General features: G+C 40.2%; 71 protein-coding genes, 2 tRNA genes and 2 pseudogenes. 36 read left to right on the forward strand and 39 right to left on the reverse strand.

The window, feature by feature from the left end:
* Positions 1-44: 44 nt before the first annotated feature.
* The 4 genes and pseudogenes from ychF to M23134_RS24290 all read right to left on the reverse strand — a co-directional run.
* A pseudogene (gene ychF, locus M23134_RS24275) lies at positions 45-968 on the reverse strand (redox-regulated ATPase YchF); the annotation flags it as partial.
* A 215-nt stretch (positions 969-1,183) separates the two neighbouring features.
* Positions 1,184-1,879, reverse strand: a complete 696-nt coding sequence (locus M23134_RS24280) for a head GIN domain-containing protein (protein WP_002700541.1) — start codon at positions 1,877-1,879, stop codon at positions 1,184-1,186.
* A gap of 204 nt (positions 1,880-2,083) precedes the next feature.
* Complete coding sequence (locus tag M23134_RS24285; protein ID WP_045114253.1) at positions 2,084-4,258, reverse strand: OmpA family protein; 2,175 nt, start codon at positions 4,256-4,258, stop codon at positions 2,084-2,086.
* Positions 4,259-4,493: 235 nt separating this feature from the next.
* Complete coding sequence (locus M23134_RS24290; RefSeq protein WP_002700546.1) at positions 4,494-5,759, reverse strand: ABC transporter permease; 1,266 nt, start codon at positions 5,757-5,759, stop codon at positions 4,494-4,496.
* Positions 5,760-5,816: 57 nt separating this feature from the next.
* On the opposite strand from M23134_RS24290, the gene M23134_RS24295 reads away from it, so the two are divergent.
* Entirely contained in the window at positions 5,817-7,052 is a 1,236-nt protein-coding gene (locus tag M23134_RS24295) for an exo-beta-N-acetylmuramidase NamZ family protein (RefSeq protein WP_002700548.1), read from the forward strand.
* Between the two features lie 84 nt (positions 7,053-7,136).
* On the opposite strand, the gene M23134_RS24300 is transcribed toward M23134_RS24295, so the two are convergent.
* The 3 genes from M23134_RS24300 to rbfA all read right to left on the reverse strand — a co-directional run bounded on the left by M23134_RS24300 (position 7,137) and on the right by rbfA (position 9,390).
* The gene (locus tag M23134_RS24300) at positions 7,137-7,568 is read right to left on the reverse strand and encodes a hypothetical protein (protein ID WP_002700550.1); all 432 of its coding nucleotides are present in this window, start codon (positions 7,566-7,568) and stop codon (positions 7,137-7,139) included.
* Between the two features lie 170 nt (positions 7,569-7,738).
* Positions 7,739-8,974 (reverse strand): ABC transporter permease, encoded by a 1,236-nt coding sequence (locus M23134_RS24305; RefSeq protein ID WP_002700552.1) that lies wholly within the window; start codon positions 8,972-8,974, stop codon positions 7,739-7,741.
* A gap of 29 nt (positions 8,975-9,003) precedes the next feature.
* Positions 9,004-9,390, reverse strand: a complete 387-nt coding sequence (gene rbfA, locus M23134_RS24310) for a 30S ribosome-binding factor RbfA (RefSeq protein WP_002700553.1) — start codon at positions 9,388-9,390, stop codon at positions 9,004-9,006.
* Between the two features lie 202 nt (positions 9,391-9,592).
* Between rbfA and M23134_RS24315 the strand changes: the two genes are divergently transcribed.
* Positions 9,593-11,035: a DUF6427 family protein gene (locus tag M23134_RS24315; RefSeq protein ID WP_002700555.1), complete on the forward strand. Its 1,443-nt coding sequence runs from the start codon at positions 9,593-9,595 to the stop codon at positions 11,033-11,035.
* Between the two features lie 293 nt (positions 11,036-11,328).
* A complete protein-coding gene (locus tag M23134_RS24320; protein WP_002700556.1) occupies positions 11,329-12,003 on the forward strand; it encodes a hypothetical protein in 675 nt (224 codons plus the stop codon).
* An 80-nt stretch (positions 12,004-12,083) separates the two neighbouring features.
* Here the strand turns inward: M23134_RS24320 and M23134_RS41325 are convergent, their stop codons facing one another.
* From M23134_RS41325 to M23134_RS24340, 5 genes are all read right to left on the reverse strand, one after another.
* A complete protein-coding gene (locus M23134_RS41325; RefSeq protein WP_002700557.1) occupies positions 12,084-12,248 on the reverse strand; it encodes a hypothetical protein in 165 nt (54 codons plus the stop codon).
* Between the two features lie 29 nt (positions 12,249-12,277).
* Positions 12,278-12,613, reverse strand: coding sequence for a hypothetical protein (locus M23134_RS24325; RefSeq protein WP_002700558.1), 336 nt, complete (start codon positions 12,611-12,613; stop codon positions 12,278-12,280).
* Positions 12,614-12,956: 343 nt separating this feature from the next.
* Positions 12,957-14,510: a hypothetical protein gene (locus M23134_RS24330; RefSeq protein WP_002700559.1), complete on the reverse strand. Its 1,554-nt coding sequence runs from the start codon at positions 14,508-14,510 to the stop codon at positions 12,957-12,959.
* Positions 14,510-15,046: an RNA polymerase sigma factor gene (locus M23134_RS24335; RefSeq protein WP_002700560.1), complete on the reverse strand. Its 537-nt coding sequence runs from the start codon at positions 15,044-15,046 to the stop codon at positions 14,510-14,512. The genes M23134_RS24330 and M23134_RS24335 overlap by 1 nt, the downstream gene beginning before the upstream one ends.
* Before the next feature lie 145 nt (positions 15,047-15,191).
* Positions 15,192-16,496 (reverse strand): Ig-like domain-containing protein, encoded by a 1,305-nt coding sequence (locus tag M23134_RS24340; RefSeq protein WP_002700561.1) that lies wholly within the window; start codon positions 16,494-16,496, stop codon positions 15,192-15,194.
* A gap of 271 nt (positions 16,497-16,767) precedes the next feature.
* On the opposite strand from M23134_RS24340, the gene M23134_RS24345 reads away from it, so the two are divergent.
* Complete coding sequence (locus M23134_RS24345; protein WP_045114254.1) at positions 16,768-18,027, forward strand: pyridoxal-dependent decarboxylase; 1,260 nt, start codon at positions 16,768-16,770, stop codon at positions 18,025-18,027.
* A 66-nt stretch (positions 18,028-18,093) separates the two neighbouring features.
* On the opposite strand, the gene M23134_RS24350 is transcribed toward M23134_RS24345, so the two are convergent.
* The 3 genes from M23134_RS24350 to M23134_RS24360 all read right to left on the reverse strand — a co-directional run bounded on the left by M23134_RS24350 (position 18,094) and on the right by M23134_RS24360 (position 23,712).
* Positions 18,094-21,435: a ligand-binding sensor domain-containing protein gene (locus M23134_RS24350; RefSeq protein ID WP_002700564.1), complete on the reverse strand. Its 3,342-nt coding sequence runs from the start codon at positions 21,433-21,435 to the stop codon at positions 18,094-18,096.
* Between the two features lie 489 nt (positions 21,436-21,924).
* A complete protein-coding gene (locus M23134_RS24355; protein WP_002700566.1) occupies positions 21,925-22,371 on the reverse strand; it encodes a hypothetical protein in 447 nt (148 codons plus the stop codon).
* Positions 22,372-22,491: 120 nt separating this feature from the next.
* The gene (locus tag M23134_RS24360; RefSeq protein ID WP_002700569.1) at positions 22,492-23,712 is read right to left on the reverse strand and encodes an acyl-CoA dehydrogenase family protein; all 1,221 of its coding nucleotides are present in this window, start codon (positions 23,710-23,712) and stop codon (positions 22,492-22,494) included.
* 233 nt (positions 23,713-23,945) lie between these two features.
* On the opposite strand from M23134_RS24360, the gene M23134_RS24365 reads away from it, so the two are divergent.
* Positions 23,946-24,401 carry a nuclear transport factor 2 family protein gene (locus M23134_RS24365; RefSeq protein ID WP_002700571.1) on the forward strand — a complete coding sequence of 152 codons (456 nt, stop codon included), beginning with the start codon at positions 23,946-23,948 and terminating at the stop codon, positions 24,399-24,401.
* 102 nt (positions 24,402-24,503) lie between these two features.
* Here M23134_RS24365 and M23134_RS24370 read toward each other — a convergent pair whose 3' ends face one another.
* Positions 24,504-25,343, reverse strand: a complete 840-nt coding sequence (locus tag M23134_RS24370) for a mechanosensitive ion channel family protein (protein ID WP_002700573.1) — start codon at positions 25,341-25,343, stop codon at positions 24,504-24,506.
* A 312-nt stretch (positions 25,344-25,655) separates the two neighbouring features.
* On the opposite strand from M23134_RS24370, the gene M23134_RS24375 reads away from it, so the two are divergent.
* The 8 genes from M23134_RS24375 (at position 25,656) to clpX (ending at position 32,076) form a co-directional block, all read left to right on the forward strand.
* The gene (locus M23134_RS24375) at positions 25,656-26,516 is read left to right on the forward strand and encodes an SPFH domain-containing protein (RefSeq protein ID WP_002700575.1); all 861 of its coding nucleotides are present in this window, start codon (positions 25,656-25,658) and stop codon (positions 26,514-26,516) included.
* A 316-nt stretch (positions 26,517-26,832) separates the two neighbouring features.
* Entirely contained in the window at positions 26,833-27,024 is a 192-nt protein-coding gene (locus M23134_RS24380; RefSeq protein ID WP_002700582.1) for an Arc family DNA-binding protein, read from the forward strand.
* A 69-nt stretch (positions 27,025-27,093) separates the two neighbouring features.
* Positions 27,094-27,175: transfer RNA gene (locus M23134_RS24385), tRNA-Leu, on the forward strand.
* A gap of 176 nt (positions 27,176-27,351) precedes the next feature.
* Positions 27,352-27,433 (forward strand) — tRNA-Leu (locus M23134_RS24390).
* A 97-nt stretch (positions 27,434-27,530) separates the two neighbouring features.
* Positions 27,531-28,898 carry a trigger factor gene (gene tig / locus M23134_RS24395; RefSeq protein ID WP_002700585.1) on the forward strand — a complete coding sequence of 456 codons (1,368 nt, stop codon included), beginning with the start codon at positions 27,531-27,533 and terminating at the stop codon, positions 28,896-28,898.
* A gap of 96 nt (positions 28,899-28,994) precedes the next feature.
* Entirely contained in the window at positions 28,995-29,717 is a 723-nt protein-coding gene (locus M23134_RS24400) for a ClpP family protease (RefSeq protein ID WP_045114255.1), read from the forward strand.
* Between the two features lie 109 nt (positions 29,718-29,826).
* Entirely contained in the window at positions 29,827-30,525 is a 699-nt protein-coding gene (locus M23134_RS24405; RefSeq protein WP_002700589.1) for a ClpP family protease, read from the forward strand.
* 321 nt (positions 30,526-30,846) lie between these two features.
* Entirely contained in the window at positions 30,847-32,076 is a 1,230-nt protein-coding gene (gene clpX, locus M23134_RS24410) for an ATP-dependent Clp protease ATP-binding subunit ClpX (RefSeq protein WP_002700593.1), read from the forward strand.
* A gap of 162 nt (positions 32,077-32,238) precedes the next feature.
* On the opposite strand, the gene M23134_RS24415 is transcribed toward clpX, so the two are convergent.
* Positions 32,239-34,557, reverse strand: a complete 2,319-nt coding sequence (locus M23134_RS24415; RefSeq protein WP_002700595.1) for a tetratricopeptide repeat protein — start codon at positions 34,555-34,557, stop codon at positions 32,239-32,241.
* Between the two features lie 818 nt (positions 34,558-35,375).
* Here M23134_RS24415 and M23134_RS24420 point away from each other — a divergent pair.
* Entirely contained in the window at positions 35,376-35,804 is a 429-nt protein-coding gene (locus M23134_RS24420) for a hypothetical protein (protein ID WP_002700597.1), read from the forward strand.
* A gap of 360 nt (positions 35,805-36,164) precedes the next feature.
* Positions 36,165-41,201: a DUF4132 domain-containing protein gene (locus M23134_RS24425; RefSeq protein ID WP_002700599.1), complete on the forward strand. Its 5,037-nt coding sequence runs from the start codon at positions 36,165-36,167 to the stop codon at positions 41,199-41,201.
* Between the two features lie 290 nt (positions 41,202-41,491).
* Here the strand turns inward: M23134_RS24425 and M23134_RS24430 are convergent, their stop codons facing one another.
* Together M23134_RS24430 and M23134_RS38835 are read right to left on the reverse strand one after the other, a co-directional pair.
* A complete protein-coding gene (locus M23134_RS24430) occupies positions 41,492-41,983 on the reverse strand; it encodes a T9SS type A sorting domain-containing protein (RefSeq protein WP_002700601.1) in 492 nt (163 codons plus the stop codon).
* Entirely contained in the window at positions 41,976-44,342 is a 2,367-nt protein-coding gene (locus tag M23134_RS38835; RefSeq protein WP_002700603.1) for an ELWxxDGT repeat protein, read from the reverse strand. The genes M23134_RS24430 and M23134_RS38835 overlap by 8 nt, the downstream gene beginning before the upstream one ends.
* Positions 44,343-44,738: 396 nt before the next feature.
* Here M23134_RS38835 and M23134_RS24445 point away from each other — a divergent pair, with 396 nt between their 5' ends.
* Positions 44,739-45,527, forward strand: coding sequence for a VOC family protein (locus M23134_RS24445; protein WP_002700606.1), 789 nt, complete (start codon positions 44,739-44,741; stop codon positions 45,525-45,527).
* A gap of 120 nt (positions 45,528-45,647) precedes the next feature.
* Here the strand turns inward: M23134_RS24445 and M23134_RS24450 are convergent, their stop codons facing one another.
* Positions 45,648-49,724 carry a choice-of-anchor D domain-containing protein gene (locus M23134_RS24450; protein ID WP_002700608.1) on the reverse strand — a complete coding sequence of 1,359 codons (4,077 nt, stop codon included), beginning with the start codon at positions 49,722-49,724 and terminating at the stop codon, positions 45,648-45,650.
* Between the two features lie 442 nt (positions 49,725-50,166).
* Here M23134_RS24450 and M23134_RS24455 point away from each other — a divergent pair, with 442 nt between their 5' ends.
* Entirely contained in the window at positions 50,167-51,849 is a 1,683-nt protein-coding gene (locus tag M23134_RS24455; RefSeq protein WP_002700610.1) for an ABC1 kinase family protein, read from the forward strand.
* Between the two features lie 47 nt (positions 51,850-51,896).
* On the opposite strand, the gene M23134_RS24460 is transcribed toward M23134_RS24455, so the two are convergent.
* Complete coding sequence (locus M23134_RS24460) at positions 51,897-52,325, reverse strand: hypothetical protein (protein WP_002700612.1); 429 nt, start codon at positions 52,323-52,325, stop codon at positions 51,897-51,899.
* Between the two features lie 366 nt (positions 52,326-52,691).
* The gene (locus tag M23134_RS24465) at positions 52,692-54,002 is read right to left on the reverse strand and encodes a hypothetical protein (protein WP_002700614.1); all 1,311 of its coding nucleotides are present in this window, start codon (positions 54,000-54,002) and stop codon (positions 52,692-52,694) included.
* Positions 54,003-54,279: 277 nt separating this feature from the next.
* On the opposite strand from M23134_RS24465, the gene M23134_RS24475 reads away from it, so the two are divergent.
* From M23134_RS24475 to M23134_RS24490, 4 genes are all read left to right on the forward strand, one after another.
* A complete protein-coding gene (locus M23134_RS24475) occupies positions 54,280-55,524 on the forward strand; it encodes a hypothetical protein (RefSeq protein WP_002700618.1) in 1,245 nt (414 codons plus the stop codon).
* A 101-nt stretch (positions 55,525-55,625) separates the two neighbouring features.
* Entirely contained in the window at positions 55,626-56,375 is a 750-nt protein-coding gene (locus tag M23134_RS24480; protein ID WP_002700620.1) for a WG repeat-containing protein, read from the forward strand.
* Positions 56,291-56,860 (forward strand): hypothetical protein, encoded by a 570-nt coding sequence (locus M23134_RS24485; RefSeq protein ID WP_157558625.1) that lies wholly within the window; start codon positions 56,291-56,293, stop codon positions 56,858-56,860. Before M23134_RS24480 ends, M23134_RS24485 begins: the two co-directional genes overlap by 85 nt.
* Before the next feature lie 33 nt (positions 56,861-56,893).
* Complete coding sequence (locus tag M23134_RS24490) at positions 56,894-58,756, forward strand: mechanosensitive ion channel family protein (protein ID WP_002700624.1); 1,863 nt, start codon at positions 56,894-56,896, stop codon at positions 58,754-58,756.
* Here M23134_RS24490 and M23134_RS24495 read toward each other — a convergent pair.
* The gene (locus M23134_RS24495; RefSeq protein WP_002700626.1) at positions 58,731-60,074 is read right to left on the reverse strand and encodes a M48 family metalloprotease; all 1,344 of its coding nucleotides are present in this window, start codon (positions 60,072-60,074) and stop codon (positions 58,731-58,733) included. The two genes, M23134_RS24490 and M23134_RS24495, sit on opposite strands and share 26 nt — an antisense overlap.
* 48 nt (positions 60,075-60,122) lie before the next feature.
* Between M23134_RS24495 and M23134_RS24500 the strand changes: the two genes are divergently transcribed.
* From M23134_RS24500 to M23134_RS24515, 4 genes are all read left to right on the forward strand, one after another.
* Positions 60,123-61,373 (forward strand): serine hydrolase, encoded by a 1,251-nt coding sequence (locus M23134_RS24500; protein ID WP_075164073.1) that lies wholly within the window; start codon positions 60,123-60,125, stop codon positions 61,371-61,373.
* Positions 61,374-61,465: 92 nt separating this feature from the next.
* Positions 61,466-61,819 carry a MerR family transcriptional regulator gene (locus tag M23134_RS24505; RefSeq protein ID WP_045114257.1) on the forward strand — a complete coding sequence of 118 codons (354 nt, stop codon included), beginning with the start codon at positions 61,466-61,468 and terminating at the stop codon, positions 61,817-61,819.
* A 23-nt stretch (positions 61,820-61,842) separates the two neighbouring features.
* Positions 61,843-62,172, forward strand: a complete 330-nt coding sequence (locus M23134_RS24510) for a MerR family transcriptional regulator (protein ID WP_002700632.1) — start codon at positions 61,843-61,845, stop codon at positions 62,170-62,172.
* Position 62,173: 1 nt separating this feature from the next.
* Positions 62,174-62,836 carry a hypothetical protein gene (locus tag M23134_RS24515; protein ID WP_002700638.1) on the forward strand — a complete coding sequence of 221 codons (663 nt, stop codon included), beginning with the start codon at positions 62,174-62,176 and terminating at the stop codon, positions 62,834-62,836.
* Between the two features lie 198 nt (positions 62,837-63,034).
* On the opposite strand, the gene M23134_RS24520 is transcribed toward M23134_RS24515, so the two are convergent.
* From M23134_RS24520 to M23134_RS24545, 6 genes are all read right to left on the reverse strand, one after another.
* Complete coding sequence (locus M23134_RS24520) at positions 63,035-63,361, reverse strand: hypothetical protein (protein WP_002700639.1); 327 nt, start codon at positions 63,359-63,361, stop codon at positions 63,035-63,037.
* Between the two features lie 76 nt (positions 63,362-63,437).
* Positions 63,438-65,099, reverse strand: coding sequence for a hypothetical protein (locus tag M23134_RS24525; protein ID WP_002700641.1), 1,662 nt, complete (start codon positions 65,097-65,099; stop codon positions 63,438-63,440).
* Between the two features lie 12 nt (positions 65,100-65,111).
* Positions 65,112-65,669, reverse strand: coding sequence for an RNA polymerase sigma factor (locus M23134_RS24530; protein WP_002700643.1), 558 nt, complete (start codon positions 65,667-65,669; stop codon positions 65,112-65,114).
* A 644-nt stretch (positions 65,670-66,313) separates the two neighbouring features.
* Complete coding sequence (locus M23134_RS24535; RefSeq protein ID WP_002700645.1) at positions 66,314-67,582, reverse strand: hypothetical protein; 1,269 nt, start codon at positions 67,580-67,582, stop codon at positions 66,314-66,316.
* A gap of 284 nt (positions 67,583-67,866) precedes the next feature.
* Positions 67,867-68,829 carry a hypothetical protein gene (locus M23134_RS24540; RefSeq protein WP_157558626.1) on the reverse strand — a complete coding sequence of 321 codons (963 nt, stop codon included), beginning with the start codon at positions 68,827-68,829 and terminating at the stop codon, positions 67,867-67,869.
* A gap of 265 nt (positions 68,830-69,094) precedes the next feature.
* Positions 69,095-69,841 carry a hypothetical protein gene (locus M23134_RS24545; RefSeq protein WP_002700651.1) on the reverse strand — a complete coding sequence of 249 codons (747 nt, stop codon included), beginning with the start codon at positions 69,839-69,841 and terminating at the stop codon, positions 69,095-69,097.
* A gap of 334 nt (positions 69,842-70,175) precedes the next feature.
* Between M23134_RS24545 and M23134_RS24550 the strand changes: the two genes are divergently transcribed.
* Positions 70,176-71,099 carry a leucine-rich repeat domain-containing protein gene (locus M23134_RS24550; protein ID WP_198145086.1) on the forward strand — a complete coding sequence of 308 codons (924 nt, stop codon included), beginning with the start codon at positions 70,176-70,178 and terminating at the stop codon, positions 71,097-71,099.
* 12 nt (positions 71,100-71,111) lie between these two features.
* Here M23134_RS24550 and M23134_RS41330 read toward each other — a convergent pair whose 3' ends face one another.
* Positions 71,112-71,540, reverse strand: a complete 429-nt coding sequence (locus M23134_RS41330; protein ID WP_157558627.1) for a hypothetical protein — start codon at positions 71,538-71,540, stop codon at positions 71,112-71,114.
* A 358-nt stretch (positions 71,541-71,898) separates the two neighbouring features.
* Here M23134_RS41330 and M23134_RS24560 point away from each other — a divergent pair, with 358 nt between their 5' ends.
* Positions 71,899-72,564, forward strand: coding sequence for an SHOCT domain-containing protein (locus tag M23134_RS24560; RefSeq protein ID WP_002700656.1), 666 nt, complete (start codon positions 71,899-71,901; stop codon positions 72,562-72,564).
* Between the two features lie 39 nt (positions 72,565-72,603).
* On the opposite strand, the gene M23134_RS24565 is transcribed toward M23134_RS24560, so the two are convergent.
* Positions 72,604-73,803, reverse strand: a complete 1,200-nt coding sequence (locus tag M23134_RS24565) for a glycosyltransferase family 4 protein (RefSeq protein WP_002700658.1) — start codon at positions 73,801-73,803, stop codon at positions 72,604-72,606.
* 184 nt (positions 73,804-73,987) lie between these two features.
* The gene (locus M23134_RS24570) at positions 73,988-76,813 is read right to left on the reverse strand and encodes a M16 family metallopeptidase (protein WP_002700665.1); all 2,826 of its coding nucleotides are present in this window, start codon (positions 76,811-76,813) and stop codon (positions 73,988-73,990) included.
* 311 nt (positions 76,814-77,124) lie between these two features.
* Between M23134_RS24570 and M23134_RS24575 the strand changes: the two genes are divergently transcribed.
* Positions 77,125-77,409, forward strand: a complete 285-nt coding sequence (locus M23134_RS24575) for a hypothetical protein (RefSeq protein WP_002700667.1) — start codon at positions 77,125-77,127, stop codon at positions 77,407-77,409.
* A gap of 99 nt (positions 77,410-77,508) precedes the next feature.
* Here the strand turns inward: M23134_RS24575 and M23134_RS24580 are convergent, their stop codons facing one another.
* Positions 77,509-79,689: a xanthine dehydrogenase family protein molybdopterin-binding subunit gene (locus M23134_RS24580; protein ID WP_002700669.1), complete on the reverse strand. Its 2,181-nt coding sequence runs from the start codon at positions 79,687-79,689 to the stop codon at positions 77,509-77,511.
* A gap of 478 nt (positions 79,690-80,167) precedes the next feature.
* Positions 80,168-82,159, reverse strand: a complete 1,992-nt coding sequence (locus M23134_RS24585; protein ID WP_002700670.1) for a hypothetical protein — start codon at positions 82,157-82,159, stop codon at positions 80,168-80,170.
* Between the two features lie 477 nt (positions 82,160-82,636).
* Between M23134_RS24585 and M23134_RS24590 the strand changes: the two genes are divergently transcribed.
* Positions 82,637-83,440, forward strand: a complete 804-nt coding sequence (locus tag M23134_RS24590; RefSeq protein WP_002700671.1) for an SGNH/GDSL hydrolase family protein — start codon at positions 82,637-82,639, stop codon at positions 83,438-83,440.
* Between the two features lie 109 nt (positions 83,441-83,549).
* Entirely contained in the window at positions 83,550-84,020 is a 471-nt protein-coding gene (locus M23134_RS24595) for a MarR family winged helix-turn-helix transcriptional regulator (protein WP_002700672.1), read from the forward strand.
* 207 nt (positions 84,021-84,227) lie between these two features.
* Here M23134_RS24595 and M23134_RS24600 read toward each other — a convergent pair whose 3' ends face one another.
* Entirely contained in the window at positions 84,228-85,079 is an 852-nt protein-coding gene (locus M23134_RS24600; protein ID WP_045114262.1) for a M57 family metalloprotease, read from the reverse strand.
* 886 nt (positions 85,080-85,965) lie between these two features.
* Between M23134_RS24600 and M23134_RS24605 the strand changes: the two genes are divergently transcribed.
* Complete coding sequence (locus tag M23134_RS24605; RefSeq protein ID WP_157558628.1) at positions 85,966-87,279, forward strand: hypothetical protein; 1,314 nt, start codon at positions 85,966-85,968, stop codon at positions 87,277-87,279.
* Positions 87,280-87,532: 253 nt separating this feature from the next.
* Entirely contained in the window at positions 87,533-87,946 is a 414-nt protein-coding gene (locus M23134_RS24610) for an Hsp20/alpha crystallin family protein (RefSeq protein ID WP_002700676.1), read from the forward strand.
* Between the two features lie 254 nt (positions 87,947-88,200).
* Here M23134_RS24610 and M23134_RS24615 read toward each other — a convergent pair whose 3' ends face one another.
* From M23134_RS24615 to M23134_RS40600, 4 genes and pseudogenes are all read right to left on the reverse strand, one after another.
* Positions 88,201-89,685 (reverse strand): FG-GAP repeat domain-containing protein, encoded by a 1,485-nt coding sequence (locus M23134_RS24615; protein WP_002700677.1) that lies wholly within the window; start codon positions 89,683-89,685, stop codon positions 88,201-88,203.
* 354 nt (positions 89,686-90,039) lie between these two features.
* Positions 90,040-90,477 carry an OmpA family protein gene (locus tag M23134_RS42780; RefSeq protein ID WP_394330669.1) on the reverse strand — a complete coding sequence of 146 codons (438 nt, stop codon included), beginning with the start codon at positions 90,475-90,477 and terminating at the stop codon, positions 90,040-90,042.
* A gap of 126 nt (positions 90,478-90,603) precedes the next feature.
* Positions 90,604-91,568: pseudogene (locus M23134_RS24625) on the reverse strand (PorP/SprF family type IX secretion system membrane protein); the annotation flags it as partial.
* 80 nt (positions 91,569-91,648) lie between these two features.
* Positions 91,649-96,034: an FG-GAP-like repeat-containing protein gene (locus M23134_RS40600; protein ID WP_002700680.1), complete on the reverse strand. Its 4,386-nt coding sequence runs from the start codon at positions 96,032-96,034 to the stop codon at positions 91,649-91,651.
* Positions 96,035-96,631: 597 nt separating this feature from the next.
* On the opposite strand from M23134_RS40600, the gene M23134_RS24635 reads away from it, so the two are divergent.
* The 4 genes from M23134_RS24635 to M23134_RS24650 form a co-directional block, all read left to right on the forward strand.
* Positions 96,632-100,165, forward strand: coding sequence for a DEAD/DEAH box helicase (locus M23134_RS24635; protein ID WP_045114264.1), 3,534 nt, complete (start codon positions 96,632-96,634; stop codon positions 100,163-100,165).
* Positions 100,166-100,571: 406 nt separating this feature from the next.
* A complete protein-coding gene (locus M23134_RS24640; RefSeq protein ID WP_002700682.1) occupies positions 100,572-101,675 on the forward strand; it encodes a DUF2252 family protein in 1,104 nt (367 codons plus the stop codon).
* Positions 101,672-102,409 carry a sulfite exporter TauE/SafE family protein gene (locus tag M23134_RS24645; protein WP_002700692.1) on the forward strand — a complete coding sequence of 246 codons (738 nt, stop codon included), beginning with the start codon at positions 101,672-101,674 and terminating at the stop codon, positions 102,407-102,409. The genes M23134_RS24640 and M23134_RS24645 overlap by 4 nt, the downstream gene beginning before the upstream one ends.
* A 262-nt stretch (positions 102,410-102,671) precedes the next feature.
* Positions 102,672-103,012 (forward strand): hypothetical protein (locus M23134_RS24650; RefSeq protein WP_002700694.1); only part of this gene is annotated, 341 nt, incomplete at its 3' end.

Below are 103,012 nucleotides of genomic sequence, written 5' to 3' on the forward strand. Positions count from 1 at the left end.
ATATAGTACTGATACTCAGCTTATAAACCACGTCAAATCAGTGGTATACCCCAGCTGCTGAGGAGCTTGAACCCATTGGTAATAGTCCAGGCGCGTACTTCTTTTCACTGCAGTAAAATAAGTAATAAGGTTTAACAAAGAGTAAGAAGCTCTGATAAGGCGATTCAACCTGACTCGGTCAAATTATACTCACTCAAAAACTCCAGTTTTTCCTCTTCTGTTTCTAGTGTAGCTATTTCAGCCTCGATGGCCGCTGATATAATCACTACTTCTGCATTTTCATCTTTTACCGCTTCTTTGAGGGTGTCTACATATTGGTTACCGCCTATTACAGAGGCTTCGTCTACATTGGCAGCATAAATTACAGGCTTGATAGTGAGCAAGTGCAAATCGTAAATAGATTCAAGCTCATCTTCGCTTAAGTTCATACTACGAATATTTTGTCCACTTTCCAGCACCTCTTTTATTTTATTGGCAATTGCCATATGCTTCTTAGCTTTGGCATCTCCAGTTTTTACTACCTTCTGCAAACGCTGGATACGCTTTTCTATACTGTCAAGGTCTTTAAATTGCAGTTCAGTATCTATTACTTCTTTGTCGTTAACGGGGTTTACCTTGCCGTCTACGTGTACAATATTATCATCTTCAAAGCAGCGTATTACATGAATGATTGCGTCAACTTCTCTGATATTTGCCAAAAACTGGTTGCCTAAACCTTCTCCTTTACTGGCTCCTTTTACCAACCCTGCAATGTCCACAAACTCAATTACTGCAGGTAAAACTTGCTGGGGGTTTACTAATTTTTCTAATGCTTTTAAGCGTTGATCAGGTACTTGTACAACCCCGACGTTAGGCTCTATAGTACAAAAAGGATAATTGGCTGACTCAGCTTTAGCACTTGATAAAGCATTGAATAAAGTAGATTTACCCACATTGGGTAGTCCTACAATTCCACATTGAAGACTCATTGATCTATATTTATTTTATTGATATTATTCAAAAGTTTTTGCAAAGTTATAAAAACTAAGGATACTAAAGAATGATGTAAAAATAAGTTGTTTGTTTCTAGGCAGAGATTTTTTTGTAGGTGAGGTCTGTTTTGTACTTAGAGAACTTGCAGGCATAAAAAAACGACTGCCTTTCAAATGAAAGACAGCCGTTTGAATGGTATATGAGTGTATTACTATTTGGTTTTGCGAATAGAGCCAAACCCGCTTTTATTAAATCGGGTAATGGCAGGGCTGCCCTTGTAACGAATACTACCTACACCGCTTACTGATGCATATAGTTCTTTTTGAGCATTTATTTTGATGCTACCTGCACCACTTGATTTACTTTTTACAACATTTGCTACTAAGCCATAAGCATTGATAGAGCCTGCACCGCTTAAGTCTACATCTAAACGATTGGTTGTTCCTTTGAGTCGGATGCTTGACGCTCCTGAAAGGTTACAAATAAGGTGTTGAGTGTTAAAAGCTAATTGAAGACTTCCTGCACCACTGTTTTCCAAATAAAAGCGCTCTGCCTTGATTGTTGATTCACCACGTATACTTACCGCACCACTTAGGTCAATGGCATTGAGTTGTTGAAAGGTTAGTTCAATTTTTACATTGATATTGTTGTATTTTGAATGTTTACGTTTTTTAAGCGAAACATATAAAGTGTTGTTTTTTACTCTAGTAATTATTTCCTCATTTTCAATGTCACCTTTGAGAGTAACTCTTGCCGAATGGCTAGTACCCTGCTTGAGCACAATGCTTGCTGCACCACTTACTTTGAGTTTGGTAAAACTACTTAAGTTACGAGTAGATGTTTGTTGAGCCTGTGCAGTAATGACCAATGCAAATAAAAGGGTAAGAGAGTAAAGTGTTCTTGTCATGATTTTAAAGTTATATGGTTTGTAATCGAAGGACAGATAAGAAGAAGAAGAGTTGCAGGATAATTGAAAAATAGGTCAACTATTTGTTTAGGCTAGAGTACGTTTACATCAAGTTCTGTGTATATGGGGCAGTATAGGAGAATACAGGTTGAAAAAATTTGTCAGAAACAGCTGTTCTGACAAACTTTTGTAAAAGAAATGAGACTACTTTTTAGTGCTTGTACCAATTACTTTAAACTCTACCCTTCTGTTTTTGGCTTTATTTTTTTTAGTAGTGTTGGGCACCAATGGTCTGGCAGATCCATATCCTTTAGACACGAGTCGTTTTTTATCTACCCCTGTTTTGATGAGGTAGTTGAACACCGACTGAGCGCGTTGCCTTGATAAGCGCATATTGCGTGAATATACCCCTACGTTGTCGGTATGGGCAGATATTTCGAGTTTAATATCTTTGTTGTTTTCCATAAGTTGCACCACCTTGGCCAACTCTACATAAGAGTCTTCATCGAGTTTAGAAGAGCCCGACGCAAAGTTGATATGGTTTAGTACAATTTTGGCGTTCATTTTTAACACCTCAAGTGCTACAGTCAGTTTAATCACATCACCTGGTTTCAGTGTATCTGTCTTTACCTCAAATGACTGAAAAAAGTACCCCTTGGCGTTGGCTTCAAAAGTATATTTACTGTCGCGATTCAAAAATACGGTAAGCTTACCTTCTTTTGTCGCTTTAGTAGTGGTTCTATTGTTGTTCAAGTTGGTATACTTCACCAAAGACGAAAGGTTTTTGCCTGTTTCTTTATCGACAATCGTCAACAGCAACTTGTTGGCATTAGACTTTAGAGAAATAGTAGCTATATAGTCTTGTCCCCGTGACAACTTGCGAGTATCAACCTTGCCTTGGAAAAAATCATAACCTAATGCTGTAATTTCAACCGTATACTCTGATTGAGACTCTACTGCAGTGCTATATTTGCCCTCAACTGCCACCGTGTTTAAGGTTACAATGCGGTTTTTGCTGGTGTTAATTACTTTTACATGAGCTTCTACTGGTTCATTGGTTTCTTTATTGAGAATAGTAAGTCTAATAGAATGGGACAGGTGAGCAGGAGGGAGGGCTATATGGTTGTCTAGTTTTTTGAGCGAGTCGTCTACAGTGTTGTCACTAAGGTCTACTTCTCTAATCAAAGGCAAATAGTTTTTAGCTTTGATCTCAAGGGCATATTTGTAACCTCTTCGCAACTTTGCTGCAAATTTGCCATCTTTTTCTTTAAAAGAGCTCACTGCTTGGATGGGAGTATTCTTATTAGCACTGTCTTTTACCAAAATACTTACTTTGGCTTCTACCGGTTTTTTAGTCAAAGAATCAATTACCCTGCCTTCTACCCGGGTAAATTTTTGTAATTGAAGGTAATCAGGCAGAGGAGATACCTTAAAAATATCTGCGTTACGCCGTCCTTTAGTATTAAAGTACATCACATTACTGCTTAGCGGAATAGTAGCCAACTGATCCTTTTTACTGGTATTAATAAAATCTAATGCTTTAGGCATAGTCCATTTGCCTGTGAGGTCAAGTGTAGATACATAAAGATCAAAATTTCCTTTTCCCCCTTTGCGTATCGATGAAAATATAAGTGTGGCATTGTCAGGCATAATGCGTGGACATTTTTCGCAGCCATTATTAATTACATTGGGCAACGCCTCAGGTGTTTGCCAGGTACCATTTGTACCTTTATGACTTACGTACAACACATAACATATTCCTTTGTATTTGGTAATCTTTCCATCTTCGCCCACTTTTATGTGATAAGGGTCTTTATTTTTGAGAGGGTTTTTTCGTTTGGCTTTATAATTTTTTACTTCACCTGTAGTATCACGTCGCATAAAATACAAACTCATACCATCGGCTGCTATCGAAGGAAACCCCTCGTATTGGTCGCTGTTTACAGGGCTACCTATACTGATAGGTTCTCCCCAGGTATTTCCATTTTTTATGGAATAATAAATATCTCGATTGTCGGTGGTGTACGAAGCACAAAAATACAAAGTATCAGCATTTTTGCTCAAACTTGGACCCGCTACATAATGTGCTCCCCCTTGGTAATTGTTAATACTACTAAGGGCTTGCGGCGGCGACCATTTACCCTCGTCATTTAATGTACTTTCGTAGAGTTTCCAATGCCTTTCTTCGTTGTTGTTTGACTGGAATATTAGTGTTTTTCCGTTAGTGCTCAGGGTAGGGGCGTATTCTACATAACGTTTGGTGTTGATGGGGTCACCAATGTTGGATACCTGATAGTTTTTATCTTGAGCTTGTAGCTGCATTCCTCCCAGAAGAGCCAAAGTTGTTATCAAATACCACGTTTGTAAATACTGTTTCATAGAATGTATATTTTATTATTTTGACTAGTTTGTGTCTTAGGAATGGTTTAAAAATAAAGTCTTGTAATTTAACAAAGTGATAAGCTCCAACCCAGAAAAGAGGCAAGTTTAAAATGCTTACAGTTTAGTCGTGTCAGGGTAAATTTATTTTACTACCATTTCCTATACAATTTTGGGCTAAAATACTGGCGCTAAAACCAGTTGAGCCATAGAACAATATAAAGTATAAACGGTTTTAATCAAAGCGAATGGCTTTAATAGGGCGTACAGTACTGATAAAAGTTGCTGGAATTAATATAACCAAAATTAAGGCAAAAATGAGTAAGTTTAAGGTCAAAATCACCCCCCAGTTCCAGTCTATAGGTACTGTATCCATATAGTAATTTTCAGGATCGAGTGGGATAAGATGCAAATAATATTGTAGGGCACATATACCCAACCCTACCAGGTTTCCAATCAACATGCCTCTGAATATAAGTCTGATGCCCCTCATCAGAAATATACTTTTAATCTGTGAATTAGTAGCACCTATTGCCTTCAATACCCCAATCATATTAATACGCTCCATGATCATAATCAAAAAGATAGAAATCATATTAAAGCAAGCCACAATCAATATTAACCACAAAAAAATCTTTACATTGGTGTTGAGTAAGGTAAGCCAGTCAAAAATTTCTTCGTATTTACGTGGGGTAGTTTGCATTTGCATATCATACTCCATCTCTTCAAAAACCTCTTTTTGCACGGAGTCAAGTCGTCGGAAATCATTGATAAATACTTCGTATCCACCCACCAGTGTATCTGCCCAACGATTAAGTTTCTGAATAAGGCGTATATCACTTAACACAAACTTTTCGTCAAACTCTTCCATACCCGATTCATAAATGCCTACAATGTGTAATTTTCGAATGGCAGGAGGGTCTTGCACAAAATATACGTAAATACTATCGTTAACTTTAAGGTGGAGTTTATGGGCAATTTTTTGGCTAATGATGAGTTCTTTGGAGGCTTTGCCTTTAGGAAACTTCAAAAAACGGCCTTTGACCATGTTTTTAGTAAACTTGCTTTGCCTGTAATCGGCGCCAATACCCTTGAGTAATACCCCCATTACCTCATCAGAGGTTTTAAATATACCAGGTTTCATGCTAAATGCATGCAGGGTTTCTACATTGGGTAAGTTATTTTTGTAGTTTTTAAATAAGCGGGTATTAGTATTGATGGGTTTTTCTTTGTAAGAATTGCCACTATTAAACTGGGTAACTTGAATATGTCCTACAAAACTAAATATTTTGTCATGAATGGTATTACGAAATCCCTCCAGCACGCCAAACGCCACAATGAGAATTGCCAGACCTATGCTAATACTGGCAATGGCTATACGGGTAATAATGCCCGAAAAAGCTTTGTCTTTACCTTGCGCTAAGCGTGCTGATACAAAATTGTACAGCCAGGTATTGTAAGACAGGTTGGCAAAGAAATTCTTTTTGGCAGTTTTTTTCAAAATCCTAATGACTACATTTGAACAAAAAGCAAAATTAACCGAATATTTGACAAATCCATGTATAAAACCTATTTGAAAGCCTTACAGTTGATTAACACCTACAAAAGCAGCTTTTGTCTGTTAGTGTTTACCTTGGTTACCAGTAATTTAACTGCTCAAGTGACCGCTGACAGTACCTCTATGACCGATAGTAACAAGGTGCAGGTAGGTGCTGCCCAAATGAACAAATACATACCCCTGCTCAAAGGCAAAAAAATAGCCTTGGTAGTGAACCAAACCTCGGTAGTAGGCAATACTCATTTGGTAGATAGCCTGTTGGCGCTAAATCTGCCTATTCAAAAAGTATTTGCACCTGAGCACGGCTTCCGGGGCAAAGCAGATGCTGGCGAACACGTAAAAAACTCCAAAGACACCAAAACCAATTTACCTATCATATCTCTTTATGGTAAAAACAAAAAACCAAGCCCACAGCAGTTGGCCGATATAGATTGGGTGGTTTTTGATATTCAAGACGTAGGTGCTCGTTTTTATACTTATATCAGCACTATGCATTTGGTAATGGAAGCTTGTGCCGAAAATAACAAAAAAGTGTTGGTACTTGACCGCCCCAACCCTAATGGACATTACGTAGCAGGCCCTATGCTAAACCCTCGCCTTAAGTCATTTGTGGGCATGCACCCCATACCCATAGTACACGGGCTTACAGTAGGTGAACTGGCAAAAATGATTAACCAGGAAAAATGGCTTAAGGGAAGACGAAGTTGTAAATTGACCATTATAAAAGTGAAAAACTACACTCACCAAACCCGCTACAGTTTGCCTGTAAAACCCTCACCTAATCTACCTAACAATTTATCTATAGCACTTTACCCTTCGTTGTGCCTGTTTGAAGGCACTCAAATAAGCGTAGGTCGAGGTACCTATTCTCCTTTTCAGATGATTGGTTATCCTGAGAAAAAGTTTGGCAAAGATACATTTACCCCTAAAAGTATCCCTGGAATGTCTAAATACCCCAAACACAAAAACAAAGTGTGTTATGGCATAGACTTCCGTCATAAAGATAATACAGGGCTTATTAAAGGTTTTTCGCTTAAGTATTTGATAGACTATTATCGCAAGTTTGGCAACAAAGCCAAGTTCTTTAATGGATACTTTGATACCTTAGTGGGTAATTTCAGTTTGCAGCAAAAAATAAAAAAAGGCTGGACGGCAGAAGCCATTGAAAAATCTTGGGAAAAAGACTTGAAAAAGTATAAAACCCTTCGGAGGAAATATTTATTGTATGCAGAGTAGGAGGGGAGAAAGCTGTAAAACCCAAAAACCCTTCAGAAAACTTGATTTTTCTGAAGGGTTTTAATTAGTGATATCCTAATTAGGCTATTGTTTAGCTATAAAAACCAGCGTAGAGGCGCCTTGCTTAAAGTGCAAAGTATTTTTTTTCTCTTTATTCAATGGAGCGTACAAGTCCATAAAACCACAACTGAGCATGTAATAACGCAGGTGAAAGTTGGTATCATTAGACGAGGGTGTCATTCTAAACCTGCTTTTGTTCACTTCTGCGGTAGTTACCACCTTATAGGCTTCTTTTTTCTTAATATCTAATACAATTCGTTGCCTTTTAAAGAAAGCCTCATTTTCCAAAATATTACCATCTTTATCTTCTTGATGCGAGTATATCCAAGTTTTGCCCTTAAAGTCAAAACTCATCATTGCCTTATACTCTTTAGTACTTCTTTTCTTCCTCTGAGCCATTGCATTGCTACTAGCAAAAAATAATGTAATTAGGCATAAAATAGCGAGTTTTTTCATAGTATTTTGGGTTATATGATGAATGGTTCTAATTGACAGATGGAACGTAGCTTGCAAGTCGTTTGTTGGGGTGTTTTGCCTATAGTTCAACTTTAGTTTTTTTACCTACTCCCTTGTGTGTTTGAGATTGTCTTCTTTTTTAAGGAATAAATAAAAAGGCTTAAATTTGCCTAAGTAAGGTTTTCTCTAACATCAATTTGAGATGCTTTACGGGCAGGGTAATATGCTGCCAAAAAAGTGATTAAGACAATGGTAATACAAGTAAATATAAAATCTATAGATTTAAGTTTTACCGGATAAGCTTCTACCACAGTAGTAGAGGTGCCCATACCTATAAACCCGTACTTTTGCTGAAGTATGGCAAGGGTTGTAGCTACCAAAAGCCCAATGATTGCCCCACTAAAAGCAATGATTCCCCCCTCCATCATAAAGATTTTACGGATAATTTTAGTTGAAGCCCCCATAGATAAAAGCACCGCTACATCTTTTTTCTTGTCGATCATGAGCATCATCAGCGAAAAGAAAATATTGATAGAGGCAACCAATAAAATAAAAGATAGTGTGATGTATACAAAAAGCTTTTCTATTTGAATCGCTTTTAACAAGTTGGCTTGTTGTTCGTTACGGTCGAGCACCTTAAAGTTATTGCCCAAAACCTCTTTAATGCCCTTTTTTGTGGCATCAGTATCTGCCTTTTCTTTGAGTTGAATTTCCAGCGAAGTGCGTCGGTTATCGTATTGCAATAGGTTGGCGGCAAACTTCAAAGGTACAAATACATAGCTTGCATCATATTGTTGCTCCAGTGAGAAAACACCAATTGGAAAAATAGCTTTTTTATTGATCAGTTTTTTTTCAGCATTGATACCCAGGGTTATTTTTTTCACCTTTTTAGGGTACCAAAGCTGCAGCGCATCAAAGTCGTTGCGTAAACCAATAGCAAGTGTGTATTGTACTCCTTGTCCTATGACTGCCCTGGGGCGTCCGTTTTTATACAAAGCAAATTCACCTTTTCGAATGGCAGAGTCCATACGGGTTTGTTCCAGGTAGTTTTCACTTACCCCCTTGACCTTTACTACCATTTGCCCATTTTTATAGCGCAAAACAGCGTTGTCTTCTATTATTTCACTGACAATTTTTACCCCTGGTACTGCCTCAATTTTTTTGATCAATTGAGAACTTACTTCAAATGATTTACCTTTGATGGGTTCTACCTTAAGCTCTGGGTTAAAAGTATCGTGCAAGCCTTGAATTAACTCTTGCAAACCATTAAACACTGATAATACCAAAATAAGGGCTATAGTACCAACCGCCACTTCTATCATAGATAAGATAGAAATGACGTTGATAAATTGCTTTTTATGTTTTGAAAAAAAATATCGGCGAGCGATAAATAAAGGTAAATTCATAAGAGTCTTTACTTCATACAACCAGTTGGCTAACTTGTCTCCTCGTCACCTTCGTTGTTGCTGCTGGGGGGAATGTCAAGGTTGTCAAATAGCTCATCCATTTTTTGTACGTAATCACTGGTATCGTCCAGAAAAAAACGGAGTTCAGGTATAGCCCTTACCTGGTTTTTTATTTTGCGAGCCAATACCTGTCTGATCATCTTGTTGTTGTCCTCGGCAATATCTACCACAGCTTGTTTGTCGCTTGCTGCCAAAATGCTTAAATATACATAAGCAATCCCTAGGTCAGGGGTGACTTTTACATTAGTGATAGTCACAAAGTGAGTCTTAAAAATATCTTTGACTTCTCTTTGAAAAATATCTGCTAAGTCCTTCTGTATAAGTCGGGCAAATTTTTGTTGTCTTTTTGATTCCATTGGCACAAAGTTACAGTTAATTTGATTATTTTTTTAATACTCTTAGGAGAATTTCATTTTTACTGTAATTTTGCTTGCAATTTTTTTGCAGTGATAAAGGCTTGTTTAAACTCTTGCTATCAATACCTGAAGTTTACTCTTTTTAGCTTACAATGATTGAGTGCCAAACAAACACTGAAAACCACAATAAATCACTACTGTTTTGATTACTTTTTTCAGAATAAACGCCGCTTATAAATTTATTTTTTTATTCCTGCTTTTTGTCGGGTTACGTTTGCCTTTCATTATCAATGGCTTGCCTTTGACTATACCAGAGCTTAACTGGATGTTGATTGGCGAAAAAATGAACATGGGCTTTAGCCTGTACGACAAAATCTGGGATGATATCAGCCCTTTGTCAGCATTGATTTACTGGCTCATGGACCGTTTCTTCGGAAAATCTTACTTTGCTTATCAAATCATCGCCTCAGTGTTGGTGTTTGCTCAGGCAATGATTATCAATGACATTTTTCGCCGCCGTCAGGTTTTTGTTGAAATCACCCTATTACCCGCGTTTTTGTACCTTGTCATTACTAGTTGTTTTCTTGACTTTTACACCCTATCACCCGCTTTGCTTGCCAACACTTTTATGTTGTTAGTAATCAACTATACTTTGTGGCATGTGAACGAAAAAAGTAGAAAAAATGCTGTGTTTGAGATAGGGGCTTATACTGGAGTAGCCACCTTGTTTTTTCTTCCTTCCTTCTTCATTATTTTAGTGCCGCTTTTTTCTTTTATGTTACTTACAGGCACCAAGCTCAAGGGGTATTTTCTAATGCTGTTTGCGTTTTTGTTTACTATAGGTATTTCTTTTCTCACCTTCTATATGAGCAACGACGAATACAGTTTTTATCGAAGCTACTTCGAATCTGTAGTGTATGTAAGCAAGCAACTGTACCTATCGCCCCGTAGCCTTCTTATAATCTTTACCATTCCTTTACTTATCACCATTTGGGCAATGGCAACCATTAGCGGGCACCGTTACACCAATTACCAAAACCGTTGTCGTCGCATTATGTCTTTTTGGTTATTTGCTTCATTGATTTCTGTCTTCTTAAGCACTAAAATTTCTGCCAATAACTTAGTGTTTGCCATTCCGGCAATGACTTTCTTTTTGAGCCACATGTTTTTAAACCTGAAGCGTGCCTGGTTACGCGAACTATTATTTTTGTTATTAGTGTTGTCAGTCGCATTTAGTGGTTATGCTATTGTTTATCGTTTTTTACCCGAAGTGGCTTACAATACTCCAGTAACTCAAGTAAAACTTGATCGTTTGTTAGTGAAAAAGCACTCGATACAAGAAGACTTAAAGGGTAAAAAAATTCTGGTATTGGGCAGTAATATCAGTTATTATCAGGGAGGGCAGCTGGCCACCCCTTACCTTAATTGGGAATTGTCGCAGCACCACTTCTCTAATATGAACCAATATAATATTATGAAAGAAATTTATGAAAACTTTAAGCAAGACTTACCAGATGTAATCATAGATGAAAAAAACTACTTTCAACAAATACTGGCTCCTTTGCCCATCATAGCCAATCAATACATCAAACGGGCTGGAACCAATATGTACATCATAGATCCCCGGTTGCAAAGCAAGAAGTAGAGGTTATCTAAATGTCAGGGAAATTGATTTTTTCCGGCTTTTATTTTGAGTACTCGGTCAAAAATCATATATTTGTAATGTTAGAATAGACTGACACTGTCAGTCATTCTTTCCATAGCTGGTTGAAGGATCTTAGGGAAGAGAGTTTAAACTCTTTACCCTGAGCATCTTTTTTTTTGTGCCTACCCTAAAAATATTCCCCCTCTTTAATTCAAATATTACTTACCTAATAAAACCCTTTGTAGTTTTACTTTGGTATCTTTGCGCTTTCCAAAAAACACATCAACACTACAATGATACAAAAGCTCAAAAAAACAGGCATTGACCGTTTAGACAATTTTCTATATGAATTTGCCCCTATCGATTTGCCTTGGTGGGACAAAGACCACCTCACAACCCTTGAGGTAGAGGCAAGAACCCATGAAGATAAACAAGATTGTTCAATATGTATCGTCTTTTGTCCTGAGGCAGAAGGGGTGTTAGAGCGAACTATCGTGTTTTATGCCGCTTTTAACGATCGCGAATTGACCGAAACCACACTAATAGACAAAGATGTATTAGAGCATTTACAAGATGATATTCAACTGGAGTTTTCAGAAAATCAAAATGCTTACTTTACCGACGATTTCAACGAGACAAAATCTGTTCTAAGCCATATTTTCCACTTAGTAAAAGACCAAAAAACAGTGGAAAGGTACCCATTGGAAGAGGGAGATGGTGAGCTTAAGGCAGGAGACGTATTAGATCACTTTATAGGGATGATACACATCAACTCAGCAGAGTTTACCAAAGAAAGCATTGCTGAACACCTAAAAACAGGCATCGAATATGAAGGACAAGAATACCTGGAAGCCTTGCAAGAAGATATTAAAAATGGAATAGTCGCCAATTTTCAGGACGAATATGCAGTGGAGCTTGAAAAACCTGCCCTGGATTTGATTATTGAGGTAGTAAATGAATACAAATAAACAAGGTTGCCTATGACTTACCCAATACGATCTTTTTCTGGACTGTATAGGGTAAGCTGATAGGTATTAGAAATAGATAGTTACCTGTTTTTGTTCAAGTAAGCTTCCTGAACTACATTCATTGGGTAAGTAGTGACTACGGGTACGTTTTTTTGTCCACCTGTTTTATTCAGTGCCTCGTGTTTGCCAGAGTATACCCTAAAAATAATTTGTTTATCGATGGGTTGCAACTGATAAGTAATCATAAGCATACTGCCTTTTACCTCAAAACGAGTTACCAGTGTATGCCCAGCATATAAGCATCCAGTAAAATAGAGTTTTTTCGTCTATAATAAATTGCCATTGCCCTTGTCCAGTAGCTCATAAGGGCGGATTTGCATGCTGCTTCTTCTCCATAAATCACAGTCCAACTATAGCGGGTACTAGAGTCAGTGGGTTGTATATTGAGTGTCATCGGAAAACTCAACGTTTTGCCATCTTTGGCATTGTCTACTTTAAGTTGACCTTTCCAAGTGCCTAGCCAGCTTGATATTGGGCTGGTTTTGGTGTTTTGAGCTTCTACACTAAAAATAAATAATTGTAAACCAAGTATCAGTATTAATTGCCTCATGTAATGGATTGATTATGTCTCCAAAGTTATAAAGTTCTATATAATTTGGCGAAAAGTGTACCAAGAATAAAGCAAATAAGACATGGGGTAAAAATAATCTGGCCCTGCTTCAAAATAAAAAACCACCTGCTTCGGGCAAAACCCGATTGGCGAGGTGGTAAGCAAGCATTCTGACATCAGTTATTAAGCTGGTATTGGGTTGGTAATATTCACTTCAGAATTGTATTTGTCTTCGCATAGTTTGGAGGCAAGCCCCTTGTAGCCAAAGCATTGTCTTTGGAATTAAGAATAATATTTTTTTGTGCTGGAAGCTGTCAAGACAAAAATGCTACAAGCCCCCGTTTTATTGAAGTTTCCAGACCAGCCCCAGTCTCAAACTTGTGAAAAATGGTTTTACCCGATAAGCAGTATTGGCTTGATTGATGTCATTGAAGTAGTAGTTAAAGGTAGGTTTGATATAAAACCCGACTTTTTTGCTCAATGGCAATCGCAGGTCATACCCCAGGTTGATCATACGTTGAATACGTGAACTGCTTTCTTTGACCACTTCATTTTTGGTTTGGGTAACTGTACCAGTGGCTTGATTGATAGCCACCCCCAAGTAGAGTTGGTGTTGCCAGTGTTTGCCAAATAACAGATAATTAATTCCCATCTGTACCCCTACATCCTGATATTTGTAACGGTAACTTTCGGTTTCAGAACTATACACTGGTGTAGCAATTATTTCACTACTACTAACCACATCTACTATAATACTGTCAGGTACCGTATTTCTGAAACTGTACCCAATGTGGTTGTTGAGCTGAGTATAGCTAAGACCCCATACTACGCTCCATCGGTGCGATAAGTGACTCTCCAGCATGATGCCTCCACTAAAGCCTAAGTTATTGCCCGAAAACACCGTGTTTTTTACCAAACCTTGAATAATCACTTCATCCTCTTTGTTAGTGATCAAACGGTGAGCATTGTAAGTAGGTGCAACAAAAGCCCTCAGTAAAAGCCTTCGTTTAGCTTTCTTTTTCGTTTTGGAGTAAAACACCTTTTTTAGCTCCACAGAATATTTTTTTGTCGCCATCATTGGCAAACCTTTCGTCTTTAAAGGCGAGACATGAAAATGATTTGTACGTTTTTTCTGAGTACTTTTTGCCCCTTTTTTAGTCAGCCTGGGTGTTTTTGTTAAGTTTGCCCCTGTAGTGGTTCGTTTGTCATTTCCTTTGGTTTTTTGAGTTGTCACCAATTTGCCCTTTGGTTCGTTGTCGTGTGTAGTATTCGGTGTTGCCTTTACTACTTTTTGTTTCTCATTTCCTTTGGTTTTTTGGATTGTCACCAATTTGCCCTTTGGTTCGTTGTCGTGTGTAGTATTCGGTGTTGCCCTTACTACTTTTTGTTTCTCATTTCCTTTGGTTTTTTGGATTGTCACCAATTTGCCCTTTGGTTCGTTGTCGTGTGTAGTATTCGGTGTTGCTTTTACTACTTTTTGTTTCTCATTTCCTTTGGTTTTTTGAGTTGTTGCCACAACTTTAGCTGTAGAGGGCTTTGTTATTTTTTTATTCCTTGTAGTATGACCTGTATTTGCCTGAAAAGCCTCTTTATTTTGTAAGTAAAAACTACCAGGCATTTTACTATAAGCTGTATCTATGCTTTGTGCAATAGAATAGTGATCCTTGGTCTTTAAACTAATATGATAAGTGCTTTGAGGAATACACCAAAGGATACAGGCGATCAATATCCAGCGTTTTTTGACAAACCAAGATTTACTTTGAACAGGTGCAGGTGAGTCTTGACTTATTTCCCCAAAAATTTTGTCCCACGCATCTACTGCTGGGTCAGCTTCCAGGTTCTCAAGCCGTCCTTTCAAAAACTCTTCAAATGAATTGTCATCCAATGGTTCTTCCACTAGCGTATAATTTCTAATTTTTTAAACTTCTTTTTAAGCATCTTTTTTGCTTTGAGCAACTGTGTTTTAGAAGTACTCTCCGAAATACCCAAAAACTGAGCAATTTCTTTGTGAGCGTATCCCTCTATTACAAATAAGTTAAATACCATACGATATCCATCAGGTAAACTTTGTACTACTTCTAAAAGTTCTTCATTACTTAATTTGCTCAAAATTAAGTCATCTCCCTGAGTAGGTTCCAGTAAAAAATCCTGGTTGTGATGACCGTAGTGTTTTTTGTGTCGATGAAAGTAATTGATGGCAGTATGAATCACAATTTTTTTGATCCAAACCTCCAGCGAATCTACTTTCTGAATAGTTGTTAAAGCCTTAAATACCCTTACAAAAGCTTCTTGAAACACATCTTCAGCATCTTCTCGATTTTGTGTATAACGTTTACATATTCCCATTAATTTGCGAGAGTATATTTGAAACAACAGCTTTTGTGCACGAGGGTCTTTTACCTTACAACCTTCTAATAACTCCTGATCTGTCATGAAAAAACGTGAGTGGTTGTGGCATTTTTATTTTTCTCTCCGAAAGTGCATAACCCCACCACCTTATTTTAAGGTGGTGGGGTATTTGGTTTATTCACTTCAATAAACTTTGTAGCTTATTGTCTGAAGCTTTTTATATAAACTATCAATTTCGCCTAATCACCAGATCAGTTTGCGAGGTTTGACCATTACTTGTATTGGTTATTTTATAAGTCACTGTAAAAGTTTGTTTAGAAGTATCTACAAATACCTTTAGGTTGTTGCCTTCAAAATAAGCATTGGTATTTTGCTGTACTATGTTTTTACTTATATTGCTTGCCGCTACACTGCAAAGGTGATCGTTTGCCAATACATCTATAGTCATCCATTGTCCGCTAGGAGGTACATTACTTACCTGAGCACTATCACTTACTGCCTGCAGTTGACAAGGCTTTTGTATGCGGATACTTACCGTTGCTTGGCTTACAGTATTCCCATTTTTAGTCAAACCATATTGCAATATTACCGTACTATCGCTTGGATAAAGTTTTACTTTTAGCTGGTTGTTTTCAAATACAGGAGGGGTATTGAGTCCTCCGTTGTTGAGGATGATTTTGTTTAGCGAGTCATTACATAATGTGTCATTGCTTAACACGTTGAGGTAAACATATTTGCCATTGGCAGGTAGTGAATCGCCCGATATTGTATAATTATCATTCATTGCTTTGGGTACACAGTGGGTGGTAGTATCTTGTGGATTAACAGTGCTATCACCTACAAAAATAGTGACTACTCCATAGCCCAGGTAGTTATTTGTCGAAGCGTTGCGTACTCCATATATTAGCTGGTCTACTCCTTTGAATCCTGATTGTGGCAAATAAGTAAGCGAGATTCCTCCGACTGTTACGTTTGCACTGCCGTTTTTTGGTGATTCTACAATTTCTACTACTTTTTTGAGGTTACTTGTGTCACTGGCAGTACTATCACATAAACGGTCATTTTGCAGTACAAAAACCTCTACCGACTTGCCCAAGGTTGTCTGAGCAATATCAGGCACTGCTCCAAAGCAAGGGCGGGTAATAGAGTCAGCCGAAATGGTAATCTTTACGGCAGCAGTGTCACAAGGCTGACCCGGAGGACAAACAGTGTAGGCAAGTGTATCGGTACCAGTAGAGTCATTGGGTGTATATAATACCATTCCTTGTTTGATAAACTTGGCACTCCCCCTTTTTAGATATCCTTGCAACAAAGAAACATTGGAGCTTGTCGTGATTTTGTCATTTTTAATCAGGTCTATGACTACACTGCTTCCCGGAAAAGCCTGTGCAACATCATTGGTGGCAATGGCAGGTGTATTTCCTTGGCTGGTGGCAGGATTAATATCTTTATCTATACGGTTACAACTGGCGATAAGCCCTAGTAGAGCCACCAATACGAATGCAGGCAAAAATTGGTATTTTGTATTGATCATTTTTTGGTTTGGTTAAATTTTCATTATAAAAAAACGTTGTCAGAGCTCTTAAAAACCCCCAGACAGGTGGGTGTCCCAAAAAGTTGTCTGGAGTGTAGATGTTTTTTATAAAAAATGAAGGGTTTGTTTATAAGTGTTTGATTATGAGGTGCTTGTTTTTATTGAGACACCATTATTTTTTTTATAAAAAATACATTCCCTTGACTTTTATCATTCTTTTACCTCTGGTGAATACTTAACTTTGGCAAAGAAACACCTAAATGATAATATTATGTATTGGGAAAGATATTCACACGACAAAATAAAAGACATTGTTCATCAGGCACTTGAACAGAACACTCCTTATCGCGATTCTGCCCCAGTGTTGGGTATACCAGCTTCTTACTTAGACCGTACAGAGTTTTATGATGACGCTCCGTTTTTGAAAGATGCTCCTTTTATGAAAACAATGATTGAAAACCCTAACCATATCGGGTGTCATACTTTAGACGACGCAGGGCATATAGACATGTTTGCAGGGACACAGCAAATAGAGAAAGAGCTGATACAGTTGATAGCCGAACAAATATTTAAGGGAGAACCTAACCAACAGGATGGGTATGTAGCTACTGGGGGCACTGAGGCAAACATTCAGGCAATGTGGGTTTACCGTAATTACTTCAAAAAAAAGTACCAGGCTAAAACTGAAGAAATAGGGTTGGTATATTCAGAAGACAGTCACTACTCTATGCCCAAAGGAGCAAATTTGTTAGAATTGTCTTCTATCATTCTTCAGGTAGATGAACATACCCGTGCCATTCGCCAACAAAGCCTCATTGAAAAAATAACTGAAGCCAGAGCGCAAGGAATAAAGTATTTTATTGTTGTGATGAACCTGTCTACTACTATGTATGGCTCGGTAGATGATGTGGAACGAGTGACTGATTTTTTTGAAAAAGAAAAACTACCTTATAAAGTACACGCTGATGGAGCTTTTGGTGGGTTTATTTATCCTTTCACCAATGAAAAAGATCCCCTCTATAGCTTTCAAAATCCTCGGATTTCTTCTTTTACCATTGATGGACACAAAATGCTGCAAACACCTTATGGTACAGGGCTGTTTTTGATAAGAAAGGGCTTTATACAATATGTGAAAACCGAAGAAGCACAGTATATCCCAGGCAAAGATTATACAATATGTGGCAGTCGTTCGGGGGCCAATGCCATCTCCATCTGGATGTTGTTGCGGGCGCATGGTTCAGAAGGACTCAAGATAAAAATGCAGCGAATAAACGAGCGTACTACCAAGTTATGCAAACGCTTGGATGAGTTGGGGGTAAAGTATTTTCGAAACCCTCATATCAATATTATAGCTATCAAGTCGGGACAATTTTCTGCTCGGTTTGCCCAAAAATATCATTTGGTTGCAGACTCTTACGAGTTCGATGTAAAGTGGTGGAAAATAGTAGTAATGGATCATGTAAAACAGGGTATTTTAGATAAGTTCTTGCTCGACCTTGACGCAAATTTAAATACAGAACCCACCCACTAAACCGCTTTGTAAGGCAATAAAAAATGAGCGTCTGAACAACGCTCATTTTTTATGATTTTACCTCATTTACACTTTAAAACCCAACACTGTAATGTCGTCCCTTTGTTCAGCATCACGTTGCGAGAAAGCTAGCTCTTCTTCCCAGGCTTCTTTTTGAGCCTCCATGCTTTTGTAGGCGTTTTCTACCAAAAAGGCAATGAAATGATTTCTTCCAAATTTGGTTCTGCGAGGAGTAGGGTTATCAATCAAACCATCAGAACTTAAATAACACTTGGTGCCTTTGTTTAGAGTAATTACCTGATCGGTAAACTCTTTGTGCGCTGGCTCGTGTCTTCCGCCTCCTATAGATTCCCTGTCGCCTTTTAGTTCAAAGAAGCGACCATTCTGTACATAGTGAAAAGGACGTTTGGCACCAGCAAAAGTGATTTTAGTTTGTTCGTCTTCTACTTTTTCCAACTTACACATCAGCATCTCCATCCCTTCGCGGTTATTCGTCCGATCTTGCTTTAAAGCTATACGAGTCAGCGAATGTAGTTTCTCCAGAATTTTAGCTGGTTGATGGATTTTTTTGTCAATGACAATTTCATTCAACAAGCTGTAGCCAATCATACTCATAAAAGCTCCCTGCACCCCGTGTCCGGTACAGTCAATCACCGATATAAACGTAACATCATCTGCATGATACATCCAGTAAAAATCACCCGAAACAATGTCCTTAGGTTTAAACAACATAAAATAATCGCCCAGCACCTTCTCCATCCGGCTAGGGAAAGGCAAAATTGCTTGCTGAATCGTTTGGGCTGAATGAATACTTGCCAGAATTTGCTCATTCTGACGGTTCAGTTCTACATTTTTTTGCTCAATAAACTCTCTTTGAGCAATGTTTTCTTCTTGTTGTTGGCGCAGTTCTTCGGTTTGCACCAAGAGCTCGTCTTTTTGTTCTCTGAGTAACTTACTCTTATTTAAAATCTCCTTATTTTGTTGTCTAACTTCCTGGGTTTTTTTCTCTACCAGGTATTGCAATTTTTCTTTTTGGGCTTCAATACTTTTTATCCTCATCCTTACCACAAAGAACACCGCACCAACCAATAAAAGCAATAAGGTGATTCTAAACCACCACGTTTCCCAGAAAGGGGTTTTTACTACAAAGGAGTATTCCACTGGCCTTTTTGTCCAAATACCATCATTGTTGGCTGCTTTTATCTTAAGAGTGTATTCACCAGGAGGGAGGTTGGCATAAATAGCTTCAGGTTTAAAACTGGCTGGTGACCATTCATTGTCAAAACCCTCAAGTTTCCACTGATACTTTACCTTTTCGGGAGCCTCATAGCTCAATGCTTCAAAATCAAACGATACGTGATTTACATTATAAGGGAGTTTAAGCTCTTTGGGCAACGAAAACCAATCTTTGATGCCCGCGTGGTAGTCTTTGTGGTTTTCATCGTTCCATTGAACTGTCTTGAAAAACAAACGTACATTGGTAATGTTAATTTTAGGGGGCGTACTGTTCGATAAATCTGACTTTGGGTTATACTTAATTAGCCCATTGATGGTACCAAACCATAAGTTACCGTATCGGTCTTTAAAACTTGCCTGCCCGTTGTTTTCTATGCCTACAAAACCCTCAACTTTACCATACTTTTTAATTTTTTTGATTTTATCTTTTTCACCAATCGTGAGGCGTTCCAGCCCGTTTTGTGTACCCAGCCATACCCGGTTGTTATCATCTACCAATACCGAGTATATAATATCAGTTCCAATGCCCTCTTTTACAGTAATAGTTGTAAACTTGCTACCATTAAAATGAATCAAGCCTCCGCCAAAAGTCGCAAACCATAAATTCCCTTTTTTGTCTTCAGCCATGTGCAACACCCATTTATCAGGTAGGCCATCTTTAGTGGTATAATGAGTGAAGTTTTTGGTGGTTCTATTGTATTTCGATATTCCTGAGTTGGTACATAGCCAAATATTCTTTTGAGCGTCTTTGCCAATAAAATGAATAGATGCATCTACCAACCCCTGACGTTGGCTAAACTCTTTTGACTTTTTTGTTTTTAAATCATACTTTATCAGCTTTGCTCCATGCAAGGCAAACCAAAGTTCCTCTCCAATCTTTACTGTATTGGTGGTTCTTTTGTGAGGAGGTAGTCCAAAATCTTCGTTGGCCTGCCTTTTATTTTTGCCCGTTAAATACCACAAGCCGTCATCTGACGAAAACAGCATTTTACCTGGTTCTACTTCAGTGATTCCGCGAATATTGCCTAGTTTTGTACCTATATCAGCCATATAAGTAGACACTCCTGCCGAGTCTACCTTGGCAACTCCAGCCCCTACCATGCCAAACCAAATATTCCCCCTTGAATCTTCATAAATAGGGCGTATATTTTTAGAAATCAGCCCATCTTTTTCATTCAGGTATATAAAACGATCGCCACTATAGCGCACCAAGCCATCCCCGTCAGAGCCAATCCATAAGTTATTTTCACGGTCTTCATACATACAATATACCCGAACGATGGCTAAGCCGTTGTCAATACCAAAAAGCTGCAGACGTTGCCCATCATATTGTAAAATGCCAGCCCCCATGGTAGATATCCAAAGTTTATTTTTCTTATCCGTCATAAAGTGCAAAATAGGCGCCTTTTGAGCTTCTTCGGGTAGGGCTATAGGGTTGATTTGTCCTTTTGAATACTTAAAAAAACGAGTAGTTTGTTGGTTACTGGCAAGCCACAGGTCTCCGTTTTTTGAAGATGACATTTCGTGTATGGGGTTGTCTTGCAAAAAACCTTGGTCATTAAAGGGCAAGGCAGTAAGTTGCTTGCCATTGTAAGACCAAATATCTTCAGGAGTTGAAATTAGAAATGTATGGTCGCTGGTTTGGCAAAAAGTATAAATAGTTGCTTCATTGAGCTGAGGAATTTCTTTTTTGAAATCAATAAATTTCCCATCTTTTAAGTACAACAACTGACTCTTGTTCATGTCTTCGCGCAGAAAAAACCAAAGCTTGCCAGTTTTATCTTCATACACGCGAGCATAATTTATACTTGTCGGAATATTTTGTTTCTCGCCATAATTGGTGAATTTTTGTCCATCATATTTACTGATGCCTCGGTAAGTTATAATCCACAGGTTTTTCTTGCTATCTTCAAACAAATAGATTGCCTGATTGTCAATTAACCCATCACTGACCGTAAAAACATCGAATTTGTCGCCGTTGAATCGACATATTCCCCCTCCTTGAGTTGCTTGCCACAAGCTTCCCCGGCTATCTTGGATAATAGAAAGTACCTGAGATTGTGGGAGCCCTTCTTCAAGCGCATAGCTTGTGAAATTGTATTGCTGGGCTTGGGTGGCAGTATATATTCCAATTATACCTAAAAAAAGTGCTATCGTAAAAAGTCTATTCATATTCCACTTACTATTAATTTCTTGTGTAACCGTATAGCATGACATTTTATTAAATCAAAAAAAATAATTGATAAGTTGTGGCAGGATCAGGAATCTTAGAGTTATGCTTAAAGTGTTGTCTTCAGAGTCAAAAATCGCTTTTTAGCCCAGATCATAACCGAGCAAAAGAGAGTGCTGTTTCACCATTAAAAATAAGACAACAAACTATTTTGTAAACATACGCTTAATAAAACGCAAAAAATAAAGCTTTCCAAAGAAACAAAATACCTTGGATGCACAAATGAACAAATATTTGCATAGCTAAAGCCATGTTAGTCCCTTACAGGTCAAAATTTTTGAAGAAGTACATCAGCTAAAGGTGCTGTTTAGTGGAATAGATTGTCTGCTTAATTGTCGTTAGGCTGCAAAAATCATAAAGAATAATGAAAAAATAGTACCAAATATGATATTAATGTTAAAAAAAGGTGATACAGCCATATGTATATAAGATTATTGACACTGTCTTTTTAATAATAAAGAATCAAGTGCCCCATACCACTGATCGTCATTGGGCAACACCCGAACTACAGTAAAATTATTTTCCTGCCCTTCTTTATATACTCTCAATGAGTTGTCTATCAGTGCATCAATACCAAAAGCAGGAGGGTACTTAGAAATATTTTTGGGTATATTTTTCATTCGTTCCTTGTGAATGGCTCCATTTATAATTCCGTTCAGGTGTACGCCATATAGCCAAAACAAGCGGTAAATATACGTATATATCCATACCTCCACTTTTTGTTTTTTGAGTTGTTTATAAAGCCTCTTGAAGTGTAAACGTAAAGGTTCGAAGCCAAGTATGCGTACCAGTGCGGGCGGGGGAAACAATTCAGACACAAAGGCTTGGTCAGGGCTAATTAGAGTATCATCAAGGTCAAATGCTATGCGAAAGGTCATGGTCGCATTTGTTTTACAAACCCATACTCATAGGGAGTTGTGTGGTGTCTCGCAAAACTATAAAAAAACTGCTTTGGGTACACCAAAGCAGTTGTAAAAAAGTGTTGGCTCATCCAGTGCTTATCTAAAAGCTTGGATGCCAGTAATCTCGTGGCCTAAGATCAACAAATGAATATCGTGAGTACCCTCATAAGTTACTACCGATTCAAGGTTCATCATGTGGCGCATGATAGAATATTCCTGAGTAATACCCATTCCCCCCAAAATTTGGCGAGCTTCGCGGGCAGTATGCATGGCAATTTCAATATTGTTACGTTTGGCAAGGGAAACCTGAGCAGTGGTTGCTTTTCCTTCGTTTTTCAATACACCCAGTCGCCAGCTTACTAACTGAGCCTTGGTGATTTCGGTCAGCATTTCGGCAAGCTTTTTCTGAATCAACTGAAAGCCAGCAATGGGTTTGCCAAATTGCTTGCGTTCAAGTGCATAACGACGAGCTGTATCGTAGCAATCCATTGCTACCCCGATAGCCCCCCATGAGATGCCATAACGTGCTGAATCAAGGCAGTTTAAAGGTCCCTTAAGGCCGCTTACCCCAGGTAATACATTTTCTTTGGGTATTTTTACATCATTAAACACTAGTTCGCCAGTAACGCTGGCTCTTAGCGACCACTTGTCGTGAATAGTAGGCGTAGAGAAACCTTCCATACCGCGTTCTACAATCACCCCAAGAATACGACCTTCGTCATTTTTAGCCCACACTACGGCTATATCAGCTTTAGGTGAGTTGGTGATCCACATTTTTGCGCCATTGAGCACATAATGATCCCCTTTGTCTTCCAAACGGCTTTCCATACCGCTTGGGTTTGAGCCGTGGTTAGGTTCAGTCAAACCAAAGCATCCCAGGTACTCGCCAGAAGCAAGTTTAGGCAAATACTTTTTCTTTTGCTCTTCAGAGCCAAATGTATAAATAGGAAACATAACCAAGGAACCCTGCACCGATACTGTTGATCGCATTCCGGAATCTCCACGTTCTATTTCCTGCATCATCAAACCATAAGATATGTAGTCCAAGCCCCCGTTAGGGTTATAGTCGGTAGATACTGTAGGACCAAACAGTCCTAGTTTGCCGAACTCAGGAACCAGGTATTCTGGAAAAATATTTCTTTCTGCACAATCTTCTATAATAGGAGAGATTTCCTTCTTTACAAAATCACGTACACTATTGCGAATAAGAATATGCTCTTCTGTCAATAAATCGTCAATACCATAAAAATCAGGTGATTCGAAAAGGTCTTGTTTAGTCGATTTTTTGATTTCAGCTTCTGTCAGAGTCTGAGTCATAACTAAGTGATGTTTTTGTTAATCGCGTAAAATTAGTAAATCTTATAAAATAAGTAACACTTTCTTTATAATTGTCCACTTTGTTCATCGCTTTTGTTTGTTTATATCCAATTGTTTTTTTCACGATGTCACTCATTCATTTTTAAAAGCACTTTTTGTTATTTTATATTTAAAGTTTTAAAAACTGTAATTACTTTGCCCACAGTTCATAATTAAATTAATTATTCAATGCCATGAAAAAAGAATTTATTAATACAAAGTGCTCTTATCTGTTACTTATTTTTTGTTTGTTTACAGGAGTGACTCAGGCGCAAGTAGGTACAAAAAAAAACAACTTAAAAGAAACCGCTGAACAAGTAGTACAACGTCAACTAGAAGCATACAACGCCAGAAATATAGAGGCATTTATGGCCACCTATAGTGATAGTGTAAAGCTTTATAGATACCCACACCGTTTGATTAGTAAGGGGAAAAAAAGTATGCGTAAGGGGTATGCTCGAATGTTTGAAAAGGTAACCGAGTTGCATTGCAAAATAGTCAAAAGAATAGTGCTAGGCAACAAAGTGATAGATCAGGAGCGCGTGACTGGTTTTCCAGGTTGGAAAAAGAACGGACCATTAGAAGCAGTAGCAGTATACACTGTAAAAAATGGACTGATAGATTCAGTAACCTTTATTAGAGGGAAATAACTATGCTAGTAACATAAAGCTATTAGTTACAAGCGACAAGTATCAGTAAGTGGGTGCACATTATGTGTAGTTTTTATTACTTGTCGCCTGTAGCTATTTAAGTTACCCCTGAGTGTGTTGTTTTATATACACATCTTGTTGTGGGAAAGGAATCTCAATGTCGTGCTGATCAAGGGTTAACTTGGCCTTTTCTGTCACATCAAAAAACACTGTCCAGTAATCTTCAGGTTTGCACCAGGGTCTGATAGTCAGATTTACCGAGCTATCGGCAAGCGCAATCACTGATACACTCGGTGCAGGTTCTTTCATTACCAGCGTTTCTTTTTCAAGCATTTCCTCCAGCACTTTTTTGGCTTTTCTCAGGTCAGCACCATACGCTACACCAGCCACTACTTCAACCCTTATTTTGCCATTTTCACTATGATTAGTAATGGCTCCATTGGTTACATTTGAATTAGGTAAAATCACCGATTTGCCCTCAAGTGTAGTAATGACAGTATAGAATATAAGTATTTTTTGAACTTCCCCAAAATGCCCTTGAGTTTCTATCAAGTCGCCCACTTTGAAAGGCTTAAAAACAAGGATAAGTACCCCCCCAGCAAAGTTTGATAAACTACCTTGTAAGGCTAAACCTACCGCAAGACCTGCTGCACCAAGTATGGCCACAAACGAGGTAGTTTCGATGCCCACCATAGAAGCAACACTGACAATGAGTAGTGCATTGAGCCCTACATTGATCAAGCTTTTGAGGAAAGAACTGAGTGACTGCTCTATGTTGCTCTTGGCCATGGCATTGGTAGCAACTTTGAGTAGTTTTTTGATGATCCACCGCCCAACGATAAAAGTAATGATAGCAAGTAGCACTTTGGGACCATAAGTAATCACCTGAGTAGTGATCATATCTGCGATTTTGTCAATATTAAATATTTTAGCAAACAGCATGTAAGGTAATGTTTAGGTATAATACATAGTCGTAATGTTGTGGTTATTTTGGTCGCGTTTTTTGAGAAGAAATACGGCCAAGTATCGCCAAACCATCACAGTTTTAAGGTTGCCAACTAGCAAAAAAACTGTTGTATAGTTAAATATTTTTGGTCAAATCAAAAAGTAGCTTAGCAACTTTTTGAAAAAAAAGTCGTAGTATTGAATATAATAATGATATTAAAATGATATCAATTAATTTAATAAGTGATATTATTGTGACTCTTTATTTTATATAATAAGATTCCTGTTATTTTTTAAACTTTTAGTACAATGAAAAACAAAGAAAAAAGTTATAGCCCACTCTCTGGCTATCTTATGTTATTGTTGTTGGTAGGCTTACTTGCCGGAAGCGCTCTGGCAGCCAAAACGACTGCAACCCCTGGTTTTTTTATAGCAGGAGGAATACTGTCAGTATTACTTAGTCCTGGCTTTTTTGTGGTAAACCCCAATGGTTCTAAAGTGTTGGTATTATTTGGCGCCTATAAAGGCACAGTCAAACGAAATGGATTTTTTTGGGTAAACCCTTTACTTTCTAAACAACCCATTTCGTTACGGGCAAGAAACTTTGACAGTGAAAGAGTGAAAGTAAACGACAAAATAGGTAATCCTATCATGATCAGTGTGATTTTGGTTTGGCGGGTAAAAAACACTTATCAGGCAGCGTTTGAGGTAAACCGTTACGAAGAGTTTGTAAGAGTGCAAAGCGACGCAGCAGTGCGTAAAATGGCTGGAATGTATCCTTATGACAACTTTGATGAACACCAATCAGAAGTGACCTTGCGTTCGGGGGTAACTGAGGTAAACCAAGCTTTAGAGCAAGAGTTAGGCGATAGGTTGGGTATTGCAGGCATAGAAGTAATAGAAGCCCGGATAGGTTATTTGGCGTATGCCACCGAAATAGCCAGTGCTATGTTGCGTCGTCAACAAGCTACTGCAATTGTGGCTGCCCGCCAAAAAATTGTAGAAGGAGCAGTAGGAATGGTAGAAATGGCGCTGGAAGAGTTATCAAAGAAAAATATTATTCATTTAGACGAAGAAAAGAAAGCGGCAATGGTGAGTAACCTCATGGTAGTGCTTTGCTCAGAAAAAGATACCAGCCCAGTCATCAATACTGGAACCTTGAACCAATAATTTAGCATAAGTTGTGAGTGGCAAGTAACTATATCTAAACAAGTAGGTATAGTTGGCATACTATGAAGTTTGTAGCACCAGTATACATCGATATTTAAGACTTGCTGCCTATAATTCACAACTTACGTTATTTAACAAAGAGTTGGTGTGGCTGATTGGATAACTACCAATGCATTTTTACCTTTGTGAAAAAAAAGCACCAATAAAAAACGAAATACCTGGTTTACCTATACTTGTAGTTTCTCATTCACTGCACCAACAGGTATGGGTACCTAAAGGCTTGCTGCTATTTATATCTCTTTAAAACTATGACAAGATGGCGAAAAAAAAAGCATTTGCTTTAAGGTTGGATGAAGACATGATGGCTGCAGTAGAAAAATGGGCAGCCGATGAATTCAGAAGTACCAATGGACAACTGGAATGGATTATTCATCAAGCATTAAAAAAATCGGGAAGACTTAAAGTTCCCAAAAAAACTGAAAATGAAGACGAGAAGGGGACAGAGTAGTTTTTATTGAAAAAATATTAAGCAAATACTTGTGCCTAAAAAAAAAGTGCTTACATTTGCAACCCATTCGCGGATATGGCGGAATTGGTAGACGCACTAGACTTAGGATCTAGCGCCGCAAGGCGTGGGGGTTCGACTCCCTCTATCCGCACTTAATTTTACCCTTAACAATTTATTTTGTTAAGGGTTTTTTTGTATTTTTGTTGAAAACAAAAACCACAATTTTGGTAATAGAAACCCTGAAACAAACATTTTTGAAAAAACGAGATTTTTTTTTCTGATTTCTTGTAGATAAAAAAAACGTTTGTAACTTTGCACTCGCAAATCGCGGATATGGCGGAATTGGTAGACGCACTAGACTTAGGATCTAGCGCCGCAAGGCGTGGGGGTTCGACTCCCTCTATCCGCACTCGGTTTTTATTTATCTAAGCCCCCAACAAACAAACTTGTTGGGGGTTTTAGTATTTTTAAATTATTAGTCAATCACCCAAACCGTAAGTAGTCCATTGGATATAGTATTAGACAAAAAAGACGCTACTAACGCTTCCATCAAAATCAAGGTAAGCGAAGCTGATTACAAGCAACAGTTTAACAGTAAACTGAAAGAGTACGGCAAAAAAGTACAGCTCAAAGGGTTTCGCCCAGGGAAAGTGCCTGCTGGTGTCATCAAAAAAATGTACGGAAAAGGTATTCTTGTCGAAGAAATCAACCACTTGTTGTCTTCTTCACTGAGCAGCTATATTGTTGACAACAAACTTCCACTGGTAGGGCAACCAATACCAGAAGAGCAAGAAAGCGAAAACACCATCGATTGGGACAACCAAAAAGATTTTGAGTTTTCTTACCGTGTAGGTTTAGCTGGTGAGTATGAGTACAACCTTGAGAATGTCACAGTAACCTCATACAATGTAACAGTAGCTGACGAAGACGTACAGGAAGTAATAGAAAACATTCGTAAGCAACAAGGTAAATCTGAAAACCCAGAAGAGGTAGCCGCTGGCGATATGATCTTTGGTAAACTTGAGCAAGTATTGACCAAAAAAGCTAAAGACGAAGGGGAGACTGCTTACGAGAAAGATGTATTGATTGATACAGAAAAAGTAGTAGAAGCTGAGGTTGAAAAAATTGTAGGCCTGGAAAAAGAAGCACACTTCGATTTCACTATCCGCAAGTTTTTCAAGGACGGCGCCGAAACCATTAAAGAAATTACCGGACTTTCGCTTGAAGAAGCCAAACAACTCAAAGGAAAGTACCGTTTTACTATAGAGAACATTACCCGCCAGGCAGAAGCAGAGCTTAACCAAGATTTATTTGATAACATCTTTGGACCTGACACTGTAAACGGAGAGGAAGAGTTTGTAGCAAAAGTGAAGGAATCTATTGCCGAAAACTTTGAAAAAGACACCAACCTTTTCTTGCAAAATACCATCAGAGACAAAGTGCTTGAAAGTGTAGACATTGCGCTTCCAGACGAGTTTTTGAAAGATTGGTTGTACGAAAGCAACGAAGGTAAGTTTTCTAAGAGCCAGATTGAAGAGGAGTACGAAAAATACGCAAATGAGCGCCGTTGGTCTTTGATTGTAGGGCGCATTGCCGAAGAAAACGATTTCAAAGTAGAAGATGATGAAATTCTTGGGCAAGCCAAGAACTTTGTTCGTTCTCAGATTGGTGGGGCGATGGCTATGTCTCCACAAATAGAAGATATGATTGACTCTTTGGCAGAACGTTACCTCAACGAAGACAATGGTCGTATGGTAGAGCAGTTTGAGAGCCAGGTAATGTATGACAAAGTACTTGATTTTGTCAAAGGCAAAGTAAATATTGAGACAAAAGATGTGAGCAAAAGCGAGTTTGAAAAAATCGTGACAGCATAAAAGCACATACTTACATATAAAATATGACAAAAAGTCCTTTTTTGAACAAAGGACTTTTTTTTGTTATTTAGCTCCCAAACAAAAATAAATAACACAATGGAGAGTATATATAAAGATACTTTTTACAGTGGATTGAACCAGGATGAGTTTAGGAACTATGCTGTAAAGCATCGTGGGCTGAGCGGGTCAATGATAGATAGCTATCTGAGACAATACCAGACCCCTTACAACATGACACCTAATATTATTGAGGAACGCCCTGTAAACTTCCGGCCAATCGATGTGTTTTCGCGTTTGATTTCCGACCGGATTATTTTTCTCGGAACCGCCGTTGACGATAATGTAGCCAATGTAATAACTGCCCAACTATTGTTTTTAGAATCAGTAGATGCCAAGAAAGATATATTGCTGTACATCAATAGCCCCGGAGGTTCGGTATATGCCGGGCTGGGTATTTATGACACTATGCAGTATGTAGGACCTGATATTGCCACTATTTGTACAGGTATGGCAGCATCGTTTGGGGCTGTATTGCTTACGGGTGGTGCACCTGGTAAGAGGTCAGCGCTAGAGCACGCCAGAATTATGATTCACCAACCACACGGTGGCGCGCAGGGACAAGCTTCTGATATTGAAATTACTGCCAAGCAGTATGTTCTTTTAAAGCGTGAGTTAAATGAGATCATTGCCAAACATTGTGGTAAAACGCCTGAGCAATTAGAAGCCGATGGCGACCGCGATTTTTGGCTTAAGGCTGACGCTGCTAAAGAGTATGGCTTGATTGACGAGGTACTTGTTCGTAGCAGCAAAACCGACTAAAAAAACAAATTTGTATTAAATATTTATCTACACTTGTAGCCTGTTGCTCATGACTTGTGGCTACTTCATAAACTTTTAGTACAACCACCTTTTAACAAGAAACCCAACAATGTTAAACAAAGACGAATTTAGAAAATACGCTGTCAAAGGTCAAGGATTAAATGGTTTGGCGGTTGATCAATACTTAAACCATATCGAAGGAGTTGCCCACGCACAGGTAAACAATATGACCCGTACTGTAATTGAGGAAAGACCTACCAATTTCCGTGAAATTGACGTGTTTTCGCGCTTGATTATGGATCGTATTATTTTTCTGGGAATGGGTATCGACGATTTGGTGGCAAATGTGGTAACTGCCCAGTTGTTGTTTTTGGAGTCGGTTGACTCTAAAAAAGACATTTTGGTATATATCAATAGTCCTGGAGGCTCGGTATATGCTGGTTTGGGTATTTATGATACTATGCAATATGTAAACCCTGATGTGGTAACGATTTGTACCGGATTGGCTGCTTCTATGGGAGCTGTATTGCTTGCGGGTGGAGCCGAAAACAAACGTTCTGCGCTTGAGCACTCACGTGTAATGATTCACCAACCTTTGGGTGGTGCACAGGGGCAAGCTTCTGACATTGAGATTACTGCCAAGCAAATACTTATTCTGAAACATGAATTGTATGAAATATTGGCAAAACACTCTGGCAAAGCTATAGAAGACATCGAGAAACACGCCGATCGCGATTACTGGATGAAATCAGATGCCGCTAAAGAGTATGGCTTGATTGACGAGGTATTGGTGAAAAACCAAGGCTAAGTTTAAATTGCCGGGTAGCCCAAAGACTTCAAAGCCTTTGGGCTATTTTGTTACTTTTCTTCTTTTTTTAGGATATTTTTCAGGCTATTTGTTGTATTTTTTTGATAGTAATTTGTTAGGAGATTCTTGAGAAGTTAGAAAAAAAACTGTATTATTGGTGTCTTTTATAAAATACGCGCTAATTAGTTTGAACTTTTCTGATTTTATAAAGATTAACCTTTTACAAATCATTATATTTGTAATGGAGTGATTTGAAAGCATTAAATGATTCCTAATTGGTTATTTATCTTAATACAACTTACAACTTTCTTGTAGAATTTTATGGAACAAGTTTGTTCTTTTTGTGGGAAACGAAAACATGAAGTTTCTCTATTAGTTTCAGGTATTGACGCACACATCTGCGACAACTGCATTAGAGAAGCATATCAAATTTGGCTGGAAGAATCTGGTGTCCAGAAAGACAACACTCCACCCAAGTTTCATCTGATTAAACCACGCCAGATGAAAGAATTTATCGACCAGTTTGTAGTAGGGCAGGATCAAGCCAAAAAGGTGATGACAGTAGCTGTGTACAATCACTATAAGCGATTGATGCAAAAGCAACAATCTGATAATACAGATGATGTTGTCATTGAAAAATCAAACATTATAATGGTAGGACAAACCGGTACCGGAAAAACCTACCTTGCCAAAACACTCGCCAAGATATTACAAGTACCTTTCTGTATAGCTGATGCTACCGTACTTACCGAAGCAGGTTATGTAGGCGAAGACATAGAAAATGTACTTACCCGTCTTTTACAAGCTGCCGATTACAATGTAGAAGCTGCCGAAAGAGGCATTGTTTATATAGATGAAATTGATAAAATTGCCCGTAAGTCTGACAACCCCTCTATTACCCGTGATGTAAGCGGAGAAGGTGTACAGCAAGGGTTGTTGAAAATGCTTGAAGGTTCAGAAGTAAATGTACCCCCACAAGGTGGTCGCAAGCACCCTGAGCAAAAGCTGATTACTATCAATACTGAAAATATCTTGTTTATTTGTGGAGGTGCATTTGACGGCATCGATCGAATGATTGCCAGCCGTTTGAAAACCCGCCCGATTGGGTTTGCTGGTGAAGATGACCAAGATGACATAGACCGTGATAACTTGTTGCAATATGTAGCATCGCAGGACTTAAAAACTTTTGGGTTGATTCCTGAGTTAATAGGTCGTTTGCCAGTAGTTACTTATTTGCCACCATTGACCCACGAAACCATTCGCAAGATATTGACCGAGCCTAAAAATGCTTTGGTAAAACAATATCAAAAATTGTTTGCGATGGAAAACATAGACCTTACCTTTAGTGATGGTGCGCTAAACTACATTGTAGACAAAGCAATGGAGAGTAAGCTAGGTGCCAGAGGTTTGCGTTCTATTTGTGAAGCCATTATGACTGATGCTATGTTTGAGGTAACCTCAGATTCAGAGCACAGCGAGTTGATCATAGATGAAACGTATGCCCGCGAAAAATTCGAAAAATCTAAGTTGAGTCGTTTGAAAGCTGCTTAAGCTATCAAGCTCAATTTTTATCATATAAAACCACTATTCTGCTAGAGCAGGGTAGTGGTTTTTTTTGCAATAGGAAATAAAGGGGGGTTGTATGTGTATAAAGTAGGGTACCTCTGCGTTTACATCATCATAGTTTTAGAAATGCCACAATGGAGCTTACTTCTATACTATCTTTAATCCAATAAGTAAAATATCATCTCGTTGTTCTGTTCCTACCATGTGTTCTTGTAAAGCCTTTTCCAGTGCTTTTTTTTGTTGGTACATGGGAACCGACTTATTTTCATGGAGTATCTTACAAAGCCTTTTTCGGCTAAATTTTTTTCTTTTTACATTATTTTGATCTGTAAACCCATCAGATCCAATATATAGTAAAGTGTTTTTTGTACATATAACCTCATGTGTTTTTATTTGACGATTATCTTCGTATAAAACACCAATAGAAACAGCACATCCTTTAATAGTTTTGAGCTCATTGTCAGAAGGTTCTATATACCACAATGGTCTTTTTGCACCAGCAAAAGTCACTTTAGTTTGATTATTTACTGCAGGTTCTAAACACATAACTGCGGCATCCATTCCATTTCTATCGCCTGTTTGTTCTTGCCTAAGGGCTTTTTGCACTTCTACTCGTAGTTGATTGAGTATACCTGATGGAGTAGTAATTTTTTTGGCTTGTACAATTTCATTCAGCAAGGTTACACCAACCAAACTCATAAAAGCACCTGGAACACCGTGACCAGTACAGTCAAATGCTCCTAATATGATTTTTTCACCCGTTTTTTCAAGCCAATAAAAATCTCCAGAAACAATATCTTTTGGCTGATATATCACAAAGTGTTCTTGCAATGTTTGTTGCATACGCTCCTTGAATGGTAACATAGCTTCTTGGATAAGTTTTGCCGCTTGTATGCTTTGGTTTATGTGCAGGTTTTTTTTGTTGAGCAATTTATTTTGGTCTTCTATAGCATCTCGTTGAGTCAATATTTCCTCTTGCTGCATGTGTAGTTCTTCATTGAAGTATTTTAATTTTTTATTTACATCATTTAGTTTTCTGTTATTTTTTCGTTTTTCCCAATAAAAAAATGACATAATAGCCACCAGTACAAACGCCAATGTTAATCCAAGATAGGTGTCTCGTTGTATAAGTTTATGTCGTTTTTTTTCTTCTTCAAAGACCAATCGCTCATTTTCTTGTGCACGGTTCAGCGAATCTTCTTTTTTTCCAAATGTATAGGATGCTTCAATCTGAGCCATTTTTTTAGCATTATTTTTATTAAACAAGCTGTCTGATATATACTTAAGCAGCACCTGTTTGTTGTAAGCCTTCTCGAATTGTTTCGTATCGTGGTAGGTCAGCGCCAAGTATTTGGCTGCATTTTGCATAACAATGGGATTTTTTGATTTTTTTGCCAGCTTCAAACCTTGTTTTAAAAGTACAGCAGCTTTAGTGTATTTTTTGAGGTAGTAATAGATACTGCCAAGCATAACATAGGTTTGGGGCAGGTAAGAGCGCATAGATTTTTTCTGTACTATTTGATTGGCTTGTTGAATTTCATACAGGGCTTTTTTGTATTTGCCAAGTTTTAGATAAGCCTTTCCTATGCTGAGGTAACTTTCTACCAACCCAACAGCTTCGTCAATCTTCAGAAGTATTTTTTTTGATTTTTCGTAACAATCTATTCCTTTTTGGTAATGTTTCTGTCCCACATAGGCATTGCCAAGGTGAATGTATACAGATGCTTTGTTGGAAGAATCTCCTGTTTGCCTGGCAATGACCAAAGCCTTTTTTAGGAATGGAATAGCTTGTGAAAAGCGTTTCATAGTGATATGTAAAGTAGCGATACGGTGGTAGCAAAAACCAATGAGTTTTGTGTTTTTCATTTCCTCGCTTACTTTCAAGGATTTGTGAAAGTATTCTAGAGCTTTTGGATAGTTTCCTTGTTTCTCATAGACTGTACCTAGTATACCACGATAAATGATTGCAACGCCTTCTTTATCGTCTATTTGTTGTCGGATTTTTAGTGACTTTTTTCCAAATTTAATCATACCCGCATAATCGTCTCTGTGCCAACTTAGCGCAGATAGTAAGTTATATGCATTTCCTTGTCCTTTGAGGTAGGCTATTTTTTTAGATAATTGAAGCATCTTTCGGGCTATAAAAAAGGCTTTATCATATTTTGTTTGAATCATTTTTATTACTCCAAGGTGGTAATAAGCGTCACAAGTACCAATTGGGTAATTTATTTTTCCAGATAGGGTAAGCATTTTCTTAGAGTATTGTATAGCTTTTGTATGGTCTTGCCTACGATAGTGCCAAGCGATTTGATTGTAAACCTCAACTCGTTCTTTTTCTGATATATAGGTAGATAATATTTGTTTTAATGAATCAATAAATGCCTGATTTTGTGCTATAGTTTTTTTGCTTATGAGTATGCCAAGTAATAAAAATACTATAGTAGTATATGTTATTTTTATATACATTGTGTTGTGAATGAAGTTGCTAAAAGAGAGTGTTTAAATATCCAAGCACAATTTCAAGAGACTTGTATAGTAATTTTATCAATACTTTATTCAAATAGCAATAAAAAGAGGTGGACAAAGAATGGACAACTTATATGATGTAAGCTAGGGCAATATTGTTTGGGCTTTCAAAACTTAAATCAGAAGGTTAGAGGCAAACTTGTAACTTGCTTTTACACGAAAGCTTAGACCTCTCGTGTAAAAACCATAAGATAGGTTTTAACTATTAATCGTTTACTTTCCTTGTTTTTTTGCTGCGTAAGAACAGCTACCAACTGTTCACTATTTTTAAGGTTTAATTTGCCGCTTCGCTCAAACTTAAACCAAACGGGTGAGAATAAAGAGATAATAAGTGGTAGGGTGTAGTATAATATGTTTACTTATTAAGAAATAGTAGTGAACTTAATAAGTGCAGCGAATTGATTATGACTGTTCTTTAATGAAACTAATGGTGATGGGTTAACTTTAGACTTTGCCAAACTTTCTTAAAAAAAATAATTTAAATCTGCCCTCCAGTTTTCATTGCTCACCCCCAATTTTTTGCTCACCTTTGAGTAAAATAAGTTTGAAACTAGATAGTGTTTACCCAACAACTTTTAACTACGCTTTTTGTAAGTTGCTAAAAATCAATGTGATAGAAAAAGTGTAGTTACCTGTGGAACAGGGTTTAGCACCGATATTCATCGGTATCTAAGGACTTGCGACTTGTCGCTTGAAGCTTGCCCCTGCAGGCGCTATGGACTACTGATTAAACACTATCAACTACTTACTAACTCATCATGCAAATACATTTCTCTATCAAACGATTGGGCAAGAAACGCCCCTTTATTCAGCGCAAAGCTATAGACATAGAGGGCACCTATCACCAACCTTATGCCTTACAAACCATCCTCAGCCAAATAGTTGCTCAACAGGTAGCAACGTTTAACCAACACCGTGAAGAAAAATCATTGTTTACTTTCTTAAAAGAAGATGCCATTGCCGAAGAAGCACAAACAGGTAGGGTAAAGTTTGGGGCAATCTACAACGCTGACCAAGCACAACTCGACAAGGCTATAGAAACGGTGGTGCTTGCCTTTGAAGATGGACTCATTGCGGTATTTGTCGATGACGACCAAGTAGAAGATTTAAGCCAAGTAGTTACGGTTACCCCTGACACGGTGTTTACTTTTGTACGCCTTACTTTTTTGGCAGGCAGAAGTTGGTAAATAGTCGGGAGCTTCTACAGCCTTAATGGCTTTGTTAAAGAAACAGCATTGGACTTCCATCTACCGACTTTATAAACCATTAAAAATCAATGCATTATAAAATCGGTAAGTTGCTTGTAGAGCAGCCTCAAACTTGAAGCACCGATATACATCGGTATCTAAGGACTTGTTGCTAAAAGCACCGATATGCATCGGCATCTAAGGACTTGAGGCTGTAGGGGCTATCAACCATTGACTGTGGACTCAAGCATTCCCACAACTTTCAGCTACTTAAGGCTTAAGAAAACAACGTTTAACTACCGACTAACTTTCGCATATTTGTAAATAAAAAATCACCTATCACTTAATCAATCCAAAAAAATGGATATTCAAACACTGCTTAAAGAAAAAAAGATTGAAGACAAACTTGAAAACCTGCACCAGCTTTTGCTGGACAATTTCAATGGCAAAACCACCACAATTGCCAAAGCCGAGGCCGAGTTGGGGTTGATTTTGCTCAATTGCTTTTCAAACCTGAGAGAAAACTATGACCCTGACAAATCTGACGACGAGCAGGAACATTGGCGATATACCGACCAAATTGCGGTAGATGATTTACGTTTTAAGAAGCTGGAAGAGTTTAACCAAAGCGGTAATATCTGGGAGGCTCATACAGGCTTGCTCAAGTTATGTTTTGGCGAAGAACTGCTGCCTTTTGTGCAAGAAGCACTTACACAATTTCCTCAATTAATGTATCAAACTGGCTGGTATCGTCGTTCGTTTCGTGCTCCCCAGCGCCAAAAGCTACACTTGGCACGTCAGGCAAACTTTATTGTAGGTTTGTTGAACCAACTCGACTATGACTTAAGCTTGCAAGAGTATGCTTTGTATGTAAACCCATATTACAACAGTGAGTTGTGTTATATATTGGCGGCTGCCCTTAACCAACAAGATGCTAAAATCACCGAATCACTGCACGACATTGTATACAATCGCCACGAAACAGCCAAGGTAAATCGTACGGTGATCAAGGCAATGTTATTGAGCAACCGTGAAGAAGCCTGGGAAGCAGTAGTAAAATTATTACTATCGGCACAGCGGCAAGAGGGCTTGCGCCAAACCATTTTAGAGTGCCTGGATGAAACTTCTTTAGGTGCCATGAAAACCCTGATAGGGGTGATTGTAGAGCACAAACTGGCGCGTTTCTCGTCGGTGGTGCGAGCCGTAGATGTTTGGGCAGGTTTTGGTTGGGAAAGCGAACGCGAAGCCACCGTGAGGCGTTTTCTTGAGCTTGCTCACGAGTATTTAAATGACCAAAACAAACTACCCACGGCAATCAAAAGTAAAGACAATGCTGAAGTATACATGGCGTTATGGGCGCAAGGGGTGCACGACATAGACCAAAGTTTCCCGTTGGCCAACCAAGTGTTGGACAAAGCAGGAATAGAAAAAACAGCCCTGGTATTGTATTTCATTGCTCAGGCAGAATTGTCAGAAGTAAGCTTACACTATGGTTTGCAACATATCAATAGTGAACATTTATTGGTATTGGCAGCTACTATTCCTTTGCTCAAGGGTAATATAGACGCATTGGATACCACCCAAAAACGTGACCTATACATCCAGTTAGAGGCCCAGCTGGAGCATGTGCCTGCCAAAACTAAAACTATAGAGGGCAAGGTGTTTTCATGGCTGAAATTTAACATCGACCAAGGCGATATTTATGCTTTGATGATTGACTTAGTTGATTTTGAAAATGAGGATGAAGTACGCCAGTTATTGACTCATTACAAAGCAATGCCCATTAATCAACGTGGCAGTCTGACCCGTAATTTATTGCCCGACTACCACAGTTGGTCTTATGATGAAAATAAACCCCGCCCGGCACTTACTGCCCAACAAAGAGACTTTGCATTTAGTATAATCAAAGACCGGAGCGATGCGATAAGAACGGCCGCTTTGCGCGCCCTGAAAAATGCCGAAATGTTTGCCGAAGAGTTGGTTGTATTTGAAGAAATGCTCAAGCGTAAAACGGCTGACTTGCGCAAAAGCCTGATAGGCATTTTGCTGAAGCAAAAAGATGAAATGTTGAAAGGGGCGACCAGCAACTTGTTGAAGGCCAAAAACCAGGAGCAACGCCTTGCCGGGCTCGACCTATTGGTAAACCTGAAAACCCGCAAAGACTTTGACAATGCCTGGGTAAACGAGCAGGCGCAGGCTTTTGCCGAAAACCCCAAGGTAACCGCAAAAGAAGAGGTGATTTTAGAAACACTCGTTTCTGAACAATCGGTCATGCTGGAGTACAACGCAGAAAACGGATTTGGTTTGTATGACCCAACAAATGTAGCAGCGCCTGTTGAACCTACCTTGCCTACCATTGGTGAGTATATAGAAAAAACCAAAAATAATGTATATGGCTTAAACCAATCTCCCGAACAATTACTGAAAGCATTAGAGGAGCTTAAAAAGCTTTATTTAGTAAATCAAGAATACGAATACAGCTACGAAAACTGGGATAAAAGTATGACCCAAGGCTTGTTGGGCAATGAGTTTAACGCGATTAAACGCGATACCAAGGGGATGACCAATGAAGAGCAGTTTTATAATTACCCACTGGCCGATGTTTGGAAAAAATGGGCTGTAGATTATAAAGTTACGCCTTGCGATTTGTTTTTGATCAACCTCACCTCAAGATTGGTAGACTATGTAGAGGACAAAGAGGAACCTCAAATCAAAAAAAATGATATAGAAGATTTAGCCAAAACCGCTGACAATATAGCCAAAATAGTATATATAGCACCTGTGCCTAAAGCAGGTAAAAATCACTGGCGCAACCCGGTGGTTGATATTTTGGAAACTTTACCGTTGGTGTTTCCTTATGAGGCTCAAACTGAGTATTTAGAAGGGCTTTGTCAAACGGTATTTTGTAATATTCACCCTGACGACGTGCACAAACTTGCCCAGGAAAAAACGAGTTGGGGACACTCTTATTGGCATACTTGGCGCAACCTTGACCGTGTAAGCCAGGTATACGACGCCTACTATGCAAGGGTAAACCAGATGAATGATGAACAGTTTAAGGTATTCTGGCAATTAGAAAAGTGGTACAATGCACACATTCCTTCCAAACATCCTTATCCCAACAACTATGTAGCTTCATTGCATCACCATAGTCGGGCGTATACTCTAGAGCTGATTGGCCGCGATGAGCTCATGGGACGTATCATGCAGCCTGATGCAATGGGTGAATTGACAGGCAAAATGAAGCCGGAAGATAAGTACGAGATTAGGCGAGTATTTCCTTTTTTGATTGATATGGCAGCCGAGGCACGTACCCGCATTTTGGAAATAGAACTCAAGCGGGGTGACTCATCTACAGCCGTAACCCAACTAGCCCAAAATATTCAGCAAATGTTTGGTATCCAGTACTTTGTAGATATATTGGTGGCGATGGGTAAAGATAACCTACACCGGGGGTATATCTATAGTTGGGGCGATAGAACTTACAATAAAAAAGAAATATTAAGTACTTTGCTTAAACGTTGCCATCCGGCTAAAGAGGAAACACAAGCAGTATTTGATGAAAAAGTAACTGCTGCCAAAATTAAAGAAAAACGCTTGATAGAAGCAGCTGCTTATGCTCCACAATGGTTGCCTTGGGTAAGTCAACACCTGGGCTGGAAAGGGCTGGAGTCGGCGGCGTGGTGGTTGCACGCGCATACCAATGCCCGCCACGACTCAGAAACCGAAACCGAGGTAGGCAAATACTCTAAAGTGGCTATGCAAGACTTTAGCAATGGAGCCGTAGACATTGACTGGTTCAAGGCTGCTTACAAGGCATTGGGTAAAGCCCGCTGGAAAATGCTCTACGATTCGGCAAAATATATTTCAGACGGTAATGGGCACAAACGTGCCATGTTGTACGCCGATGTGATTTTGGGTAATACCAAAATTACCGAAGTGCGCAAACGAGTGGTAGAAAAACGAAGCCAAGACTATTTGCGGGTATATGGTTTGGTGCCTTTGAGCAAGAAAAACTACGAAGCCGACATGCTGAAGCGTTATCAATATTTGCAAAAGTTTAAAAAAGAAAGCAAACAATTTGGTGCCCAACGTCAAACCAGCGAAGGACTTGCCGTGCGTATTGCTATGGAGAACCTGGCTCGTACAGCGGGCTTTAGTGACCCTATTCGCCTGACTTGGGCGATGGAAACTGAAGAAGCCCGCACCATACTCGACAATGCCGAAGTACTGGCGTTTGGCGATGTACAAATACGTCTGGAAGTAGACGAACATGGCAAGTCGAGCTTAAGCATTACTCGCAACGACAAAGCATTGAAAAGCATTCCGGCAAAGCTCAAAAAAGACAAAGCAGTAGTGGCTTTGAAAGAGTTTAACAAAACCTTGCAAAACCAGTACAAGCGCACTCGCCAAAGCTTGGAAGAGGCAATGGTTAATGGTGATGCATTTAGCTTGGGCGAAATACAAACTCTGATGACCCACCCGGTAGTAGCACCTATGCTCCGTAAATTAGTGCTCAAATCGGGCGAAACGTTGGGTTTTTGGCAAGATGGTAAACTAGCTGATGCAGTGGGTAGTTTGCACGATACCACAGATGCTTTGCAGATAGCCCATTGTACCGACTTGTACGCCAGTGGGCAGTGGGGAGATTATCAGGCGCATTGTTTTGCCCAAAAAATACAGCAACCGTTTAAGCAAGTGTTCCGGGAGTTGTATGTACCTACCGAAGATGAGTTAGGCGAAAAAGCGGTGTCGCGTCGTTATGCCGGACACCAGGTGCAGCCGCAAAAAACCGTGGCATTGCTCAAAACCAGGGGTTGGACTGTAAACTATGAAGAAGGTTTGCAGAAGACCTATCACAAAGAAGGTTTCATTGCCCGTATGTATGCTTTGGCAGATTGGTTTACTCCAGCAGAGGTTGAAAGTCCTACCTTGGAAACAATAGAGTTTATGGACTTAAAAACCTGGAAAAATGTGCCTTTTGATAAAATCAGTCCGCGTATTTTTTCTGAAGTAATGCGTGATATTGACTTGGTGGTAAGCATTGCCCACGTAGGTGATGTAGACCCTGAAGCAAGCCAGTCTACTATAGAGCTACGAACCGCCATTGTGCGCGAAACGGTGCGCTTGTTTAAACTAGACAATGTCACTCTCAAGGGCAAGCATGCGCTGATTAAAGGGGGTAAAAATGACTACTCGGTGCATTTGGGTAGTGCCATTGCCCACAAAATGCCTGGAGTAGCTTTGTCTATTTTGCCCGTACACTCGCAGCACCGTGGGCGTATGTTTTTGCCCTTCTTAGACGAAGACCCTAAAACTGCCGAAATTATGTCTAAAATCTTGTTACTTGCCAAAGAGCAAGAGATTCAAGACCCCACAATTTTGCAGCAGTTGTAGAGGTTTGATTATTTACTTGAGTAACAAAAGCCTGTAGCTATTGGTAGAGCTACAGGCTTTGTTTTTTTGCATCTTTAAGACTGACGAATGTAGTGAAGTTTTATTTTTGGCTCTTATTAAGCATCCTGCGGATACATTTTAAGCGTGTACGAAGTTTTTAAAATTTCTGATATACAGGTGTTTATGTATAGTTTAAAGTGATAAATGTAGGGGCAATCCCTTGTGGTTGCCCTAGTAAAGAGCAAACATGAGCATACAATAACCCTTCAGCCCAATTCTTTATAAGAGCCTTATTTTTTTATGATTTTTCGACTTACCCAACGACCATTTACTCTTAGTTTAATAATGTAATAGCCAGGCTGCAAATGATCAAGGCGAATATTGCCCGTGTTATGTTTTAGAGGTAAAGTACTGGAAAGCACAGGTTTGCCAAGCATATTGTACACAACGACATTTGCCTGATGATTACTTCCTTCGGTTAACTTGAGGTGTAGTTGATCGTTTACTGGGTTAGGGTATGCAATGAGGTTTTCCTGTTTGACTTGGCTAAAAAGCCCCGTAGTTTTTTTCTGTGGAGTATATACCCAAAACTCTGCACCACTGCCATTGTTGGCTTGGAAGTATAGTTTGTTGTTCCAGACCTGAAAAGCGCTTGGATGACTCGATTTATAGGAAGAGAAAATATCAACAGCCAAGTGTGTGCCTTCTTCTGTTCCGTCTGTGCGCCATAGTTCAGAGCCGTACTCACCACTGGCAACAAAGTATAACAGTTTATTAAACACATAAAACCTGTATATTAGAAGACATATTGCGTATGCCTTTGTCTATAGATGTGGTACCAGCTTCTGTGCCATCGGTTATTACCAACTTGTTGCCACCGAAGTATAATTTACCATTCCATACCTTACTATTATTAAGGTGTAAAAACTTTAGTTGGGTGCTGGTGGGGGTTATTTCAGAGCCATCAGTAGCGAGTATATTTCTGTAGTCATCTGAGAATAACAGTTGGTTGTTCAATACCACAAGGTCAAAACCAGAAATGCCAAAATAGGCTGATTTTCCTAATTCGGCCACCATTTGGGTGCCAGTTTCTGTGCCATCGGTGCACCATAAATCATACAGGTTATAGGAAGCTTTTGCAGCAAAAAAGTAAAGATGATCTTTAAAAATTACCAGATTATTTGGAGAGCTGCCTGCAGCACTATGTTTGTTAATGTCTGCTACTATTTTTGTACCGTCTTCGGTACCATCGCTTGCCCATAGCTCTCTACCTTTATCATCGTTACTGCCCAATGCCACAAAGTAAAACTTGTCTTTCCATACAGTAAACTTGTGATACATTAAATAACCCCATTCAACCTCAAATTTACCAATAGAAGTGGTGCCAGCCGTGGTACCATCGGTAGACCAAATTTGGCGACTATGACCTGATATTCCCCAGAAAAACAGCCGATCGTTGAAAATGAAAAATTCTGTAGGGTTACTTCCCGAAGTACCAGGGTTTATATCCTTCACCATTTGAGTACCTGCTTCTGTGCCATCACTTACCCATAGTTCTCCACCGTGAGTACTATCATTTGCCGTAAAATAGAGTTTATCTTTATACACTATGAGACTAGCGTGTACGCCTACACCATACTTATTAATGTCTTTAACCATACGAGTACTCTGGCTGCTACCGTTGCTTTTCCAAAGCTCTGAACTGTGTATGCCATCATCAGCAATAAAGTATAGCTCATTTTTGTAAACAGTGAATTCGCGTGCATTGCTACCCAAAGTTTCGTAATAGATATTTTTGAATAGTTTGGTTCCGCTAGAGGTTCCGTCGCTCCTCCAAAGTTCTGTTTGGTGTTGGGCATCTCGTGCTTGGAAATACAGGTGGTTTTTCCATACAAACAAATGTAGTGGGTTGCCACTGGTTGCTCCTACATAAATATCCTTGGTCAGGCGAGTTCCTGCCTCGGTACCATCAGACTCCCACAGTTCTGCTCCCTTGTCTTTGGTAGTTGCCCTAAAGTATAGCTTGTTGTGAAGTACCGCAAAGTGAGATGGGAACGACCCTTCTGCACCTACTTCAATGTCTTTGAGTAATTTTGTACCTGCTACTGTTCCGTCAGACACCCACAACTCTTGACCTGAGCTTGAACTACTAAGAGCAAAATAAGCTTTTTTGTTCATGACAACCACCGTATCAACAGAAGTGCTTGATACTTGGTGGTGAGCCACCAATTTTTGGGTGCCAGCTTGAGTTCCATTACTTACCCACATTTCTTTTGCAGAGGTAAATAATATTTGGGTACCTATTGGAGTAAAATTGGTCAAATAACCACCATACATGTCACCTTGGAGATTTGCAATCATTTTGGTACCAGCTTCGGTACCATCTGTTTGCCACAATTCTTCTTTAACGCCAAAATAGGCTTTATCACCCACCAGCGTTAATTCATAAATGTGGGACGACGTACGCCCCGGCGAAATATCTTTGAGTAATTGGGTACCCGCTGTGGTACCATCACTTATCCATAGCTCCACGCCATGGGTTCTATCATATCCTACAAAACACATTTTGTTACCCAAAGCCACTATTTGATGTGGCATGTCATTAAAACCAATGCCTATTTGCTTGATCATTTTGGTGCCCGCTTTGGTGCCATCAGATTCCCAAAGAAAACTGTTTTTTGATTGGGTTGTAATCTTAAAATACAGTTTCCCATTAAAAGCAGTCAGGTACTTAGGAGCAGGTTCAAAGTGGGTACCTATTCTTAACTCCTTGGTGCCTTGGGTAGTGCCATCGGTTACATACAAAATATTATCGTCGGCTATGAAAAAGGCTTTATTACCTACCTTAGTAAATGAATGAGGCTTGCTACTGGTGTTCAAAAAACCAAGGTCTTTAAGCAGTTTAGTGCCTGTTTTGGTACCATCGCTTGTCCATAACTCATTTTTTTCTAAATGATCACTGGCAACAAATAAAAGTTGTCCATTAAGGTCAAAAAAACTATGAGGGGTACCACTACCTGATGCCTTATTAATATCTTTTATCAGTGTTGCTTGTGACCAAACTTGCCCGGAATAAATGAAATAAACTATAAAGCAGATAGCAGCACTATATTTTTTAAAGTTGTTTGTAATTCTTATCATTAATTTAAAAGTTTGATGTATTGATTTTCAGCTTGATTGTATAATACCAGTTTTGGAAAGAGACATGGACACTATATGCTTGATATTTTGAGCAAGTAGTAATAAAAATAAAAGCGATGTTCTTTAATGTTAGAATAGGAAGGGATGCTGAGAGATTAAGAATGACTCCGGGTTGCTTATATAGCCAAGCAAGTTACACAATGTTAACTACCTTTGAATCAAGGGGTAATGTGGGAGGGTTTGAGCCTTATGATGTAGGAGGTATTGTAAACATTAAAGCAAAGCTACTGTTACAGGAGAAGTTGAAGTAAGACACTTAATATTGATAATTTATTTTTACTTGTGGCAGACAGCTAATGACCTGCCACTATTCATTCACCAAAACACCATCAAAAAATGCAACTTGACCACATTGTTATATTAGTCAATAATCTGGAGCAAGCCGTGGCTGATTATACGGCACAAGGGTTTACGGTGAGCCCTGGAGGTACCCATGCGGGAGGCATTTCACGCAATGCCTTGATTCACTTTCAGGATGACACTTTTCTGGAATTGCTGGAGTTGAGGGTAGTGCCCCGCACTGAGTTTTTGCGTCAAATGCACGAACGAGGTTTGTTGAGGGCATACCAACCCAGCGCCAAATATGGAATGGCGCACCGTTTTTATGGTCGGGTACTCGATTTGCGTAAACATCAACCACAAGCTGAGGGTATCACCGATTTTTGTTTGTTGGTTTCTAATCAAACACATGCTCATTTGAAGAGCCGTTTACCGCTCACCCCACCTTTTGGTGCCAGCCGCCTACGCCCCGACGGGCAAACAATAAGCTGGAAAATGTACACTCCCTTAGAGGAGGTTTTGCCTTTTTTTCGGACCGACTATCACCCAAAAATAGTGCGCGAACCCGCCGCTTTACAGCACGCCAATAGGGGAGTGGGTATTCATAAAGTATGCTTGTTTACCGACGATTATGTACAGACTGTTCAGTGCTATAAGCAATTGTTACCAGAAGTTGAGCCGGATGCCAATGCAACAGCGACGTTATTTGAGCTAACCAGAGGAAGTATAGAAGTGATCGATAGTGAGACTACCACCCGCACCTACGAAATGACTCAGGCTCAGACCAAAGGCATTGGCAGGTTTGGGGTAGTGCTCAATACTGATGAAGGATATATGCATTTGTAAATAGTACCTTAACCACTAAATACCTAGCCCGTTATTTCGGCGATTTTTTAAGTGCGTCAGAAAACAAAACTCATCCCAAATAAGAGGGCGTTTACTTAATGTTTAAGGTAATAGGTCGATTTACTGCTTTATCAAAGGCTTGTAAATCAACATTGTACCTAATTTGATTTGTAACATATATTTGCCAGTAGGCAAGCCTTTCACCGATAAGGTGGGTACAGTACCAGCGGCAAATGTCTTGGTTTTTATGCGTTGCCCGGTGACGTTGTACAGTGTTGCTACCATTGACTTTGGTTGATTCAACGGAAGTATAATTCTTACCTGATCATTAGCAGGGTTAGGATAAACCACCGTCTGACTGGCAATTTGCTGAGCTTCTGGGGTGCCCACATATACCAGACTTTGCAATTCGCCTGGCTCCGATTCTCCGAACTTGTTATAAGAAAATACCCTATAATAATACTGAACGCCTTCTTCAAGATCAGAATCTTGGTGGGTGGTGGCTGTCAGGTCACTAATATCGGCAATTTCTTGAAAGTTGTCCGTGTTTCCATCCGATCGCTTGATCCTAAAACCTTGTACATTGCTAATGTCACTTGGGGTAGCCCAGGTAATGGTCAAGGCGTTGCGGGTAGTATTGGTAGTGGTGGCAGGTAATATTACCGGAGTAATGTTTACATCAGTAGGCGAACTGGGTGGTTTTACCGAAACACTCTCTAAGCGAATGGTATAAGTAGCTTCATCGGAGTCGTTATTACTAATGGTAATTTGAGCGGTTTTGGCACCTAAACTAGTACTTACAGGAGCAAAGTTTACCTTTATAAGCGTAGAGTCTTCACCGTTGATAGTAGAAACAGTAGTAGATAAGTCAAGGTTAAACTCGTTGGCATCGGTACCTCCCAGGCTTGCCAAAGGGTTTCCGTTGAGTGTCAGGTTTGCTTGTCCTTGGTTTTTGATGTACAACTCTATGCTGCGTACATTCAATGCGGCAGTTGTGTCCATCTTAATAGTGTCACCCGACAGTATTTCCTTGCCATCATATAAGACTGCTATTTCGGAGCTGGCAGGTGCAGCGGCAGTTCCCGTAAGGTTAATGGTATAAGTGCTTTCATCTGAGTCGTTGCTCCGAATGGTCAAAGTACCAGTTTTGTTACCAGTGGTGGTAGGTCTAAAGTTTACCTGAATGGTAACAGCATCTCCCGCTGGAACCTCAAGGTTAGTTAATGGAGTACTGATGCTAAAATTAGTATTACCTGACGATATGGTGGGTTGTTCGGTCAAAGTAAGGGGCACAGGTCCCGTGTTTTGAATGGTCAGGGTTTGCTGAAGCGCATCGTTCCCCAAGGTGTAGTTCCCCATATTTACCGTGCTGTTGTTGGGTTTGTCAGTGCTAAACTGATCTTGTACATTAATTTCTGGTTCTGCCCCTTGTCCGGTAAGGATAATTGTATAAGTACCCTCATCAAAATCATTGTTTTGAATGGTAAGCGTCGCTGTATGGGTGCCTACTGACGTAGGGGTATATTCTACTGTAAAAGTGGTATTGCCTAATGCTCCTATAGTGCTCCCTACAGTTGGTTGGTTAGTTACTGTAAAATGGCTATTGTCCGAAATGTCTACTACCGGGTTGCCCTGAAGAGTAAGCGAAACATTAGAAGAAGTATTGAGAATAGCCAATGTTTTGGACGAGGTTTTATTGACAGCTTGTGCCCCAAAATCGATCGAGTTACCGCTGGCTACACTTGCACCGCTATTTTGTATGTCTATTTCTGGCAGTTCGCTTACGGTAACTTGTAGCGGAAAAACAAAAGTACTTTGGTTACAGTCGTTGGTGAGTATCGTTATATTGTTGTCTTTTATGCCAGGAGGCCCATTAAGAGATAATGTAAAGGTAGTAAGGTCGTTTGGGTTAAGCGAGGTAATGGTAGGTGTAGTAAGGACATAGTCGTCGTTGTTTTCAGACAACACACCAGAGATGTTAAGTGTACCAGTTCCCGTATTTTTTATGGTATAAGCCAAAGTAAACGTTTGATTGGCAGGTATAGGCCCTACTCTTGTATTGTTGGCTGAGCTTATGCTGCCCCCGTTGCTTATGGCAACACCATTGCCCAATACTTCTAAGGCCGCAGGCGAGATGGCACTACACTCATTGGTGCGTTGGTTGGCGCGGTCAGCATCTATAAAGTTAGACATGAGCCCCGAGCTGCTCGGTGTTCCGTGATTATTTCCCGTGGCGTCGTTTACCTGGGCAACCGTTGCGTTGTTGCCATAAGGTAAACCATCGTTGAGTTTGTAATAGGCAGTGAGGCAAGGAGGCAAAGGGCTTACAAGTTTACAATCCTTAAAATTACTAATATCTGTAGCACTTCTGACCGCCTTCCAAACTCTTACTTCACTGATGGATCCATTCAAAAACGCGGTGGGAACTTTATCTGTATTTCCTCCAATCCATACTGGGTCGTCATTTGTATTGATATTGCTGGAAAAAGTGACACTGTTATCCGGGATTCCATCAATATACAGTTTTATGTTTTTTATAAAGGCTTGTCTACCATCAAATACAAGGGCTACATGGTGCCATTTGCCATCATTGAAGTCTACAGCGCTAGACGCAGTCAATTCGCCCCCTTGGTACAAAAATGCTGCCCTGACACTGCCTCCATCTTCTTTGAGGTTGAGCTCCCAGGCATCGTCTCCTTTGGTGATAATACCTTTAGTGTCGCCAGTAGTCAAAAGATTATTGAGTTTTACCCAGCACTCAATGGTCAATTCATTGGTAAAGTCAAAATTAGCTTCATTAGGCAGTTCTATGTGATCATTGAGTCCGTCAAATGACAATCCACCATTAAATGTAGCATTGTTTTGAAAAATATAAGCTGCGCCTGCTTCGGTGATAGGAGTGTTACCATTGGCATCTTTAGTTTCGGTAGGAGCACCTACTATGGCATGGTCATCATCTATAGCTACCGAGTTACCAAACGTTGCCGCTGCTTGTCGATCTGTTGCCACTATTTTTTTGGTTTGCACCCAAGTACCAGCAGCGTCTAAATGAAAAATATAGGCGGCTCCTGCGTCGTTCAAATCACTTTGATTGTTTGGATCATAATCTTCTCCTCGAGCCCCTACTATGACATTATTGCCAGAAACACCCACTGCACAGCCAAAATTATCTTGTACTTTACGTTCTTTCGCCACTATTTTAACTTCGTAGTTCCAAATGCCCCCAGTACCACGTTTGAACACATAAGCAGCCCCAGCATTGTCTAAAAGGTTGCCCCCTATTGCATCTTGGTCGTCGTTGTGAGCGCCTACTACTGCTATGTCATCGTCTATAGCTACCGAAAAACCAAACTGGTCGTTAGAATCTTGGTCACCCGCCAGAGCCGTGATGTTGGCTTTTTCATCCCATCCTCCTCCACCGAGGCGTTCAAAAATATACGCACTTCCCAAACCTCCACCCTTAAAAGGTGCCCCCACTATTAAACGTTCTTTGTGTATGGCTACCGAATAGCCAAAGTTGTCACCAGAAGTTTTATCGCTTGCTCCTATCTTGTTGTTTTCTTCCCATACTGTAGTGGAAGGGTTTCGCTCAAATATATACGCTGCTCCTGTATCGCCACCCCCGTCATCATGGCGATATGCCCCTACTACAGCATAGCCATCACTGGAAATACCCACCGAAAAACCAAACAAATCAGTGCTAACCCCATCGCTGGCAGTCACCCTTTCTTTTAGACTCCATTTGTCTGTTCCAGTGTCAAACTCAAAAATATAAGCGGCTCCTTTGTTTGAGTTGTCCAATGCTGCCCCTACAATCAAGTAATCGCCTGATATACTAACCGCACTTCCAAATTGGGCACCAGGTGCGCGGTTGGGAGGGGGAGCTGCTATTTTTTGATGAAGTACCCAAGTTCCATCATTTTGTTTTTTGAATATATACGCTGCTCCAGAATTGTCCATTGAGTTAGCATTATTTTCGTCTTGATCTTCCAGTTGGGCACCTATTACGGCAAAGGTACCCGAAATACTGACCGAGTTACCTACCTGGTCGCTGGCAAAGCGGTCGTTGGCAACCCCTTTAAACGCCTGCACAAAGTTTTGAGATTGTGTGGGAGCAGCCAATGCGCATACTATCGCCAGAGCGGCAATAGATTGATAAAAATAGTGTGAAAAATTATTGACAAGAGTGTTGAACATTGCGTCTTTTATTTTTTGAATGAAGTCGTGTTATTAAATGTATGTGTCTGAGAATGTCGAGCCATGCAACGACAATGATATTTAAGGTATAGTGTCTTTTAATAATAAGTCTTGATTGAGCGTCTTGTACTGTGCTCTTATTATAGCAGACGTTGATAGTGTGGGATAGTTATACAAAAATACAACACAAAGCTTAATTTAGGAAGAAATTCAGGGGTTGCGTATCGCTAAAAGTGTGGACGATGCCTTGACCACATATAGGCTTGCCGGAGAGGGAAAAAGCCAATAGTAATGCTTATGGTTTGGCAGCTTAGAATTCAAAATAAATATTGAAATTGTACCAACACTTTTTGCCAACAGGTATAAATACTCCTGATACTTTTGTAAATCTTTCGATTCTTGGTATTATTGACCTCTAAAAAATATCGAATAAAGGCTACTTATGCGTTTTGTTAAAACGAAAAAAATTGCAAGGGTTGGTAAAATTGTCCAAACTTTAGTAAAGTATGGATTTACAGATGTGATAGATAGTACTGCGCTTGGTAAGCTGGTAGCTACAGGAAAAGAACCTTCTGAAGGCTCTATGGCTTCTTACTCCAAGTGGGAACGCATACGCATGGTGGTAGAAGAGCTAGGCCCTACTTTTATCAAACTTGCCCAATTGTTGAGCAACCGCCCCGATGTTTTGCCCGCCGAACTTATCACCGAGTTTGAAAAACTACAAGACAAAGTGCCTCCTTTTGATGTAGAGATTGCCAAAAAAATGGTAGAAGAAGAGTTGAAAAAACCTTTAGAAGAGGTTTTTTCTTATTTCGACCACCAAACCCTGGGATCAGCCTCGATAGGGCAAGTGCATCGTGCCCGCCTCAAAACCGGAGAGAATGTAGTAGTAAAAGTACAGCGCCCCAACATTATCAACAGGGTAAGAACTGATTTGGCGCTCTTGCGTGATTTTGTGAAAATGAGCGAAAACTACTTCAAACGATTAGGCATACTGAACCCACTGGAAGTAGTAGAAACTTTCCGCGAAGCCATTGAAAGCGAACTGGATTACTCTAACGAACTGGGCAATATGGAGCAGTTTCGTAAGATATACCGCAGTTATCACAGTTTTTATATACCCAAACCTTACAGCCAATATTCAACAAAAAAAGTGCTGGTGATTGAGTTTATCAGTGGTTGCAAAATTACCGATATACCACAGTTGGAAGCTTGGGGGCTGGTGCCCGAAAAAGTAGCCGAAAATGGCATAGATGTTTACCTTACTCAAATATTTCAGACGGGGATATTTCACGCCGACCCACACCCTGGCAATATCATCATTCGACCCAATGGGGTGGTAGTGCTCATTGACTTTGGAATGGTAGGCAGGCTTACCCAAGACCATAAAGTGGGTTTTGCCGGAATGCTCATTGGTTTGGCGCAGCAAAATGCCCACGCAATGGCTACCAATATTCAGAAACTTGCTATAGGCAGCGAAATAGTTGATTTGCAGCTGTTTCAGCAAGACATACAAGAATTGATTGACTACTACTTTGCCTTGCCCGATGAAGACTCTACGATTTCGGCGTTTTCGGGACGCTTCCAACAGGTAATTTATAAATATAAATTGTCGGTACCTGGGTCGGTATTTCTAATACTGAGAGCCTTGGCTATATTAGAGGGCATAGGCACGGTGTTACACCCCAATTTTCAAACCCTGGAGTTTATCAAACCCTACGGTACTAAGTTACTTGCCGAGCAGTTTTCTTTCAAAAACATTCGAACCAGCGCCCAAACCAGCTTCTCTCAGTTGCTTTCTCTCTTGTATGTATTTCCTACCGAAGCCCGTTACATTCTTAAACAATTGCGATCGGGTAAAATACATATCAATTATGACATTCAAAATCCGCAGCTTTTTCTCAACAAAGCCGACTCTATTACCAACCGTTTGGTACTTACTTTGTTGATTTGTGCTTTGATGCTATCATCTTCTATTGTTATGACGGTGAATTTTGGTAAAAAAATGCCTGCACCTTATGGAATGCCTTTGGTGAGTCTGGTGGGTTTTGGACTGGCTACTTTGTTAAGTCTGGCCTTGTGGCGAATGGTGCGTAAACGTAAGCCCAAAGAGGAGGAGTTTTAGATAAAACCCTGACAAATAATGACTTCATTGCCAGGGTTCAACCATGATTATTTTTTATACACTTTGGCAAGTTTTAGGGCAAAACTATGCATTTTTACTCCGTTCGAGTTAGACCAAACTCCTTTGTACCAACCCTTGGCGCTTGTGCCACTGAACGAACCAGTAAATTTTCGTTGAGCATCGTGAATTACATATTCATTCACCGTCATTTTTTTGGTAGAGTGATCGTAGCTTCCTACAAAGCTAATTGTACCATTTTTGCCTGAGCCATAATAGTATTCACCTGCCACACTGCCATCGTTATCGTCCCAATAAAACCCCATGGTAATGTTCCGGGTTTTCTGGCCAATTTTCATAGTGCCTTTATACAAAAAATGCAAAGGTTTTTTCCACCTTACCTGGGCAAAAGAAGTGGTGGTGATCATCATTCCGCCCATAAAGAAAGCAATGAGCAATACCTTGGAAAACTGTTTCATAATTGTAATTTGTTTAAGAGTTTGTCTAAAATTCACCTAATAGGCGCTTTATGCGATTTTTGCTCTCATATATTGTTTAAATTTATCTGCAATAGCTAGGCTATTACCTCAAAATTAGTTTAAATGCCAATTTTCAAAGGTGAAACAGAGCTCGCTAAAGCTCGGTTTAACGCATCTGAGTACAAAACTCATCAGAAATCACGCTAAATACGAAAATTTAAACAAACTCTAAGGTTGCAAGGTTCGAGTTACAAGTGTTTGCTTATGACTCAACATGGGTTGTTAAGTACCGAGGTAGCATCTAATGAGTAGCGTAGGTTACTATGAGTAAGTTGTCTTTATTTGTCGCTTAAAGCTCATTACTTTCTAAAAATTAACCTGATACTGAAGTACCCACATCCCTTTGCTTTCTGTATTTACGGATTCGCCAGCGCTATTGGTGGTAAATACAGGGCGATTTTGATAAACCATCGACATTTTTGATTGATGTCCCTTAATCAACCAGTTAGCGCCTAGCTCCCACATTATTACTGCATCCTTGAAGGCGTCATAGTTAGAGTATTGCACCACACCAAATGGCTGGAGGGTGCCATACTTGCCCAACAAGTCTTTGTTAAACAAGTACCCTACCTGTGAATACACCGTATTGCCCGAGCCTATCATAGGAAAACCATTGCCCGAACCATTGATGGATGTATTGGCTCCTATAGCGGGGTTCATAACACCTACATTACGGAAATAGTTGAAGCCCATATCGGTACTAAAAAACCCGGCATAAGCCGTAATTGCATTGCCTTGCTCGCTCAGCGGATAGTCAAAAAATGCGTCTACTGCCCATAGTGTCAGGTCTTGGCGAATAGTATCCGATGCATTATTGTTGAGGCGCCACATAGCGTTGGGTTGATAAATGATGCCTCCACCAATAGTAAATACTTTTTTTGTGCCCAAATAGCTTCCTGTATTATAAGGGGTACGATTAGACTCGTGTTCCATCAACTGATACTTTACATAAGCCTGGCTTTGTACCTGGGGTGGGTCGGCGCTAAAATTGGTAGCAGTAGTGGGAGCATCATACACTGCCAATGGTTTACTCAGGGCTACCCGGTAGTCTATTTTGCCTACCTGTCCCTTGGCATAAATGCTTAGCTTTCGCAAAAACTGGTCGGTTTGATCAGCCGTCGATTGCTGGAAAAGGGGAGTATCCAGCGCCAGTAAGCTACCAATACTGGGTGAGGCATAGCGGGCAAAGCCAGTCCAGGCAGTAAGCCCCATACCTAAGTGAAACGCCCGGTTTGTGTGGTACTCTATAAGGGCATCATGAAAAAATGCCCCTGATTTACGAGGACCTTGGTAGCTAAAGTTGTTTTGCCCAAATTGGGTATAAAAAAACACCTGATCAGTTATTTGTCCAAACAATTGTAAACGGGTTCGACGCAAGCCAATGTCAAATGTGTTGGGTTCGGTAATGCCATTGGTGGTGCCAGGGTTGTTTTCGTTGTAACGTACCCACACCTGGTTCAAAAAAGTAAGCCTGACATAGTGTGAGCCATTTTTGTTTAAACGAAACTTAATTTTGCCATCATCCAGTAGTGGGTTTTGGGCAAAGGTAAGCCCGGAAAGCTGTAACATTAGAAAAAACAAAAAAGTGGTGTAGTAACCTTTTTTTGATCGAGTCATTTCAGTTTTTTTTTGATGATTCTACAAAAGCATTAGAGCCCGTAAAGCTATGAAACTTAAGCTTGCCTGCAAATTTATCATCTGGCTTGTGCCTAAATCTGTGTTTAAGTCTTACTTTCAGTACTTTACAGCGCATTGACAGTTCCAGGGCTGGCAGATCACAAATACTTTTTTTGCCTGACTTATAATTAAAAAAGTGCTTAAGTATTGAAGCTTTGCTTTTCATTTTAGGGGCAAATTTTTAACTTTCCGAACACTTAACTAAAGCGAATCCTTTATGAGAAAAACTTTTACTTTACTATCGTTTATTGTGTGGGTGTGTAGTTTGGCAAGTTGTGGCTCAAGCACAAAAAAAGGCAATACCGAAGATACCACTACTACTATATCGGTAGAAAATGAACCTACACCCCAAAAGCCCAAAACAGATCCAAGGGTATACAACGATTTGGCACGTTATATAGCAGGGCTAAAGGGTAAGCCAGGCAGCAAGTACGCTCAATATGAAAAAGATAAAGCCTGGGATAATTATGCTAAATATACCGCTGCCTTATGGAAAAAGGTAACGGACGAAAAGCTACCTACCATGATCGATTGGCAGAAACAAGAATTGCGAAAAGCCAACAAAAACGGAGGTACTTTGCTTTACCCTTTTAGCGGCGCCGATTTTTTGCATGCGTGGGTGTTTTTTCCAAAAGCCGAAAAAACTGTCATGATAGGTTTAGAGCCAATTGGGGCGTTGCCCCAAGGCGAGCAAATAGCTAAAGAAAAACCTCAGAACTATTTCAACAACCTGGCAGCTTCGTTGAGTAGTGTATTGAATTTTAGTTTTTTTAAGACCAAAGAAATGGCGTACATGTTTAGTGGCAAAGCCGACAAACGCCTTGATGGAACCTTGCCCACCATTTTATTTTTTATGGCACGCACCCATCACAAAATACTAGACTATGAAAAAGTAGCCTTGAGTAAAAATGGTCGCATTATCAGCGCCAGCGAAGTAAAAGCATCAAACCCTGATCAGGACACTACTTTTTATGGCAATAAACTGGTATACCAGGCAAAAGGCGACAACACCAAGCGCACACTGTATTACTTTAGTGCCAACCTTGCCGACAAAGACTATGATGGAATGCCAGGTTTGAGCCAACGCGAAGATTTAATGAATTTTTTGAATGGGCTAAGCATCAATGCTACTTTTCTTAAGTCGGCTTCTTACCTTATGTACAAACCCTATTTCAGCATCATACGACGCACTATTTTGCGCAAAACAAGCTACTTGCTCCAAGACGATTCGGGCATTCCAGTCAAGTATATGATAGAAGACAACAAGTGGGCACTTACCTTTTATGGCAAATACATAGGTCCTATAGCCTTGTTTGCCAACTATACCCAGCCTGCGCTAAAGTCTGCCTATGAACCCTTAAGTGGCGAAAAGGTGCGTCCATTGCCTTTTGGTATTGGGTATCAGTACAAAACAGGAACCTCAAACCTAATGCTTGCCCGAGAGAAATCATTGTTTGAGTAGAATAGTCAATAGTATTTAGTCGATAGCCGTTTCGCAAACACAAGTTCAAATTACTGAAATGCAAAAAACGTCGGAATATTGGCTTTATAAATCAAAATACCATGTTTAAATACTTATTTTTATTTTGTTTAGTTTGTCATACATTCACTACAGCATTGGCACAGTCACGCCCCGAGCTTATCCCTTACCGCAAAGGCGACAAGTGGGGGTATTGCGACACCAACCGAGTGATTAAAATCCCAGTGGTTTACGAAGAAGCTTATCCTTTTATTCAAGGTAAGGCATTGGTTAACTATAAGGGCAGGACTTGTAAGATAAACAAAAGGGGTAGGGTAGTAAAGCGGTTTAGGTTTAAGCTATTTGGTAGTTATGATACCGACTTGATAGAAATAGAAGCCAAAAAGAGGTTGCGTGGTAAAATAGATTTGGCAGGGAAAGTTATTTTTAAGCCCATATACGACGAAATAACCAAAATAAATAATGAAACCTATGAAGTGGTACGTAAGGGCAAAATAGGACAAATCAATTTGAAAGGAGAGATTGTAAAACCATTTGTACCCCACGAACCAGAAATAGGAATGGTGGCATTTGTTGAGTTACCCAACTGTGAACAACCTTGTCGTATAGGAAAAGCCGGTTTACCATTGACCTTGATCAATTATAAAGGTAAATATGGCTATATTGATGAAATCTTAAACTACAAATTCCTTTCAAATATGCACCTGCGGGCGATTTTGTGGCAGGAGTGGCGAGAGTTGGTTTTACATTGCGTGAACCTACCTCCAACACCAAACCCAATAAAAAAGGAGAATATGAGGGCAGGGCTGAGGCGATATATGATACTTACATAGATTGTTATGGCAATACCTATTATGAAGAAAAGAGTGACGCAAACAAAACAGCTCTAGAGAAGGCGGTGAAGGTGGCTAATGTAAAAATTCAGTTGGATAACAGCTTTCTTATTGAGACTTCTAAAAGGTATACTTGCCCCAACTTCAAACAAAAAGAGATAGCAGAAGTAACCACTGGCGGATCTTTTTATGGTTTCACTGTGGTACATAATGCCTCTATTCGCTCAATAGCAGATTTGAATAAATATTACCCTTTGGCGCAGCTTCGTTTTCCCGAAAGGAAAAAATTTAATCAGCCCAAGTATGCAGTGCTTAAGTATGCCAATGGGCAATTGCAACCTGTAATTGTGGATATTGAAGGCAATGTGTTTGGTTTTACCGTAAGTAGCAAGGGGCGCTTAAATATTTATTTCAAAAGTGTTTACATCAATGGAAAGGGCGAGCATAGGTATAAAACCCATACTTCATTTTTAGATAAAAATTGATGTCTGAAAATCGAAAAAACGAATACATCAAAAATGAACAATAAAACAATCCTACAAGTACTGGGGTGGCTGTTGTTGGTTACCTCGGTTGGGCTGGCACAGCAAAAAGTCGACTCAGTAGTAAAACTGGACTCTGTGGCGAAAACCAAAGAAGACTCGCTGATTCAGAAGAAAAAAGCGAAGGCCGACTCGGTAAAAAAGCGCATGGAAGTAGAAATTGATTCGCTTAAGCAAGTAGCCGACTCATTGAGCAAGGCAAGTATTAGTTCGGGCAACAAAGAGGAACGCAAGCGACTGAGTGCAAAGTCAGATTCGATCAAAGCTCTTGCCGACACGCTTACCAAAGAAGCAGACTTGACTTACCTTAAGGCAAGCGCCCGCCCGGTGGTACTCGACAAAGATACCTTGTTTTATGTATACGAAAACCTGGGACCTTACTCTGCCGAAGACAGGGCAAGCAGCACCGAAGCACGCCTACGCGAACTGGTGGCAAGGTTTAACTATAACCCTGATTCGCTCAGGGTGGGCAAGAGCCAAACCACCTGGAACATTGTTTATGGCAGCAAAGTACTGTTTAGTGTATTGGCAAACGAAGCCAAACTTCAGAAGTTGAGCCAGCAGCAAGTAGCCGAGAACTACCTTAAGATTATCAAACCAAAAATCATTGTTTTTAGAAAAAAAAGCGCGGTACGCAAGTGGATTGCTGAAATAGGTTGGGTAATATTGATCTTGGTCATTGTGTACTTCTTGTATCGTGCAATGAATGTGTTTTTTAAGTATGCCCTAAAGAAAACATACGACGCCAGAGAGAAATACTTCAATGGAATTACTATCAAAAACTATGAAGTACTTGCCCCACACCGACAACTACAGCTGGCATTTTTGGTAATAAAAACAGTACGTTTGGTTACACTACTCATTGTGCTGTACCTGGCCTTGCCCCTTATTTTTAGCATTTTTCCGGCTACCAAAGGCATTGCCAACACTTTGTTGAGCTATATACTCGACCCATTGCGTCGGGCAGTTACCAGTATTATTAACTACATTCCTCACTTGTTCGAGATTATTGTCATTGTAATAGGTACCCGTTATTTGCTCAAAGCAATGCATTACTTTGCCGACGAGGTAGCTGCAGGTAAGTTGGTCATCAATGGTTTTTATGCCGATTGGGCGGCTCCTACTTACAACATTGTGCGGGTGATTGTATATGGGTTTATGTTTGTGTTGGTGTTTCCTCACTTGCCAGGTTCCGACTCGCCCATTTTCAAGGGAGTATCAGTGTTTTTTGGGGTGTTGTTTTCGCTGGGTTCATCTTCGGCCATCTCAAATATTGTGGCTGGGTTGGTCATCACCTATATGCGCCCCTTCCAAAAACACGACCGGGTAAAAATTGGCGAAGTAGTAGGAGATGTAATAGAAAAAAGTTTATTGGTCACCCGTATCAAAACCGTGAAAAACGAAGAGATTACCATTCCTAACTCTAGTATTCTCAATGGGCACACCATCAACTTTACTTCGTCTAAACAATACCTTATTCATTCTACCATCACTATTGGCTATGATGTACCCTGGCGACAAGTACACGCTTTGTTGATAGATGCAGCCGATAATACCAAATACATTGTGCAAGATCCTCCACCTTTTGTGTTGCAAACCAGTCTTGACGATTTTTATGTGAGCTATGAGGTAAATGCTTACATCAGTGATACCAGCAAAATACAAGAAGCACATTCTGCCATACATCAACACATTCAGGACAAGTTCAACGAAGCAGGTGTAGAGATACTGTCGCCACACTACCGCGCCGTGCGCGACGGTGGGCAACAAACCAACCCTGTCGAATATTTGCCCAAAGATTACCAGTCGCCTCCTATGAAGGTGAAACGGGTGGATTAGTATGCTTTTGGAGTTTTTTGGTCAAGCGTGCAATTATTTCACTTCTGGTGGTGGTTTGTTCTATAAACTCCAGCCTTCGTGTCAGGCTGGGGTGAGTTTTATAAAAAAACTCTTGCCAGGGGTGAATATTTACAGGAGTGAGGTTTCGCCCAGATACTTTCTTTAAAAGGGTTCTTACTGCTTCTTTGTTGGTGGCTTGTACTGACAGGTGGTCTGCCTGATATTCTTGTTGGCGTACTTGGTGTTTTTCTATAATGTTGGCTATAAACTTTACTTTGGAGGAAATCCACAGAAAAGCAATTAAATTGAGGACTGGGGCATTGCCTGTAAACCCTAAAGCTACTGACCAGGCTTCCATAGTGTTTGAAAAGTGCAACCCAAAAATGAAGAAAAATAAAAAAAATAGAAATATATAATTACTAAACCTGATGGGTTCATTGAGGTGGGCAGCCTCATGAGCGATAAGGGCAAATAACTCATTGTTGTCAAAGTCATTGTCTAAAAATCGACTGTCGATATAAAGGTTGTTGAGGTAGCAGTAGCCTGTAACGTTGTTTGACTTGCGTTGACTTTCAAAAAACTTTACCTGATTGATGGATAACTGTAAGGTTTGAGTGATAAAACGATAAATTTGTTCAAATTTTTCTGAATCACTTTCTAAATAGGCATTGATAGGACGCGCAGTTTTTTTCATGTAAATGAGGCTAGGTTTGTCTGCGTCCATAAAAAAAGTTTTGATGACTATGCTCGACATATACCGGTGAAATTGTTTTCTGATGATAAACAATACGATCAATAACACGAGCCAAGCATAAGACGGGAATTGGAAAAGTATGAAAAATACTATGAAAGACAGGACAACAACTAATAGGCCTATGATCCCAAATATTTGCAAATGTTTAAAAATCTGTTGTCGTATATTTAAGTCAGGTTGGTGCTTTTTGGTATATATAAGCGCTATATTTTTGGTCAACATCACTATAGCTGTTATAAACAAAGTATAGCATACAAAAAAAGCTACATTCTGTATAATTCCTTTACCCAAATGATCTCCTAAGAAGGCATACGCTTGTCCAAACCATCCAAAGGCAAGCGCATATATAGTGAATGATGTCAGAAGTATATTACGTGCAATATCTCCCCAGGTATTGATGTGGGCAATGTGTTGTGATGCTTGGTATTTTTTTTCCTCATAATAAGGTGCCAGGTTTTTAGGAATAGAAAAAGTGCGGTGTTGTTGTTGTAACAAGCTGAGTGTAACGCGCAGCAAGGCAAAGGTACCACTCAGTGTGATAAAGAATATTGTCCAGAATTGCATATATATTGTTTGATTACTTATTTTGACTTTACTAAAACTATTGGCTGGATGAAATTTCTGAAGTGTAGTGTTTTGTACGTGTTTTTATTATGTTGGGTTACCCCTGGTACAACTGCCCAAACTCCCCCCAACCTAATAGAGCAACTCATGAAAGCCCGCCCTTACTGGTTTGGCAAAGTATTGAAAAACCCGGCAAAGTATGAAGTACAAATTTTGTATACGCAGATTAACCGTGACAAAAAAAACAAACCCATTTACCAGGATTTTAGCTATCGGCTCAAACCCGAAGCATATTTTAATCCGGCAAGTGTAGTAAAACTGCCCTTGTCGTTGCTTGCCCTTGAGAAAATGCATCAGACCAATTTACTGGGGGTAGATAAATTTACCCGAATGGGCACCAAAGCCAGTTATAAATGCCAGAAAAACGTACCTGGAAACCTACCCAAAGATCAAAACTACCCTTGTTTGGCACGTTATGTAGAACAAATGATGTTGGTAAGCGACAACGACGCTTACAGTAGGGTGTTTGAATATTTGGGCTCGCAGTATATCCAACAACGCCTTGCCCAACGAGGTTACCTTGACATGCGCATTGTGCGGAGGTTTGACGATGAGTGCGACAGTGTGACCAATCGCCACACCAACGCCGTGATCTTTTATAATGACCAACTCGAACCCATTCATTATCAGCCGGCCCGCTACGATCCTTCCCCATTTAGCTTTCCCTGGGGAACCCTCAAAAAGGGGAGGGGTTACTTAAAAAAAGGTTACTTGATACGCCGCCCTCTGGATGTGACTTATAGTAATTATGTGTCGCTCAAAGATGTACACCAAATAATGAAAACAGTCATGTTTCCCGAAGCTGCGCCGCCTCCTTACAGGTTTGACCTGCACTGGAAAGATTATCGTTTTTTGCAAAAACGCTTGGGTAGTTATCCCCGTGAAGGCACCCTTGCTCGTTACCGTGCACCCAAGTATTTTGACACCCACAAAAAATACTTGTATTATGGACGCAAAAAGGTGAGAGTAAACCCAAATATTCGTATTTTCAATATTGTAGGATGGTGGGCTGGTTATTTGGTAGATTCAGCCTATATTGTAGACTTTAAAAATGGAGTAGAGTTTTTTTTGTCGGCGTTGATTTATACCAACGAAAACCAGGTATTTGATTATAAATTTGAGTATACCACCGTGGGTTTCCCGTTTTTAGCCCGCTTGGGGCAAACCATCTATCAGCATGAGCTTAAGCGAGTGAAATCCCGCAAACCTACCCTCAACCAGTTTAAATACTGGCGATAAGAAACGGTGAAAAATAAGTTTTGACTGTTTGGCAGGTGTGGCACATCAATTATTTGCAGGCAACAAAGTATATAAAACCAAATTTATTGTGTATGGATCAATCTAATGAGATCAAGAAACAGTTTTTTAGTATTTCTGAGGTAGCCAAAATGTTTGGGGTCAATGCTTCACTCATCAGATTTTGGGAATCAGAGTTTAGCATTCTTAAACCCCAAAAAAACGCTAAAGGCGAAAGGCGTTTTGTGCAAAAAGACATAGAAGACCTCAAGCTGATTTATTACTTGGTAAAAACCAAAGGCTTTACTCTTGAAGGAGCCAAAGAGAGCATTCGTCAAAAGGCAGATGTAGCGGAGTTTCGTCAAAAAATGCAAGCACTGGAAAGCCTGAAAGAGATCAAGGTTTTTTTAGTAAACCTAAGAGATAGCCTCATCGACCAACCACTGTAACCACCAACTATAGCCGTTAATCAATGATTCCGAAAGTTCCAGACATAGAAGATCGAACGTATACTTTGAACGAAGTAGCCCAACTAATGGAAGTAAGCGATTACCTTGTACGCTTTTGGTTGCTAGAGTGTAACCTTAAGGTGCAAGATACGGGCTATAAAACATTCACTGGCCACGAAGTAACCTATTTGATGCAAATAAATAGGTTTAGTAAAGAAAATGGGGTAACGTTTGCCGTGGCAAAAAACGCGATAGACCAAGAAGTAGACCTGATTCAACAAAAAATAAGAGCGACCGAAAAGCTTAAAAGCATTAAACAGTTTTTTGAAGCTTTACGCAATAACCTGAACTAAGATGAAAACCTTATTTATTTTTTTAATATTACTTTTTCCTGGATTAGATCCACCTCCTGCTCCATCAGACACCTCCCGCCCCGAAGCCCAGGCTGAAACAGGCAGACATGTTTTGCAAAAAATAGAAAAACAAGCACGCAAGAAAATCCCACCCCCTGAATATAGAAATATACACAAGAAACCAGCCCTTCAGGTAAAAAGCCCTTACCAAACCAAAGACGAAGAAGATGTAGGCATTGCCATTGCCTTGCTTTTGTTGGCGGTGTTTGCCACCGGACTTTTATTGATGATTCGTTTTAATGTGGCTTTTTGGATTGCCGCTTTGGTTAACCTAGGTGTTCATCTTCTTTTGATGCTATGGGTGTTTTTGGGCATAGGAACCGAAAAAAATAAAAAGCCTGTGAAAGCAAGAAACTTGGCAGGAGCTTTAGGTGCGGCTGCAATCAATGTGGCCTCTGGGTGTGCTGGGGCGGTACTGGGATATGTGGTCGTAGGATTTTTAATTGTGATTCTTGGCATTACCACTTTGTTTTTGTATTTCGAAAGCTCCATTGCTTTTCTTATCATTGGAGGGCTTGCTTTGTTGGGAGGGCTGATTGCCTTATTTTCCCATTGGTTTACCAATGACAGTTCTACTACTACCTCATCCAAAAAAGAAGAGTAGTAGAAGCAGGAAAAAATTACCATAGCTATAGAGATGATTACCTTGTTAGGAACATATTTGCAAAAGCAAGAAATTGTTTGACGCGGTCTTATAATTCAAATGTTGCCAAGTTTGATACCTGCCAGACTTTTGAAATCTAGCAGGTAGGACTTATTCGCTTAAAGTATATGATGAGACAGCCTCAAATGGTGGTTTTTACTACTGTTCGTCAGTTTGGTCGTTGTCAGTAAAACGCCACGAGATAGGGACAAGCCCAAGTTTTTCTATATCCTCTTTTGGGTGCGGCTTGGTTAACTGTGACTTGTCCTCAGGGTTATAATGTTCTACCATTATTTCACCTTTTTTTACTGGAAAGTGAGTGTGTAACAATGTAATGCCAAATTTATCCAATACATTGTACTTTTTCAGTACTTCCTTTATCTCTTTAAACAAAGCCTCATCCTCTTTCGTGTATTCTTTTACATCATCAATATAAGGGAGGTTTTTATAAGGTTTTGCCCAATCTTCATCTTTCATATTTTCCATGGTCCATCTATCATTTATGAACAAAAAACGGTGTGACTTACGAAAAGTCACACCGTTAATTTATAAAAAATAATAATTAATAACTCTTTTTTATTTTCATTTTTCTCTTTTGTATTTTTTGAGTTTTACCCAACGCCTTGCTTTGTTTACGGGTTTGCTTATCTACTTGCTTCAAAACCGCCTTCCAATCAATACCCTTGCGCTGATCACTCCTGATGCTTTGTAGGGCTTGCAGGAGGTTTTGAGTAAATAAACCCGGGTAAGCTTTGCTGCCAGGTTTGTTGCTCAGTATAGTAATATCGCCAGAAGTACCCAAAAACAGCTTTTGATAAGCATTGTCAGCTTTAGGCTTTTCTATCGCCTTTATACCCTGGGTTTGCACTGGGCTTTGTCCAGTATTCTTATTTATTTCATCTAGCCGGGCGTAGTTGGCATAGTTTATTTGTTGATTGCCATTGTCTACCATTACTAGCTTGAGCGCGGCACTGCTGTGTATCAAAGCATTGTTCAGCCTATTGACGGCAGCATTTAGTTGTCCACTGTTTTTACCCAAATAATATACCCATACTACATCGTTGCTGTTCAACTGTTGAGAGCTTATAAGGCTTCCCCATTGTTGTGAAACAAATGCCTCAATACCCCTCTTTTTAGAGGTCAATTGCATGCCTGTTTGGGTTGCTACGTCTCGTCCTACCTTCATCAGGGTATAGTAATTTAGGTTAGCATCATCGGCAAATACCCACAGGTGTAACTTGCCCGGTGCCCTGTATTTGATGGCAAGTTCCTGATTGTTAAAATCATTCTTAGCCACACTTCTGCCACGCATATAAGCATTTTGTGTACGTTTTTTGCGCTCGATTCCTTTTCTGTGTTTGCTTCTTTTTTTGGCAGACCTGACTGCATCAAATGATGACAGTTTATTCTTTTTGGCTATTTTATTGTACTGCTCCTTCTCCTCTTTGTTTACACTTTCTTTAGATACTCCCGTGGTCTTGATTGTCTCCCTTGACTTGTCATCTTTGGCTTTTGATGTGGTCTTTCTGGGTACCAACCCTATAGTAGGCGGCGGTGGGGGAGGAGTCATCATTTCTTTGCTTTCTATATCTTCTTCTGTTACTACATTACCATCTGTTTTTATTTTTTCGGGAGAATTTCCTCCTCCTTGATTTTTTTTCTTGCTCAATGCAATCACCCGATTCGTAAGTAAGTCGGTATTGCCCTTAAGGTCTAAATTTTTGTTGCTGGTTTCGGCAGCATTTTCATTTGATTTTTTGGCTGTAGTACTTTCAGTTTCAATGGTGGGTTTTTGCTCGACTTTAGGTGCCATATCTTTGCCAGTGGTAGCACCAATTGCTTCATTTGAACTTTTGTCTTTGGTGTTATCCAACAAACGTGGAACGCTCAATACCATGAGCAATGCCACACAAGCAGCTACCGAAATGCCTATGACATTGCGACGACGAGCTGCCAAAGCTACTGTTTTTGCTTCAGCATTGGCCAAAGTGCCCCGCAAAGCTTCTTCGCTTTCATTCATTAGGTTTTCGAGGTATGGGCGGTCTTTTTGTTCTTCTGTATAAAACCCCTTGATTCCCTCTACAGTCAGCTGAAGAGTTTCATCCTGCTGCATTTGCTGCTCAAACAAAGTCCTGTCCTCATCCGATAAGCGTCCATCGATATAGTCTAGTATAGTATCCTGGTCAAAGTAATCTATATGTTCGTTGCCTCCAATATCTTTCATGGTTCCACAGTGTTAGAAAATTTCTTTTTTAATATCCTTGATATTCTTTTTAGCGTCTCTCAGGTGCGTTTTTACAGTAGTTACCTTACTATTGTTCTTTTCTGCCATCTCTTTTTGAGAATAGCCCAATTGCTTCTGGTTTAATATCCTTAGTTGGGTGGGGCTCAATACTTTTTTGAGTCTGCCAAAAAACTCTTTTTTCTTAATATTATAAGCACCATCATTCACTGCCACATTTTTTTGTCCTTGCTTGTATTCTGCAAAAACCTCTTGCTCTCTTTTTGCCTTACTTATAGCGTTCAGGCTTAGTTTTTTGGTCATGTCTATCAACAGACCTTTAATGCTTTGCACCTGATAGTTTTCTTTACTTTTCTGGTGAATTTTTACAAAAACCTCTTGTAAAATATCCTGCGCTACATCTTCTTTTTTAGTCATGGCATAAGCAATACCGAATAACTGTACCCGGTAGCGTTCATGAATGTAAAAAAAGGCTTTTTCATCGCCCTGGCAGCACCTTTGCCAGCACTCTTCATCCGACAAACCCTTGCCCTTATTTTTACTTACCGACATAATAAATTAATTAGAATTAAACCTTGGCATTGTACTCATAAAGACAGCCTAAATAAAAAAAAGGAGTAGAACTGTGTGAAAAAAACTACTCCCTGTTGTTACATCTTATAGTGTAGGTGTTTAATAAAGTAGCGTGTTTAATACCTGGCAGGTTTCAAAAAACTGTTGGTTATAGGTAGAAAAACCTGATTTTCCTTGATTTAGAGGTTTTAAAACACTTGATACAAATATTAAATCTCAACTTACCATACTCTACATAAGATACTTACATCAAAAAAATAATAAAGAAATTTGCTAAATATGGTATTACCCAAACCTGAGCAATATCAGGTTTGGGTAATACCATATTTGTTATAGTCTATTAATATACTCAAGTTAGCCCAAAAATCCCACTATGTAATGGTTGAAAAATAAGGCATCCATTTGGAGATAGAGATTTACCACTGAGGCGAGATGGCAACTTGAGCCAGCTTGCGCGACGGTTGCGTTCGTAGCAGCGCTACGAGCAGTAAAAACTCACAGTCCCGGCGAACTGCCGGGGTAACGAAGTATCAATAGTAAAGGTCATTTCCTAAATCGGAAGCTTACAGTCCCGATGAATCGGGGATTATTTTTTGTCCATTACTATAAAGCGCATTAGCCAATTAATAAGCTGGAATACGGTCGGCTCTTTCCTTTACAGCTTTTATGTTTACATTTTTTTTATAAGTTTGTTTTACCCTTTCAAACTGTTGATTCAGTGTTTTAATCTTCTTGTCTATTTTTGCCGGATCTCCGTTTAACTTGACGGCCCCTTTCAATATTCTTACGATATTTTTGTGGTGTTCGTCTAGTGCCGCCAGGTATTCAATAGATATTTTCTCGAGTTCTTCTGACATAAACTCTACCTTTTGACGATTAAGCAATGAATAACCTAAGTGAGGGTCATTTACCAGTTTGTCATAATTAAGACTTCTTCGGGTTTTATTTTGGCCTTCAATTTGTTTAATACGCTCACTTACAATGCGGTAAGTATAATATTTGTTAAGCACATCGTTGAGCGAAGCCTTTTCAACATCTACTTTTTTCACTCCGTGCAAGGGCATCACCATATCTTTTACAAACCCGTTGCTAAGCCTTGCCAAACCCTCTGCTCTTACTTTCAGACTGTTGATACTTTGGTCAAGGTTAGTACTTGCCTTGCTCAATTGTTCGTAGTGCTTTACATAACTCAGGGCACCATTTTGTACCCCCATTATATTACCAACGTTGATATCTCTTTCGCCCATAGCTACTCCATTTACAAAGTTGAGCACTGATTGAATAGAGCTTACCCCAGGCACAATAGAGGTAACCGCCTGGGTAATGGGATTTTTGATAATACCTGAGATAATACGTAAAAACTTGGGCTTTTTTCGGCGACCTAATTGAATGTTTTTGTTTAAAATGCGCATCATTTCCTGCTCCAGCGAAAACCCCAGCTCACTATTGGTAGGATTGTTCAACTCTGTAATGGCATTAAAATAATCAGTAAAGGTAAGTGAAGCCTCTACACCGTTCAAGCCATTGTTAAAAGCCTCCATAAAATCTGCCGTATTTTGTATGCTGGTACGGTTAGTTTCGTAGCGGTTTTTGGCATCCAGTAAGTCTTTGTTGGTAAGTTGTTTGATAGTTTTAGATACCCTTGCAAAGGTACTCCTATCCTTGCGGATGAGGTTTTCCAGCGACTTGTACGTGTTGTTTAAGGTGTTTAGAGAGTCGGCAAGTGTTTTCTCGCGTTTTTCGGCAGCTGACTCCAGCGTAAAAAAACGCTTGTATAGCTTGGCCACCGAGTCGGCAGTACTGGGCTTTTGGGCGTTTACCGAAAAGCAACTAAATACCATCAATATGCCAATACAAAACGTAAAATTCTTCATGCTTAAAAATGTTTTCATAAATGTGCTACATATAGTTATTTCAAAGTCTGAAATCGTCCCGAAATCTAGGCTGAAAAGATTGGCTAAATTTAACAATATATAAGAGTAAAAATTGCTTCGGTAGACGAACTTTCGACAAGTTTTCACTCAAATATGCTAATTTCTATGAGTTATATCAAAAAACATAAGTTAATAAAATTGACATTTGTAAAGCGGGAATTAACAAAAAAAAATCTCTTCTGAATTTCAGAAGAGATTTTGATGATAAAATCACATATTTTGGTGTATACACCATTTATATTTTACTGTCCTGCATCATACTCATACGTGTTGCCATTAATGACTACAGTTACCTTACGGTCACAGGTTCCGTCACCATAGTCTACCGTAGCATCACCACGTGCAGTGGTATATTTTACTTTACCCGATACTGGCATAAAAATGCTACTTTTCCAGCACTCTGTTTTGTGAGTAACAGCTTCTTGTATTTCAGCGCTGTAGGCCACTCCTTTTCGGTTAGTACCACTAAAAGTTCCTGTCACTGTAAACTCATCGTCAAAAGGACTAAAGCTTCCAAAGCCTTTGCTCCAGGTTTTGGTTTTATCACTTATATAGGTCACGGTTGCTGCCGGGCGGTCGTTGTCAATAGCGGGCAATTCAATGGTTAGGTTATTTTCATAGCGGAATTTAGGAGTTCCTGTCAAACCATTACTGTTGAAGGTGATGCTACTTAGGTTGGTTACCTTGCGCGTGCCACTGATGGTGCGGCTCAATGTCTGTCCATTTTTGGTGATTGTGCTAGAGTACCCGGCAAAAGCGGTTGTGCTTACAGTATTCAGGGCGTTCCATTTTCCGGTATACACAATGGTTACTTTTCCCTTGCGGGTAATAGTTACCAATGTACCACCAGAAGTGATAGAGTCGGTGCAACCAGTGCCATAATCAATGGCTACGGTACGAGTGCTCGCTGTAGTGTTTTTGGTAATGCTAACACTGGCACATCGCTTAAAAGTTACAGTAGTGTCACCAGTAGTACGTGCATTAATTGTACTGCTGAAAGTTTTTTCTATTTCATTTATGTCAGATTCTAGCTTGTCTGCCTCTTCCTGAGCTTCACTGGCTGTTTCTACACTACTGTTGGTTACTTCTTGATCTAAAGTAGTGGTAGGGTCAGTTGATTCTTCTTTTTTACAACTCCAAAGCGCTATACTGGCTACCAAAGTCAAAACAATGAATTTCGTGAAAAAGGTGTTGGAATGTTTCATAAAACAGATATTAAAATTAATAGGTTCTCATTTCTAAATTATTTTTTAGATATATCCTTTTACGGAAGGTTTAAATGAAGAGAGAAAAAAAAATAAAAAAACTGGACATTATCTACCTGATAGCAGGAGTAAACAAGCGCAATGATAAATGTAATGTTTTGGTAGTGAGTAGGTAGCGTGCTGAGTGCAGATAAATACAAGCACACAAGAGGAGAAGAAAGCGACAGACCCAAAAAGGGAGTTGACCCTGTCACTTTAGAGTAATTTATAACTTTTCTAATACAGGTACTTCTTCAAAGTTTTCGCTGATAGGGTATGCCTTAAGTGTAATATGAGGGTAATATTTTCTTAGTTTGGCAAGCGTCGATTTTTTGAGAGGTGTCCAGTAATAGTTAATATAGCGAAGTTTTTTTAGTTGATAAAAAGAGCGGGGTAATTTTTTGAAAAAATTGCCATCTATGTATAAGTTTTCTATGTCAAACATAGTTACTTCTTCGGGCAAGCGAGTCAGTTGTAAATCGCTCAAGGTCAAAGTTTTGCTATGTGGGTTATACAAGCTTTGTAATACCTGGGGAACAGGCTCTATTTTGTTTTTCAGGCGAAAAAGGTTGCCCTTGCCCCGAAACTTGACCCAAAGGTTGCCCAAGTCAACAGCGTCAATATCTTTGTGCAGGTAAATTTTTTCTAAACATTGACTTACATTAGTTTCGTCAGATGTCCACTCTGCCATTTTGTTGTAATATTTGGCAATAAACTTTTTTAAACTTTCAGAAGCCCAATCATAATAAAGTGCTTGAGATGCTTCGCGAATGTGGTATTCGGGATGAAGCCGTGACAAAACAAAAAGATAGGTAATCAACTGGGGAGGAACGCCCCCGTTTTGCATCAGCTGAAGGGCAAGTTCTACTTTATCAGCGTCATTGTTTGCCAACAAAGTCCTAATATTGTTTATCATCTGATCAGTTTCTCGGTTTTCCTTAAGCAAGTAATAGTTATGAATTTGGGTTTCCATTGGATTGAACACAGAAAGTAGTTTTAGAGTTTTTATTAACAATTATGTACGCACTAACCATCTGATTGTTTGAGAATTAAACCAAAAAAAGCATAATTAATATAAGTTATTAATATGCAACTGGCTTTGGTTATCGTTGTGTTAACTTATAGTTGAATTTATACAAATCTAATCAAACCTCCCTATTTTTGTTGTTTTTTTGGTATTCTGTACCTACCTAACCCTTGCAATGATGGCTGATTTTTCCTTTAAAAAATTATTTTCATTCTTAAAAACTAAAAAAACTTTCTCAAATACTACATCAACCCAAGAGAAAAAATTAAAGCAGTTGCTTTTGAGTAGTGATGCAGGTCAAGTTCGCCTGGCTTTTTATTTAATGAAAGGTACAGGTGTACCAAGCAAGTTACTACCGATCATAAAAGCACATTACCAGGCGTTGTGTTTCGAAACCGGGCTCATGTTTCCTTTACATTCTTTGAGAGCATTGTACATATCAGGAGTGTGTTTGGCGGGTGTATCGCCTGAGATAGGCAAGCTTAAAAAATTAAGAGAGTTATGTATAGAAAACTGCGACCTTGAGCAATTACCCCCAGACATAGGGCAACTCAAAAGGCTGAAAGTTTGCTGGCTCCGTTGGAACAACTTACACCAATTGCCTGCGACTATTGGTCGGCTTACCCAGCTTACCGAGCTCCAGCTAGACGATAACCGATTGCGGGCTTTACCTGCCAGGCTAAACAGACTACAAAAGCTTAAAATTTTATATGCAAAGTATAATCAATTGACAGAACTGCCCAAGGAAATCACCCAACTGAGAGGTTTACAAGAGTTAAATTTGTCATACAACCATATCAATGCATTGCCGCTTGACTGGCAAACGCTTACTCAACTCAAAAAGCTGCATCTATACAACAACAATTTAAGCAACCTGCCTGACTCTATTGGGTACTTGGCGCGGCTCAAAATATTGCGTGTGCAAAACAATGTCCTTCGGGGAGTACCTGCGTCTTTGGGCAAACTTCAGCAACTCGAAGAATTGAGTATACAAAATAATCAAATTCAACAACTTCCTGCGTCTTTGGGGCATTTGCCATCGCTCAAAAGGCTCAATGTAAACGATAACTTGCTCACTTATTTGCCAGACAGTTTTCAAAACCTGGTCAATCTTGAGCATCTCTACTTGAGAGGGAACCAGTTATCGAAAAAAAACAGGGAAACCATCCAAGGTTGGTTCCCCCATATATCTATTCATTTTTAAGCGCGTATACAACTACGCCCTTAACTCTCCAATCTCAAATTTGGCTTTGAGCCCGTAAAATAAAAATCTTGCCAACTCGTCGAGCTCTATTTGTACAGGCTTTGTCTGCGCCACTTCATCGCTTTGTTGCAAATAAGCATTGATTTGAATACTGTCAGACGAAATTTCCACAATCATATATGGAATGTCTAAATACTCATTGAGGCGATTAAAAATAAGGGTAAATGTATTTTTATTGATGAGTGTGCTCCCAAAACGGTGGTATTCCAGGTTGGGTAAAAATTCATCAAAATACAAATAAGTAATCTTGCGAATAAGCTGTTGAGTATATTTGGGAGTATAATTAAATCCTTTTAAAATCTTAGCAAGCAAGTCTATATTATTCCAGTCGTTGGAGCTTAGTAGTTGATCAACTTCCCGATCGAAATTTACTATTTTCATTTTGTAAAAGTTTTCAATGGTGTACAGAAGTGTACTTTTGTCTGGCGTAGCTGGTTTCGGCTTTGTTTTGTGGTATAAAAAAACATCCATTGTATGCGATTCAATTCCTAAGAATAAATCTTTAAAAAATACAAATACCAACAAGGAAATTTCGTGCCAGAAACGGTCAAAATAAACGGCTGAATTTTTGCTATAGTGCTGAAAATCAAAGTGTAACTCATTGATTATGTGGCTACTTTGTGCGCTTCTCATAAGCTTCTCTAAACTATTCTATATTGCTTGCGTATTTCAATAATATATTGTTCCTTATGGGACATTTTGTTATATTGCTGAAAACTTAACTTTACTATATAATTTCATGGCAGATAAATCGACACAAGCAGACAGAGTGATAGATAACCATATTTTATGGTCTATGGGGGCAGGTGCGTTACCTATTCCTATAGTAGACGTAGCCGCTGTAACTGCGATTCAATTGAATATGCTCAAGGAACTTTGTCTTATATATGATGTGGACTATTCTGATGGATTTGGAAAAAACCTGATCTCGTCAATTGTAGGTGCAGGAGTGGCAAAAGTGGGAGCCAGTGCAGTGAAAACTATCCCAGTGGTGGGAGCTTTGCTTGGTGGAGTGCCTATGGTAGTATTATCAGGAGCCTCTACTTACGCTTTGGGGCAAGTGTTTAAATCTCAGCTCCAGGTAACAACCGTGCTTTCTAAATTTGACATGAGCGGCGCTAAAGAAATGTACAAGGATGCCTTTGAAAAAGGAAAACAATATGTGAAAGATTTGAGGGATAGGGTAGGGTTTGGTGAAAAACCAGGCACCCCTGAAGCAGATGACAACAAAGGTGACCAGACAGATGGCAAAAAGGACAGCGATAACAGTGCTGACAGCAAGCAAACCACTGGAGATGATGCCGTTTTTGAAAAACTGAGAATCTTGGGCGACTTGCGCGACAAGGGCATTCTGACCGAAGACGAATTTCAACAAAAGAAACAAAAGATTTTGGCTCAATTGTAGTGAAATCAACCATACTTATTTTATACAGGCTTCTGGTGTTCAATCATCAGAAGCCTTTTTTTGTAATGATAGGGTATTTTCAAACATCTGTCGATAATTGGCAGTTTCATCGTGGTGGTTCAACTGAGTTTGTACCATTTGCTTACAGTTTGCCCCCATTTTTTGTAACTCATCTGCCGACAAGGTAAACATTTGGTTGATGGCCTCGCGGCATTGGTCTAAGTTGCCAGGGTGAAATAAATGCCCATGTACCCCTTCTTCCAGAAAATCGCCCATTCCTCCGGCTTTGGCAGCAATAAAAGGCATTCCCAATCCTCCAGCTTCCATCATTACATTGGGCAAACCATCATAATACGAAGGAATAGCCACCAGGTCGCAGGCAGCATAGTAAGGCAACAAAGCGTATCGTTCCATAAACGGGTAGTGCGTATAGTGTAATATGTCAGTGTTTGCCTCCAGAAACTTCGCTACAGCTTCTGTCATATCTCCTATAATAAGCAAATGCACTTGTGGCAGTTTACCTGATAGCTTGAGCGCTTCTAAAAAAAACAATACGCCTTTCTTTGATTTTAAATGCCCAAACATTCCCCACACCTTTCGAGTACTGACTTGGGTTACATGGGTGTTACGCCATTCTTGGGCTTTTTTCTTGTCTGAGGCAAGCAATTGCCATTCGTTAAGGTCTATGCCGTTGGCAATATGGCTTACTCTAGCCTGAGAAAATAAGCCTTTGATTTTGTCCATTTTGTCTTTGCTTACTACACAAATATGGGCGGCATTGAGGAGGGCGTTTTTTAATATCTCTTGCCTTTTGGGTGAAAATATACCCGTATCAAAGTCGTTGCCGCGCAGCAATACTACGTAGGGTAACCGAAGCCAGGCGGCAAATATAGGAGCGGCCAACATAGGCACTTGTCCACCAAAAGCTACCAAATGGGTAATAGCAGGGCTTTGTGCCTGGGCGAGTTCCTGGTTGTAGTTTTCTATAAATGACCAGACCAGGTTCAAACTGTGCGACACGTCGGGGTGCATAGCAAATGCAATATTTTTACCGTTTTGCACGCTTACTACCTTGGTTTTGGTCAGGTGGTTGGTAAAATGCACTACATCTACCAATACCCCGTCGGCACGCAAATGGTGCACGATGCGGTCGCAAGACTGAGCCATTCCTCCTTTGTTGGGGTAGTAGTTTTCGGTAAGCCAAAGAATTCTCAATTGAGTAGGTGTTGATCTTGTCATTGCTATAATGCCAGAAAGTGATGGTCAGATTTAAACTGGGGTAAAGTTAATAGTAAGAACTATATATTCAATAATAACAAACACTATCCAACAGGAGGGTAATATTATACATAAAAAAACGAAGCCAGTACACTGCCTGGCTTCGTTGATGGTACGAAAAAACTCAAAATAAGGATTTGTCTTGCTACTTTTTCATTGTTTCGGGATACAATACCACTTTGATGTAGTTTTTCATATCAAAGTATTTTTGAGCAGCTTTTTGCATATCTTTAGAATTCAACGCCTGAATACTTTGCTCATATTCGGTTATTTTTTCTCGATCTTTCTCATTGACATAAGCACTACGCAGGGTGTTTAGCCAATAGCGGTTGTTTTTCATGTTGGTTTCCATACTGCGTATTTGTTGGGCTTGCACCTTTTTTAAGTCCTTACTGCTGATGCCACTCTTTTGTATTTTCTTTATTTCGCCCATCGTGGCAGTTACCAAGTCGTCTACATTGTTTGGGGCACAAGGAAAAGACACTACGATGGCATAATTATCATAAGGCTTTTTTTGCATATAGCTATAAGCACCCGCTCCATACACTCCTCCTTTTTCTTCGCGTAGCTTTTCAATCAATTTAATACTGAGTGCTTCGGCAAGCGCTTTAATCAGTGAGGCATCTTTTGTACTGTATTTGGCTGCCCCCATAAACGACAGGTGTACTTGACTTTTAGGGTCTTTGCCTTTGTACAGCTTTTTGGTTACTTTGCCTTTGGGCGGACGAATCCCTAAGTCTTTGAAAGTAGCTTTTTGTTGGGTGGTAGGCAAACTACCGATATATTTTTCAAGCAATGGTTTGATCTTGTCCACCTTAAAGTTGCCCACAAATACAAATTTAAAATTTTGACCATTGCTAAATATGCGCTTATAAAAAGCCATTGTCTGATCAAGGTCTATTTTTTCTAACTCTTCTTTGGTAGGAAAGAAACCAGCGGCACGGGGATGATTTTGATTCTTAATTTTTGTTAACTGGTCTTGAAAGTAAAAATTAGGATTTGCCATCAGGTTTTGCATCATACTCTTGTACTGGTTTTTCATTGATTTAAACGCCGTCTCATCTTTGCGAGGTTGGGTAAAGTACAAATGAGTCATTTGCAAGGCCGTTTCAAGGTCTTGCGGAGTAGTAGCACCACTCACCCCGTGGGTCACCTCACGAATATAAGGTTTTACACTGACGGATTTGCCTGCCATCATTTTGCGTAGGTCGGCTGCTTTGAATTTGCTCACGCCACTAGCAACTATAATTTGCGAAGCATAAATTGCCGAGACGTGGTTTTTGGCGGCAGCCAGCGAATACCCCCCCAAACTGTAGCCGTTAAACAACACCTGATCATCTTTAAAATCGGTAGGTTTCAAAGTAACCACAATACCATTAGAGAGGGTAAGCTCGGTAGTACCCGACTTGGGGTATGTTTTGGTATTGGTTACTTTGCCCGCTGTGGGCATTTTATCCATCAGTTTAGTCCCTACTGCCTTGTCTTTATAAGGTTTTACCGCATTGAAAGCTACCTCTTTGAGCACAGTTCTTACTTGTGCCTCGGTGGGTACAATCACTCCTTTTTTTTCTGGAGCGTTGATAATGATTACCCGGTTGTCCTTGGTGATCCACTTTTTAGACAAAGCGTTTACTTCTGCTAAAGTAATTGTAGGCAATACCTTTTTGACAAACTCATATTCAAACTTTACTCCTGGGGTAGGTTCTTTCTGTAAAAAGTGAGCCACATATTCACGGGCAAAACTTTTAGAGTCGGTTTTTTTGCGTTCGTTATAGGCGCGTTTGTAGCTGTTCAGAATTGTTTTTTTATAACGCTCAAACTCTCCTTTGGTAAAGCCGTGTTTTCGTACGCGTTTGCTTTCGGTCAATGCTACCCTCAAGCCGCCCAAAATATCATCGCCATTGGCAAGTACAGAGCCTGAGTAGGCGTCTATAGATCGGATAAAGCTGCCGTAATAAAAGCCCGCATTGATAAACGGAGGATCGGCTTTTTCGGTAAGCTCACGCAAACGTTGGTTGAGCATACCACTATGAAAGCGATTGATAATTTGCTGGCGATAATCTGTCAGGTTTTTTACCTTCTTGAGTGGTTTTTTATAAATGATTTGTACTTGTGAGAAGGGCGCCTCTTTATCTGTATTGATAGATACAAAGGTTTTTTGGTGAGGAGGCACCGGATATAGTTTTTTTTCGCGGACATTTTTTACTGGCTTTAGGCGAGAAAAATGCTGTTTGATTTTTTTCTCCATAGCGTCTAAGTCAATATCACCCACCACTACTACTGCCATTAGGTCGGGGCGGTACCAATCTTTGTAAAATTGCTTTAGAGTATTGTATTTAAAGTTTTCTAGAATTTTCTTTTTGCCTATGGGCAAGCGTTTGGCATAACGCGAATCATTAAGTAATACTGGAAAGTATTGGTCGCGCATGCGTTGTCCAGCGCCTCGCCCCAGTCTCCATTCTTCTATTACTACACCACGTTCTTTGTCAATTTCTTTGTTGTCAAAGCTTACATTATGCGCCCAGTCTTCCAAAATCTGAAAGCCTTTATCCATTACCTCTTGCTTATCAGTAGGTAACCTGAGCATGTATACTGTTTCGTCAAAACTAGTGTAAGCATTCAGGTGGGCACCAAATTTTACCCCTGCCGATTGCAAATAACTTACTAACTCGTTTTTCTTGAAGTTTTTAGTACCGTTAAAGGCCATGTGTTCTACAAAGTGAGCCAGCCCTTGTTGGTTGTCGTTTTCTTGCATAGACCCAGCATTTACGGCAAGCCTTAGTTCTACCCTTTTTTCTGGTTTGGCATTTTTACGGATATAATATTTTAATCCATTTTTTAGCTTACCAGTTCTTACCTGCGCATCAAAGGGTATTTTTTTGTCTAATTGTTGGGCAAAAGATGTTTGTCCGGCCACTACCACAGCAAGCAAACAAAGCATCATGCCTTGGGTAATCAATTTATAATTCATAGTTTTCTATAGTTTAATATGAAATGGTGATAGACCAACTATCAACTTATATCAAGCTTAGTTCAGGTTAATAGGTATACCATCAAACAAACCTATAACTATTGCATTAGTCATACAAGCACTGCATTATTTTTTTATGTTACAGCAGGTTCATCGCCTCTGTCTCTTGCCTAACCTATCTTGTGGGTTGTTCCGTATATACTTACACCCAGCACTCTTTCTGAGGTTTTTATACGTGTTTTATCAGGGACTATAGAAGCAGGAAAGAGCGCAGAACAGGGACAGTATGAACCAATTAATTGAATACACTCATGACACGTATACGATATGGTGATTGTGAAATATGCGGACGAGAAAAATCGCTCAGCTTCCACCACCTTATTCCTTGTAATTTGCATAAAAAGAAGCTTTTTTTAAGAAAGTTTGGCAAAGAAGAAATGAAAACCAGAGGATTGAACTTGTGCCGAATGTGTCACTCTACAATTCATAAGTTTTTTGAGCTCAAAGACTTAGGCTTACACTACAACACTAAAGACAAGCTGATGGAAAACGAAAAGTTTGCCAACTATGTAAAGTGGGTAAAAAAGCAGAAGTAGCACAAAGCATAAGATAAGGCTCTATAGAACAACTTATTTTTGTCGATTTACTAAACCCCAAATGTCTCACGATATTTGGGGTTTATTTTGGTCACAGGTTTAAACCAAATCCTTGGGCAGTACAGGTATTTTTCGGATACGTTTGCCAGTAGCGGCAAAAATAGCGTTGAGCACTGCTGGGGCTAAAGGTGGCACCGCAGGTTCGCCTGCTCCTGTAGGGTCATCCTCGCTCTCTATCAAGTGTACTACTATTTCGGGGGTTTCGTCCATACGTAGTACTTTATAGTCGTGGTAATTGCTTTGTTTTACTCTGCCGTTTTCAAAGTCTACTCCACCATACAGCAAAGCCCCCAATGACCAGATAATGCTCCCCTCTACTTGCCCCCTGACAAAGTGAGGATTGATGACCTTGCCCAGGTGCATTACACAAGTGATCTTATGTACCTTAAGTTTTCCCTGGTTTACCGACACCTCGGCTATTTGGGCGCATGCCGTGCGCGAAAATCCCGCTACTGCCAGCCCTTGTCCGTGTCCTTTAGGCATTTTTTTGCCCCATTGACCTACCTCTACTACTTTGGGCAGTACTTGGCGAAAGCGCTTGCGGGTGAGTTTCCTGAAATTTTGGATCAGTTTGGCACGGTCGCCAGTGCCTACCAACTCTACAGGGTGATTGAGCAGCTCCATTCTGAGCTTGTAAGCATCTTGTTTTAGTTTATGAGCTATTTCGTCCATAAAACATTCCATGCCCAAGGTAGCCGAGTGTACCGATACGCTGCGCCAGGCGCCTATAGGAATGGGTGGGTCTACTAAGGTGCACTGGTTTTTGGCATTGCCAAAATGATAAAAAATATCATAAAGGCGGTTACCTCCCTGACTGCCAGAAGCCCGTACTATTTTGTTTTCCCACCCCACCAACTGGTTATTTTTAATGGCTGCCCGGTAGTTACTATAGTGGTAAGGGTGGTATTGGTCGTGCTGCATGCCGTCTTCGGGTGTCCAGACCATTTTTACTGGTTTGCCACCAATGGCTTTAGACACCAATACAGCCTCTACGATGTGGTCTTCGCCGCGTCGCCCAAAAGAGCCTCCACCAGGCAATACATGAATGGTAATGTTTTCTTCTTTGAGCCCAGTTACTTTTGCCACTGCCTGGGTGGCATTTTGTGCCGATTGGGTACTCGCCCATACCTCGCATTGATTGCCCTCTATTTTAGCAACGGCATTCATTGGCTCAAGCAAGGCGTGTGCTTGAAAAGGGTTTTCGTAGGTGGCTTCTATTACTTCAGCATCTTTAAACGCAGCCGTAGTATCGCCCAGGTTTACGGTAGGTTTGGTAATAGGCAACTTGCCTGCTTCCAGTATCTCTTTGCGTACACTTTTGAGGCTACGTTGGCCATTTTTGCCTTCGTTCCACTGTACTTTTAGGGCTTGTTTACCTTTAAAAGCCGCCCAGGTAGAGCGAGCAATCACCACTACACTGTCAAACACATAAGGATCGTTCTTAAGGTCAACATTGGTCACCTTTATTACTTGCTGTACGCCTTTTATGCCAAGGGCTGCTTTAGCATCATAGCTTTTAAGCGTACCCTTGTACACGGGGCATCGTACGGCAGCAGCGTATAGCATGCCCGGAATTTTTGTGTTGATTCCGTACTCGTCTTGCCCTTTTACTACGCCAGGGGTGATTAGGTTTGTTACCGATTTGCCTATGTACTGGTATGCCGATGTTTTTTTAAACGTGATCTTTTCGGGTATAGGTAGTTTGGCAGCAGCTCCGGCTATTTTGCCAAAGGCGAGTTTTTTGCCCGAAGGCCGATGGATCACTTGCCCGTTTTGAGTATAACAGTTTTGCTGATTAAACACGCCTTTGTGTTTTCGTTGCCAGTATTGTATGGCTGCTTCTACCAAAAGCATGCGTGCTGTGGCGCCTGCTTTGCGTAAGGGGTGCCAAAGTTTGCGAATGCTGGAGCTGCCTCCTGTGGTACCTTGTTCGTTGCGGCTAAACCTTTTGTCATAGGTAGCCCTTACTATCTTGATTTGTTGCCAATCAGCGCCCAGTTCATCGGCTAAAATCTGGGGTAGCCCCGTACCCGACCCTTGACCCATTTCTAGCTTGGTAAGCGTAAAAGTGAGCAACCCTTGAGTATCTATTTCTAAAAAAGCGTTGGGGGTAAACGTGGGCAGGTCTTTTGCCAGTACGTTACCTACGGGAAGTGCCAGGCTCAGCAGTAGTCCTCCGCTAACTGCCGTTGATACCTTTACAAAAGTTCTTCTGTTCATGAGTATTATATGGATTGTTTTTATATAAAAAAAACAAAATCAGCCCACAAAAACAATTATTTACGATAGACAGAAGGTTGTACCCTACCAACAACCAATAAGCGATTTTTGCAAATATGTATTTTGCAGTAGGTAGCACCTACAAAGGTTTTAGGTACTGGGTTTTTACACCTTGTTCTTCCAGTTACTACGGTTTTATATCACCTTTATTTTTAATGATTTATAAAATTCGTAGATAGAAGAAAAAAATGAGAAGGTTTAAAAATAAGAAACCCTTCACTCACTGAACGAAGGGTTTGCTCAATTTCTTATTGAGAAACAATGGACCATTTATCATTAAATAAAATACCAATAAATGCAATTTTGAAAAAAGCGAATAAGTAAGGGATTACTTATTGACCTTTGTACAATTATACTCATTTTTTTTGCTTTAGGCTAATTCCTGCCATAGACAAAACATAGACACCTCATATTTTTATTACCTCGTATTTATCACAATTAACTCTATTTTGCTTTCTACGCCATTGCCAGCTGGAATAAACACCTTGTTGCCCATTACCAATAGGTCGTCTCGTCGCCCCAACCTTACATGTTTACCCAAAACCACTGGTTGTCCCAATGTGTTGCCGTTGGCGTCTATTTTCAGGGCAAAAGTGTTTTGATACGTAGTATGGTAGCCTTGTTTGCTTACTACTTCCCATACCAACAAAACTTGCCCATTGCCAAGTTGAGCTACCTTGAGGTGACGGGCACTTGCTTTACTTTTGTCACGGTACCTGGTCAGCCACTTTACGCCTGCGTTACGTTGCTTCGAAAAACGCCCGCCAAATGTATAAAAACCGCCTGATTCGGTCATACCCCGCGAGAGTACCAGGTCATCGCTTATTTGGCTGCCCCTTGACGATGATTTTTCAAAGTCTTTGCGCACCTTTACCAAGCCTACATTGCGTGGGTCAGGCGATTTATACCCTGCCCGGCTGTTGTCCAATGCCTTGCCAGTAGGTGAGGGTTCTCCAGTAAACATGACCAGGTATCCGTTACTTACCTCAACCAAACCGCCCAACTCGCTGTATGTACCGTTGTCGTTCGACCATTTGTAATATTTCTTATTCCCCTTACTTATTTCAGCATAATAGTCATACTTGCGCCCAGAGGGAGAGGTAGCACGTGTGCCGTGTTCGGTTTTAAAAGTATACACTACCTGAGAACGCCTGCGGGTGCCATCAAAACGGTGCAGGTTTACCCCTCTTGGGTAATTATCACCCAAGTCAATGGCCACAAATTTTCCTGCTTTATTGGTGGTCAGGTAGTTGTCAAACGAGTGCCCCGAAGTTTGCCCGTGGTTGCGTATTTTGCTTAAAGTATTGGCATCAAATACTACGGCAATGCCCCCTTGGTGGTGTAATCCATCGCCCGACTTATGCATAGTACGTCCAATCATCAGGGCTATTTTACCTTGGGCGTGCCGCAGACTCACCATATAATTGCGAAAGTTGTAAATGTTTAAGCCTTTTTTAGAGGTGTCGTACTGTTTGGTTTTTAAAAACTTACCCGATATAGTGGCTTTATACAGGGCTACCCTGGTGTTGCCCTTGCTGCCTTGGTAAGTGAAATAATAAAGATTGCCCTGAGTGTCGTTAGTGGCTGCCAACAAATCGGCCTTTTGAGGGTTGTACAAAGGGAAGTTTTGTTGACTTTTGAACCCAGCCGTAAAGTTACTCAAGTAAATGCGCTTGTTTTTTTTGTCCTGCCATATCATTTGCACCCTGTTTTTGGGGTTTTTCAGCAAAAAGAATTGACGATTTTTACCATAGTCTTTGCCTGTATGAAACACTGAGGCGTTGACCTTAAACCTGTATTTGAAAACCGTGCCTAGTAGAGTTGTTTTAATCTGAGAACCTTCAGTGTTGGCAGACAGTTGCTTAAAGCTACTAATACGTTGGCTGGTAGGGGCAAAAAAGTAAATCACCTGATTTTTTATCTTACTTACTTTGAGCGTTTTTATGGGTGTAAATCTGGCGGTGTTTACCTGACGTGCATTTACCTTTGCCACCTTATCCACTTTGCCCGCTTCTAGGGTATAAATGGTGTAGGACTGTTTTTTTGGAAATTTAAAGGCAAGACAATGCTGTGACGCCAAAAACTTGCTTGCCTTATGGCGAGGGGCAAATACCTGATAAGCATCAAAACTTAGTTTGCCTGAGCGTACTTTGCCTTGGCTTACTTTAAAATCGTTGTGGTTGTAACGGCCACCAGTATAACAGGCGTTTTGGTAGTACAACGATACTAGCCCCAAGTGCCCTATTTGGTCTACTTCTTTGATTTTACCATCATTGCCCCGATCAGGGGTTTTTCCTGGCAATACTTTGGTTTTACTTGCCGAAAAAACAAACTTGCTGAGACCTGCTTGCCCTATGCCTGGTGTAACATACCCCAGCATAAAAGCGATACATACAAAAAAGTGTTTCATAATTTAATTTATAAATGATTGAGTGTTTTTTTGTAAGGAGTCATTCTAACTTTTTATGAGTTACCAAGTCGATATGACATTTAACTATGTTGGCAGGCTTTGCGTATTTGGGGAGTGATTGTATTACCCACGCGTTACTTTAACTAAAGATAGCTAAATTGTATCGTTGTTTCATAAATAGTGACCATTAATTATTTTTTAAACCTCTGATAAAAACATTTTGCTGGTTTATAGGCCTGTTTTGCAAGGCTTAGGGAGGATTTTTGGGAGAAGATAGAGTACTGGTAAGTAAAGTGGACAAAGGTGTAGTTGATAAACATTGTGAAAACTTAGTACCCAGTATATGAGTTATAAAATCCATCTGGAGTTTTGTCATGCTGACTGACAGAACTACACAGGAAAAGTTCGTTTTGTAGTTTTCAAGCTGTATGTTTTTATTAGTTGTTTCAGCGACCAAAGTTAATTTATACTGTTAATATGTTATTATTCCTCCAAAAGTTCAGTGTCATTGCTTGTGTTTTTATTTGCCTGAGTTGCCAGACTGAGACACACAAACAAAATCAACAGGTACCTTTGGTCAAAGTGTTGTTTTTGGGCAATAGCTATACTTATTATCATCGAATGCCAGAAATGTTTACCCAACTTGCTCAGCATAACAAAAAAAATGTTGCAGTGCAGTCGGTAGCCAGTGGAGGACGGCGTTTGCAAGACCACAGCCGAAACCGCCGGGTGAAAAAAATGATTCAAGAGCAAAATTTCAATTGGGTAATATTACAAGAGCAAAGCATTATCCCCTTTGTGCAAACCACTCAAATGTATGAAGCTGTTCGTACTATAGATACCTGGGCCAAGCAACACAAGACCCAAAGTATGTTTTTCCTGTTTTGGGCGCGCAAGCATACCCATGATACGGGCATTCGTTTAGAGGGAGTACCTTATTATCAACGTTTCAGGAGTTTTACTGAAGCGCAAAACAGTTTGGTGCATACTCACAAAAAAATTGCTGATGAGCTAGGCATACCTATAGCTCCAGTAGGGGTCGTTTGGCAACAGTTACATTATCGCTTGCCGCAGTCACACTTATGGCAGGCAGACGGCAGTCATCCTACCAAAGTTGGCGCTTACATTACAGCACTGGTATTTTACGCTTCTATTTTTCAGGAGTTGCCCATGAAACACCTGCATCGTTGTCCACTTAAGCCCGCAGAACAACAACTTGTAGCAGACATAATTAAGGCACATGTGCTCGATCGCAAGGAATATTGGAACAGTAACCATTAACTTTTACCAAAGATCATTTTGTAGGATTTTTGGTACAATGATGCATTATTTGGTGTATCCGCCGAAAAAATAGTATGCATGCACAATATTTTTTATTAATTTGCAACTTATGATCGTAGGGAAAAATGGAAAACGAATGAAGCCAGAAGAAACCGTAGATTTTCATATCAAAGCTACATGGCACGCTATAGCGCGTATGTACAATGCTGAAGCTGCCAAGTATAACGTAACAGTTTCGGTAGGGTATATCTTGCTAAATATAGATTTAGAGCAAGGAACACCTTCTACTAAGATAGCCCCTTTGCTAGGTTTAGAAGCTCGAAGCATTACCCGTACGTTAAAAAACATGGAAAATGACGGATTGATTTATAAAGTACAGGATACTAAAGATCGTCGTTTTTTTAGGATATTTTTGACGGATAAAGGCAAAGAAGGCAGAGAGCATGCGCGCCAAACCGTACTTAAATTCAACCATGCTGTATATGAGACTATCCCAGACGAAAAGCTCAAGGTGTTTTTTGAAGTGATGATGCAAGTGCAGAAAATTATTGATGGGGGAGAAGTGTACCTCGATAAATAAGAGCTTGTTTAGCTTCGCAGAGCTTGGAGGCAAGCCTCCTGCGGTTAAATTTTCGCATTTAGAGTGATTTCTAATGAGTTTTGTGTTCATTTAAACAATCCTCTACATATAAAAACCCTGACACATGAGCACCAGGGTTTCATAGCTTAACTATATACTACAAATATTATAAAAGTATGAGATATTGTAAGTAAGCACTTGTGGTCATTAGTACATGTAGTTTAAAGACACGTTGTCATAGTAAGAAAACTCGCCAGGAGTACCTAAACCACCACAAGACAACATGATAGACTGAGCATCGTAGCTGGTAGGAGTACCAGGAATGTTGATGGCTCCGTCGAAACCTTGACCTTCGCTTCCACCTTGTCCACAGCTAATAGAGCGATTGAACCAGTCAGTATGACGGAAACCGATGCAGTGTCCAAGTTCGTGCATTGTAATGTGACGTGCAGTTTGTAAACCAGCGTTGTTTACGCCAGAGTTCATCTGTACCCATTTGTAAGGAGCTCCACCGCTTGGGAAACCAGCCTGAGCACCTACCTGATTGTTAGGCACTTGATAAACCACAATGTCATACGCGTTGAAGTTGGTCCCAAAAGCCAAAGTATAACGTAAGCTAATGCCAGCCGCATTGTATCGTTGGATGGCTTGCTGTAACGCTGTTCTTAAAGTGTTGCCCAAACCATATCCACCACCACCAGTGTAACCAATTACACGAATAGTACGAGGAGCATTTACTAAGCTAAAAGTACGGTATTGCTCACCTTTAGGACCTTTTGTTTTGGGGCTGGCAAGCATGCTTTTTAGTTGATCGTCTGAAATAAACACATCTTTTTCGAGGGTATACCCTGTTTGAGTTTTCCCTGTCAACGGATTGGTTACTTGGCCATATACCCCATCACGGGCGTCAAAGCCCAAGCTGGCAAACTTGTCCACTACCTCTTGGCTCAAGCCTTGCTTTTGGCTTTGGTTAGGGGTAGTCTCTTGTTGTTTGCACGAAAAGGTAAAGGCAGCAAGTACCATTAAAAATAGGCTGTGTAATAGATTTAACTTCTTCATATTTTTTTAAAATAATTGTGTAAGATAATTGGTGTTTGAGTCAAATAACTCGATGCAATATTACCATTTGATATGGTATGAGTCCAAAAAAGGCAGGTAAACAAAAAGTATACAAAGCATATTGTTTAAATTTTTACGATACACTAGAGGTAAACAATATTTTTGAAAGGAAATTTTAAGAAAATATTATAGTGTACAATAAGAAAATAAAGAAATTATATTTTGCTTATAAGTATCTTTTAGTAAGTTGTTTAGGTGATTTAAAAAGGAAAACTAGAAGAAAATAGAAGTAAACAGTAGGGAAAATACTCTTAAATATCTTGGTAACACTAGAACCAGTATAGGTCGTTTTTTTATATGAAATGAAATTTTTTGATTAAGTGAATATTTGTAGAATATTATTCTATATAAAGTTTTATAATAAAATTTACTTTGTTTTTATAGAGTTTTTAAGGTGTTTTTGTGGGTTTTAGAAGATGCATTCATTGTTTGTCAGAGAGTATAAATTAGCGTCTTTATTGGAGATAACGCTTGTAAATTCTAATTGTTTAAACTTTATGTTAAAATAATTTAATTAATCAATTGATGTGATGCTTTAATGAGGGTTAATCACTTAATTTGCTGTTTTTGTGGTTAAAATAGTATGATAGTCAGGCGTTTTTTGACATTTAAAGGAGCTCTTTCTGGGGTTTGTTTTTTTTTGAGCCTATGTAGTGTGTTTTATAAGTAATAAATGACCAACTCTTAAAGTATTAGTTTAAAAACTAAGGATATAGTTGTTTTTTGTTGTTAAACCTTCTATACTTGTAATTATAGCTTTTGTTTTGGTTGATTATTCTAGCAAAAGCAGTTATATCCAATGTTTATACTAATGTTTGTTGTAAAAATGATGAAATATATTTCTCAGGCCTTCTGGTTACTGTTGTTTATACCCGTATTGGCCTTTGCCCAAACCCCACAAGAAAAAGAAAAGTATGTAATGTTTGACGATTTGTACAAGGCAAAGCAGTATGAAAAAGCCATCCCACCGTTGAATTGGTTCTTGAAAAATAAACCTGACTTTCATAAAAACATCTATATCAAAGGTTATAACCTATACCATAATTTGGTAAAGGAAACTTCTGACGCACAGCAAAAAGCCCAATATCAGGACAAAGCCCTGGAGATTTATGACATGCGCGTAAAACATTTTGGCGAAGAGGCAAAGGTAATGAACCAAAAAGGACATTACGCCTTTTTTTATTGGGGAAGCCGCCCCGACAAAGTCGATGATTTGTTTAAACTGTATACCAAAATTATAGCCCTCAATGGCAATAATACCTACTACCGCAGTGTGTCAAACTATATGTATATGGTTTCGCAGCAATACCGAAAGGGAAATATTACGGGTAAAGAAGTAGTAGATACTTACGATAAGCTCACCAGTATTATCAATGCCAATATGCCCAAATACCCCCAACACTGGACTGAAGTAAAAAACTATGTAGATGATACTTTCAAAAAGATCATTAGATCGAAAAGCAAAGAAGGTAAACCCATGCTTTCTTGTGAGTTTGTTAATTTGTATTACATGCCCGATTATCACAAAAACCCCCACGATATCGAAACGATCAAAGAGATTATGCGCTTGTTGATCGAAATAAGGAAAACCAACCCGTCAGCCCCTTGCGGCCAAGACTCTACCTTTGCTATTATGAGCGAAAAATTATTTAAAGCAACTCCTACCTATGAGGGGGCATTGCTGATAATCAGTATCTATAAAAAACAAAAAAATTATGCTAAGGTAGAGGAGTTGATGGATCAATTGCCTGAGCTTGCCAAAACCAGCAAAGAAAAAGCAAGCGCGTATTATACGATTGCCAAGGCAAAAAGAAGAAAAGGAAATAAGACAAGTGCTCGAAGCTTTGCCTTGAAAGCCGCCGCCGCAGATGCCAAGTTTGCCCCAAAAGCGTATAACCTGATCGGCGATATGTATTACAACAGCGGGCAAATTTGTACCAATAAAAACCCCGTGCTGAACCGTGCAGTATACATAGCAGCTTATGAAATGTACCAAAAAGCAGGCAATGCCGCCAAAATGGCTAAAGCCAAGGTACAGTGCCCCGATATAGTAGATGCACATACTTATGGAATGCAAAAAGGACAGTTGATTTCGGTGGGTTGTTGGATTGGTGGAAAAGTAAAACTTATGCTACGCTAAACCCGTATTAAAGGCAAATGTTCAACGCAGCCTTTTTACCTTTTACTATGTATGATAATCGCCTGGCATTATTGTCGGGCTTTTTTGTGTCATAAAGTCAGCTGTTGCTGGGCATGGAGAGTATAAATGTGACATTGTGGCTGTAAAGCCTTGCAAATCAGTGGGTTTTTGTTGGTTTTGAGCACTGGTACAGCCTTTGATAAACTCCTCTTTGAAATCAACAATATTCCCCAACACTAAACTAAAGAACAAAATGGAAGATAATATGCAAACCAACGAAGTAACCATAGAAAAAGGTCTTTTGAAAAGCATAGCACAAGATGTGCGTGCACTGAACACTGTAGCTGGAGGGATTGTGGCTACTCAAATGAAAATTATACAGTCTGAAGATGGCTACACAGTAAAAATAAAGGCGCCAACCGTGCCTATTGAAGCCTACAATATTGAAATAAACCGTGACCAGTTGATGATTTACACCACATTGGAAGAAGACGAATCGAGTGAGGGCGTCATTACCCCTTTTTTCCAGGTGTTGCCTATTAGTTCAGGGGTAAATGTAGAGGCTATTGAGGCAGTGTTTGAAAACGGAGAACTGCAGATTTTGGCCCCATTTTATGAAGAACATAAGTCAAGCGAAATCAAGAGAATTAACATTCGTCAGATTTAGTGACGTGTTTGTAATAACTGCCTGTATTTAGTTTAAATTTCTTTGTCTTACCTGGCTTTTAAATTTTTTCTAAGTTCCGAACACCTATTGTGAACAAGTCATTTAGTCATATTAGTTTTTAGTTATAACGCTTTTAGTGACGAGTTTGAAAGTAGATAAAACTATTATGCAACCGTCACTTAATATTTGTACAAAATAAAAACCTCTGCCTGGCATCAGGCAGAGGTTTTTTTGTAGACATTTGTTTAAACTTTTTATTGTACCTCAAAAGATTTCTCTTCTGAAAACTTAGAGCTTTGAAAAGCCCCATTGATAGTTTGTACACTCCAGTAATACTTGCCTGGAGGCAGGTTTTTTATCCGCCAATTGTCGTGGTGATGAGCGTTGCCGTTTTCTACCACCAACCTAAAGCCACTTTGAGCGTCTGCCATAGGCGAAAGTTGGTCATTTTTGCCTGGAGCAGTGCCTATTCTTATGTTATAAGTAATGCCCTTGAGGTCTTTTATCTTTGCCCATTTCAATACTACATCTTTGCCTTTTACCTCAGCGTTCAAGTTCGACGGAGGGTGCATCTTTACCTCTTTGCCCTTGTTAAGGTTGTTTTGGTAGATCTTGGTGTGTTGGTTAAAACTCTGATCTTCACCCGTAATCAAAATATCAAGGTCGCCATCATTGTCATAGTCGCCCCAGGCTGCCGACCCAGCTGACAAACCTATAAGCTGAGCATTGATGTCTTTAAAACTACCCCCATTATTTTGGTAAATCTTAGAGCGTCGCTTGCCCTGATTGTCCATTCCTGTAATCAAAATATCGAGGTCACCATCGTTGTCATAGTCACCCCAGGCAAGCGAGCTACGTGATACCTGGATCAGGTTGGTATTGATTGCCAAAAACCTGCCCTTATTATTTTTATACAACTTGGTCAACCTTTTGCCCTGATCAGTCAATCCACACATCAACAAATCCAAATCCCCGTCATTGTCATAATCGCCCCAGGCAGCTGCCCCCCGTAAAAGTCCGGTAATGTTGGCGTTAATGTCAGTAAACTTGCCATTGTCGTTGCGATAGATGATACACTTCGCCAATTTTTGGGTAGGGTGGTACCTACCCGATACCAAAATATCTAAGTCACCATCGTTGTCATAGTCACCCCAGGCAGCTGTCCCGCGTGAGATGCCTATTAAATTTGTCTTTATTTTTACCAGCTTACCCTTGTCATTCCTGAAAATTTGGGTTTTTCTACCACCATTTTTGGTATTGCCCGCCATCAACAAGTCCAAGTCACCGTCGTTGTCATAGTCGCCCCACACTACGGTACTGGCGTATACTCCATCCAGGTTTTGAGGACTCTCTTTGAAGTAATTACTGCCTTCGTTATTGTATATTTTGGCAATTCGAGTTTCCCCGTCTTGCCCGGTCAGCACCAAGTCAAGGTCATTGTCGTTGTCCAGGTCAGTCCAGGCAAGGTTGTTCGACGCTACACTGTTTACCCCTGGCAAACTTGCCTCAATGTCTTCAAACTGTCCATTGTTGTTGTTATAAATGCGGGTAACTCGTTTTTTACCGTCCCATCCCATCATAAACACATCCAGGTCACCGTCGTTGTCCTGATCGCCCCAGGCTACTGAGCTATACTTGAGGTTAACCATTCCGGTTTTCACCTCTTTAAACTGGGCTTGAACACCCCAGGTACATATTAAAAATAAGGAAAAAAAGGTAAAAGTTCGTAAGTATTGCATGGTTGTCATATTTTGTATTGAGTTGAATATTTTACGAAGAGAGGCAAGGCATTGATGAAACAATGGACAAAAATGCTTTGCTGAAAGTTAATAATATGTTGGTATGAAGCCTAACGTAGTATATAAAAAAATGATCATCTTTCGATATCTTTTTTGAAAACTAAATTTAGGTACATTCACAAGCCAACAATTGATAAAAAGCCAGAAGTATACGTGCTTCTGGCTAAATCTAATACTTTTAACTAACAAATTTGTAATCTATTGAAAATGAGTGTACTATGTATTTGTTAGTTGCCTATATAACAGGGTGTACCCAGAATCTAGCGCCTAGTCCCTAGCACCCTGTTGGTGCTTCTAACTATCCGGGAACTTCATCTTAAATGCTACCCTACGGTTTTTCTTACGGTTAGGCTCGTTAATGTTGGGTACCAACGGACGATTATCGGCATACCCAGCCGTTTTAATGCGTTTGGGGTCAATACCATCGTATTCCATCAAGTATTTACGCACTGCCTCAGCACGTTTTTTCGATAATCTCAGGTTACCCGCTTTGGTACCAATGTTACAAGTGTGTCCCGATACCTCAATCTCTGCCTCTGGAAACTCCATCATCTTTTGGGCTACACTGTCCAGCAAAGCCTTCGACTTTTCGTCCAACTCGTCACTGCCCAGCTTAAAGCGGAAAGCGCCATCTTCGAGCCCTGGCTTGGTTTTCGGCTTTTCTTTGGGTGGGGGAGGAGTAGGCACCATGGCCATAGGAATAGCCCCTGGAGGTACAGGGTTAAACTTCATGCCTGAGTCTGGGTCGATGGGGGGGATTTCGTAGTGAGGTTTTTTAAGGGGCTTGCGCTTAAACTTAAATCCTACGGTGATTTCAAACACACTGTGTCCCTGCCAGATGGTAGACGATTGAGCCGTTGGCCAGTCAAAGTTAAACGCCACAAAATAAGAAGGTTTGTGAAACTCCAGCGATGCTATAATTGCCTTGTTGAGGTTGTACCAGGCACCCACCCCTACTTTGGCATCTTTGAAATAAGGTGCGATTTGGCCTAAGATAAAAGGACTGGCAAAAACCCAGGCACCCGCATTGATCTGGTTGTTTCCAGTTCGGTTGATCCATCTAAAGTTAGGAAACACCGAAAAGTTTCGGTTTTCCCATACCCTCATTCCCCCTGTCATCGTAAACTTTCGTCGGATGACATCTTTTACTTCGTTGAAAACGACTGGTTGGGTTCGTTGATGTTGTACAACGATATGCCCAAAAAAGCCTTGGTGTTGCCCAGCGTATCTTCGGCTTGCCACATCATACCCGCACTGGCCGAAAAATAGCTTTGCGAGGTATTGGCTGCACTTTCACCCAGTCCAGCGTTGGGGTTTACGGTTCCCCCCTGAAACTGAGCATCAGTGGTGAGGTTGTCAAAGCGAATAGAGCGCTGAAAGTAGCCCCCTTGTGCCCCAAAACTGATGTGATGCTTGCCCCAGTTTTTGGTATAATACTTATCGGTTTTTTTGCCCAAAAAGTGTGAACCAATCTCGTGGTTATAGGCAAAAGCTCCGGTAAACCCATTGGTGTGCAGGAAAGTGCCATTTTGGTCATTGACAAAGCCCAAGGCTACCCCTCCCCATCTTTTTTGGGTGTTTTTGTTGATCAGCGGGTAGACCCCGGTAGCCATAAAAAACCGGTAGTTTTCATCGGCCACATTGGGTTGATTTCGGTAGTTCAAAAAAATCTGACGATCGTTGCTTGCCGCGGCCCTTGCCGGGTTGGTAAGCAAAGGCGTATAATGGTATTGGGTCATGTTAAAGTCTTGTGCCTGCCCCAGGGTATGCAACCCCAATAACAAACCACAGATTACCCAAAAATTTTGTGTAAAATTTTTCATCTGTATTGATTAACTAAGGTGTCGTTATGTTTTTAATAAGGGCAACAAGCTTGGTCACTTATTGCCCGTTGTTGAATGTGCTATCTGAGTAGATTAATTTTTCCGGCTTTTGCCCCCTTGAAGCTTATTTCCCGTCCATCCACAAATGTTCCGATGATGCTCCAGGTATACATACCTATAGGTTGATTTACCCCACCTCTGGTACCGTCCCAACCAGTGGTCATTGCTTCATCTACCGACCTGGTTTCGTACATCAAGTGCCCCGAACGGTCAAACACCCGAAATCTGAGGGTTTGAATACCATTTCCCCGTACGATAAAACGATCGTTTTGACCATCTCCATTGGGTGAAAACAGCGAAGGAATGAATATATCAGTATTAGGAGTCACTATTACTTGCAGGGTATCGCTGCCATTACTTTGGCATCCGGCGGCATTGGTGGCGGTTACTGTATAAGTAGTAGTACTGGTGGGTGCCAGTACTGCCTGTGCTCCATCGGTTGACTGAGAGTTAATGCCCGTAGCAGGAGTCCAGGTGTAAGAAACCGCTCCAGTGAGGTTAATAGTCACACTATTACCTTCATTAATTGTTACCTGGTTATTGCCCTCTACGTTGGCTTCTACCCCAGTAAATGTAACTGAAGGAATCGCGTTTACTGTGACGCTTATCTCGTTAGAGGTAACCGCAGGTGTGCAAGGCAAGCTGGAGGTCATGACTACTGTCACCACATCACTGTTATTGAGTGAGTTGCTGGTAAAGGTAGCCTGGGTGGCTCCGGCAACATCGTTTCCATTGACCCGCCATTGATAGGTGGGGTTGGTTCCTCCGTTGGTGGCAGTAGCAGTAAAGGTGATATTTTGCCCGGCACAGATCGTGTTGTTGGTAGCGTCAGATGTGATGGTTGCCGTGGCAGTAGTTATAGGGTTAAAAGTAACTGTGCTGGCACTCGATGGTCTGGTACATCCATTGGCTGTTACTTCTACTACATAGCTACCAGCAGCACTTACAGTGAGTTGGTTGCTATTGGTGCCAATGTTGACTCCATCTTTTTTCCATTGATAAGTAGCCCCAGTTACAGCGGTAGCAGTAAGTGTTCCGCTGGTACCACAAAAAAGGACTGATGCGCCATTTTCAATGCTAGAAGCAAAGTCTGACACTGTAATGGTGACTGTACTGGCTTGTACTACTGATGAACACCCCGTTTTTGTAGCCAATACATTAAAAGTAGTAGTAGCAGACAGGTTTCCGGTAGGCAAGTTGATCGTACCACCTGTACCTGTTACTGGGGTACCTACATTACTGTTATCGGCATTGTTGCGTAATTGATAGCTTATTCCCGTTTCGGAGCTGGCTACAGTTACATTTACCCCTGTGCCTGAGCATATTGCGGTACTACTTGCACCTATGGTTAGGCCAGTATTTGGGAGGTTAATTGTAGTAATGGCATGGGTAGAGGTAAGGGTACTTTCGCAGCTTCCTATGCTGGCTTTTACACTAATAGTAACATTAGCTGATAATGCTCCAGTAGTCAAGGTAATGTCACCACCAGTACTGGTAATTGGATTGCCAGTATTGGCACTTCCGCTGAACAATTGATAAGTTACCCCATTTGTTGAACCTGTGATGGTAAAGCTTACTGTTTCGCCACTACAGATCGTAGTCTTGTCTGGGGTGACTGTTAGACCAACTGCAGGAGTTGAAACTACCGAAATGGTTTGTTTGCCAGTAAGTTCTGCGCCTGCAACACAAGCTCCTCCGGTTGCCAAAATATTAAAAGTAGTATTGGCAGCTAAGTTTCCAGTGCCAAACGTAATGGTTCCTCCGTTGCCTGGTACGGTGGCCCCTACATTACTGTCACCAGCATCATTACGCAATTGATAAGTCACCCCGGTTTGAGACTTAAGCAAGGTAATCGTACCTGCTGTACCACTACAAATAGTGCTGGAAAGTGCCCCTACGATCAGGTCTTGCTTAATAACAGTAACAGTTTGGGTAGTATTTAGCACTACCGAACAGCCTCCGGCATTGGTGGCCAGTACACTAAAGGTTTCGTCGGCAGTAAGAGCCCCAGTATTAAAATTTAAAGTTCCGCCATTACCTGCTTGGGTAGCACCTACATTGGTAGTCCCTTTTCTTAGCTGATAGGTTACTCCCACTTCAGAGGTGGCTACTGTAATGTCAGTAGCTCCATTGGGGCATACAATATTGCCTGCAGCGCCTACGGTAAGCCCAGCGTTGGGGGGAGCCGCTTGTATGACCGGAATGGTGAGGTAGTTGTTGGCGTAGCTACACTCAGCGGTACCTGTAGTGGTAGTATTGGCAGCCAGGGTATAAGTGGCAGCTGAGTGGTTATGGTTAAGCAATATATGCAGGTTGGTCAATACACCAGAGGTAGAGCTACCACTTACCAGTATTGAGCCATTGATGGGTACTGCTTCACTGGTAGTAAGCTCTTGCACAAGATTAGGGGTGTTGTTGTAAGGGTCTTGATCAAATACGGCAATTTTTACTCCTGCCGGCAGGGTGGCACTTCCTTCATTTTTTACAATAAAGCTGTAATTAATTACCCCACCATTTTGGCAGATGTTGGTAGCACCTCCGTTGAGTTCTGCCGTCATATCGGGTGCTGGGAAAATATGGTCTCCAGCCACGTCGTATAAGCTTGCCTGGTTTAAAAATGTATTCAATATTTTTTTGTAGGGCTTGCCGTCAAAGCCCGTAACATTGACATAGTTTTGTTGTACTCTTGGAATGGTCAAATTGTCGTTTACATTGGTAATAAAGTAATTGTGTTGGTTCCATACTGCCCGCGAAGGTCGCCATACCCTATTGGTTGATTTAAGGCAACGTACATAGGCTTGTTCAGTATCTATGGGACCGTTGGCGTCTTGAGCGGTAAGTATAATCTCAGTTTGCCCGTCACCGTTTACGTCTACTACCACAGGGTTGTCGTACCGAGTACCCGACCGGGAAATAATCGTAGTTTTCAAAGCACCAGTTTGTCCGTTGTATACCACCAAATTTTCTTCTTCACTATATACTACCTCACTTACCCCATCTCCATCAAAATCAAATACTGTACTAGAGGTTCGCTCTGAGCCATCGTCCAGCCCCGTTTTCTCCCATTTGCTAGTAAGGGTACCAGTGCCAGGGGTACCAGTAGGGTCTAATACTATGTAGAGGTCTTTACCTGCTACGCCTATTTCCAACTCGTCGTCTGCATCAAAGTTGGCTACGTTGGCACGTCCTCCTTTGGTAGTACTTGTGAGGGTGTAGGTAGAGTATAGCTGCGCCGAAGTTTGTAGGTCCCACACGTATACTTTACCGCTGCTCACTACTATACCATCCAAGTCGCCATCGTTGTCAACATCAGCTATTGAGGTTACCCCATCGCCTAGCCCTCCAGCAGCAGTTACTTCTGCGTTGAGAGTACCAGTTGCAACGTTTACTGAATATACAGTGTTACCTGCTACTAACTCTAGCCCTGAGCAGTTGGCGCAAGCCCCATCTGCCAATACATCTACTGCTACAGAGAAAGGTTCATTTTCTCCGCTATGCGCTCCACTAGAGCCTGACCCATCTACCAAACGTGTACCATTGACAGCCGAGTAAATTTTATTACCGACGTATACTTCTACCACCCCATCGTGGTTAAAATCGGCAAGGTTGGGGGTGTAAAGCCTGTTTTCGGCAGTAGCAGATTCGAAAGTTTTGGTAAGGGTACCGTTGGCATAGTCATACCTTTCGAGGTTACCAGTCGCATTGAAAAAGAACACCTCCCCTAAGCCGTCCCGGTCTACATCTCCAATGGCTACTGAGGTAAAAACGTCGTTGTCACTAATACTTATATTTACTTCTACTTGTCCTGTCACTCCATTAAACATATACAACTTACCAGGATTGTCTTGTTTTGCCACTACTTCGGGCACTCCATCACCATCCATGTCGCCTACCATTACGGTGGCGCGTTGGTCAAAAGGAGCGGTACCTGGTTGGTTATTGTCGCCATCTACCCCACCATTGGCACTTCGGGTGTTCCATATTTCTACCAGGTTAAAATCTCCAGGATTGGCTGTAAAATTACAACTGGGAATAGGGTTGCCATAGAAAAAGCCATCGCAATTGGAGCTACTGGTACAATCAGGGTCATAACAGTCAATCAGCCCATCGCCGTCATCGTCAATGCCATTGTCGCATATTTCTGTAGCCATAATGCGGGTAGGGGTGATAAGTTCCGGTTTGTTGTCATTGTTACCCAAAGGGGTAAGCAGTTTTTTTTCTGGTTTTAAAACAGGCTTGTTTGCTATAGCAGAGGAAGTCAAATTTGATGGGCTGCTATTTTTAGCCAGCCAATTCAAATTAAAACCCAAAAGAGCCACAAAGCTCAATACCAAAATCCATTTCTGAAGATACCAGTTGCGGGTATATTTTTTTTGCAAAAATAAATTGTTAATCCTATTCATCATTTTTGTTCAATGAGTTTATAATAAAGTTTTGTATTTCTGTAAGAAAGTATAATGCATAGCAGGGTGCTTCAATACTTGACTTGCCATTGAATTCAACCGCAAGTACTTTACCTGATAAACTATTACATTTTTTTGATAAGCAGGAGCATTATTGTGAATGCCAGTTGTAGTTTGACCTTTGTGTTAGAAAGTAGTGTGTGCTGGTATGTTGAGTTAATTTAAGAACAAATATTTAAATTATGATAGGCTTTATGAGGTTGTTTATAGCGGATTTATTCTGTATAACTAACTGATTCAAAAGTATATAGTATTTATGTAAACTACAAGTCAAATAGAGGGTTCAAAGTAAATACAGGTGTTTTTACGTATAAAAAACAGTAAAAACAACTAGGTATATTGTGGTTAAATTTAGTAGGCAAGTAGCGAGTAAGGCTAGCTAAGCTATCGGAGGGGAGGCATTGTTGCCTTACATCGCTGTACAATTCTTCTGGAGTTTGTACATTATTTGTGTATTTCTGGACAATTACTCCCTTGTTTAATTACAAGTTTTTTAGGAATATTGCCAATTATTACAAAAATGTAAAACCAACGCAAGTTATGGCAAAAAAATATGGCAATACCTGGTGGGGGCAACAGTGGCTCAATGCTTTGAACAATATAGATTTTTCTAACCGCTTGCCCAGAGGACGTACCTATGCCAACAAAGGGGCCGTGCTGGATGTAGAGATCAAAGAGAATGTAGTGACTGCCAAAGTACAGGGATCCGAACGTTACCCGTACAAGCAAAAGCTGGAGATCAAAGAATTTTCTGATGCCGAAAAAGACGATATCCTGGATATTATTACCGAAGACCCCTTCATTTTGTCATCTTTGCTCAACCGGGAGCTCCCCCATGACTTATTGGATATTTTGAATAACAAAGGCATCCAACTGTTTCCTAATAGTTGGCGTAGTATTCAAGGCTCTTGCTCTTGCCCCGATTGGGCGGTGCCTTGCAAACACCTGGCGGCAGTGATTTATATCATTGGCAACGAGATAGACAAAAACCCTTTCATGGTGTTTTTGTTGCATGGGCTCGATGTGTTGGCTGAAATACAAAAAAGAGGGTTTACCTCGCACGGAGACTTTAAGCTGCCTGTAACCCCTTTGCGCAAGCTACTGGCAGACCCCAGCCAATCGCAGGACTACAGCTATCAACTAGCCCTCACCAAAAAAATTGATTTTTCGACCTTACCACCCAGCAAAGAAAACTTGTTACAGTTGTTGCCTGCCAAGCCATTGTTTTTTCATGAGAAAGACTTCAAGGGTTTGTTAGAACAGGCATATACCAAAGTAGCAAAAGGAGTGAAAAAAGAACAAAAGCTACTACCCGAAGTAGAAGAAAGTTTTTTTGATGCCCACCACGGCGAAGTCAGTATTATTTTAGGCAGTATGCTGGACTTGCATTATGCAGTGCTCAAGCCCGAAAATGAACAAGTGCAAGCACCACCTATACGAAATACCATGAGCCTAATAGGGCATGTGCGTGAATTGAACCCTGCTCACTTACATCGTCACCACCCTTCGGTAGTTGCCCTGTATTTTACTTATCAGTTTACCACCTACCTTGCCACTAATTCGGCGTTTATTCCTGAGTTACTTGAGATAGAAGCCAACCTGTATGTCATTCGTTGGGTGCCTGCTTTGTTGGTAGACGAAGTGACGGCTATTTTTGATATTTTGGTACAACTGATGCCACCAGAGATGCTTGCGGTGACCGTGAAAGATAAATTAAATTTTGTAACGCCCGAAGAGCAGGTAAAAATGTTGACAGGAGTGTTTTTGCATCACTTCATGACTGAGCACTATACCTATAATAACAAACAGCAATACAACGATACGATTTTCTTAAGTTTTTTTGACCACAGTACTTTGTTTGTGCAAGGCTTTACCCAAAAAGAAAATGCCCAAGCGATTCAGAAATGGCTGCAGAAGTTTTACTTGAGCAACAAAGAGTATTTACCGGTGTTAAAGGTAGAAGAGATAGAAGACGACGAAATGTTTGAGCTTAGTTTTTGGGTGCAAAAACAAGGTGCTCAAATGGATAAGCTCATCAGTGTCAAAGACTTATTCCATTATAAAAAATACAAAGACCTTCGCTTGGGTATTATTCAAGACCTGGCGGTTTTGGCAGAGTATTTACCTGCAATCAAGCAGCTCATCAAAGAAAAAGGCGACTACCGTATATTGGTAGGCAGCGAAGATTTTGTGCAAATCTTTATGTACACTTTGCCTGCCCTACAGTTGCTTAGTATTCAAGTGTTGTTGCCCAAAGCCCTGCAACGCCTGGCACGCCCTCAGTTATCGGGCAGGGTACAAGCCGAAGGAAGTTCGGGAGCAAGCAAAAGTTTTGTAGACTTAAAGCAAATGTTGTCCTTCGATTGGCAGGTGGCTTTGGGCGATACGCTTTTGTCGCCCGACGAATTCAGAAAAGTAGTGCGCAAGTTGAAAGGCATTGTCAAACTCAATGATGAATATGTACTTTTTGACCAAAAAGAAGTAGAGACTTTGCTCAAAAAGCTGGATAAACCACCAAAAATAACGGATAGTGAGGTGCTCAGGGCAGCACTTGCCGCTGACTACAAGGGGGCTAAAGTAGGTTTAGATAACAAAGCCCGTGAGTTGATCAGAGGAATGGTAGCTTTTGATACGGTGGCTTCGCCCAAAGACTTAAAAGCAACCCTGCGCCCTTATCAGCAAAGGGGCTATGAATGGCTCTATAAAAATGCGCAATTGGGCTTTGGCAGTTTGCTTGCTGACGACATGGGCTTGGGCAAAACTCTACAGGTAATCAGTCTGATGCTTAAACTCAAAGAGGAGGGTAAGTTAAACAAGAAAAAAGCCTTGGTAATAGTACCTACTACTCTGCTGGGCAATTGGCAAAAAGAAATCAATAAGTTCGCTCCTGGTCTGCAAACTGCGATTTACCATGGACCCAACCGCCAACTTGATTTAAAACAGCCTGATATCATTATTACCTCTTATGGTATTGCCCGTAGCGACATACAAGTGTTGAGTAAGATCAAGTGGGCTTTTTTGGCCATTGACGAAGCCCAAAACATTAAAAACAATGCTACTGAGCAAACCAAGGCAATAAAAAAGATAAAAACCGATAGGGTGGTAGCAATGAGCGGTACCCCGGTAGAAAACCGCTTGTCGGAATACTGGAGTATTTTCGATTTTACCAATAAAGGATACCTGGGGGCGCTTACCAAGTTCAAAGACGAGTTTATCAAGCCTATTGAGCTAGAGCGAAGCCAAGCGCATTTAGACCGCTTTAAGAAGGTCACCGCACCTTTTATTTTGCGTAGGATCAAAACCGACAAAAGCATTATCAGTGACTTGCCTGATAAGATCACCAATGATCAGATTTGTAGCTTGACCAAGGAGCAAACGGCGCTTTATCAAAACGTAGTAGACATGATCATGCGCGAATTGAATGGAAAACAAGGTGAAGAGGGCAAAACCCGCAAAGGTTTGATTTTTCAGTTGATGAATGCCCTCAAGCAAATTTGTAATCACCCCAGTCATTACCTTAAGCACGCTCACCTTGACCCTGGTCAGTCGGGCAAAACCCAATTGTTACTTTCGTTGCTGGACAATATTTACGAAAATGGTGAAAAGACGCTTATTTTTACTCAATACCGAGAAATGGGTGATTTGTTACTGCCTTTACTTGAGCAACGTTACCACAATACCCCGCTTTGGTTGCACGGAGGAGTAAGCCGTAAGAAGCGTGACCAGATGGTAGAAGATTTTCAAAACAAGCCCCATGTGAAAACCATGTTGCTTTCGCTCAAAGCTGGAGGTACTGGGCTCAACCTGACCAAAGCCAGTAATGTGATTCATTACGACTTGTGGTGGAACCCTGCTGTAGAAAACCAGGCAACTGACCGGGCATACCGTATTGGGCAACAAAACAATGTGATGGTGTATAGAATGATTACCCAAGGTACATTTGAGGAAAAAATTAACGCCATGATTCAAACCAAGAAGGAATTGGCTGACTTAACAGTGAGCACGGGCGAAAACTGGATAGGCGACATGAGTAATCAGGAGTTAAAAGAAGTTTTTGACCTGGAGAAGGGATAGAAACAGTAAAAGTTATTCTGGTAAGAGATAAAGATGAAAGTCCTCCTGCAAAGGGGGATTTTTTTTTGAATACCCCCTGTTAATTGCTTCCCCTGCTGTTTGTCCTAAATAGTATCTAATATTAACTTAATGTTAATAAATATCCTCTTTGTGTCTTGTTTTTGTCCTGTAATACTTTTTTAGTACTGTTTGTGTTTTTTGATTTTATTTTGCTTATGGTTTTATAATAGTTTATTATGCTGTTTTAATTTTATTTATAATATTTTATTTGGTTAATTAAGGGTGTTGTCCTCTTTTTTTGTTGTTTAATTTGGGTGATTTTTAGTTAATTAAATTAACTTTAAAATATTTAATGTTACCTTTGTGTTAATATTTTATGAATTTAATATAAAATAAAAGATCCCTTATGAACATATTTTCAAAAAAACCTGAAAAAACAACGAGCAATTTGTCTAAGAAATATCTCGATAATAACCGAGGCTTCTTTCTTTATTTTCGTCACATGTCAATGAAAATGCAAGAGCGCTTTGCTCAGTTGTACCCACACAAAGGCGTGCCTCAAGTATTTTTGCACGGCAACCCTCACATCGAAAATTACACAATCAATGGCAAAGGAGCTGCCATGATAGACTTTGACCGCTCTCGCATAGGACCTTATGTTTGGGACATTGTGCGTTTTTTGGCATCGGTGTCAGTCAAGCGCAAAGAAGTAACCGATGAATTTTTATCTAAAGAAGTGCTCGAATACTTTTTAGAAGGATACCTACGCAGCTTTCATGCGCCTCATTTACCTTATAAACCTATTTCTACGGCGAGCAACCGGGCAAAATTTACGGTATGGCACAACAACGTAGAAGAGTACCTCAAGGCAAACATTAAGTGGGCAAAGCGTATGCGAAATAATCCTGTGCGTACCAATAACAAAGACCTAAAGGCTTTATTACAAGGTTACCTACAGAGCCGCAACGAACTAGACCTGCTCGGCACCCACAAACTGACCGAGGCAGGGCAAGCTACTGGTACATTTGGCAATCAGCGTTTTTTGATGGTGTTGTCGCCCCAGAAAAACACCGAAGCTGAGAGTGTATTTTTGGATATTAAAACTGTATACCAAGACCCTGACAATCGCTGGTACTATAACCCTTACAATCACCATGGCATACGTATGATAGAGGCGTCTAAACTTTATGCCCCTGGGGTAGAGCAACGCATGGGGTATGTAACTTACCAAAATCAGGAATATTGGGGTAGGGCTATTCCGCCAAAAAACGCCAAACTGAAGGCCAATCTTAACAGTGCTGAGCAAATAGACATGGCTTATTCGGTAGCCACCCAGTTGGGCAGTGCCCACCGCAAGTCTTTGCAAGGTGGGGTAGAGGCTCTGAAGCTGGAAAAGCACTTGTTGGCTGACTATACCAGGCTTACAGACATTGCGCATCAAATGAATATGGAGTTGATGCAAGCGTACCAGGCGTATGTACAACAACTCAATGCCACCAAAGCTGGATGAGTACAGGTGGTTTAATTGTTTTAATGTTTACAGCAGTAGTGGCGTCAGTGATTAGCTCAGTGTTTGGGCTTGCTGGTGGGGCTATTCTGTTTACAGTGCTTACCTGGGTAGTAAGCATCAAAGAAGCCATTCCTATCCACAGTGGAGTCCAACTTATTGGTAATACTTCGCGGGTGTTAGTATACATTCGCGAAGTTCGCTGGGATATTGTATGGAGATTTGTATTATTGTTGGTGCCAGGTGCTTACCTTGGAGGCCTGTTTTTTGGTTATTTTCATCCTTTGTTGCTGGAGTTTTTGGTGGGGGCATTTATTCTTGCCACTGTGCTTATCCCCAAACCAAAGCACCAATCTATCCACCTCAATGTGTTTATAGGGGTGGGTTTTGTGTCTAGTTTTTTTGGAATGATAGTGGCAGTGACGGGACCTTTTATTGCCTCATTTTTTGTGTTCAACAATGTGACCAAAGAAGCAATGGTAGGTACCAAGTCGGTTTGTCAGGCGTTAACTCAGCTTAGCAAAATTATCGTGTTTTCGAGCGTTATGAAGTTTGATTTTACGTCTTTTGCCTTTGCGTTATTTTTGTTGGGTTTTATGGCAGTTGTTGGGACTTTTATTGGTAAAAAAATTATTGGTAAAATAAGTGATAAAAAATATAATCACTTCAATAACCTGCTTTTGGGGGGCATTGCGCTTAGTATGATGCTGAAGGTAATACTCACTTTGGTTTTGTAAACGTATCTGTAAAATATCCTACTTTGTTTTTGATCATACACCTTATGTTTACCAGAATAACTCTTGAATGTGTGAGTTAAAATGTTTTTATATAAAGTCAATTTGTTTTTGTTAGGTTATCAGCTGGAATAAATTAAAAAAAACCTTAAGGGAGTGCACTAATAAATGTAGGGCACTTTTTTTTATGCTGATAACTATGCATACATTTGCCTTTGAATAATGCAATATAACACACTACACTACATAAAACATAATTATTGTTATGAACGTACACTTTCAATCGAAACAAGCAACTATCTCTTTTGACCCAGCAGAAGGGTTTATTCGCTTGAAAATCGATGCATTTTTGGGTGCCGAGGGAATCAAAGAATTGTTTACACAAACAATGCAGTATTTCAAAACACTGGGCATCAATAAAATTATGAATGATTTTAGGGGGTTTCAAGGGTCTTCACCGGCTGCCCAACAGTGGGTGCTTGACAACTATTACCCTGCAATGAGACATTATGGCTTGGTGCACATCGCGACTGTAGTAAGCAGCTCGGTGTTTGCCAACCACACTGTAAATAATGTGCAAAGTCAGTTAAGCAGAGACTTGAATAC

This window comes from Microscilla marina ATCC 23134 (genome assembly GCF_000169175.1).
GTDB lineage: Bacteria > Bacteroidota > Bacteroidia > Cytophagales > Microscillaceae > Microscilla > Microscilla marina.

Coding starts and splice junctions, on each gene's coding strand:
- M23134_RS24280 (WP_002700541.1), bottom strand. CDS start 1,879: ATGACAAGAACACTTTACTCTCTTACCCTTTTATTTGCATTGGTCATT.
- M23134_RS24285 (WP_045114253.1), bottom strand. CDS start 4,258: ATGAAACAGTATTTACAAACGTGGTATTTGATAACAACTTTGGCTCTT.
- M23134_RS24295 (WP_002700548.1), top strand. CDS start 5,817: ATGTATAAAACCTATTTGAAAGCCTTACAGTTGATTAACACCTACAAA.
- M23134_RS24300 (WP_002700550.1), bottom strand. CDS start 7,568: ATGAAAAAACTCGCTATTTTATGCCTAATTACATTATTTTTTGCTAGT.
- M23134_RS24305 (WP_002700552.1), bottom strand. CDS start 8,974: ATGAATTTACCTTTATTTATCGCTCGCCGATATTTTTTTTCAAAACAT.
- rbfA (WP_002700553.1), bottom strand. CDS start 9,390: ATGGAATCAAAAAGACAACAAAAATTTGCCCGACTTATACAGAAGGAC.
- M23134_RS24320 (WP_002700556.1), top strand. CDS start 11,329: ATGATACAAAAGCTCAAAAAAACAGGCATTGACCGTTTAGACAATTTT.
- M23134_RS41325 (WP_002700557.1), bottom strand. CDS start 12,248: ATGATTACTTATCAGTTGCAACCCATCGATAAACAAATTATTTTTAGG.
- M23134_RS24325 (WP_002700558.1), bottom strand. CDS start 12,613: ATGAGGCAATTAATACTGATACTTGGTTTACAATTATTTATTTTTAGT.
- M23134_RS24335 (WP_002700560.1), bottom strand. CDS start 15,046: ATGACAGATCAGGAGTTATTAGAAGGTTGTAAGGTAAAAGACCCTCGT.
- M23134_RS24340 (WP_002700561.1), bottom strand. CDS start 16,496: ATGATCAATACAAAATACCAATTTTTGCCTGCATTCGTATTGGTGGCT.
- M23134_RS24345 (WP_045114254.1), top strand. CDS start 16,768: ATGTATTGGGAAAGATATTCACACGACAAAATAAAAGACATTGTTCAT.
- M23134_RS24350 (WP_002700564.1), bottom strand. CDS start 21,435: ATGAATAGACTTTTTACGATAGCACTTTTTTTAGGTATAATTGGAATA.
- M23134_RS24355 (WP_002700566.1), bottom strand. CDS start 22,371: ATGACCTTTCGCATAGCATTTGACCTTGATGATACTCTAATTAGCCCT.
- M23134_RS24360 (WP_002700569.1), bottom strand. CDS start 23,712: ATGACTCAGACTCTGACAGAAGCTGAAATCAAAAAATCGACTAAACAA.
- M23134_RS24365 (WP_002700571.1), top strand. CDS start 23,946: ATGAAAAAAGAATTTATTAATACAAAGTGCTCTTATCTGTTACTTATT.
- M23134_RS24370 (WP_002700573.1), bottom strand. CDS start 25,343: ATGCTGTTTGCTAAAATATTTAATATTGACAAAATCGCAGATATGATC.
- M23134_RS24375 (WP_002700575.1), top strand. CDS start 25,656: ATGAAAAACAAAGAAAAAAGTTATAGCCCACTCTCTGGCTATCTTATG.
- M23134_RS24380 (WP_002700582.1), top strand. CDS start 26,833: ATGGCGAAAAAAAAAGCATTTGCTTTAAGGTTGGATGAAGACATGATG.
- M23134_RS24400 (WP_045114255.1), top strand. CDS start 28,995: ATGGAGAGTATATATAAAGATACTTTTTACAGTGGATTGAACCAGGAT.
- M23134_RS24405 (WP_002700589.1), top strand. CDS start 29,827: ATGTTAAACAAAGACGAATTTAGAAAATACGCTGTCAAAGGTCAAGGA.
- clpX (WP_002700593.1), top strand. CDS start 30,847: ATGGAACAAGTTTGTTCTTTTTGTGGGAAACGAAAACATGAAGTTTCT.
- M23134_RS24415 (WP_002700595.1), bottom strand. CDS start 34,557: ATGTATATAAAAATAACATATACTACTATAGTATTTTTATTACTTGGC.
- M23134_RS24420 (WP_002700597.1), top strand. CDS start 35,376: ATGCAAATACATTTCTCTATCAAACGATTGGGCAAGAAACGCCCCTTT.
- M23134_RS24425 (WP_002700599.1), top strand. CDS start 36,165: ATGGATATTCAAACACTGCTTAAAGAAAAAAAGATTGAAGACAAACTT.
- M23134_RS38835 (WP_002700603.1), bottom strand. CDS start 44,342: ATGATAAGAATTACAAACAACTTTAAAAAATATAGTGCTGCTATCTGC.
- M23134_RS24445 (WP_002700606.1), top strand. CDS start 44,739: ATGCAACTTGACCACATTGTTATATTAGTCAATAATCTGGAGCAAGCC.
- M23134_RS24450 (WP_002700608.1), bottom strand. CDS start 49,724: ATGTTCAACACTCTTGTCAATAATTTTTCACACTATTTTTATCAATCT.
- M23134_RS24455 (WP_002700610.1), top strand. CDS start 50,167: ATGCGTTTTGTTAAAACGAAAAAAATTGCAAGGGTTGGTAAAATTGTC.
- M23134_RS24460 (WP_002700612.1), bottom strand. CDS start 52,325: ATGAAACAGTTTTCCAAGGTATTGCTCATTGCTTTCTTTATGGGCGGA.
- M23134_RS24465 (WP_002700614.1), bottom strand. CDS start 54,002: ATGACTCGATCAAAAAAAGGTTACTACACCACTTTTTTGTTTTTTCTA.
- M23134_RS24475 (WP_002700618.1), top strand. CDS start 54,280: ATGAGAAAAACTTTTACTTTACTATCGTTTATTGTGTGGGTGTGTAGT.
- M23134_RS24480 (WP_002700620.1), top strand. CDS start 55,626: ATGTTTAAATACTTATTTTTATTTTGTTTAGTTTGTCATACATTCACT.
- M23134_RS24490 (WP_002700624.1), top strand. CDS start 56,894: ATGAACAATAAAACAATCCTACAAGTACTGGGGTGGCTGTTGTTGGTT.
- M23134_RS24495 (WP_002700626.1), bottom strand. CDS start 60,074: ATGCAATTCTGGACAATATTCTTTATCACACTGAGTGGTACCTTTGCC.
- M23134_RS24500 (WP_075164073.1), top strand. CDS start 60,123: ATGAAATTTCTGAAGTGTAGTGTTTTGTACGTGTTTTTATTATGTTGG.
- M23134_RS24505 (WP_045114257.1), top strand. CDS start 61,466: ATGGATCAATCTAATGAGATCAAGAAACAGTTTTTTAGTATTTCTGAG.
- M23134_RS24510 (WP_002700632.1), top strand. CDS start 61,843: ATGATTCCGAAAGTTCCAGACATAGAAGATCGAACGTATACTTTGAAC.
- M23134_RS24515 (WP_002700638.1), top strand. CDS start 62,174: ATGAAAACCTTATTTATTTTTTTAATATTACTTTTTCCTGGATTAGAT.
- M23134_RS24520 (WP_002700639.1), bottom strand. CDS start 63,361: ATGGAAAATATGAAAGATGAAGATTGGGCAAAACCTTATAAAAACCTC.
- M23134_RS24525 (WP_002700641.1), bottom strand. CDS start 65,099: ATGAAAGATATTGGAGGCAACGAACATATAGATTACTTTGACCAGGAT.
- M23134_RS24530 (WP_002700643.1), bottom strand. CDS start 65,669: ATGTCGGTAAGTAAAAATAAGGGCAAGGGTTTGTCGGATGAAGAGTGC.
- M23134_RS24535 (WP_002700645.1), bottom strand. CDS start 67,582: ATGAAAACATTTTTAAGCATGAAGAATTTTACGTTTTGTATTGGCATA.
- M23134_RS24540 (WP_157558626.1), bottom strand. CDS start 68,829: ATGAAACATTCCAACACCTTTTTCACGAAATTCATTGTTTTGACTTTG.
- M23134_RS24545 (WP_002700651.1), bottom strand. CDS start 69,841: ATGGAAACCCAAATTCATAACTATTACTTGCTTAAGGAAAACCGAGAA.
- M23134_RS41330 (WP_157558627.1), bottom strand. CDS start 71,540: ATGAAAATAGTAAATTTCGATCGGGAAGTTGATCAACTACTAAGCTCC.
- M23134_RS24560 (WP_002700656.1), top strand. CDS start 71,899: ATGGCAGATAAATCGACACAAGCAGACAGAGTGATAGATAACCATATT.
- M23134_RS24565 (WP_002700658.1), bottom strand. CDS start 73,803: ATGACAAGATCAACACCTACTCAATTGAGAATTCTTTGGCTTACCGAA.
- M23134_RS24570 (WP_002700665.1), bottom strand. CDS start 76,813: ATGAATTATAAATTGATTACCCAAGGCATGATGCTTTGTTTGCTTGCT.
- M23134_RS24575 (WP_002700667.1), top strand. CDS start 77,125: ATGACACGTATACGATATGGTGATTGTGAAATATGCGGACGAGAAAAA.
- M23134_RS24580 (WP_002700669.1), bottom strand. CDS start 79,689: ATGAACAGAAGAACTTTTGTAAAGGTATCAACGGCAGTTAGCGGAGGA.
- M23134_RS24585 (WP_002700670.1), bottom strand. CDS start 82,159: ATGAAACACTTTTTTGTATGTATCGCTTTTATGCTGGGGTATGTTACA.
- M23134_RS24590 (WP_002700671.1), top strand. CDS start 82,637: ATGTTATTATTCCTCCAAAAGTTCAGTGTCATTGCTTGTGTTTTTATT.
- M23134_RS24595 (WP_002700672.1), top strand. CDS start 83,550: ATGATCGTAGGGAAAAATGGAAAACGAATGAAGCCAGAAGAAACCGTA.
- M23134_RS24600 (WP_045114262.1), bottom strand. CDS start 85,079: ATGAAGAAGTTAAATCTATTACACAGCCTATTTTTAATGGTACTTGCT.
- M23134_RS24605 (WP_157558628.1), top strand. CDS start 85,966: ATGATGAAATATATTTCTCAGGCCTTCTGGTTACTGTTGTTTATACCC.
- M23134_RS24610 (WP_002700676.1), top strand. CDS start 87,533: ATGGAAGATAATATGCAAACCAACGAAGTAACCATAGAAAAAGGTCTT.
- M23134_RS24615 (WP_002700677.1), bottom strand. CDS start 89,685: ATGCAATACTTACGAACTTTTACCTTTTTTTCCTTATTTTTAATATGT.
- M23134_RS42780 (WP_394330669.1), bottom strand. CDS start 90,477: ATGAAGTTTAACCCTGTACCTCCAGGGGCTATTCCTATGGCCATGGTG.
- M23134_RS40600 (WP_002700680.1), bottom strand. CDS start 96,034: ATGATGAATAGGATTAACAATTTATTTTTGCAAAAAAAATATACCCGC.
- M23134_RS24635 (WP_045114264.1), top strand. CDS start 96,632: ATGGCAAAAAAATATGGCAATACCTGGTGGGGGCAACAGTGGCTCAAT.
- M23134_RS24640 (WP_002700682.1), top strand. CDS start 100,572: ATGAACATATTTTCAAAAAAACCTGAAAAAACAACGAGCAATTTGTCT.
- M23134_RS24645 (WP_002700692.1), top strand. CDS start 101,672: ATGAGTACAGGTGGTTTAATTGTTTTAATGTTTACAGCAGTAGTGGCG.